96 protein-coding genes and 1 riboswitch (1 of these 97 cut by a window edge) are annotated in these 91,163 nt (G+C 68.0%); of the genes, 62 read left to right on the top strand and 34 right to left on the bottom strand.

Translation table 11 applies throughout. The features are described from left to right. The 21 genes from AC07XS_RS01035 to AC07XS_RS00935 all read left to right on the top strand — a co-directional run. Window positions 1-458, top strand: a 458-nt coding sequence (locus AC07XS_RS01035; protein ID WP_182713207.1) for a hypothetical protein, incomplete at its 5' end; no start/stop codon positions are given. After that, window positions 455-2,329, top strand: coding sequence for a type IV secretory system conjugative DNA transfer family protein (locus tag AC07XS_RS01030; RefSeq protein WP_182713206.1), 1,875 nt, complete (start codon window positions 455-457; stop codon window positions 2,327-2,329). The genes AC07XS_RS01035 and AC07XS_RS01030, both read left to right, overlap by 4 nt. 25 nt (window positions 2,330-2,354) lie before the next feature. Further along, window positions 2,355-2,771, top strand: coding sequence for a hypothetical protein (locus AC07XS_RS01025; RefSeq protein WP_494732642.1), 417 nt, complete (start codon window positions 2,355-2,357; stop codon window positions 2,769-2,771). Between the two features lies 1 nt (window position 2,772). Continuing rightward, a complete protein-coding gene (gene trbB / locus AC07XS_RS01020; protein ID WP_182713205.1) occupies window positions 2,773-3,729 on the top strand; it encodes a P-type conjugative transfer ATPase TrbB in 957 nt (318 codons plus the stop codon). A gap of 269 nt (window positions 3,730-3,998) precedes the next feature. Beyond that, window positions 3,999-4,319 carry a TrbC/VirB2 family protein gene (locus AC07XS_RS01015; RefSeq protein ID WP_182713204.1) on the top strand — a complete coding sequence of 107 codons (321 nt, stop codon included), beginning with the start codon at window positions 3,999-4,001 and terminating at the stop codon, window positions 4,317-4,319. Then, window positions 4,319-4,594: a VirB3 family type IV secretion system protein gene (locus tag AC07XS_RS01010; protein ID WP_182713203.1), complete on the top strand. Its 276-nt coding sequence runs from the start codon at window positions 4,319-4,321 to the stop codon at window positions 4,592-4,594. The genes AC07XS_RS01015 and AC07XS_RS01010 overlap by 1 nt, the downstream gene beginning before the upstream one ends. Before the next feature lie 7 nt (window positions 4,595-4,601). After that, complete coding sequence (gene trbE / locus AC07XS_RS01005; RefSeq protein WP_182713202.1) at window positions 4,602-7,025, top strand: conjugal transfer protein TrbE; 2,424 nt, start codon at window positions 4,602-4,604, stop codon at window positions 7,023-7,025. Next, the gene (locus AC07XS_RS01000; RefSeq protein ID WP_182713201.1) at window positions 6,976-7,716 is read left to right on the top strand and encodes a TrbJ/VirB5 family protein; all 741 of its coding nucleotides are present in this window, start codon (window positions 6,976-6,978) and stop codon (window positions 7,714-7,716) included. The genes trbE and AC07XS_RS01000 overlap by 50 nt, the downstream gene beginning before the upstream one ends. Window positions 7,717-7,721: 5 nt before the next feature. Next, window positions 7,722-9,161 (top strand): P-type conjugative transfer protein TrbL, encoded by a 1,440-nt coding sequence (gene trbL / locus AC07XS_RS00995; protein ID WP_321207916.1) that lies wholly within the window; start codon window positions 7,722-7,724, stop codon window positions 9,159-9,161. A gap of 1 nt (window position 9,162) precedes the next feature. Beyond that, window positions 9,163-9,846 (top strand): conjugal transfer protein TrbF, encoded by a 684-nt coding sequence (trbF, locus tag AC07XS_RS00990; RefSeq protein ID WP_182713200.1) that lies wholly within the window; start codon window positions 9,163-9,165, stop codon window positions 9,844-9,846. Then, window positions 9,825-10,874 (top strand): TrbG/VirB9 family P-type conjugative transfer protein, encoded by a 1,050-nt coding sequence (locus AC07XS_RS00985; protein WP_182713199.1) that lies wholly within the window; start codon window positions 9,825-9,827, stop codon window positions 10,872-10,874. Before trbF ends, AC07XS_RS00985 begins: the two co-directional genes overlap by 22 nt. Further along, complete coding sequence (locus tag AC07XS_RS00980) at window positions 10,871-12,046, top strand: TrbI/VirB10 family protein (protein WP_182713198.1); 1,176 nt, start codon at window positions 10,871-10,873, stop codon at window positions 12,044-12,046. The genes AC07XS_RS00985 and AC07XS_RS00980 overlap by 4 nt, the downstream gene beginning before the upstream one ends. Next, on the top strand, window positions 12,043-12,552 hold the full coding sequence (locus AC07XS_RS00975) for a S26 family signal peptidase (protein WP_182713197.1): 510 nt from the start codon (window positions 12,043-12,045) through the stop codon (window positions 12,550-12,552). Before AC07XS_RS00980 ends, AC07XS_RS00975 begins: the two co-directional genes overlap by 4 nt. Next, window positions 12,546-13,151 carry a transglycosylase SLT domain-containing protein gene (locus AC07XS_RS00970; RefSeq protein WP_182713196.1) on the top strand — a complete coding sequence of 202 codons (606 nt, stop codon included), beginning with the start codon at window positions 12,546-12,548 and terminating at the stop codon, window positions 13,149-13,151. The genes AC07XS_RS00975 and AC07XS_RS00970 overlap by 7 nt, the downstream gene beginning before the upstream one ends. A gap of 373 nt (window positions 13,152-13,524) precedes the next feature. Next, window positions 13,525-13,995, top strand: coding sequence for a helix-turn-helix transcriptional regulator (locus AC07XS_RS00965; RefSeq protein ID WP_321207915.1), 471 nt, complete (start codon window positions 13,525-13,527; stop codon window positions 13,993-13,995). A 260-nt stretch (window positions 13,996-14,255) separates the two neighbouring features. Beyond that, window positions 14,256-14,756, top strand: coding sequence for a manganese efflux pump MntP (locus AC07XS_RS00960; RefSeq protein WP_321207914.1), 501 nt, complete (start codon window positions 14,256-14,258; stop codon window positions 14,754-14,756). 133 nt (window positions 14,757-14,889) lie between these two features. Beyond that, a complete protein-coding gene (locus AC07XS_RS00955; RefSeq protein ID WP_182713193.1) occupies window positions 14,890-15,579 on the top strand; it encodes a hypothetical protein in 690 nt (229 codons plus the stop codon). A 14-nt stretch (window positions 15,580-15,593) separates the two neighbouring features. Beyond that, on the top strand, window positions 15,594-15,746 hold the full coding sequence (locus AC07XS_RS00950; RefSeq protein WP_182713192.1) for a hypothetical protein: 153 nt from the start codon (window positions 15,594-15,596) through the stop codon (window positions 15,744-15,746). Window positions 15,747-16,018: 272 nt separating this feature from the next. Beyond that, window positions 16,019-16,600, top strand: coding sequence for a hypothetical protein (locus AC07XS_RS00945; protein ID WP_182713191.1), 582 nt, complete (start codon window positions 16,019-16,021; stop codon window positions 16,598-16,600). Further along, complete coding sequence (locus tag AC07XS_RS00940) at window positions 16,597-17,214, top strand: cation efflux transmembrane domain-containing protein (protein ID WP_182713190.1); 618 nt, start codon at window positions 16,597-16,599, stop codon at window positions 17,212-17,214. Before AC07XS_RS00945 ends, AC07XS_RS00940 begins: the two co-directional genes overlap by 4 nt. Further along, window positions 17,207-18,550: an ATP-binding protein gene (locus AC07XS_RS00935; protein WP_182713189.1), complete on the top strand. Its 1,344-nt coding sequence runs from the start codon at window positions 17,207-17,209 to the stop codon at window positions 18,548-18,550. Before AC07XS_RS00940 ends, AC07XS_RS00935 begins: the two co-directional genes overlap by 8 nt. A 12-nt stretch (window positions 18,551-18,562) precedes the next feature. On the opposite strand, the gene AC07XS_RS00930 is transcribed toward AC07XS_RS00935, so the two are convergent. The 10 genes from AC07XS_RS00930 to AC07XS_RS00885 are packed head-to-tail and all read right to left on the bottom strand — an operon-like array spanning window position 18,563 to window position 28,713. Continuing rightward, window positions 18,563-18,799 (bottom strand): DUF2188 domain-containing protein, encoded by a 237-nt coding sequence (locus AC07XS_RS00930; protein WP_182713188.1) that lies wholly within the window; start codon window positions 18,797-18,799, stop codon window positions 18,563-18,565. 31 nt (window positions 18,800-18,830) lie between these two features. Then, the gene (locus AC07XS_RS00925) at window positions 18,831-19,460 is read right to left on the bottom strand and encodes a methyltransferase (protein ID WP_182713187.1); all 630 of its coding nucleotides are present in this window, start codon (window positions 19,458-19,460) and stop codon (window positions 18,831-18,833) included. After that, entirely contained in the window at window positions 19,457-20,224 is a 768-nt protein-coding gene (locus AC07XS_RS00920) for a phosphatase PAP2 family protein (protein ID WP_182713186.1), read from the bottom strand. Before AC07XS_RS00920 ends, AC07XS_RS00925 begins: the two co-directional genes overlap by 4 nt. After that, window positions 20,224-20,838: a tyrosine-protein phosphatase gene (locus AC07XS_RS00915; protein WP_182713185.1), complete on the bottom strand. Its 615-nt coding sequence runs from the start codon at window positions 20,836-20,838 to the stop codon at window positions 20,224-20,226. The genes AC07XS_RS00920 and AC07XS_RS00915 overlap by 1 nt, the downstream gene beginning before the upstream one ends. Further along, window positions 20,835-23,882, bottom strand: coding sequence for an efflux RND transporter permease subunit (locus AC07XS_RS00910; protein ID WP_182713184.1), 3,048 nt, complete (start codon window positions 23,880-23,882; stop codon window positions 20,835-20,837). Before AC07XS_RS00910 ends, AC07XS_RS00915 begins: the two co-directional genes overlap by 4 nt. Next, the gene (locus AC07XS_RS00905; protein WP_182713183.1) at window positions 23,882-24,934 is read right to left on the bottom strand and encodes an efflux RND transporter periplasmic adaptor subunit; all 1,053 of its coding nucleotides are present in this window, start codon (window positions 24,932-24,934) and stop codon (window positions 23,882-23,884) included. The genes AC07XS_RS00910 and AC07XS_RS00905 overlap by 1 nt, the downstream gene beginning before the upstream one ends. Next, complete coding sequence (locus AC07XS_RS00900) at window positions 24,922-26,268, bottom strand: TolC family protein (protein WP_182713182.1); 1,347 nt, start codon at window positions 26,266-26,268, stop codon at window positions 24,922-24,924. The genes AC07XS_RS00905 and AC07XS_RS00900 overlap by 13 nt, the downstream gene beginning before the upstream one ends. Then, window positions 26,265-27,623: an ATP-binding protein gene (locus AC07XS_RS00895; protein WP_182713181.1), complete on the bottom strand. Its 1,359-nt coding sequence runs from the start codon at window positions 27,621-27,623 to the stop codon at window positions 26,265-26,267. The genes AC07XS_RS00900 and AC07XS_RS00895 overlap by 4 nt, the downstream gene beginning before the upstream one ends. Before the next feature lies 1 nt (window position 27,624). Then, entirely contained in the window at window positions 27,625-28,302 is a 678-nt protein-coding gene (locus tag AC07XS_RS00890) for a winged helix-turn-helix domain-containing protein (RefSeq protein WP_182713180.1), read from the bottom strand. A gap of 54 nt (window positions 28,303-28,356) precedes the next feature. Next, window positions 28,357-28,713, bottom strand: coding sequence for a PepSY domain-containing protein (locus tag AC07XS_RS00885; protein WP_182713179.1), 357 nt, complete (start codon window positions 28,711-28,713; stop codon window positions 28,357-28,359). 431 nt (window positions 28,714-29,144) lie between these two features. Continuing rightward, a riboswitch (Fluoride riboswitch) is annotated at window positions 29,145-29,209 on the top strand. 76 nt (window positions 29,210-29,285) lie between these two features. On the opposite strand from AC07XS_RS00885, the gene crcB reads away from it, so the two are divergent. The 3 genes from crcB (at window position 29,286) to copD (ending at window position 31,802) form a co-directional block, all read left to right on the top strand. Then, complete coding sequence (gene crcB / locus AC07XS_RS00880; protein WP_182713178.1) at window positions 29,286-29,675, top strand: fluoride efflux transporter CrcB; 390 nt, start codon at window positions 29,286-29,288, stop codon at window positions 29,673-29,675. Window positions 29,676-30,514: 839 nt separating this feature from the next. After that, a complete protein-coding gene (gene copC, locus AC07XS_RS00875; RefSeq protein WP_182713177.1) occupies window positions 30,515-30,877 on the top strand; it encodes a copper homeostasis periplasmic binding protein CopC in 363 nt (120 codons plus the stop codon). 4 nt (window positions 30,878-30,881) lie between these two features. After that, window positions 30,882-31,802, top strand: coding sequence for a copper homeostasis membrane protein CopD (gene copD / locus AC07XS_RS00870; protein WP_182713176.1), 921 nt, complete (start codon window positions 30,882-30,884; stop codon window positions 31,800-31,802). A gap of 30 nt (window positions 31,803-31,832) precedes the next feature. On the opposite strand, the gene AC07XS_RS00865 is transcribed toward copD, so the two are convergent. Continuing rightward, complete coding sequence (locus AC07XS_RS00865; RefSeq protein ID WP_182713175.1) at window positions 31,833-32,948, bottom strand: acyltransferase family protein; 1,116 nt, start codon at window positions 32,946-32,948, stop codon at window positions 31,833-31,835. A 194-nt stretch (window positions 32,949-33,142) separates the two neighbouring features. Here AC07XS_RS00865 and AC07XS_RS00860 point away from each other — a divergent pair, with 194 nt between their 5' ends. Beyond that, window positions 33,143-33,529 carry a toxin-antitoxin system, antitoxin component gene (locus tag AC07XS_RS00860; RefSeq protein WP_182713174.1) on the top strand — a complete coding sequence of 129 codons (387 nt, stop codon included), beginning with the start codon at window positions 33,143-33,145 and terminating at the stop codon, window positions 33,527-33,529. On the opposite strand, the gene AC07XS_RS00855 is transcribed toward AC07XS_RS00860, so the two are convergent. Next, the gene (locus AC07XS_RS00855; RefSeq protein WP_182713173.1) at window positions 33,492-34,652 is read right to left on the bottom strand and encodes an acyltransferase family protein; all 1,161 of its coding nucleotides are present in this window, start codon (window positions 34,650-34,652) and stop codon (window positions 33,492-33,494) included. The two genes, AC07XS_RS00860 and AC07XS_RS00855, sit on opposite strands and share 38 nt — an antisense overlap. 289 nt (window positions 34,653-34,941) lie before the next feature. Beyond that, a complete protein-coding gene (locus AC07XS_RS00850; RefSeq protein WP_182713172.1) occupies window positions 34,942-35,217 on the bottom strand; it encodes a metal-sensing transcriptional repressor in 276 nt (91 codons plus the stop codon). Window positions 35,218-35,318: 101 nt separating this feature from the next. On the opposite strand from AC07XS_RS00850, the gene AC07XS_RS00845 reads away from it, so the two are divergent. The 7 genes from AC07XS_RS00845 (at window position 35,319) to AC07XS_RS00815 (ending at window position 43,305) form a co-directional block, all read left to right on the top strand. Further along, the gene (locus AC07XS_RS00845; protein ID WP_182713171.1) at window positions 35,319-37,673 is read left to right on the top strand and encodes a heavy metal translocating P-type ATPase; all 2,355 of its coding nucleotides are present in this window, start codon (window positions 35,319-35,321) and stop codon (window positions 37,671-37,673) included. A 153-nt stretch (window positions 37,674-37,826) separates the two neighbouring features. Then, complete coding sequence (locus AC07XS_RS00840) at window positions 37,827-38,627, top strand: DUF305 domain-containing protein (protein WP_321207912.1); 801 nt, start codon at window positions 37,827-37,829, stop codon at window positions 38,625-38,627. 49 nt (window positions 38,628-38,676) lie between these two features. After that, a complete protein-coding gene (locus AC07XS_RS00835) occupies window positions 38,677-39,147 on the top strand; it encodes a DUF305 domain-containing protein (RefSeq protein WP_182713169.1) in 471 nt (156 codons plus the stop codon). 137 nt (window positions 39,148-39,284) lie between these two features. Beyond that, a complete protein-coding gene (locus tag AC07XS_RS00830) occupies window positions 39,285-41,144 on the top strand; it encodes a copper resistance system multicopper oxidase (protein WP_182713168.1) in 1,860 nt (619 codons plus the stop codon). Then, complete coding sequence (locus AC07XS_RS00825; RefSeq protein WP_321207911.1) at window positions 41,141-42,589, top strand: copper resistance protein B; 1,449 nt, start codon at window positions 41,141-41,143, stop codon at window positions 42,587-42,589. Before AC07XS_RS00830 ends, AC07XS_RS00825 begins: the two co-directional genes overlap by 4 nt. A gap of 137 nt (window positions 42,590-42,726) precedes the next feature. Next, window positions 42,727-43,092: a hypothetical protein gene (locus tag AC07XS_RS00820; RefSeq protein WP_182713167.1), complete on the top strand. Its 366-nt coding sequence runs from the start codon at window positions 42,727-42,729 to the stop codon at window positions 43,090-43,092. A 6-nt stretch (window positions 43,093-43,098) separates the two neighbouring features. After that, window positions 43,099-43,305 (top strand): HAD-IA family hydrolase, encoded by a 207-nt coding sequence (locus tag AC07XS_RS00815; RefSeq protein ID WP_182713219.1) that lies wholly within the window; start codon window positions 43,099-43,101, stop codon window positions 43,303-43,305. 277 nt (window positions 43,306-43,582) lie between these two features. Here AC07XS_RS00815 and AC07XS_RS00810 read toward each other — a convergent pair whose 3' ends face one another. The 5 genes from AC07XS_RS00810 to AC07XS_RS00790 all read right to left on the bottom strand — a co-directional run bounded on the left by AC07XS_RS00810 (window position 43,583) and on the right by AC07XS_RS00790 (window position 45,780). Next, window positions 43,583-43,993 carry a copper resistance CopC family protein gene (locus AC07XS_RS00810; RefSeq protein ID WP_321207909.1) on the bottom strand — a complete coding sequence of 137 codons (411 nt, stop codon included), beginning with the start codon at window positions 43,991-43,993 and terminating at the stop codon, window positions 43,583-43,585. Between the two features lie 24 nt (window positions 43,994-44,017). Then, window positions 44,018-44,365 (bottom strand): hypothetical protein, encoded by a 348-nt coding sequence (locus tag AC07XS_RS00805; protein WP_182713166.1) that lies wholly within the window; start codon window positions 44,363-44,365, stop codon window positions 44,018-44,020. A gap of 109 nt (window positions 44,366-44,474) precedes the next feature. Next, complete coding sequence (locus AC07XS_RS00800) at window positions 44,475-45,053, bottom strand: RNA polymerase sigma factor (RefSeq protein ID WP_321207908.1); 579 nt, start codon at window positions 45,051-45,053, stop codon at window positions 44,475-44,477. Between the two features lie 8 nt (window positions 45,054-45,061). Continuing rightward, on the bottom strand, window positions 45,062-45,502 hold the full coding sequence (locus AC07XS_RS00795; protein ID WP_182713165.1) for a periplasmic heavy metal sensor: 441 nt from the start codon (window positions 45,500-45,502) through the stop codon (window positions 45,062-45,064). After that, complete coding sequence (locus tag AC07XS_RS00790; protein WP_321207907.1) at window positions 45,499-45,780, bottom strand: hypothetical protein; 282 nt, start codon at window positions 45,778-45,780, stop codon at window positions 45,499-45,501. Before AC07XS_RS00790 ends, AC07XS_RS00795 begins: the two co-directional genes overlap by 4 nt. A 168-nt stretch (window positions 45,781-45,948) precedes the next feature. Here AC07XS_RS00790 and AC07XS_RS00785 point away from each other — a divergent pair, with 168 nt between their 5' ends. The 9 genes from AC07XS_RS00785 (at window position 45,949) to AC07XS_RS00745 (ending at window position 55,058) form a co-directional block, all read left to right on the top strand. Beyond that, entirely contained in the window at window positions 45,949-46,548 is a 600-nt protein-coding gene (locus AC07XS_RS00785) for a DUF2231 domain-containing protein (protein ID WP_182713164.1), read from the top strand. An 83-nt stretch (window positions 46,549-46,631) separates the two neighbouring features. Further along, window positions 46,632-47,099 carry a nuclear transport factor 2 family protein gene (locus AC07XS_RS00780; RefSeq protein WP_182713163.1) on the top strand — a complete coding sequence of 156 codons (468 nt, stop codon included), beginning with the start codon at window positions 46,632-46,634 and terminating at the stop codon, window positions 47,097-47,099. Between the two features lie 64 nt (window positions 47,100-47,163). Further along, window positions 47,164-47,628, top strand: coding sequence for a DUF411 domain-containing protein (locus AC07XS_RS00775; protein WP_182713162.1), 465 nt, complete (start codon window positions 47,164-47,166; stop codon window positions 47,626-47,628). 13 nt (window positions 47,629-47,641) lie between these two features. Then, a complete protein-coding gene (locus AC07XS_RS00770) occupies window positions 47,642-48,370 on the top strand; it encodes a PepSY domain-containing protein (protein ID WP_182713161.1) in 729 nt (242 codons plus the stop codon). 68 nt (window positions 48,371-48,438) lie between these two features. Then, window positions 48,439-48,801 carry a hypothetical protein gene (locus AC07XS_RS00765; protein WP_182713160.1) on the top strand — a complete coding sequence of 121 codons (363 nt, stop codon included), beginning with the start codon at window positions 48,439-48,441 and terminating at the stop codon, window positions 48,799-48,801. A 113-nt stretch (window positions 48,802-48,914) separates the two neighbouring features. After that, window positions 48,915-50,267, top strand: a complete 1,353-nt coding sequence (locus AC07XS_RS00760) for a TolC family protein (protein WP_182713159.1) — start codon at window positions 48,915-48,917, stop codon at window positions 50,265-50,267. Beyond that, window positions 50,264-51,532 carry an efflux RND transporter periplasmic adaptor subunit gene (locus tag AC07XS_RS00755; protein WP_182713158.1) on the top strand — a complete coding sequence of 423 codons (1,269 nt, stop codon included), beginning with the start codon at window positions 50,264-50,266 and terminating at the stop codon, window positions 51,530-51,532. The genes AC07XS_RS00760 and AC07XS_RS00755 overlap by 4 nt, the downstream gene beginning before the upstream one ends. After that, window positions 51,529-54,678, top strand: a complete 3,150-nt coding sequence (locus AC07XS_RS00750) for an efflux RND transporter permease subunit (RefSeq protein ID WP_182713157.1) — start codon at window positions 51,529-51,531, stop codon at window positions 54,676-54,678. The genes AC07XS_RS00755 and AC07XS_RS00750 overlap by 4 nt, the downstream gene beginning before the upstream one ends. Next, complete coding sequence (locus AC07XS_RS00745) at window positions 54,675-55,058, top strand: copper-binding protein (protein WP_182713156.1); 384 nt, start codon at window positions 54,675-54,677, stop codon at window positions 55,056-55,058. Before AC07XS_RS00750 ends, AC07XS_RS00745 begins: the two co-directional genes overlap by 4 nt. Window positions 55,059-55,121: 63 nt before the next feature. Here AC07XS_RS00745 and AC07XS_RS00740 read toward each other — a convergent pair whose 3' ends face one another. The 3 genes from AC07XS_RS00740 to AC07XS_RS00730 form a co-directional block, all read right to left on the bottom strand. Then, window positions 55,122-55,535, bottom strand: a complete 414-nt coding sequence (locus AC07XS_RS00740) for a four-helix bundle copper-binding protein (RefSeq protein WP_182713155.1) — start codon at window positions 55,533-55,535, stop codon at window positions 55,122-55,124. A 312-nt stretch (window positions 55,536-55,847) separates the two neighbouring features. Beyond that, complete coding sequence (locus tag AC07XS_RS00735; RefSeq protein ID WP_182713154.1) at window positions 55,848-56,786, bottom strand: nucleotidyl transferase AbiEii/AbiGii toxin family protein; 939 nt, start codon at window positions 56,784-56,786, stop codon at window positions 55,848-55,850. A gap of 5 nt (window positions 56,787-56,791) precedes the next feature. Next, window positions 56,792-57,370 carry a hypothetical protein gene (locus tag AC07XS_RS00730; protein WP_182713153.1) on the bottom strand — a complete coding sequence of 193 codons (579 nt, stop codon included), beginning with the start codon at window positions 57,368-57,370 and terminating at the stop codon, window positions 56,792-56,794. 412 nt (window positions 57,371-57,782) lie between these two features. Between AC07XS_RS00730 and AC07XS_RS00725 the strand changes: the two genes are divergently transcribed. Genes AC07XS_RS00725 through AC07XS_RS00710 form a run of 4 tightly spaced genes read left to right on the top strand, consistent with a single transcriptional unit; the run spans window position 57,783 to window position 61,906 of the window. Further along, window positions 57,783-58,892 carry an ABC-three component system protein gene (locus AC07XS_RS00725; protein ID WP_321207906.1) on the top strand — a complete coding sequence of 370 codons (1,110 nt, stop codon included), beginning with the start codon at window positions 57,783-57,785 and terminating at the stop codon, window positions 58,890-58,892. Further along, window positions 58,889-59,377: a three component ABC system middle component gene (locus AC07XS_RS00720; RefSeq protein ID WP_182713151.1), complete on the top strand. Its 489-nt coding sequence runs from the start codon at window positions 58,889-58,891 to the stop codon at window positions 59,375-59,377. Before AC07XS_RS00725 ends, AC07XS_RS00720 begins: the two co-directional genes overlap by 4 nt. Further along, window positions 59,374-61,344, top strand: a complete 1,971-nt coding sequence (locus tag AC07XS_RS00715) for a DUF3732 domain-containing protein (RefSeq protein ID WP_182713150.1) — start codon at window positions 59,374-59,376, stop codon at window positions 61,342-61,344. The genes AC07XS_RS00720 and AC07XS_RS00715 overlap by 4 nt, the downstream gene beginning before the upstream one ends. Before the next feature lie 10 nt (window positions 61,345-61,354). Next, window positions 61,355-61,906: a hypothetical protein gene (locus AC07XS_RS00710; protein ID WP_182713149.1), complete on the top strand. Its 552-nt coding sequence runs from the start codon at window positions 61,355-61,357 to the stop codon at window positions 61,904-61,906. A 50-nt stretch (window positions 61,907-61,956) separates the two neighbouring features. On the opposite strand, the gene AC07XS_RS00705 is transcribed toward AC07XS_RS00710, so the two are convergent. After that, on the bottom strand, window positions 61,957-62,400 hold the full coding sequence (locus AC07XS_RS00705; RefSeq protein ID WP_182713148.1) for a MerR family DNA-binding protein: 444 nt from the start codon (window positions 62,398-62,400) through the stop codon (window positions 61,957-61,959). A gap of 154 nt (window positions 62,401-62,554) precedes the next feature. Between AC07XS_RS00705 and AC07XS_RS00700 the strand changes: the two genes are divergently transcribed. The 9 genes from AC07XS_RS00700 (at window position 62,555) to AC07XS_RS00660 (ending at window position 72,475) form a co-directional block, all read left to right on the top strand. Beyond that, window positions 62,555-63,109, top strand: a complete 555-nt coding sequence (locus AC07XS_RS00700) for a cation efflux transmembrane domain-containing protein (RefSeq protein WP_321207905.1) — start codon at window positions 62,555-62,557, stop codon at window positions 63,107-63,109. Window positions 63,110-63,188: 79 nt separating this feature from the next. Further along, window positions 63,189-63,509, top strand: a complete 321-nt coding sequence (locus tag AC07XS_RS00695) for a hypothetical protein (protein ID WP_182713146.1) — start codon at window positions 63,189-63,191, stop codon at window positions 63,507-63,509. Between the two features lie 60 nt (window positions 63,510-63,569). Next, window positions 63,570-64,817 carry a TolC family protein gene (locus AC07XS_RS00690; protein WP_182713145.1) on the top strand — a complete coding sequence of 416 codons (1,248 nt, stop codon included), beginning with the start codon at window positions 63,570-63,572 and terminating at the stop codon, window positions 64,815-64,817. Beyond that, window positions 64,814-66,001 carry an efflux RND transporter periplasmic adaptor subunit gene (locus AC07XS_RS00685; RefSeq protein WP_182713144.1) on the top strand — a complete coding sequence of 396 codons (1,188 nt, stop codon included), beginning with the start codon at window positions 64,814-64,816 and terminating at the stop codon, window positions 65,999-66,001. Before AC07XS_RS00690 ends, AC07XS_RS00685 begins: the two co-directional genes overlap by 4 nt. An 11-nt stretch (window positions 66,002-66,012) precedes the next feature. Continuing rightward, complete coding sequence (locus AC07XS_RS00680; protein WP_182713143.1) at window positions 66,013-69,234, top strand: CusA/CzcA family heavy metal efflux RND transporter; 3,222 nt, start codon at window positions 66,013-66,015, stop codon at window positions 69,232-69,234. Then, window positions 69,231-69,833, top strand: coding sequence for a cation efflux transmembrane domain-containing protein (locus AC07XS_RS00675; protein ID WP_321207904.1), 603 nt, complete (start codon window positions 69,231-69,233; stop codon window positions 69,831-69,833). The genes AC07XS_RS00680 and AC07XS_RS00675 overlap by 4 nt, the downstream gene beginning before the upstream one ends. After that, entirely contained in the window at window positions 69,830-70,738 is a 909-nt protein-coding gene (locus tag AC07XS_RS00670; RefSeq protein ID WP_182713142.1) for a cation diffusion facilitator family transporter, read from the top strand. Before AC07XS_RS00675 ends, AC07XS_RS00670 begins: the two co-directional genes overlap by 4 nt. A gap of 144 nt (window positions 70,739-70,882) precedes the next feature. Next, the gene (locus AC07XS_RS00665) at window positions 70,883-71,104 is read left to right on the top strand and encodes a hypothetical protein (protein ID WP_182713141.1); all 222 of its coding nucleotides are present in this window, start codon (window positions 70,883-70,885) and stop codon (window positions 71,102-71,104) included. A gap of 471 nt (window positions 71,105-71,575) precedes the next feature. Then, complete coding sequence (locus AC07XS_RS00660) at window positions 71,576-72,475, top strand: S-4TM family putative pore-forming effector (protein WP_182713140.1); 900 nt, start codon at window positions 71,576-71,578, stop codon at window positions 72,473-72,475. A 4-nt stretch (window positions 72,476-72,479) separates the two neighbouring features. On the opposite strand, the gene AC07XS_RS00655 is transcribed toward AC07XS_RS00660, so the two are convergent. From AC07XS_RS00655 to AC07XS_RS00625, 7 genes are all read right to left on the bottom strand, one after another. Then, window positions 72,480-73,364 carry a CBASS oligonucleotide cyclase gene (locus AC07XS_RS00655; RefSeq protein ID WP_182713139.1) on the bottom strand — a complete coding sequence of 295 codons (885 nt, stop codon included), beginning with the start codon at window positions 73,362-73,364 and terminating at the stop codon, window positions 72,480-72,482. Continuing rightward, on the bottom strand, window positions 73,361-73,864 hold the full coding sequence (locus AC07XS_RS00650) for an HORMA domain containing protein (RefSeq protein WP_182713138.1): 504 nt from the start codon (window positions 73,862-73,864) through the stop codon (window positions 73,361-73,363). Before AC07XS_RS00650 ends, AC07XS_RS00655 begins: the two co-directional genes overlap by 4 nt. Further along, window positions 73,864-74,331, bottom strand: coding sequence for a CBASS system Cap8 protein (locus tag AC07XS_RS00645; protein ID WP_182713137.1), 468 nt, complete (start codon window positions 74,329-74,331; stop codon window positions 73,864-73,866). The genes AC07XS_RS00650 and AC07XS_RS00645 overlap by 1 nt, the downstream gene beginning before the upstream one ends. After that, on the bottom strand, window positions 74,318-75,088 hold the full coding sequence (locus tag AC07XS_RS00640) for an AAA family ATPase (protein WP_321207903.1): 771 nt from the start codon (window positions 75,086-75,088) through the stop codon (window positions 74,318-74,320). Before AC07XS_RS00640 ends, AC07XS_RS00645 begins: the two co-directional genes overlap by 14 nt. Window positions 75,089-75,939: 851 nt before the next feature. After that, window positions 75,940-76,440 carry a GIY-YIG nuclease family protein gene (locus AC07XS_RS00635; RefSeq protein ID WP_182713135.1) on the bottom strand — a complete coding sequence of 167 codons (501 nt, stop codon included), beginning with the start codon at window positions 76,438-76,440 and terminating at the stop codon, window positions 75,940-75,942. A gap of 21 nt (window positions 76,441-76,461) precedes the next feature. After that, window positions 76,462-77,829, bottom strand: a complete 1,368-nt coding sequence (locus tag AC07XS_RS00630; protein ID WP_182713134.1) for a hypothetical protein — start codon at window positions 77,827-77,829, stop codon at window positions 76,462-76,464. Between the two features lie 279 nt (window positions 77,830-78,108). After that, window positions 78,109-79,512 carry a site-specific integrase gene (locus AC07XS_RS00625; protein WP_182713133.1) on the bottom strand — a complete coding sequence of 468 codons (1,404 nt, stop codon included), beginning with the start codon at window positions 79,510-79,512 and terminating at the stop codon, window positions 78,109-78,111. A 446-nt stretch (window positions 79,513-79,958) separates the two neighbouring features. Between AC07XS_RS00625 and nhaA the strand changes: the two genes are divergently transcribed. Further along, window positions 79,959-81,191, top strand: coding sequence for a Na+/H+ antiporter NhaA (gene nhaA, locus AC07XS_RS00620; RefSeq protein ID WP_054765960.1), 1,233 nt, complete (start codon window positions 79,959-79,961; stop codon window positions 81,189-81,191). Between the two features lie 35 nt (window positions 81,192-81,226). On the opposite strand, the gene AC07XS_RS00615 is transcribed toward nhaA, so the two are convergent. Together AC07XS_RS00615 and AC07XS_RS00610 are read right to left on the bottom strand one after the other, a co-directional pair. Further along, window positions 81,227-81,421 (bottom strand): DUF2842 domain-containing protein, encoded by a 195-nt coding sequence (locus AC07XS_RS00615; RefSeq protein ID WP_182713132.1) that lies wholly within the window; start codon window positions 81,419-81,421, stop codon window positions 81,227-81,229. Next, window positions 81,421-81,675: a transglycosylase gene (locus tag AC07XS_RS00610; RefSeq protein ID WP_224760946.1), complete on the bottom strand. Its 255-nt coding sequence runs from the start codon at window positions 81,673-81,675 to the stop codon at window positions 81,421-81,423. The genes AC07XS_RS00615 and AC07XS_RS00610 overlap by 1 nt, the downstream gene beginning before the upstream one ends. 146 nt (window positions 81,676-81,821) lie before the next feature. Between AC07XS_RS00610 and AC07XS_RS00605 the strand changes: the two genes are divergently transcribed. Then, on the top strand, window positions 81,822-82,922 hold the full coding sequence (locus tag AC07XS_RS00605; protein ID WP_182713131.1) for a COX15/CtaA family protein: 1,101 nt from the start codon (window positions 81,822-81,824) through the stop codon (window positions 82,920-82,922). On the opposite strand, the gene AC07XS_RS00600 is transcribed toward AC07XS_RS00605, so the two are convergent. Then, window positions 82,891-84,291 carry an alkaline phosphatase PhoX gene (locus AC07XS_RS00600; RefSeq protein WP_182713130.1) on the bottom strand — a complete coding sequence of 467 codons (1,401 nt, stop codon included), beginning with the start codon at window positions 84,289-84,291 and terminating at the stop codon, window positions 82,891-82,893. The genes AC07XS_RS00605 and AC07XS_RS00600 overlap by 32 nt on opposite strands. Before the next feature lie 257 nt (window positions 84,292-84,548). Between AC07XS_RS00600 and rplM the strand changes: the two genes are divergently transcribed. From rplM to msrB, 4 genes are all read left to right on the top strand, one after another. Then, window positions 84,549-85,025, top strand: coding sequence for a 50S ribosomal protein L13 (gene rplM, locus AC07XS_RS00595; protein ID WP_054765955.1), 477 nt, complete (start codon window positions 84,549-84,551; stop codon window positions 85,023-85,025). A gap of 2 nt (window positions 85,026-85,027) precedes the next feature. Beyond that, the gene (gene rpsI / locus AC07XS_RS00590; protein WP_182713129.1) at window positions 85,028-85,519 is read left to right on the top strand and encodes a 30S ribosomal protein S9; all 492 of its coding nucleotides are present in this window, start codon (window positions 85,028-85,030) and stop codon (window positions 85,517-85,519) included. Between the two features lie 101 nt (window positions 85,520-85,620). Then, on the top strand, window positions 85,621-86,556 hold the full coding sequence (gene argC / locus AC07XS_RS00585; RefSeq protein ID WP_182713128.1) for an N-acetyl-gamma-glutamyl-phosphate reductase: 936 nt from the start codon (window positions 85,621-85,623) through the stop codon (window positions 86,554-86,556). A gap of 50 nt (window positions 86,557-86,606) precedes the next feature. After that, complete coding sequence (msrB, locus tag AC07XS_RS00580; protein ID WP_182713127.1) at window positions 86,607-87,104, top strand: peptide-methionine (R)-S-oxide reductase MsrB; 498 nt, start codon at window positions 86,607-86,609, stop codon at window positions 87,102-87,104. Here msrB and AC07XS_RS00575 read toward each other — a convergent pair. Continuing rightward, complete coding sequence (locus tag AC07XS_RS00575) at window positions 87,101-87,478, bottom strand: hypothetical protein (protein WP_182713126.1); 378 nt, start codon at window positions 87,476-87,478, stop codon at window positions 87,101-87,103. The genes msrB and AC07XS_RS00575 overlap by 4 nt on opposite strands. After that, on the bottom strand, window positions 87,475-89,496 hold the full coding sequence (phaC, locus tag AC07XS_RS00570; RefSeq protein ID WP_182713125.1) for a class I poly(R)-hydroxyalkanoic acid synthase: 2,022 nt from the start codon (window positions 89,494-89,496) through the stop codon (window positions 87,475-87,477). The genes AC07XS_RS00575 and phaC overlap by 4 nt, the downstream gene beginning before the upstream one ends. Before the next feature lie 130 nt (window positions 89,497-89,626). Between phaC and AC07XS_RS00565 the strand changes: the two genes are divergently transcribed. Further along, on the top strand, window positions 89,627-90,064 hold the full coding sequence (locus AC07XS_RS00565) for a hypothetical protein (protein WP_054765950.1): 438 nt from the start codon (window positions 89,627-89,629) through the stop codon (window positions 90,062-90,064). Between the two features lie 40 nt (window positions 90,065-90,104). After that, window positions 90,105-91,163 carry the 5' portion of a single-stranded-DNA-specific exonuclease RecJ gene (recJ, locus tag AC07XS_RS00560; RefSeq protein WP_182713214.1) on the top strand. 753 nt of this gene lie beyond the right edge of the window, so only the first 1,059 of its 1,812 coding nucleotides appear in the window; the start codon lies at window positions 90,105-90,107; its stop codon lies beyond the right edge, outside the window.

Here is a 91,163-nt window from a genome sequence, read left to right as displayed (position 1 = left end):
AGCGGGGGCCGGCGGGTGGGTTTCTCGCCGCCCGTCTGGACGCCGGGGCGGTGCGGGATCGGTACGACCTGCGCCTGGCCTATCTGTCGGCCGCGCTCGACCTGACCGCCGGATTGCCGCCGTACGGACGATCCCCCGCGCGCGACGGGGCGTCCGTCGCCGACCTGCAGGATCTGTTCGAGAGCCTCGTGCGCCGGACCGGCAACGGCGCCCTGCTCGACGCCTATTATCGCGTCGACAGCCAGTTGAGGCCGTTCCGGAGCGCCGAGCGCCGGATTTTCGCGGACCTGGACACTGAGGCGGACGATCTTCTTGAGCGGGCCGCGACTCGGGCCAATGGCGACCTCCGCGAAGGCCTGCGCGCCTATCATTATCGACGCGGCCGCTCAGCGGCGCTGCTGTCCATGGACCTCGCGGGTCATCCGGGCGGGGAGGGCGGCGAGGACGAGCGGCCATGATCCTTCGGCTGATCCTGCTCGTTGCGGGGCTGGCGGCCGGTCTCCAGCTGGCCACCCAGACTTTCGCCTGGACCTATCGCCATGATCCCGTCCTGGGCGGCGGATGGACCGTGTCCGAAGAGGTCCGGGTTTATCCCCCGTGGCGTATCCTCAGCTGGCGCAGGCAGTTCGGGACATCCGAGCCGGAGGCCTTCTCGTCCAGCGCCTTCCTGATCCTGCTGGGGGTGATGGGCGGGCTGGGCGCGGGGATGCTCACGCATGGCGACGGGTCGCGCCGACGCATCCGGGGATGGGGCGGACTGGCCGAGGCCAGGGCCGCCGGCCTCCTCGCCGGCGCGGGTTGCGCCCTGGGAGAACTGAATGGGCGTCTGCTCGCCACCGTCGACATGCGGCCGAGCCTGGTGACGGGGGGCACGCGATCGGGAAAGGGGAGGGGCCATGTCACGCCGACGCTCCTGCTGTGGAGCGAGAGCGTGCTGGTCCACGATCCCAAGAGGGAGCTCTGGCGCGAGACGGCCGGCTGGCGGTCGGGCTTCTCTCATGCCCTCTATTTCGACCCGCGCGATCCAGCGTCCGCCCGCTGGAATCCGCTGGCGGAAATCCGGCCCGGCCCCGGGGAGCTGGCCCAGGTCCAACGGCTGGTCTCGATCCTCGCCGACCCGGGGGGCGTCCGGGATGACGAGGCGATCTGGGACAAGGCGGCCTCGGAAATCCTGGAAGCAGTGATCCTGCATGTCCTCTACACGGCCGAGGACGCCGACAAGACGCTGCTGAAGGTCCGCGAACTGCTCGCCGACCTGGACGACACGGCCGACGTGATGGTCAAGGCCCTGCATCGGCCGGGCCCTGCCGGCGAACCTGAAACCCATCCCTTCGTCAGGACGGCCGTGCGGGGCTATGCCGCCATGCACGACCGGTTCCGGACATCGGTCCAGGGCACGGCCCGATCCTATCTGAAGTGGCTGGCGGGCGACGACGTCGAGCGCGCGCTCTCGGCCTCGGACTTCAGCCTGGGCGACCTGATGTGCGCCGAGGCGCCGGTCTCCCTCTACATCCAGGTCGCGCCGGCGGACGCGGCGGCGCTGCGGCCCCTGGTGCGGCTCCTGTTCTACGCCGCCGCCCAAGCCCTCACCGTGGACGAGGCAAGGGACGCCGCGGGCCGGCCGAAGCGCCGCCGGCTCCTGATGTTGATGGACGAGTTTCCCTTGCTGGGGCGCGTCAGCTTCTTCGAGAAATCCCTGCGGCTGCTGAGCGGCTACGGGGTGAAGGTGATGTTCGTCGCCCAGTCGCTCAACGACATCGTCGAGACCTACGGCGCCAACAATACGATCCTAGACAACTGCGCCATCTATACAGCCTTCTCCGCGCTGGATCCGCTGACCCAGGACAAGGTCTCCAAGCTCACCGGGACGATCGGAGAGACCCGTGAAAGCCGCAGCGGGCCCGCCGGCTTGGCGGCCGGGCGCAGCGCCGTGTCGCGGTCCCAGATCGACCGCCCGCTGCTCGAGCCGGGCGAGGTGCGCGCGCTGCCCGACGACCTCCAGCTGATCTTCGCGGCGGGTCAACGACCGCTGCGGACCCGCAAGCTCCAGTACGATCGGCGCCGGCCTTTCCGGGCGAGGGCCGCTGCGTCGCCGCCCGACCAGGCCGCCGGCGTCGATGCGCCGACGCCCGCGCCGCATCCGTGGGCCGGCCGCCGCGGCCTCGGTGTGGACGCCGAAGCCGCCCTGCCGCTGTTCAAGGAGATCGTCGCGGCGATGGACGACAAAAAGGTCGCCGCCCGCGCCGCGGACATCTACGGCCGCGTGGCCCAGGAGATGGCGGCGCAGGACGCCGTCCTGGATCATCTGAAAGGGCAGGGCGATGGTTAGGCGCGCCCCGGTGCAGACCTGCCGCGTGCAGGTCTATCTCAGCGATCCCAAGATCATCGCCGGTCTCAGCCGTGAAGCGCGGTCGGGCCGCGTGTCGATCAGTCAGGCCGCCGGACACGCCATAGCGCGGGGCCTTCAGGGCAATCCAAGGGCCGATCCCGACGACCGGCTCCTGACGCTCGAGCAATCCCTCAGGGGCCATATGCGCTCGACCCGGCAGGACATGCAGATCATTCAGGAACTGGTGGTGGAGGTCGCCCGAGCGCTGTTCGTCCGGCTCCCGGACGGTGTCGGCGAGCAGGATCCCACGGTGCAGGCGGCCGTCGACCGGCGCATCGAGCGGATGCTTGACGACACCGCGGCGCGGATCGTGTCGGGCAGGTCGGAGCGCGATCCCTCCGGCCGGGAGCCGGAGGGGCGGTCGTTCGAGGCGGCGAACTGACATGGCGGCCCATCCCCTGATCGCGGAACGCAAGCTGGAGGCGCTACGTCACGCCCTCGGCGAGGTCGTGCTGGCCGCGCTGGTCGATCCGGAGGTGGTCGAAATCCTCGCCAATCCCGATGGGCGGATCGTCCTGGATCGCGTCGGGCGAGGCCGCGCCGACACCGGTGCGCGCCTGTCCGTGGAAGGGCGCGAACGCGCCATCCGCCTGATCGCCGACTATGTCGGCGAAGTCGTGACCCGCGACGACCCTCGCCTCTCGGGCGTGCTGCCCGCGACCGGCGAACGCTTCCAGGGCCTGCTCCCGCCGGTTTCGCCAGCGCCGGCCTTTTCCATCCGCAAGCGCCCGGCCGTGATCTGGACCCTAGCCGACTATGTGCGCGACGGCGTCATGACGGCCGGGCAGGCCGAAGTCCTCGCCCAGGCCGCCCGCGAGCGGCGCAACATCCTGATCTCCGGCGGTACGGGATCGGGAAAGACCACCCTGGCCAACGCCATCCTGGCCGAGCCGGCCTTCGCCGACGATCGGGTGTTTCTCATCGAAGACACCGCCGAGCTGCAGTGCTCCTCCTGGGACACGGTTTCTGTCCTGACGCGCCGGGCCCCCGTCGCCATCGGCGTCGCCGACCTGGTACGCGACGCCCTGCGGATGCGTCCGGACCGGATCGTCGTGGGGGAGATGCGCGACGGCGCGGCCGCCCTGGAGACGCTGAAGAGCTGGAACACGGGCCATCCGGGCGGGCTCTCGACCCTCCACGCCAACTCCGCCGAAGAGGCGCTGCGCCGGATCGAGGATCTGGCGCTTGAGATCGCCGCGGCCCCGCCGCGTCGCACCATCGGCCAGGCGGTGGACGTCATCGCCCATATCCGGCGCTCGCCGGAGGGACGGCGGCTTGAGGCGGTGATCGCCGTGAATGGCGCTTCGGACAGGGGATACGCGGTCGTGCGTCTGGCCTGAAGGCTCCTCAAACGACTTCGAGATCGTCGTGGCCGGAAAACGGCTGGCAATTCAGAATCTTGTGCCGACTTATCTCAAGTCGAAGCAAGTCGTCATGGTGTCACGACAGCAAGTCGTTTCAAGTTACTATCTAAGTTATTACGAGTTGAAGTGTAGTCTATTTAAAGTCGTGCAGGGTTTGTTTATTTTGATGTTGACAACCGTTGGATAAATTTGCTTGCAATGAGTCGAGGCGCGGTGACACGTGCTGAACACAAGGAAAGCAAATCATGCAACGGAGACTTTGGCGCCACCTGTTCGGCGCGACGATGATGCTTGGCCTGGCGCTCGCCGGGCCGGCGCTGGCCGGAGGTTCGGGCATGCCGTGGGAAGGCCCGCTCCAGCAGGTCGTCCAGTCGATCACGGGACCCGTGGTCCAGGCGGCGGCCGTCGTCGCCGTGGTGATCTTCGGCGCGGGCATCGCCATGAGCGAGAACGGCTCCTCGATGCGCCGGGGGTTGGGCATCATGTTCGGCCTCTCGATCGCCTTCGCCGCCTCCACCTTCTTCCTCGACTTCTTCGGCTTCGCCGGAGGGGTGGAGATCGCCTGATGGCGTCGCGGTCCGAAGAACGCCCCGAAGGCTGGGACCTGCCCGTGGCCCAGGCTCTGGCCGAGCCGGTTCTGATGGCCGGCATGCCGCGGGACTACGCCATCGCCATGGGCACCATCGCCGTCGTGCTGGGATTGGCGCTGCGCATCTGGTGGCTGGGCCTGCTGTGGTGGGCGGTCGCCCACGCCATCGGCCTCTGGGCCGCGCGATCGGACCGGCGCTTCTTCGACGTTCTACGGCGCCATCTGGCCCTGCCGGGCCATCTGGACGGGTGAGGCGGCGATGCGGTTCCTCGACGAGCACCGGCGCCGGCCCGCTGCCCTCGCGGACCACCTGCCCTGGGCGGCCCTCGTGGCGCCCGGCGTGGTCCTCAACAAGGACGGCTCCTTCATGGCGGGCTTCCGCTTCCGCGGGCCGGATCTGGAGTCCTCCACCGAAGAGGAGTTGATGGCGGTCCGCGCGCGCCTGAACAACGCCCTGCGCCGGCTGGGCACCGGCTGGTGCCTGCACGTCGAGGCGCACCGTCGGACAGCGGCGCCCTATCCGCAGAGCGACTTCGACCTCGGCGTCGCCTGGCTGCTCGACGAGGAACGCCGCAGCCGCTTCGAGACCGCCGATCCGGCCTTCGAGACCGATCATCGGCTGGCCCTGACCTGGCTGCCGCCCGCCGACGAGACCCGACGCCTGGAGCGCTGGCTGTTCGATGGTCTGGCCAAGAACGGCGCCGACTGGCGGATGGCGCTCGACGCCTTCATCCGGGAGGCGGACGCGATGTTCGACCTGCTGTCGGACGGCCTGCCGGAGATCCGTCGGCTCGACGACGCCGGTGTCCTTTCCTGGCTTCATGACTGCGTGTCACCCCGGTCATTCCGGGTCCGTCCCCCGGACACGCCGATGTTCTTGGACGGCTGGCTGGCGGACGCGGCCCTGACCGGAGGGATTGCGCCCAGGCTCGGCGAACGGTGGCTCAAGGTCGTCTCGGTGCGCGGGCTGCCGTCCGTGACCCGGCCGGGTCTGCTGGACGCCCTGGGCGCTCTTCCATTCGACTATCGCTGGACCGCACGCTGGATCGGGCTCGACAAGCCCGAGGCGGAGCGCGAGATCGTCAAGCTGCGCAAGCGCTGGTTCGCCAAGCGAAAAGGCGTCGGCGTGCTATTGCGCGAGGCCATAATCAAGGAGGAGGTGCCGCTCCTCGATACCGACGCCGCCTCCAAGACGGAGGAGTGCGACGGCGCCCTGGCCGCGTTGGGCGCCGAAAGCTGCGCCTTCGGCTATCTGACGCTCACGGTGTCTGTCCTCGACGCGACCGAGGAGGGCGCGACGGCCAAGGCCCGGGCGATCGAGGCCGCGCTGAACGCCCAGGGCCTGATGGCCCGCATCGAGGATCTCAACGCCGTCGAGGCCTGGCTCGGGTCGATGCCGGGCGAACCCTATGCCGATATTCGCCGGCCGCTGGTGTCCACCCTAAACCTGGCCGACCTGCTGCCCATTTCGGCTGTCTGGGCGGGTCCGTCGGAAGACGCCTGCCTCGGCGGCCCGCCTCTTGCGACGGCGCGCACGACCGGATCGACGCCGTTCCGCCTCGCGCTCCATGTCGGGGACGTCGGCCATGCGATGGTCGTGGGACCGACCGGCTCGGGGAAATCCGCGCTGCTGGCCTTTCTCGCCCTGCAATGGTTCCGGTATCCGGACGCGCGCGTGGTCTTTTTCGACAAGGGCCGCTCCGCTCGCGCCGCCACTCTGGCGGCGGGCGGGCGCTGGCGCGCGATGGAGCCGGGCGCGGGTCTCTCGCTCCAGCCGCTGGCGGGCATCGATCGCGATGACGCGCGCGCCTGGGCCTCGGAATGGCTCGCCGAAACGGTTCGGCTGGCGGGGCTGGAGCCCACGCCCCGCGTCCGGGAGGAAATCTGGGCCGCCCTCGCCGCCCTGGCCGACGCGCCGGTCCCGCAACGGACCCTGACCGTGTTCTGCGCCCTGGTGCAGGATCGCGCCGTCGCCGCGGCCCTCGAACCCCTTACGCTGAAGGGACCGCACGGCTCCTTGTTGGACGGGGAGGGGGCGGCTCTGGGGACGAGCCGGTTCGACACCTTCGAGCTCGAGACCCTGATGGCCACGCCGTCGGCGGTGGCCCCGGTGCTGTCGGCCCTGTTCCGGGAGCTGGAGCAGGGTTTCGACGGCCGGCCGACGCTTCTGATCCTGGACGAAGCCTGGCTGTTCCTTGGCGAGACGGCCTTCGCGGCGAAGATCCGGGAGTGGCTGAAGACCCTGCGCAAGAAGCGGGTGGCGGTGGTGTTCGCCACCCAGAGCCTCGACGACGTGGCCGCCTCCGCCATCGCCGCCAGCCTGATCGAGAGCTGCCCGACACAGGTGTTCCTGCCGAACCCGCGCGCGATGGAGCCGTCTTCGGCCGAGCTCTACCGGGGCTTCGGATTGAATCGGCGGCAGTTGGAGCTGATCGCCTTCGCCCCGCCCAAGCGGTCCTACTACTGGCGGCAGCCCCGGGGGCGGCGACTGTTCGACCTGCGTCTGACGGGCGTGGCCCTGGCCCTGTGCGGCGCCGGGACGCCCGAGGACCAGACGCTCATCGACGACGTGCTGGCCCGATCCGGCGAGACCGCCTTCGCCCGCGAATTCCTCAAAGCCAAGGGAGTGCAGAATGTGGATTCCGTTTTCGACGCCTTCGACCCGCCGCTCGCGGCGGAGTAGGGCGATCAGCTTCGCCGTCGCCGGCCTGCTCGCCGCGGCGGCTCCAGTTCCGGCCGGGGCCCAGCAGGTGGTGTTCGACCCGCGCAATCACCTGGAGAACGCGCTGCAGGCCGCGCGACAGCTGGAGAGCCTCGCCAACGAGGCCCGCAGCCTGGCCGCCTCGCCCTACAGCCATCTGGCGGGCAGTAGTCAGTCGCTGCGCGACATGGCCGAGCTGGCGCGCACGGCGCGCGGCCTGGCGACCTCGGTCAGCGGCCTGGAGCGCCAGTTCGAGACCTTTTATCCGGACGATCTGGCCGGCGCGGACGTCCTGCGCCTGCTGGAGCAGAGCGGGGCGCGCACCGCGAACGCCCGGCGCACCGCCGAGGATCTGGCGCGGACGGCGGCGGAGCTGGAGCGGCTGGGCGGGAGTCGCGGCGCCCGGGTGGCCGGTGCGCTGGGCGCCAGCCAATCCGCCGCGGGACAGACCGCGGCCGTGCAGTCGACCAATCAGCTGCTCGCGGTTCTCGCCGAGGACCTGGCGGCGCTGCGCACCCTGATGCTGGCCCAGTCGCGACTGATGGCGGAGGCCACGGCGCGGGAGGCGGCCGACCGCGCATCCGGCGAAGCGGCCCGCCGCCAGCGCTGGGCCGGCGCGGGGGGCGTCCCCGTCGCGCCGGCGTTCGATCCCTTCGCGCGCGCCCGGGACTGATCGCCATGGCCTCGGTCAGCATGGACACGCCCAACGACCTGATGGTGGTGTTCTCGAACACCGTCTCGGCGGGCTTCGACGCCTTGTCCGGCGCCGTCAACGGCGTGTTCGGCCTGTTGATCGTGCTCGTCGTCGCCCTGACCGGCATCCAGTGGGCGCTCTCCTCCAACCGGGAGGTTCTCGCCGCCGGCTTCGGCAAGGTGCTGCTCATTGGGATTTTCGCCTGGCTGATCAACGACTGGCAGGCCTTATCGGAGACGATCTACGCCGGCTTCCTGGAGCTGGGTCTGGTCGCGGGCGGGGGCTCGCTTTCGCGGGCCGAGTTCCTCAACCCGGGGGCTGTGCTCCAGCAGGGCTGGGAGATCGTCAAGGCGCTGGGCGAGACCCCGGCGCCGGTCGACAACCCCCTGGACGTGGTGGGCAACATGGCCGACGCCCTGATCCTGGGCCTGGCCATGATCGGCATCCTGCTGGCCTTCGCCATTCTCGCCCTGCAGATCATCGTCTCCCTGCTGGAGTTCAAGATCGTCACCCTGGGCGGATTCATCCTGCTGCCGTTCGGCATCTGGTCGAAGTCCGCCTTCCTGGCCGAACGGCCGCTGGGCTACGTCGTCTCCTCCGGTCTGAAGGTCCTGGCCCTCGCTATCGTCGTCTCGGGGGCGCGGACGGTGTTCGACCAGCTCCAGCCCTCGGCCAATCCGGACATCTACGAAGCCCTCACCATCCTCGTCGCCTCGATGCTCCTGGCCATGCTGGCGATGTTCATCCCGAACCTCGCCTCGGCCCTCGTGACCGGCGGGCCCGCCCTCGGGGCGGGCGGAGCCCTGAACGGAGCGCTCGCCGTGGGCGGCGCCGGCGCCCTGGGCGCGGCCGGGATCGCGGGAGCCGGCGCCCTGATCGGTGGGGGCGCGGCGCGACTGGCGGGTCCGGCGCGGGCGGCGGCCGGGGCGATCGGCGGACGGGCGCCCCCGACTTCGCCGCCCTCCTCCTCACCGCCTTCCGGGCCGGGACAGGGCGGTGGCGGCCTGTCGACCCCGCCGCCTTCGAACGACAACGGGTCGATGCGGCGGAGCGCCGGCGCGGTCCGTCCAGCAGCTCCGGCTCCGGCGTCCGGCCCAGGTGTCGCGGAGCCGGCCCGGGCGTGGTCCCAGCACCCGGCCGCCGCCGAGGCCGAGTCCGGCTCGGAACGTGCGGGGCCGGGGGAGGGAGCGCCCGGCGCCGCCGCCGGCCGGCCCGCCGCTGTCCGCGACGCGGAGGCCCGGGCCGCCCGATCGGACTTCCACCGCGCCGTCTCCGCCTCGGACTCCGCGTCCTCACGCTCGCGACCGCCGGGACGGGCGGCGGCGCTCCAGGCCTTCTTCGTCGCCAACACCGGACGAACCTTGATGCCCGCAGGCGAGACCAGTGGCGTCCTGTCCCCCAACCTCCGTACAGAGGAGACCTGATATGCATCCGTTCTTCCGTCCGAAGCGGGCCTTGGCGGCCGCGCCGGAGGCGACCCCGTGGCGTCGCGCCGGTCAGATGTGGGACGACCGCATGGGATTGTCGCTGGCCCATGCGCGCAACTGGCGTCGGATCGCCGTCGCCAACCTGGTCCTGGCCGGCTTCCTCGGCGCGGGCTGGTGGGCCCAGGCCGAGCGCGCCGTGGTGAAGCCCTTCGTGGTGGAGGTTTCGGACTACGGCGAGACGCAGCGGATCACCGCCATCGGCGGCCGCTACGAACCCAACGAGGCCCAGATCGCCCACGCCCTCGCCGGCTGGGTCCGGGACGTCCGCTCCAAATCGATCGACCCGATCGTCATCCGGCAGAATTGGCTGCGGGCCTACGACCTTCTGACGCCGAAGGCGGCGGGCTTTCTGAACGCATGGGCGCAGACCCACGACCCCTTCGCCGAGGCCGGACGCGAGGCCGTGAACGTCGAGATCCTCAATGTGGTCCGCCGGTCCGGCCGCACCTTCGATCTGCAATGGCGCGAAACCCGCTTCGTCAACGGCCAGGCCGCCGGCTCCGAGCGGTGGCGCGCGCTGATCACCACCACCCTGCAACCCCCGCGCACGGAAGCCGAACTCCTGCGCAACCCCCTGGGATTGAAGATCGAGGATGTGTCATGGACCCCCGACGCCTCCTGATCCTCGCGCTCGCCGGCGCGACGCTGTCCGGCTGCGCGATCCTGCGAGAGCCTGTCGCACCGTCGTCGGCGCCCGCCGAAACCCTGATCGAGGCGGCGTCGCCGCTGCAGCAATTGGACGCTTCCGAGGACCTGGCGCCGACGACGACCCATCTGGAGCCGGCGGCCGCCTCAGCGCCGGAGGCGGACGGCGCGCGGCCCTATCTGGCGGAAGCGCCGCCGCCGCAAGCGGCCTCCGATCCGACGCCGGCGCCGCCGGCGCTGACCGGCCGCAGGGCGATCGCCGAAGCCAACAGCGCGGCGAGCGCGCCGTCCCGGTCGGACCGGTTTCAGGGCGGGGTCCAGATTTTCGCCTGGGAGCCCGGGCGGGTCTTCGAGGTGTGGACCGCGCCGCTCCGGGTGACGACCCTGACGCTCGGACCGGGCGAGACCCTCATCGCCAAGGCGGCGGGCGACACCGTCCGTTGGCAGATCGGCGAGGCCGCGTCCGGGGAGGGGCCGGACCGCCGCGTCCATGTGCTGCTCAAGCCGCTCGAACGCGGCCTGGAGACCAACCTGGTCCTGACCACCAACCAGCGCGTCTATCTCGTCGATCTGCGCAGCGGGGCCGCCGACGCCTTTAACGCCGCCGTCGCGTGGGACAGCTCGCCGACCTTCGGCGTCGATGTCGGATCGGCACCCATCGCTTCCGAGCCGCGCGTGCGGGCGCCGGACCCGGTCGTCCTGCCGGAATGGCCGCTCGACGCCCGATACCGGCTCGAACCCCAGGGACGACGTCCGCGATGGACGCCCTCGGCGGTGTTCAATGACGGCCGACGCACCTTCATCGCCTTCCCGGCCGATCTGCAGGTCGGCGAAGCGCCCGCCCTGTTCGCCATCGCCCCCGACGGCGAGGCGCAGCTCGTCAACTACCGACAGGCCGGCGGCCTGTTCATCGTCGACCGCGTGCTCGATCGCGCCGAACTGCGGCTGGGCGACCGCAGGCCGCAGGTGGTCCGCATCCGTCGTCTTCAAGGAGCCCGTCCATGACCGAGACGCCCTCGCCATCCGCCCCCGTTCCAGCGCCGGGCGAGAGCGCCGCGCCACGCGCGTCCAAGCATCCGGCGCCGGAACTCGCCAGTCGGGCGCCCCGCCCGAGCGTGGTGCGTCTGCGCAAGTCCGTCGTCCAGATCTTCGTTATCGGCGGGGTCGTCCTGATCTCCGGGTCTCTGGCCTGGGCGTTCGTGGTGCAGCCGGAACTGCGGCAAGGCACCCGCGCTCGCGCCGAGGCCGCGCGCGAGGACGAGACCCGCGGGGTCGTCCGTCCGGCCGAGGTCGTCACCGAACAGCCGGCCAGCTATGACCGTCTGCCGGCGCCGCGTTCATCCGCTGAGCCGAGCGAGGTCGGCGGCGCGCCGGTCGAGCCTTCCGAGCCGCCGGCCGCCCCGCCGGTCTACCGCGCCGCGGTCGAGCCCCGTGGTCCCGCGCCCGGCGAGCTGGCGCGCCGCTCCGGGCTGTTCTTCACCGAGGTCCGCGACGGCGCTGCGGCCGCGCCGGCCCCAGCTGGAGCGGAGCGTCCGTCTCCGGCCGCCGTCGGCGCGGCCGGCGCGGACTATGGTGCCACCTACAACGGCCATGTGTTGACCGCGCCCCTGTCACCCTATGAACTGAAGGCCGGGGCGATCATCCCCGCCGCCTTGCTGACTGCGATCGATACGGCCCGGGCGGGTCCGGTGATCGCCACGGTCACCCAGAACGTCTACGACACCGTCAGCGGCCGCCACCTGGTGCTCCCGCAGGGGACGCGGCTGATCGGCCGGCATGAGGGCGAGAGCGCCTACGGGGATCGGCGCGCCTTCCTGACCTGGGACCGGCTCATCCTCCCCAACGGCAAGAGCCTGGTCCTGACCGGCGAGCCCGGCGTCGACGCTCAGGGCACCGTCGGCGTGCGGGGCTCGGTCGACCGTCGCCTCTTTCCCTTGCTGGTCGGGACGCTGTTCGCCGGCGCGATCACCACGCTCGGGCAGATCGCCCGCGACGACGACGGCGGCGGCGGCCTTCTCGGCGACGCCGGCGACGCGGCGGCCATCGAGGGCGCGCGCGTCGGCGGCCGCCTGATCGACCGGGAACTGGAGGTTCGCCCGTCCATCCGCCTGCGGGCCGGCGCCTCCGTGCGGGTGATGATCACCCGCGACCTCATCCTCGAGCCGTACCAGCTATGAGCCCGCTCGCTAATGGAAACCGCTGGTGCGTGACGGGCGTCGCCGTGTTCGCCCTCGGCTGTCTTGCGCTGGTCGCCCATAACGTTCCGGCGCTGGCGCTCGTCAACGAGAGCCCGAGCCTGCCCGAGGGTCTGTACGCCCGACGGTTCGGCGCGGAAGTCGAGCGGGGCGGCGTGGTGGCCATCCCCCAGCCGACCGCGGCGCGGGCCTATCTCGCCGATCTGGGCATGCCCGGGGACGTGGCGCTCATCAAACGGGTCGCGGCGGCGGGCGGCGACCGGGTCTGCGTGGAAGGGGCGCAGGTGCGTACGCCGGACGGCGTCCGGACGGTCCGCACCCACGATCGCCGCGGCGCCGTCCTGCCGCGCTGGTCAGGATGCCGACGGCTCGCGCCGGACGAACTCTTTCTGCTCGGCGACACCCCCGGGAGTTTCGACAGCCGATACTTCGGGCCCGTTGGGCGCTCCGAGGTGCTCGGCGTCTATCAGGAGGTGCTGAGATGGTGAGATCTATCCTTTGCGCGGCGGCGCTCTTCGCCCTGGGCGCGCCGGCCTCCGCCCAGTCCGTGGACTGGGACGCGGCGGGCGGCGACCTGTTCGGTCGCACGATGGCCGAGGCCGGGCCGGGGCCGGACGCCGCCGGGGAAGGCGACGCGCCACGCCTGGCCGCGCTCAGCCAGCCCTTCCAGGCCGAGATCGCCCGCGCGGCGGCGGCCCACGGACTGGACGAGAAGCTTCTGCACGCGCTGGTCCTCACCGAATCCGCCTATCAGCCCGGGGCCCTGTCCCCGGCGGGCGCGGGCGGACTGACCCAGCTCATGCCGGATACGGCCCGCGAGCTCGGGGTGGACGATCGCTTCGATCCGATACAGAATTTGCGCGGTGGCGCCGATTATCTCGCCCGCCAGCTGCTGCGCTTCGGCGATCTGCGCCTTGCTCTGGGCGCCTACAACGCCGGGCCCGGTCGCGTGGCGCGGCTCGGCCGGGTCCCGGACATCGCCGAGACCCAAGCGTATGTGGTCTCGGTCATCGACTGTTACCTGGCGCTGACGGCGGGCCAGGCCCCGCGAAACCGTCGTCATTGCCGTCCGCGCGTGCAACCATGATCGGGCAAGGGGTCAGAGAGGACGCGGGCGCCGGCGGCGGCGCAGACGACCTTCTGACGCGGGCTGAAGCCTCCGCCTTCCTGTCTCAGCTCGGCATCCAGCTGAAGCCGGCGAGCCTCGCCCGGCTTTGGTCGACGGGATCGAACGGACCGCCGTGCCGGCATATCCGTTCCAAGCCCTATTATCCTCGCGGGCTCCTGCGCGACTGGGCGCGCAGCCAGATCACCGACGTCCGGACCGGGGCGCCGCCGGCCGCCCGGAGCCGGCGGCGTGGCTAGGGCCGGTGTCACAGCCGCCCAGGTTCTCGCCGACCCTGCGGCCAGCTACGCATTGAAAGCCGTCCTTGTGGCCTGGCGCCGACGGGACCCCGTGGATGCGGCGAACGACGCCCGCCTGCTGCGCGACGTTCTGGAAGGCGCAGCGGATCAGAGACTTGGGGGCCGACATGACGACCGATAGTGAAGACTCGCCTGACGTCGGGGGCAAGGACGACCGCTTGCTGTCCTGGGATCAGGTCGAACGGATCGCCAGCATCAGCCGCTCGACCGCCTGGCGGATGGAGCGGGACGGGGCCTTCCCGCGTCGCGTCCGCGTGTCGCCGGGCCGCGTCGGATGGTGGGAGAGCGAACTGACCCTGTGGAAGCGGAGCCGGTCAGGGCGGATCCCGCCGCCGCCGCCGCGAAAGGGCGCCCGAGTCCCAAGGTTACCGGGAATGGCTCGCTCAATGCCACGTCCGGCGCCGGAGCCGACGCCGGCCGCGCCCGCCGCAGCGGATCCGCTTCCAAGCAAAAAGGCCCGGCGCCGACCAACGGACCCTGGCATCCAGATCGACTTCGGCTTCTAGGAACGCTGGCCGTTTTCTCGGGGCGTCCAGACGGGCGATTCATACTCCCCTCGAGTACCTTGCGGTCGTGCACTAGCCGCTTTACAAGGCCGCTTCCTGTTGGGGAGTAGCTTCCGGCCGCGATCGCCGGGGTCGGGTCAACACGCTCGCGCATCTGCGCGTGGTCCGATCAGCGGTCATGCCGCCTAACGAGACCAGCGCATCCGACGCCGCACCGGCCGGCGTGGGGTCGCGTGGTCCCGTGCCCGGTGGAGACTCCCATGACGCCTGGCGCCATCGCCGTCCTGTCCCTCAGCATGTCGACGGACGCCTTCGCCGCCGCCGTGGGTCGAGGCGCATCCCACCGACCCAGCTTGGCGGGCGCCGTTCGCGCCGGCGCCGTGTTCGGCGTGATCGAGGCGGTGACACCCGTCATCGGCTGGGCGCTGGGTCTCGTGGCCGCCGGTCTGGTGGAAAGGATCGACCACTGGATCGCCTTCGTCCTGCTCGTCGCCGTCGGTGTAAAGATGATCTGGGAGGCAACCCGGGACACGGCGGCGGGAAGAGAGGAGTCCGCCCGTCGATCAGGGCCCTGGGCGCTGGTCGCCACGGCGGTCGGGACTAGCATTGACGCGGCCGCTGTCGGCGTGGGTCTTGCCTTCCTCGGGGCCAATATCTGGATCATCGCATTGTCGATCGGCCTGACGACCTTCGTCCTGACCACGACAGGGATGCTGATCGGCCGCGCCGTCGGAGGGCGGTTCGGCAAGCCGCCGAGTTGATCGGGGGGCTGGCGCTCATCGCCCTCGGATCGGTCATTTTGTTCGAGCATCTCACGGCCTGAGGCTCGATGAAATATCAACTCTGACTTGTGTGGCCCGCCCGGTCTCGCTTACTAGGAGCGGGAGGCGAGGCATGGGTCATTTTCTGCATCGGTCGGAATGCCGCTCTTGGATCTATCCGTGGCGGTGTCCGGAGTGCACGTCGCCCATCTTCGTCTACCAGTGCACCTGCGGCAGCGGCGTCTTCTTCGAGAGCAATCAGCCGCCTTGGCCCCGGCATGACTGCGGGGCCGCGATCGTCAGGCAGTCCATGGCGGGCGCGGGCGGTTGGCTCAAGACGGGTCTCGACCCGGCGACCGGCAAGGGCAGGCCGTTCGCGTGCCTCAAGGGGTTCGTCGCCGTCGGTGGGGGGACGCCCGTCGATCTGCCCCCCGAGGCCCATCGGCCGCCGCCGCCCGTCGCGGTGGGCGTCAAGGCGATGGATCCGATGCCCGGTGAGGTCGAGAGCTTCATCGGTGTGGTGCGCGACGTGAAGGCCGACACGTCGCGGCTTGAGACGCTCTACCAGGGACTGGGCGATCTCGGGCGCAAGCTGCTCGATCTGCCGGCGCGCACCGCTGCCCGCCAGATCACGGTCGAGAAGAACGACCTCGATCCGATCGAGAGCTATACGGCGGTGACCTCCAGGGATCTCCTGTCCGGCATCGGCATCGGCATCGGCGTCGGCGTCGGCGTTGGTCAGATGGTCTGGGTCGAGCTGGAGGCGCGCCACGCGGCCGACCGGTCGGCCTGGGTGGTGACGAGCCTGGGCGATCTGGATTGAATGGCGGCGAGGGGATGGGCAACAAGGAATGGCCGGATGACTGGAAGGTCGGCAACGGATCGGCGCGGGTTGGCCTGTGGCTCGTGCTCGCGCCGGCCGCCGCGGTGCTGATCGGGACGGTCCTGAGAGCGGTCTGGCCGATAATCGCGAGCCGGCTTCAGTCCTGAGCTGTCGAAAGGTTCGGTCTTGCCGCCCGGACGGCGTGGACGGCCACGGTCGCGGTTGAGCCGATCAGGTCGGATCGGCTGCGAGCGACGCTGCCGCACGGGGAGACAGACTTACTGTTTCGAGATATTGCGCGAAGCAGGGGTCAAGGCGCGCTGATCCCGGCATCATGAGTTTCGCGACGATAAGCGGGCCGAGCGGGATCCTGGCGATGCGGCTTGGTCACGATGGTGCGGCTGGAGCGATCTGAGGTGTTGCGAAAGGACGTGGCGGGGTGAGCAATGTCGTCCATCTGTCGGACAGGGGCGAGGATCTGAGGGCGGACGATCCCGTCAAGAAGGCCCTGTATCCGCTGGCCAACCGCGCCATCGTCGCTCTGGAGGAAGACCCGTCAGAACATGTGCGGGCGCATCTGGTGGCCCCCACCGTGATGGCCGTGGCCGCCGCCGCGATGTTCAAATCGACGCTGGATCGGCCGCGAGGCGTGGCCATGTTGCGCGAGTTGGCGGAAATCCTGGAGCGGAATGACTTCGGTTCCATCCCGTGGGGACCCAAGCACCCGGATCACAAGCGGGCGATCCAGACCCTGATCGACGAGAAGCGGGCGCCGACCTACGATCCGGCCGATCAGGACGCCATGCTGTCGCTGATGGACGACATGGAGGCCGAGTTCACCCTGGCGATGGACCGTCTCGTCGAACGGTACCTGGACGCCGTCGAAACCGCCGACGAGTTCCTGCTGCACGGCTTCCTGATGCAGTTCATGATCAAGCGGTATGGTCGCATCGAGGAGCCGGAGGACGCCTGGTCGACGGTCAGGCACGCCGCCATCGATCAGGGTTGGATCGAGCCGTGAAGTCATCAGCGGAGGTCGAGCCCGGCCTGCGCCGGGTGGTGCTGATCGTGGCGATTCTGAACCTGGCCTATTTCGGCGTCGAGTTCTTCGTGGCGCGGACGATCGGCTCGGTGTCGCTTTTCGCGGACTCGATCGACTTCCTTGAGGACGCCGCGATCAATCTGCTGATCGGTCTGACCCTGATGACCTCGGTGGCGACCCGAGCGCGGGTCGGCAAGCTGCTGGCACTGGTCATCCTCGTGCCGACCGTCGCCACGCTCTGGACCGCCTGGGCCAAGTTTCAGGCGCCCGTCGCGCCGGAGCCGGTCTGGCTTTCCCTCACGGGCGCGGGGGCGTTGGCGGTCAATCTGACCTGCGCCTTCCTGCTGGTCCGCTTCCGCTCCAGCCGCGGCAGTCTGACCCGCGCCGCCTTTCTCTCCGCCCGCAACGACGCCTTGGCGAACGTCGCGATCGTCGCGACGGGTCTGATCACCGCCTTCCTGTGGCGCTCGGCCTGGCCCGATGTGGTGGTGGGTCTGGCGATCGCCGCGTTGAACGCGGACGCGGCGAGGGAAGTGTGGGAAGAGGCCAGGCAGGAACATCCGCGCGGAGAAACGAAGGTGAGAAATGGCTGAGCCGCCGCCGGACGCCCTCCAATCGTTGATCGATGATCCGAACGAGACGCTCGGAGCTGAATACAAGGCGGAGGTCGAGCTTGCGACGCCGCTTGGCCGGGCGAAACTGGCCCGACATCTCGCGGCCCTCGCCAACCACGGCGGCGGCTATCTGATCATCGGCTTCAATGACGAACTGAAACCGCAGGAGCCGCGTCCGGCGCTGCCCACGCGGGACGATGTCGGTCGAGTGGTGAAACGCTATCTCGAGCCACCGCTGCAATGTGACGTGCGAACGCTCCGAGACGCCGGACAACGGACCTATGGGGTGATCGTCGTCCCCGCCCACGGCGCGACGCCGGTGTGCGCGGCGGCTGACGGGCCGCAGGACGCAGCCGGGCGCGTTCAGGGGATCACTCGGGGCGTGCACTACATCCGCAAGCCAGGCCCCGAGAGCGCGCCATTGCTCACGTCGCAGGAATGGACGCCATTGATCCGCCGCTGCGCCCTGGCGGAACGCTCCAGCCTGTTGGGCGCCATCGAGGTGGCGCTACGGGGCAGCACTCAGGTCACGAGCCTGGACGCGGTTCTGGCGAGCTGGATCGATGCGGCGAGCGTGGCTTATTCCCGGGGCGTGGAGGCGAACCTTCCGGACAGAAGGATCGCGACGGCGCGTTTTCACTTCGCCTATGCGATCGAGACGCAAGGCGATCCCTTGAAGCTGTCGGACCTCTCAGGGGTGCTGCGACGCGTCGCGCATGAACTGGACCAGCAGGTTCACACAGGCTGGGGCATGTTCCATGTCTTCGACGGACCCATCGGCCCGCGCTTCAAGACGGATCCCCGTCTGGACGAAGGCGATCTGGAATTCCTCGAGATGAACCTGCTGGAGCAGGACAGCAAGGTCGGCATGACGGACCTGTGGCGGGTCACGGCGACAGGTTTGGCGAGCTTGCAGAGGGGCTATATCGAGGACACCCACTGGTGGAAGGACATTCCGCCCGGCCAGGTGTTCAGTCCCAATCAGATGGCGATGTCGGTCACCGAACTGGTTCGACACGCCTCCCTGTTCGCCCGCGAGTTCGGAGAAGCCACCCAGGTCCATTTCCGGTGTGAGTGGAGGGGATTGCAGGGTCGCCGGTTGCACGACTTTCATCATCCGTGGATGTTCTCGGGACACCCTGCCGCGGAGGACGCGCGGCGAGCGCGCGCCAGCGCCACGGTCGGAGCCCTGGAGGCCAGCTGGGCGGACGTCGCCGCCGAACTTGCCGGTCCCGTCGCGCGTGCGTTCGGCATCGGTCATCTGATGACGCCGGCCTGGTTCGTCGGACAAAGCGCTGCGTGGTTGCCGCGTTAGGCTCTCAGCCCGCTAGTGGAGCACTTCCCCGCCGACCGGATCGACCTGTCGCATCTGGCCGGCTGCGTCCTGGACGAAGACCTCGACCCGCTCGCCCCTGTCGATCAGCGTCGCGGCGCGGATCAACGCCGCTTCTATGGCGTCGACGCTGAAATCGAAACGGCCGGCGTCGCTGCCGTCGCGCAAAACCCGCCAGTCGCCGTCGCGTCGGAGCACGGTGAACTGAACCGGAGGATGGGAAGACGGCATGCAAGCCTCCCGTGGTTACGCCCTCGGGATGTCAGGGCAGGGACAGAAGAATCCGGATCCAGCCGATGTCCTGGAGATACTCGATCGACTCGAACAGCGGATAGGCGATGACCATGACCGCGCCATCGAGCAGGGTCCGCAGAAAGAAGGCCGGGCGCACCTCCAGCGTCTCGCCATCGCGCCACCGGGAGAGGTCGGGCCAGAAGCGGGGCGTTCGGGCGGTATAGGCTTCGTAGGCGTCGCCGAAGGTCGAGCGGAGCCAGGCCTCCTCTCGTCGCACGGTGGCGGCGAAGACCGCCACGGCGATGACGAGGAACAGGACGGCGATCGTCGCGCTGCCGGTCAGCGCGCCCATGCCGAAGGCACCCATGAAACTGAACACATAGAGCGGATTGCGGGTGATGGAGTAGGGGCCGCGATCGACGATCTCGGCCTTCTTGCGCCCGCCGATATAGAGGGAGCACCAGGCGCGCCCGATGACGCAGATCGCGATCAGGGCCAGGCCGATCGCCTCCAGCCCTTCGTGTACGAGCGTCTCTCCGCCCAGGGACCGGGTCACGGCGGCGAAGGCGAGCACCGCGAGAAGGGCGATCAGAAGCACGCCCTTGCGGATGCGCTGGACCCGGCGAAGATTGGGGACTGAGGAAGTGGACGCGGTCATCGACGACCCTCGGTTGGAGTGGCGCGCGTCGGAGCGCGCGGAGCAGCCTGGTTGTGAAGGGCGTCCTCAGGACGACGAGGTGGGTCGGCGGAGCGAAGCAGCCGCCACCCTGCCACGGCCCAGATCGAGCCCACCGCCCAGCCCGCCACGACATCGGTAGGCCAATGCACGCCAAGATAGACCCGGCTGACGCCGATGGCCAAGACGAGAAACGCGGTGGTCACGAGGATAAGCGCGCGCGACCCGTGACGCGCGACGGCGCTGGCCAGCAGCGCCGCCAGGGTGAAGTAGATGGCTGTCGAGACCGTCGAATGGCCGCTGGGGAAGCTGTGCGTATAGACATAGCTGCCTTGGGCGGTGAGGTCGGGTCGGGGGCGGGCGTAGGCCAACTTCAACAGATCGCTGGTCAATTCGGCGCCAAGCGCCACCCCGGCCAGAACGACGGCAGCGCGCCAACGGCGGGTCCGGGCGAGCGCGATCACGCCGATCACGGCGACGAGGGTCAGGACGGTGAATCCGCCCAGGGCGGTGACGTCCCGCATCGCCTCCTCGACCCAACGCGGGCCGAGAGGGTTGTCGGGATTTCCCGGCGTCCGAAGCAACAGCAACAGCTTTTCGTCCAACGCCCGGGTTTCGCCCTCACGCATCTCGCCGGCGAGGGTCAGAAAGAACCACAGGCCGGCCGAAACGGCGAGGAAGACGCTGATCGCGGCGACGGTCAGGCAGTCGCGGGCGCGCTGGATGAGTGTCAGCGGAAGGCGCATCAGCTGCCGATGAAGCCAAGCGACGGCTCCATCTCCTCGAAGGTGACTGTCATGCCCCAGCCCTTGCCAAACGGCGCGGCGATATGGCCGTACTTCAGGGAGAGCTGTTCTTCGGCCGCGTCCTCGCCCCTGCGCTGGATTCCCGCCACATAGAGGGCTGATGCGAGCCCGGTTCGATCCGCCCCCGATTCGCAGTGGATTAGGATCGGCTTTGGGGCTCTCTGCATGATCTGGATCAGGCCCCAGGCCTCGCGCCGCGTGATTCCGCGTTTGGCCGACATCCGGAAGTCGATATGGCGCAGACCCAGGCGGCGCGATGTCGCCACTTCGTCCTGATACCAGCCGTCCGAAGGGTTCTCGCCGCGCAGGTTGATCACGGTCCTGATGCCGTGCTCGCGGACATAGCGCTCGAGGGCGGCCGGAGAGGGCTGGGCTGACCGGTAGACCTCGCCTTCGGCCACCGTGTGGAAATTGCCAGTCATGGCCGTGGCGCCGACATAGGCGATCACGACCGCGATCAGGATCGCCGCTAGCAGGGCCGCCCTGACGGCGACGCGTCCCACGATGTTTAGCCGCCTGGGGCGGCGTCGGGACGACAGCTGTTGGACGATCATCGGCGGGCCTCCCGCAACGGCGTGGACAGACGGGCCAGGAGGGCTGGGCAGAAGATCAAGATCAGCGGCACGCCGGCGATGAGGCCGGTGATGATGGCGATGGCCAGCGGCTTCTGCATCGCCGAGCCCTCTCCGAGTCCTAGAGCCAGCGGGGACAAGGCGAGGATGGCGATCAGGGCGGACATCAAAATCGGTCGCAGTCGGGCGCGTCCGGCGGCGATCAGCATATTCGCTTCCGCCCGTCGATCGCTCGGAAGTTCGGCCAGGTAGAAGACGCCGAGCTCGGCGACGATGCCGATGACCATGGTCAGCCCCATCATGGCGGAAATGTTGAGCTCTGTACCCGTGATCCACAGACCTACGAAGACGCTGGAGGCGGACAGCAGGAGGGTGACGACGATACTCGCCGCCGCCGCCCAGCCCCGGAAAAGATAGAGGAACAGGAGGCCGACCAGGACAAGGGCGCTGACGAACACGACCGCGAGGTCGCGGAAGGATTTCTGCTGTTCGGCGTAAAGGCCGCCGTATTCGACGCGCACGCCCGAAGGCAGGGCCAGCGACGAAACCGTCCGTTGCACCTCCCGCATCGCCGAACCCAGATCGCGGTTGTCGAGACGGGCTGTCACGGCGACGAGCGGCTGAAGGTTCTCCCGCGTGATCTGCGGCTGGCCGGGTGCGATGGTCAGGGTCGCGACGCGCGAGAGAGGGAGGGTGTGCCCATCGGGCGCGCGCAGGGGCAGGCCCTCCAGCGCCCGCACGCGATCGCGCAGCGTTCCGTCGGTCCAGACGCGGACGCCGACCAGCTTTTCGCCCTCCTGGATCCGGCCGATGACGTTGCCGCCGACCAGAAGTTGGAGCTGACGCGTGACGGCCTCCGGGTCGAGCCCTTCGAGAGCCGCGGCGGGCCGATCCACGGTGATCACCACGGCGTCGCCGGCGACTCTCAGTCCGCCGTCCACCTCGACGACGCCCCGGATCTTGCCGATGGCCTCCGTCACCACGGGCGAAGCCGCCTTGAGCGCGGCTTCGTCGGCGCCGAGCAACTTGACCTCGATAGGCTGGGGCACGGCGGTGAGGTCGCCGATGAGGTCTTCCATCAGCTGCGCCGTCTCGACGGTGAGGCCGGGCACGGTCGCTTCGATCTTGCTCCGCACGTCCGCGGTGACCACCTCGATCGGGCGACGCCCCTTCGCCTTGAGCCGAACGAAGAAGTCGCCCTCATTGGCCTCGGACAGGCCTCCGCCCAGCTGAAGGCCTGTGCGACGAGAGTAGCTCTCCACGTCCGGCGTGGCCTGAAGGATCGCCTCGACCTGGCGCAGCAGCCGGTCGGTTTCAGTCAGCGACGCGCCCGGCGCGGCATAATAGTCGAGGATGAAGCCGCCCTCGTCCATCTTGGGCATGAAGCCGGAGCCGACACGGGTGTAGGCCAATCCGCCGACAAGCAGCAGGGCGGTTCCGACGACCAGCGCCAGTCGGCCAGGCCGACCGAGGATTCGCGCCATCAGGGATTCGTAGCGCCCCCCGAACCGCTCGAGCAGGTTTCCGGCCCGCTCGGCCTGTTCAACGTCACGGTCGCGCACCCATTTTTCCGCCAACAGAGGCGCGACGAACAGGGCGAAAACCAGCGAGATGGCGAGAGACGCCGACATGGTGATGGCGAGCGCCTTGAAGAAGCCGCCGGTGACGCCGCCGAGGAAGGCGAGTGGGGCGAAGACCAGGATAGTAGCGAGCGTGGACCCGATCAGGGGGCGCGCCATCTCGGCGGCCGAGCCGAGAACCCCTGGCCCGTCGGTCCCGCCTCGCCGCCGTTCCTGGAGACGCCGCATCAGGTGTTCGAGCATCACGACGGCGTCGTCGACCACCAGGCCGACGGCGGCGGCCATGCCGCCGAGGGTCATCATGTTGAAGGTCATCCCGAACAGGGCGAGCGCGATACAGGTCGTCGCCAACACGGCGGGCAGCATCAGGGCGACGATCAGCATGAATCTCAGGCTGCGCAGGAAGACGAACAGAACCAGGCCCGCCAGCAGCGCCCCAAGCAGGATGGCGTCCCGCACGCTGCCCGCCGCCGCCGTGACCAGTTGGGATTGGTCGTAGAAGGTGACGATGCGGACATCGGCCGGCGTTTCGGCCTTGAAGGCGGCGATCCGGCTGCGGACTTCCTTGACCAGGCCCACGCTGTTGGCGTCGGGCGTCTGACGAATGTTGAGCAGGACCGCGTCCTGTCCCTGGGCGGTGACGCGGGTCCATTGCGGCGTCTGGCGGACCACAACCTCGGCGATGTCGTCGAGTTCGACCACCCCGCGCGTACCCGTCTGGATGACGGTCTTGCGGATGTCGTCGACGCCGGTCAGCTGATTGTCGGTCAGCACCAGGTAGAGACGGTATCGGTCTTCCAGGCGGCCGGCCGCCACGACCACATTGTTCGACGACAGGACGCGGGCCAGATCCTCAACCGAGAGGCCGAGCGCCTGCAGGCGGGCCGGGTCGGCCAGCACCTGATATTCCTTTTCTTGGCCGCCAAGCACATCCACGCTGGCCACGCCTGGCGTCGAGGACAGCAGCGGGGCCAGTTGAAGCTGGGCGAAATCTCTCAACTCCACCGGATCGCGGGTCTGGGAGACGAGCGCCAATCCCAGCACCGGAAAGACCGTCGGGTCCATCCGGCGCACCTCGAAGCGCGCGCCGGGGGGAAGGTCGGGGACGACGGCGTTGACCGCCGACTCAGCTTGCAAGGTGGCCGCGACCATGTCCGCGCCCCATGCGAAGTTCACCGAGAGTTCGGCGGATCCCCGGCTGCTTGTGGATCGGACAGAAACCACGCCCGGAACCGTCCGGAGCGCGCGTTCGATCGGCCGGGTGACCTGGCTGACCATCTGTTCGACAGGCCGGTCGCCTGCGTCGACCGCCACGACGACACGGGGGAAGTCGATCCGCGGGAAGAGGCTGACCGGGAGCTTGAACGCGGACGCGGAACCCGCGAGGCCCAGGAGGACGAACGCCAGGAGGACGAAGCGGACCTGACCTGAAAGCCAGCGCGTCATCAACGACCTGCCGCTGTCGAGGCGGCGGCGGCTTCGCGCACAGCCATGCCGTCCATAAGCGAAGGGCCGCCCTCGATCACCACACGCTCGCCGGCTCGGACCCCGGAGACGACCTCCACCCTCTCAGGCAGCTCCAGGCCGATCCGGACGGGTCGGCGTGCGGCCTTTCCACTCGCCACCACGAAGACGAACGGGCTTTCGCCGTCATAGAGGATCGCCGACCGGGGCGCGGTCAGCACCCCCAGGCGGGTTCCCGCCACCACCTCGGCCTTGACCGCCTCGCCGGGCAGCAAGGGCGCACCGGGCGGCACCGGAGCCAACAAGGCGGCCAGGCGGGTCGCGGGATCGACCCGCCGATCGATGGAAGCGATCCGGGTCGGGGCGGAGCCTCCCTGATCGTGCAAACCCGTCAGGGTGAGCGTCGATCCGGCGCGAAGCCGTTGCGCGTCCTCGACCTCAACGCCCAGCCGGGCGTTCAGCCGCCCGGCCGCGCCAAGGCTGGCGACCACGGCGCCGGCTGGCGTCAGGCTTCCAGGATTGCTCGGCAGTGCGTCAACGACGCCTGCCGCGGGGGCGGTGAGGGTCAGTCGCCCGCCTTGTGTGAGACGCCGGAGGTTCGCGCTGGCCTGTTGCGCTGTTTGGGCGGCGGCGACGGCGGTCTGGACTTCGGCGTCGGAGGCGAGCCCGTCCGTCCGAAGACGGCGGACCCTGGCGGCCTCGGCCTCGGCCAGGCGTGCTTCGCGGGCGAGCCGATCCAGATCCAGGCGGGTCTGCGGACTGGCGCCGAGCGTGACCACCGGCTGACCCGTCGTGACGGATTGCCCGACGCGGACATGGATCTGCACCACCTGCGCTTCGAAGGGCGCGGTGAGGGCGCGAAGGCCCGCGACGTCGAACTCCACCTGTCCATAGGCCGTGATCGTCTCGTCCAAATCAGCGCTCACGACCGGCGCCGTGCGGACCTGGGCCACCGGATCGGCTGCCTTCTCCGGGGGCGCGGAGCAGGCGAGAGGCGTCGCCACGAGCAACAACATCGGAATCAGGCGACGCATGCGTCAGTCTCCAGCAGATATCCGGCGGCTGTTTGTAGAGCGCGCCATTGCTCGGCCAGGGCCTGGTCAAGGGCGGCCAAGGCGATTTCCTTGTCCAGCAGCGAGAGCCGCGCGGTCTCCGCCGTGACCTGGGCGATGTCGCCCCTGGCGCCGGCGCGTTCGAAGGCTTCCACAGTCGTCCGCAACGGTTCGACCTGGGCCTGTAGATCAGCCCTTTGCCTGCGTCCTATATCGAGCGCGGAGACCAGCGTGGCGAGATCGGCCCGTGTCGCGAACAGGCGCGCCTCATACTCCGCGCGCAGCTGTTCGCGCGTCGCGCTCTGAACGGCGATCTGGCCGCGGTTACGGTTCCAGACGGGAAGGTCGAACCCGATTGCCACACCGTTGGTGCGGACGGCCCCGGTGTCTCGAGCGGCGTTAAGAGAGAGATTGAGGCGCGGGTATTGCTGCAGGACAGCGACGTGCACCGCCGCTTCCTGAGCTTCGTATCCGGCCCGAAGGGCCGCAAGATCCAGACGCTCAGCGAGGGATCGCGAGATCAGGGTGTCGATCGACAACGAGCAGGTCGGGGGCGCGGTGAGCGCCACCAAGCGTATATTCGTCTGTGGGGAGAGGCCGAGCAGGGCGTTGAGTTGCAGGCGCGCCGCCGCCAGATCACGCTCGGTGGCGCGTGCGCGGTCGGCAGCGTCCGCTTCCGCCAGTCGTCGGGCCTCGATGTCGATCGCTGACAGATCGCCTCGACCGACGGCGGCGAGCGATCGGCTCAACACAGAGCGCGACACGGATTCGGCCTCCCGAGCGAAGACCAGGGCTGCGCTCAACCCCTGGATGCGGGCTGCGAGCACAGACGCCTGATTGCCGGTCTGCCATTCCTGCCAGGCGAGATCGAGACGCGTCTGGCGTTCAGTGGCGCGCGCGCCGCGCACGGCCTGCGGCCGGATGTAGAAGGCGGACGTGTCCAGGCCGAGCGATGCGGCGAGCGCATTGACGAGGCCGGGCGCCGACTGCGGGCGGTCGAGGCTCGCGCTGAACTGCGGGTCCGGCAGAAGCCCGGCTTCGAAAACCTGGGCCTGCGCGACGCCCACCCGGGCCCGCTGCGCACGCAGATCCGGATTGAGAACCACGGCGATGCCGGCCAAGGCGGCTGGATCAAGCGGAGCGTTGAGGTCGACGCCGGCGGCGGAACCCTCCCCTTTGGAAGAGTTGAGCGCCGAGACCGTCAGGTCCGCGGAAATGGTCGTCGGCAGCGGGGCGGGGACATAGGAGGCGCATCCTGCCAGATGAGCGAGCGCTCCCAGCGCCAGCACGGCGGTAAACCTTGGTCGAAGGCTCATGGCTCCCCCCGAAGCATGGGGAGCACGACGCGCACCGCCAATCCCGGATGGTTTGAACCTATCACGAGTTCGCCTTCGTGAAGCGCCGTGATCGCGGCGACGAGCGAGAGGCCGAGACCCTGCCCAGGCGTTTGCCGGCTGCTGTCGAGCCTGTGAAACCGGCGCGTCAATCGGCCCAGTTCGTTTTCGGGAACGCCGTGTCCGGTGTCCCGGACCGCGAGGATCACCTTGCGGTCGTCCTCGTAGGCTTCGATCTGGATCCGGCTACCCGCTCCCGAGTGGGTGAGAGCATTGTCGATGAGGTTGGTGAGCAACTGCACGAGCAGTTCGGGGTCGCCCATGACCTCCGCATCGCTGTCCACGCTTCGGGTCAGCGCGTGGCCCGTCTCTTCGCTGACCGGCAGGTAGGCCTCAAAGACGCGCTCGATGACCCGCTCGAGCTTCAAGGGTTGGAAATGACTGCGACCGGCGCCGCCTTCGAGCTGGCCGATCCGAAGGAGCGCGGAAAAGGTTTCGAGCACCTGATCGAGATCGCCGATGGCAGCCGACACCGCGGAGGCAGGCACTCGCTCATCGATCGCCTCCGCCTGGGCGCGATCCAGGCGTTGGCGCAGGCGGTTGAGGGGCGTCCGGAGATCATGCGCGATATCCGTCGAGACATGGCGCAGGGCGTCCAACGCCTTCTCTTGCCAGTCGAGCAGGGCATTGAGGTTGCTCCGGACGGTTTCCAGCTCCCCGCCCAGGCCGACCGTAGGTACTCGTTCCCCGCGCCGCCCTTCCATAATCCGCGCCGCCGCCCCGTTGATCCGATTGAGCCGTGACGCGAGGAGGCCGCCCGCGGCGGCGCCGGCCAGACCTGCGATAAGGGCCAGGCCGGCGACAGCCCAGATTCCGAGCTGATGGATCAGCTCCTCCAACTCGTGGAGGGCGTAGGTGGATTTACCGACGACGAGAACACCATCAGGCAATGGAGTGGTCAGCGTCTTGACCGGAATTTCCTCGACATCGCCGCCGCCTTCTTCCGGATGGGGCAGCTGGATCTGATCGAGGCCACTGCGGGGCATCAGGCCGTCCGGCAACTGCCCGGCCAACCGATTCCCTTGAGCGTCGGTCACACTGTAAACGAAGGGTCCCGCGACCCGACTTCTGGCCTGAACCTTACGGATCAGCGCGGCCTGGTCAGCGCCGCCGTCCTCGGCAAGAAGAACCTGCGTTTCCGTTCGCAGATCCGCCGTGAGGGCGTCAGCTGCGTAGCGTCCCATCGCGAAGTCGAAGGTCGCCCACAAGACGCCACCGCCCAAGGCGAAGACCACGGCGTAGACCAGCGCAAGCCGGAACCCGACGGAACCAAACACCCTAGTCAAGGTCGCTGAGCCGGTAGCCGGTCCCCCTCGCGGTCTGGATGCGTTCGTGGCCGAAGGGTTTGTCCACCTTGGCGCGCAGCCGGCTCATATGGGCGTCGATAAGGTTGGCGCGGGGCTCGAAATCAAAACCCCAGACCTTCTGCAGGAGCATCTCGCGCGTCACCACCAGTCCCGCGTGCCGCACGAGAAATTCCAGCAGCCGGAACTCCTGCGGCGTCAGATCAAGGTCGATACCGCTGCGACGCGCCGTCCGGGAGCCCAGATCGACTTCAATGTCTCCGGCCTGCAGCTTGTCGCGCATGTCCAGTGCGGGCGCGCGGCGGCCGAGGGCGGCGACCCGTGCGAGCAACTCGCTGAAGGCATAGGGCTTGACCAAGTAATCGTCTGCGCCCGCTTGAAGGCCGTCGACCCGATCCCCAATGGCGCTCATGGCGGTGAGAAAGAGAACCGGAGTCGATACGCCGGCCGCACGGGCCCGCTTGACGATGCTGAGACCGTCCCCGCCGGGCAGCATGCGATCAACAACGAAGACATCGTAATGGCCCTCGAGCGCGAGGTGTTCGCCGTCGTCCGCACGGCTGGCCAGATCGACGACGTGTCCCGCTTCCTTGAGGCCACGCGCCGCGAACTGGGCGGCTTCGGCGTCGTCTTCAATCAGGAGGATCTTCATCCGTTCGCTCTCCAGGAACGCCTCGCCCGGTGGGCCGGGCGAGGTCTTTCCGGCTCAATCCTGGTCTTCCGGACCTTCGCCGCCTTCGGCTTCCGCCGCGGCAGGCGAGACGGCCCCGCTGCCCATGTCAACCAGGTAGTTGACCACCCTTCCGCCCTTGGCGAGTTCGATCTCCCACTGATTGCCGCTTTCGTCGTCGAACGCCGCTTCGAGAGCCTTGCCGCCGCCGTGCCGTTCAGCGATGACCACGGCGTCCGCCAGGGAGACGCGAGCGGCCAGGACGGCCGAGATTTCCCGACCCTCGTCCTGATCGTCGGAGGTTTGGGTTGCGCCGGCCAGGGCGACGCCCCCGACCGCCAGAGTGGCGGCTAGAGCCGCGGCCGACAGGCCGATTACGATCTTACGTTTCATCGTCTTTCTCCGCAGCGCCCCAGATGGACGCATCGAAACCCTAGAGCCTTGAACCTTCGCCTAGCCTCGCGGGAGAATTAATCTTCGCCGACCGAAGGCTGTAAGCGGGGAGAGGGTGTGGGGGTGTCGGCGGACATGGCTTCTTCTGGCCTCGAGGTTGGGTCCTTGGCCGGCGCCATCCGAGGCGGAGGTGAGAGCGAGGCTTCGTCGATTCGTGGCGACGGAGCTAGCTGACGCGGCCACTTGAAGGCTTGATCTGATCCTGCTGACCGCCCCGGTGGCGCTGGCGAAGCGCCGCCGCTAGTTTCTGCCGCACGCAGAATTCAAGGTCGACGCCGACGGCCGTGCGTCGGAAGGCGGCTCAGCAGCGCCATCTTGGAGCCCTGCTGCTGTGAACTTTCCTCTTCATCTCGGAACATCTATTTACGCCATGGTGTGAGGGGGATGGGGCTCCCCGACAACCGCCTGCACGAAGGCTGATAGCTCCTGCTGGCTGGGACACGATGGTGTCCGGTTGCGGCAGGAGTCTGTGCTGTCCCGATCGGAGCCTTAGCTTTTGAAGGATGGCGTGGATGACGTTTCTGATCGTTTTTCTGGGCGCGGGATTGGGCGGGGCCGCTCGGCACGGCGTCAATCTGGTGGCGCTCCGATGGCTTGGACCCGACAGCTTTCCGGTCGGCACGCTCTTCATAAACGTGCTGGGCTCGCTTCTGATGGGCGTGGTCGCCGAGTATTTTCTCGTGCGCGTGGGCTTGTCCCAGCATTTGCGTCTGTTTCTCACCACGGGCATCCTGGGCGGATTTACGACGTTTTCGGCCTTCTCGTTGGAGACGGCGCTGCTCTGGGAACGCGGGGAACCTTTCCAGGCCGTGGCTTACGCCTTGCTCTCCGTCAGTCTGGCGGTGGCCGGTCTGTTCGTCGGTCTGGTGATGGCGCGAACGCTGGCTGGGCTGACGCCGTGATCCGCCTCGCATCGTCCGGCGAAGTCAGCCGCTCGTATTCGCGGTACTGTTCATACGTAGTCGTCCCGATGTCGTGGTCGTGAATCGAGCCCGCCGGTTGCGGCGCCCTGTCGGGCCGGACGAGCCTACTGCGCCCGCGCCTCAGGGCTGACGTGTCAAGCAGACAGCTTCATGGACGTACAGGGCGGCGAGCCAAAGCCGCCTGCACGGCCTTCGTCACGTTGCAGGTGGAGCGAAGACGCGATAACGCCGTAACGAGGCTGATTTGCGCAAACTGATTCACGCCCTTTGCGCCCTCATCCGTGTCGCCGTAACCGGCGGCGTGATGACCCGTGGCGTCTCGGATCTTCGCCACGACGTGCCGCATGTTCCTGGGAGGTCGGCGACGACATCGGCCATGATCACGCCGATGCCCGGAGCGACCTGATCGAGATCCATCCTGGTGCTCGCTGCGCTCTGTGCGGTCGGGATGGCTTTGGGATGGATGGTCTGGCCCGACCGGGATCCAGACGCGCTAGCTCACGCTCGTGACGATCTGGCCGACGATGATCCTCACCTTTCGGCAGGACAACCGGGGGAGGGGCGGAATCATGTCCATCCCTTTGTGATCGACGACCAGCCCCGTCGCTGGCCAGCGAACGGCGATCGACCCAGCGGGCGACGGTCGCGCGGTGCTGGGTCAGCCGCTCGTTCGACTCGATGCCATCGATGTTAGACGATCCGTGCACGTGTCAGCCTTTCGATCACCGGGCAAAGCGCCGCCGCCGCGCATTTTTGCGAGGGCTGCAGGTGCGTGCCGCGTAAGATGCTGTAGGGGCGTCCCTGCCAAGGAGTTTGAATTGACCCGTTTCAAGATCGCATCACTCGCCGCGACCGTCGCGGCCCTTTCCCTGGTCGCCGGTCAGGCCGATGCGCACGCGCGTCTCGTGAGCGCCACGCCGGCCGCCGGCGCCGCTGTCGCGGCCCCGCGCACCATCAGCCTCACCTTCAGCGAGCGCATGGCGCCGGCCTTCTCCGGATTCGATCTCGTCAACGCGGCGGGTGACACCATTCCCGTGCGGACGCGGGTGTCCGAGGACGGCAAGACGATCTCGGGCGCTCCGGCGAGACCGCTCTCGGCTGGAGCCTATGTGGTGAACTGGCGCGTGGCGTCTTCGGACGGGCACCGGATGACGGGGTCCACCAACTTCTCGGTCCGCTGATCGGATGGAGACAACAGTCGTCCTGCTGAGGCTGGGGCAGTACATCGGCGCCGTCCTGCTGTTTGGCGTCCCCCTGTTCTTCGCGTTCAGGATGCCCATGTCGGACGCGGCCGCCGACAGGTGGCCGCGCACGACGCTTCTGGTCGCCGCCGTGGCGACGGCCTTGGCGGCTCTCGCCCATCTCGTCGTCCAGACCGCCATCATGGCGGGGTCGCTGAGTGAGGCGCTGAAACCGGCGTCGCTGTCTTACGTGGCCTTCGGCACCGCATTGGGCGTCGGCTTCCTGGTTCGCGCGGGGGCGGCCCTTTTGGCCGCCATCCTGCTGGTCAGCCTCAAACCCGGACGCGGCGGTTGGATCGCGCTGACGATCGTCGGCGCCGTGGTCAGCGCCAGCCTCGCCTGGACAGGGCACGGCGCGGCGACGGAAGGTGCGGGCCGCTGGCCGCATCTGATCGCCGATGTCGTCCACGCGCTCGCCGCCGGGCTTTGGCTCGGCAGCCTGTTTGCCCTGTTCCTGATGCTGCGGGCTCGCCACGGGCACGCGGCGGGTGCGCCCGTGACCCACGCCGCTCTGGAGGGATTCGCCGGCTTGGGAACGCTCGCCGTCGTCCTGCTGACGATCACGGGTCTGGTGAACAGCGGCTATTTGATCGGCCTCAGCCGACTCGGGAGCCTGGTGACGACGTCCTATGGCGTCCTTCTCGTGCTGAAACTCGCCCTCTTCGCCGGCATGCTGGCCCTCGCGGCGTCGAACCGGTTCGTCCTGACCCCGCAACTCGGATCGGCGCTCGAGGATGAGCAGACCCGTCCGCTCGCCTTGCGCCGCTTGCGGCGCAGCCTGGCCTTGGAGACGGTGCTGGCCGCCTTGCTGCTTTTGGTCGTGGCGATCATGGGAACCCAGGCGCCTCCCGCCGCCATGATGTGAACGGCGCGGGGCGATCGGCGTAAGATCGGGCTACAGCGCGGGTACGGCCGTCTTGGGCGCGCGGGACGTGGATCGGGACTCCGATTTTGGACGATTGAACAAGGCTTGCGTCGGTCGGTCGAAGGCGTAGCGGAAGACGGCGGCGCCCGCGAAAGCCGCGGCCAGACCGATCGCCCAGGCGGTCCACCGGACCGACGAGCTCCAGCTCCCCCAGTCCAGGGCGTCTAGCACGCCGAACCACACGATCCGGATCACTTCGTTGGTCAGGAAAATCGCGAACGCCATCAAGGCGAGGTGCTCGACCAGCCTGGACGGGCGGCCAACCGGCAAGGCACCGGTGGCGAAGATGATGAGGGTCAGGAGACCGAGGGTCGCCAGACTATGGGGTCCGAGAGCCTGCAGACCCGCCAGGGCGACGAAGGCGAGACCGCCCAGACCCGCGGCCAGACGGGGCGGGCAGTAGACCTGTCGAGCGAACAGAGCCACGGCGACGCCGAGGGCGAACAGCGGGAAGGCCCGCAGGAAGCCGAGCCGCAACGGCATCTCGTAGATCGGCAGACCGAAGGCGGCGTGGGCGGCCAGGTTCGCGGCGAGCAGCCCGCCCACCCCGAGAGCGAGGATCGCCCATGGGGAGAGGCCGCGCGCCGCGCGAGCGAGGAAGGGCAGGCTGACGTAACATCCCAGCAGCGCCGAGAGCGTCCAGGTCGGCGCGTTCCATCCCTCTCCCCCCGGCACGCCGTAGGCCTGAACCAGGAACAGCTGTGCAGGGAAGCGGGACCAGTCGAACCATTCGGGGTGGCTGGGTGTCTGGCCCAGGACCGCCGCCGTCAGCACCAGTACCGCGAGGGCGAGGCTGACGGTGAAGTGGGCCGGCGCCACCCTGAGGAAACGCTGCCGATAGAAGACCGACAGCGGGATCCGCCGGTTCGCCAACCGCTCGCCGTAGACGCGGGCGAGAACGTAGCCGGAATCGATGATGAAGAAGTCGGTCAGCAGATAGCCGCGGTCGAAGACCGGATGCAGGAGAGGCAAGGGGATCGGAGCGGCCTCGCGGAAGTGATAGAGGACGATCATCGCCCCCACGACGAAACGGAGAACGTCGAGCCAGCCGCCGCGCGCGATCGGCGGGGGGGCGGCGGGGCTCATGCGATGCTGGATCTTCCGTCATGAGACCATGATGCCCCTCAGACGCCAAGGAAGGCTTGCCCGAAACGGTGAACGAGGCCTTGCCGCCGGTGTGGCCGCCCACACAGGCTCGCGCGTGCATCAGGCGTGAGTGGCGATCAGGGGAGCGCACGAGCTGCGCTTGACCTATGGCAATTCGAGAGGACAAGAGGTCCATGGCCAAGTATGCGCCCCTCGCGACCTATCTCCGGCGCCAAAGGCGGGCGGAAGTAATTCTGACGTTCCGCGATATCGAACGCATCATCAGCGGCCTTCTTCCGAAAGCGGCGGCGACCGAACGCTGGTGGAAAGCTGAACGCGGCGCGCCGGTGACGCCACAACAACTCGCCTTGGCGGACGCCGGCTTCTTGGCCGAGCCGCATCTCCGAGCGGAGACGGTGCGGTTTATCCGCGACGGAGGGCCGCACGGCGTGTCGATCGAGTGTGGGGATCGACCGGTTCTCGACGGCCGTCCCATCTCCACCGAGCGAACGGCCGTCAGGGAGGGGGAAGAGGCCGGTCGGCTCAGCGGTCGCGCGGCCCAGGGGGCTCCGACTGATTAACCGCGGCGAGGGCGGGCTCGGCGTGTCGGCCTTCGAAGCGGCGACGGATCCAGGTCCGGCCGGGCTTCTCGACGAGGAGATGCAGCGCGGCCGCGATCAGCGATGTGGCGATGAACAACCCGATGAGTTCGACCGGCGTGATGCGGAAGGCGCTGTCGACGCCGCGCAGCTCGGCCACGACGCCCTTCCAGGCCACGATCACCGGCATGTGCACCAGATAGAGCGCGAAGGACGCTTCGCCGGCGAAGACCAGGGCTGGGGCGGCGAGGGGCCCCTCGCAGTCCGCCCGCGCGAGCAGGGACCAGGTCAGGATCACCGGGGCGGCGAGGGCGACGATGATGCGGTCGTCCAGAGACAGCTGCATCGCGCTCAGCAGCAGAACGGTGGTGAACAAAGCGGCCGCGGCGGCTACGGGCCGGGACCACCGCCAGCGATGGCCAAGCCCATAAAGCGCCATGCCGACGAGGAATTCCGGGGCGATCCGGAGAATGCCCAGGGAGTCCTCGGCTCGTGGGAGAACCTTGCCGAACGCCTGCACGTAGAAGGCGTCGATGGCGAGGAACGCGATGGCCCCGATCCCCAGCAGCACCCAGGGCCGCGTCCGCAGACGGAGGGCCAGCCAGGCGTAGGCGGGAAACAGCAGATAGGCGAACCATTCCGCCGATAGCGACCAACTCGGACCGCTCCAGTCCAATTCCGCGTCGGTGGGAAACCAGGCCTGGATGAGCAGCAGCGTCTGGAAGAAGGCCAGCGGCCCATAGCCCTCGCCGTCGAAGCGAACGCCCGCGGCGGTGGCGCCCAGGACCATGATCAAGGCGCCCGTCAGAACCGCGACGTGCAAGGGATAAAGCCGCGCCAGCCGAGCGACGATGAATCGCCGATAACTGAAGCCGCCGCTTGCGAAGGCCGGGCCGTAGACGTGGGCCAGGATGAAGCCCGACAGCATGAAGAAGGCGTCCACCGCCAGCCGGCTGCGCTCAAGGATCGGACTGAAGCCCAGGGCCGGATCCCATTGGAGCTGGTAATGGAAGAGCACCACCCCCACGGCGAGGAAAGCGCGCAGACTGGTCAGAGCCCTGAGATCGGCGGGGTAGCCGTCTCGGGTCGGCGGTACGGATGTCATTCGCGATGGCCCCCCAAAGGGCGGCGGATCAGCACCGGCCGCCATATTGAGATACGCATCGGGCGAGGACTCCCCTCATGCGCTACGCCGACGGGATCAGGCGTCCACGCGATACGGTCCAGGCTTCGGTCGCGGCGGGACGATCTTGCGGATCAACCCGCCTGGGCGATGAGCCGCCGCGGTTCTGCGGCGAGGGCCGACCGCCGAGACATGAAGCGTCATCGCCCCACCTGGACGAGGTCGTCCACGCCGACCGCCGGCGACCGGCCGCCGGAAAGTCCGTCCCTCGCTAGCGGGAAGCGCGGCTGAGAAGTTCGATCAGTTCGCTCGCCTTGGCCTTGCGATCGGCGAGATCGTCGCCCGCGATCGCGCCCATGACGCAGTGGTCCATGTGGTCCTTCAAGACCTCGCTCTCGACACGCGACAGCGCCGCACGCACGGCCTGGAGCTGGGTCAGGATGTCGATGCAGTAGCGATCCTCCTCGACCATTCGGGACAGGCCACGCACCTGCCCCTCTATCCGGCTCAGGCGGTTCAACACCTTCGGCTTGACCTCGGTCTGCATCCTAATCCTCGTTCCGACCGTTCGATCCTACCCCAGGACGGCGCCTTGCGCGATACCCCCATAGGGTATATTTGGCGTTCGGCTGTTTCAAGGAGCCCGCCATGTCCACGCCCTCCCATTCGCATCCGGCCGGTCACGGTTGCTGTTCGGTCGATGCACCCCAGGCCGATAGGCGGGCGATCGATCCGGTCTGCGGAATGACCGTGGATCCGGCGACCACGGCCCATCGAGCCCCCCACGAGGGCCAGGAGTATTTCTTCTGTTCGGCGGGTTGCCGGACCAAATTCATGGCCGATCCGGATCGCTACTTGGGCGGGCGGCCCGAACCGGCCCCCGTCGTGCCGGGCGCGATCTACACCTGCCCGATGCACCCGGAGATCCGCCAGGAAGGACCTGGCTCCTGTCCGATCTGCGGCATGGCGCTGGAGCCCGAGATGGTCACCGCCGAGGCGCCGGTCAATCACGAGCTGATCGACTTCACCCGCCGCTTGTGGATCGGCGCGGCCCTGACGCTGCCGGTCTTCGCGCTCGAAATGGGCGGCCATCTGACCGGATTGGCGATGCGGATTCCCGGCCAGACCTCCAACTGGATCCAGTTCGCCCTGGCGACGCCCGTGGTGCTGTGGGCCGGCTGGCCGTTCTTCCAGCGGGGCTGGGCATCCATCCGCAACCGCAGCCTCAACATGTTCACCCTGATCGCCATCGGCGTCGGCGCGGCCTGGATCTACAGCGTGGTCGCGGTTCTGGCGCCGCATCTGTTCCCGGCGGCAGTCCGCCGGATGGACGGCAGCGCGCCGGTCTATTTCGAGGCGGCGGCCATCATCACCGTTCTGGTTCTGGTCGGCCAAATTCTCGAGCTTCGGGCGCGCGAGCAGACGTCCGGCGCCATCCGGGCGCTGCTGGATCTGGCTCCGAAGACCGCGCGTCGTGTGCGTGACGACGGCGACGATGAGGACGTCACGCTCGACCGCGTCATGGTGGGTGACCGGCTGCGGGTTCGTCCCGGCGAGAAGGTGGCGGTCGACGGTGAGATTCTGGACGGTCGGGTGACCATCGACGAGTCCCTCGTCACGGGGGAGTCGATGCCGATCACCAAGGACGTCGGCGACAAGGTCGTCGCCGGATCGCTCAACAAGACGGGATCGTTCGTGATGCGGGCCGACAAGGTCGGCGCCGACACCCTGCTGGCGCAGATCGTCCAGATGGTCGCCCAGGCTCAGCGCAGCCGCGCTCCGATCCAGCGCCTGGCCGACAAGGTGTCGGGCTGGTTTGTCCCCACCGTGATCGGCATCGCGGTTCTCGCCGCGGTCGTCTGGGGGTTGGCCGGTCCCGAACCGCGACTGTCCTACGCCCTCGTCGCGGCGGTATCGGTCCTGATCATCGCCTGTCCCTGCGCCCTGGGGCTCGCAACGCCCATCTCGATCATGGTCGGGGTGGGGCGCGGCGCCCACGCCGGGGTGCTGATCAAGAACGCCGAGGCGCTGGAGCGCTTCGAGAAGGTCGACACCCTGGTGCTGGACAAGACCGGCACCCTGACCGAAGGGCGGCCGTCGGTCACGGCGATCCAGCCCGCGACCGGCTTCGACGAGGTCGAACTGCTGCGCCTTTCCGCCAGCCTGGAGCGGGGCAGCGAGCATCCGCTGGCCGACGCCATCGTCCGCGCGGCGACGGACCGGAAGCTCGTCCTGTCCGAGGCGTCGCAGTTCGACAGCCCCGTCGGGCGCGGCGTCACCGGGATCGTCGATGGCCGCCGCGTGGCCCTCGGCAACAGCCGATACCTGACGGAGATCGGCGTCGATCTCGCGTCGCTGGAGGCCGGGGCTGAGGCGCTTCGCCAGGACGGGGCGACCGCCATCTTCGTCGCCGTGGACGGGGCCGCGGCCGGCGTGCTGGGCATCGCCGATCCGGTCAAGGCGACGACGGCCGAGGCCATCCGCGACCTGAAAGCGTCGGGGCTGCGTCTGGTGATGATGACCGGCGACAACCGCACAACGGCCGAGGCGGTGGCGCGACGGCTGGGAATCGACGACGTCCAGGCCGAGGTGCTGCCGCAGGACAAGGCGGCGGTCGTCGAGCGGCTGCGCTCCGAGGGTCGGATCGTCGCCATGGCCGGCGACGGTGTAAACGACGCCCCGGCCTTGGCCGCCGCCGATGTGGGGGTGGCCATGGGCGCAGGCTCGGACGTCGCGATCGAGAGCGCCGGGGTCACCCTCCTCGGCGGCGATCTCCAGGGCATCGTGCGGGCGCGCAGACTGTCCCGGGCGGTCATGAGCAATATTCGCCAGAATCTGGTCTTCGCCTTCGGTTACAACAGCTTGGGCATCCCGATCGCGGCGGGGTTGCTGTATCCGGTGTTCGGCCTTCTGCTGTCGCCGGCCCTCGCGGCTTTGGCGATGGCCCTGTCCTCCGTCAGCGTCATCGCCAACGCGCTGCGGCTGCGCGCCGTCCGACTCTGAGGGTCGCCCGCTGGCGCGACCACCGTCGCAGGCGAGAGCCTGCGGCGGGCGTCAATACGCATCGCGAAGACCGATCCCTCGCCTGACCCGACGGCGTTCGGGAATATTTAATCACGGCGGAACCGTGGCGCGGGGGCCGGATTACGCTCGACGATGCCCGGCGTGGGCGGCGCGGCACGTGACGAGACGCGCATCCGCGGCCGCGTTTTCGGATGCATCGACCCCCTGGCCGTCCGGCGATCCGTCGGCGACCGCCTCAAGCGGAGACCACCCATGCTTACCCGGACCTTTGCTCGCACGCCTATCCTGGTCGCCGGCTGTTCCGCTCTTGCCCTGGCGGCCTGCAGTCCTGCGGCGGAGCCGCCGGCGCCCCCGGAGGCCGACGCCTCGGCTCAAACCCAGGAGCCGATGGCCATGGCGCAGACGCCGTTCTCCGCCGCCGAGGCCAAGATGCATGAAGCGATGATGTCCGCCATCGGCGCGGACGCGGGCGAGACATGGGCCCGCAAGATGATCCCCCATCACCAAGGGGCGCTGGACATGTCCGAAATCGTGCTTCGGGACACCCAGGATCCCGATATTCGTCGCATGGCGCAGAAGACCGTCGAGATGCAGACCGGCGACATCGCTGAGCTCCGTCGCTGGCTTGAGACGAACGTGGGCGCAGCCGCCGGCGCCGCGGCTCCGGGCGGCAGCGCGGAGAATCCGTACGCGGATGCCGAGGCCAGGATGAAGGACGCCATGATGGCCGCGACCGGGGCTGACATCGACCAGACCTGGGCTCGCAAGATGATCGCGCATCACCAGGGCGCCCTCGACATGGCGCAGGTGGTTCTGCGCGAAAGCCAGGACGACGACATCCGGCGCATGGCGCAGAAGACGATCGAGATGCAGACCGCCGACATCGCCGAGCTTCGCGCCTGGCTGGACTCCCATCCGGCCAGCGCCGCCTGACCGGAAAACCTGGCCTGACTGAAGCGGGTTGTCGCGAAAGGAGCGATCTATGGAAGAGATGAAGACGATGGATTCGATGAAGGGGAGCTACCGGTCGTTCGGCTTCGAGCTCGTCGTGGACTTCATCATTATGTACCTGGTGATGTACACGATGATCGCGTCCCTCGATCATTTCTACTTCAATCTCAACAACGTCTACATGACGCTGATGATGGTCTCGCCGATGGCCATCCTCATGCTGATCTTCATGCGGTCGATGTATCCGTCGAAGCGGGCCAACCTTCTGATCGGCGGAGCCGCGGCTCTGGTGTTCGCGGTCAGCTTCTACGGCATGCGGACCCAGGCGGCGGTGGGCGACACCGAGTTCCTGCGTTCGATGATCCCGCACCATTCCGGCGCGATCCTGATGTGCCAGCAGGCGTCGCTGACGGATCCGGAAGTGCTCGGTTTGTGCGAGGAGATCGTCAGCTCCCAGGAAAGGGAGATCGCCGAGATGAAAGCCATTCTGGCGCGACGTTAATCCAGCGCCAGGCGGCGGTGATACCCGGCCCGGTCGGCTCTGCGGCAGCGTGTCGCGAGGGCCGACCGGGTCGCCTGCGTAAAACCCTATAGATCGTCGCCTCGCCGAGGCGCGATCCTGACTTTCAGGAGTATCATATGAAGCTGGATCGTCGAGTGCTGCTGCGCGGCGCCGTCGCGGGAGGCGGTCTCGCGGCCTTGCAGGGCTTGATGCCCGCCTGGGCGCAGACGGGGTCGCCGGGGCTGCGGGCGGATTTGCCGACCCTGACCGGCCCGAACATCGATCTGACGATCGGTCAGACACCCTTCACCGTGAACGGACGCACCGGGACGGCCACGACCATCAACGGCGTGCTGCCAGCGCCGGTCCTGAGGCTGCGCGAAGGCCAGAACGTCCGCTTGGCGGTGACGAACACCCTGGACGAGGACACCTCGATCCACTGGCACGGCATCCTGCTTCCTTTCCAGATGGATGGCGTGCCCGGCATCAGCTTCCCGGGCATCCGACCGCGAGAGACCTTCGTCTATGAGTTCCCGATCAGGCAGTCGGGCACCTTCTGGTATCACAGCCACTCGGGCTTGCAGGAGGCGCTCGGCCACTACGGTCCGATCGTCATCGATCCGGCCGGCGCCGATCCGGTCGCCTACGATCGCGAACATGTGCTGGTCCTGTCGGACTGGAGTTTCATGCATCCGCACGAAATCCTCGACAAGCTGAAGAAGAGCCCCGGCTACTTCAACCGGCAACGCACCACCCTCGCCGGGCTGATCTCCGGCGAAGACCGCATGAGCCTGGAAGAGCGGCGCATGTGGGGCCAGATGCGGATGGACCCGCGCGACATTCTCGACGTCAACGGCACGACCTACACCTATCTGATCAACGGCCATGGGCCTCAGGAGAACTGGACCGGCCTGTTCCGTCCGGGCGAGCGGGTCCGGCTGCGCATCATCAACGCCTCCGCCATGTCTATCTTCAATGTGCGCATCCCCGGCCTGCCGATGACCGTGGTCCAGGCCGACGGCGAGAACGTCCGCCCGGTCGAGACCGACGAATTCCAGATCTCGGTCGCCGAGACCTACGACGTCATCGTCCGCCCGACCGAGGATCGCGCCTACACCATCGTCTCCGAGGCCATCGACCGCTCCGGCATGGGCCGGGCGACCCTGGCGCCGCGCCTCGGCATGACCGCCGAGGTCCCGCCGCTCCGCGAGGTTCCCAACTTGACCATGAAGGACATGGGCATGGGGGATATGGGCGGCATGGGCGGCATGGATCACGGCTCCATGGGCGCCCAATCGGGCGCCATGGCGGGGATGGATCATGGGGCCATGACCGGCGCCTCCGGCGGAGCCATGGCCGGGATGGATCACGGCGCCATGGCGACGCAGTCCGCAGGGGCGATGACCGGGATGGACCACGGTTCCATGGGCGGGATGAACATGCGCGATCCCGACAACGCGCCGCCGGACATGGCGGTCGGCGTCGGCGTCGACGCCATCGCGATGGCGCCGGCCAATCGCATGGGCGAGCGCCCTACGGGACTGGCCGACGTGCCCCACCGCGTGCTCGTCTACACTGACCTGGTGGCGCTTGCCCCCAACAAGGACCAACGCCCGCCGTCGCGGACGATGGAAATCCACCTGACCGGCAATATGGAGCGGTTCATGTGGGGCTTCGACGGCCGCAAGTTCAGCGAGCTGGTCGAGCCGATCCGCTTCGAGCGGAACGAGCGCGTGCGGGTGACTCTGGTCAACGACACCATGATGGCCCACCCGATCCACCTGCACGGCCACTTCTTCGAACTGGTGACTGGAGGACCGGCGGGCCATCAGCCGCTGAAGCACACCGTCAACGTTCTTCCCGGGGGCAAGGTCACCTTCGACCTGACGGCCGACAACCCCGGCGACTGGGCCTTCCACTGTCACATGCTGATGCACATGCACGCGGGCATGTTCAACGTCGTCACCGTCCGCCCGATGGAAGGAGCCTCGTCATGATCCGTCGGTCCGTGGGTCTCGTCCCCCTGCTGCTCGCTGCCTCGGCCGGCCCCGTGTTCGCACAGAGCCACGCCGGGCACGGCGCCCCGGCGAACGCCGTCCAGCCCGCCCCACAGCTGCCAGCCGGTTGCGTCCGGCGAGGCGCTCCGACGGCCGATCCGGCCCGCGTCGGGACGCCCGGCGCGCCGGTCTGCCCGACCGGCGCCGTACCCGAGCGCGCGCCGGCGTCAGCGGATCCTCACGCCGGGCACGACATGTCGACGATGGGCCAGGCCGCGTCGGCTCCGGCCATGCCGGCGGGCCACGACATGTCGACCATGCCGTCCGGCCAACAGCCGGCCGCCGCCGGCCAGCCGGATCCCCATGCCGGGCACGACATGTCGACGATGGGCCGGGCCGCGCCCGCTCCGGCCATGCCGGCGGGCCACGACATGTCGACCATGCCGTTCAGCCAACAGCCGGCCGCCGCCGGCCAGCCGGATCCCCACGCCGGGCACGACATGTCGACGATGGGCCGGGCCGCGTCGGCTCCGGCCATGCCTGCGGGCCACGACATGTCGACCATGCCGTCCGGCCAGCCGGATCCTCATGCCGGGCACGACATGTCGACGATGGGTCAGATGCCTCCGGGCCATGACATGTCGATGATGGCGATGCCGCCTGACGTGCCCACCAGCGCGGACAATCCGGGACGCCCTCCGGAGACGTCTCCTCCGCCCGGGGCGACGAGCGGTCCGGCGCACGCCGCGGATATCTTGTTCGATCCTGCCGAGATGGCGGCGGCGCGCGAGCAGTTGCGGGTCGAGAACGGCGACGTGCGGACCACGGCCGTGATCATCGATCAGCTCGAAGCGAGTTTCGGCGACAACGAAGAAGGCTACGCCTGGGACGCTCAAGGCTGGACCGGCGGCGACATAAATCGCTTCTGGTGGAAGTCGGAAGGGGAGGGCGACTTCGACGGCGAGGTCGAGGAAGCGGAAATCCAGGCCCTCTACAGCCGGGCTTTCCGGCCCTTCTTCGACTTCCAGACGGGTCTGCGGCAGACCTACCGTCCGGAAGGCGATCGAACCGATCTGGTCGTGGGCGTCCAGGGGCTGGCGCCCTATTGGTTCGAGGTCGATGCGGCGGCCTTCCTCTCCAACAAGGGTGAACTCACGGCGAGGGCGGAGGCTGAGTACGATCAGCGGATCACCAACCGCTGGATCGTGCAACCGCGCGCCGAAGTCGTGTTGTCGGCCGAGGACATCCCCGAGCTTCGGATCGGATCCGGCCTGACGTCGCTCCAGATCGGGGCTCGGCTGCGGTACGAGTTCCGCAAGGAGTTCGCCCCCTATGTCGGCCTGGAATGGACCAAGAGCTTCGGCAATACCGCGGACTTCCTTGAAGCCGATGGGCGAAGCTCGGAAGACACGCGACTGGTCGTCGGCATCCGGACGTGGTTCTAGCGACGGGCGACGGCCGGCCTTCGTCTGATCGCAGGCCTCGATGGGGCAGTCGCGGAGGTCGCCGAGGCGGGGCGTCCCCCGTCTCGGCGGCTTAGAAGAGCCGCGGGGATGTCTCGGGGACGCAGCCCCTTTCGGCCGTGGTCGTCGACCTCGACGATACGTTGATCTCGGCCTACCGCCGGCCGGATCTGGCGTGGAGGAGCGTCTGCCTGATGATGCAAGCCGAGCTCGGCGGCCTCGCGCCGGACGTGGCGGCGTCCGCCCTGACCCAGGCCGGCCATGCGTTCTGGCGAAACCCGACATGTCAGGGTCTCGGCCGCGCCGACCCAGAACACGCGCGGCGCCGCATCGCGGCTGCGGCCTTCGAGGCCCTGCGTCGGGAGGGGCATTCCGCACCGCCGTCCGAAACGGTCGCGCGGCTCGCCGACGCCTTCAGCCGGCGCCGAGACCAGGAGATGCGGCTCGAGCCCGGGGGCCGAGACTCTGTTGGTCGAGTTGCGTGACGCGGGATTTCGCCTTGCGCTTCTCACAATGGAGCCGGCCCGTTACAGCGCGCCAAGATCGAGCGGTTCGGTCTTGAACCTTACTTCGATCACATCCAGATCGAGAGCGGAGTCGGCGTGGGAAAGCCCTCTCCCGCAGCGTTCAGGCGCGTGTTCGCCGCCCTGGCCGTCGAAGTCGCCGATGTCTGCGTCATCGGCGACAGCCTCGAATGAGACATTCGCCCGGCCAAGGCGCTGGGCTGTTTCACCGTCCTCTATGATCCGGAATGGGTCCGGGAGGCCCAGCCCCCTTGCGGGGACGCTGATCTCGTGGTCCGGGCCTTGACCGGCTTGGCGCGCCGCCTTCCGACGCGCCAGACTCGGCGTGAATGATCGATCCATGCTCGGGGGGTCGCAAAGCCGACCCTCAATCAAGAAAAACGCCGCGCGGCGAACCGCGCGGCGTTCCTCACATCGGTTTCGGCCGCCCAGGAGGCGGGCGGCCGCCGCCTCAGTGGACCATGAAACGGACGACGCCGTTCATCTGATGGCCGTCGGCGCCCTTGGCCGTCCAGGCGGCGGCGTAGGAGCCGGGCGCAAGGGCGGGAAGCGGCGCGCTGACCGTGACTGCAGGCGGAGCGTCCGCGGACACGGCCACATCGACCGCCTGGTTCGAAGGTCCGCCGGTTACGCGAAGCGCCGTCAGGACCATGGGATGCGGAAAGGTGGCCGAAAAAGCGGTCGGGGCGGCGGCCAGCATCGCGTTGTCCGCCGGAACGGTCACGACGCCATTGGCCGGCGACTGCATGGCCGCGTGCTCCTGAGCTGACATGCCCGCGTGCGAATGGCTTTGGGCGTGGGCGAGAGAGAACGGCGCCAGAGCCGCAAGGGCGGCGAGACTGGCGAGCATTGAACGGTTCATCGGGAACTCCTGGGTTGAAGCGAACTACGGATTGGGCGGCATGGTCATGCCGTCCATCTTCGACATGTCATGACCGTCCATCTTCGACATGTCGTGGCCGGCCATGGGGTCGGCAGGCGGCGGCGTCGGGGCGGGCTCTGGCGCCGGCCGGGCCGTCGAAGCTCGCGGCGGCGCGGCCGGGGTGGACGCGGCCTGGGCCGGCGGGGCGGCCTGCGACGGGGTCGCCTCAGGCGTCGCGACCGGCGCGGCTTCCATCGGAGCCATCGCCGAGGCGTTCGGCGCCGGCTCGGCGTCGACGGGCTGAGGCTCGGCGGCCGGCTGGCAGGCGCCCAGGCTGATCGCCCCGGCGGCGGCGAGGATCGGCAGTCTCATGTGGCAAGCTCCTGATCAAAAAGGGCGACGGTCCGGTCGGTTTCGGCGACGCCTTCATACTCAATTACGCGGGCGAGCGCCGCGACCCTCGCCATCCGGGTTCAAGCCATCATTTCGGCTCCGACCCGACGTCGGCCGGGCCGCTCAGGACGTCGAACAACTTGCGGCGGGCGCGGGCCACGCGCGTCTCCACCGTCTTGACGGTCACGCCAAGAATGCCGGCCGCCTCCGCCTGGCTGCGGCCCTCGATCGCGGTGAGCAGAAGCGGAGCCTTGAGATGCGGGGGCAAACCGCTGATCGCCTGGTTCAGACGGGCGAGCCGGTCGCCGGCCTCCATGCGTTCATCCGCCGGCGCGTCGCCGTTCGCCACGGACATGGCTTCCGGCGACGCCAGATCCACGTCGCCCCGGATCAGTCGTCGGACGAACCGGCGCCGGCTCCAATCGCGGCATTTGTTGAGCGCTATGGTCCGGATCCAGGCCTCGAAGGGCCGGGTCGGATCATAACGGTGGATATTGACCCAGGCCGCCGCATAGGTCTCCTGTAGCAGATCCCACGCATCCTGCTCGTCGCCGACATAGCGCCGGACGAAGCGGAACAGGGCCGTCTTGGTCTCCTGCATCAGGGCGCTGAAGGCCGCCCGATCGCCGCCGGCGGCGCGCGCTGACAGGTTGTCTGGAGTCTCCACCCGGAACGCTAGCCTTCGTCGGGCGCGAGAGCCGCCACGATGCGGTCGTCGAAGACGTCGGCCTGGGCAGGTGTCAGCACCGATCGCATCTCGAAGACGTGGGCGATCGTCTCCTTCTGCAGGGCGCCCATGGCGACGTGGAAATGGTCGACCGCCGCCTGCACCTCGGGCCCATCGCCGTCGCTCCGTTCGATCGCGCGAGCCAGCTCCTGGTTGGCCGCGCGGACATCGGCTTCGAGGGCGGGCCGGCGCGCGGCGAACCGGGCCTCGACCGCCTCGATGCGCGTCAACTGTTCGGGCGAAAGCACGAGATCATGGTGGACGATGTCGTGCAGGGACGGCGGTTCGCGCCGGCTCAGCACCCAGCTGGCGCTGATCCAGGTGCCCGCGCCGCTGGCGACCGCCGCCAGCACGGCCGTCAGGACGATCGCCGGCCAGCCGCGCATCATCGGCCGGTCTCCAGTCTCACCAGAGGCGAGAGGCCCGCATCGACCGTGAAGATGGCCATCTCTCCGGGCGGACTCGGAGCGGCGGCCGCGCCGACGCCGCCGGCCGTCAATCCGGTGGCCAAGGCCATAGCGACCGCGCCGAGGCGCAGCTGCGTGGCGAGTCTTTCGCCGCGAAGCGTCTCGACCCGGCTCCAGACGAGGGGTTCGAGCCCGTCGAGCGACCGGCCGATGGGCGACGTCGCGGACTCCGCCAGAATGTCATCCAGTTTAAGCGACATCGAACACTCTCCTTGCGCCCCTGACTCCTACTACGGCCAAACCCGTGAAATCCCTCGGGCGAGGGGGCGGACCTCGCGCTGCGTAGATAGCAGAAGGGACAGATGTGGAGAGGGCTAATGGGACTACGCGGATTTCTCCCGGGATTGGCGGTTGTGCTCGCCCTATCGGTGAGCGCGCCCGCGATCGCGCATGAGGATCATGACGCCCCGGCGGTTCGCGGTCAGAGCGCCGCGTCGACCGCCGAGGGACCGCGATCGGGCATGATGGCCATGCCCGGCATGGCGGCCGACATGGACCACGGGGCCATGATGGCGGACGAGAGCCCCAAACCCATGCCGCAACGCCTCTACCGCTGGCTTGGCGCCATGCATCCGGCCGCGGTCCATTTCCCGATCGCCCTGTTTCTCGTCGCCGCCCTCCTCGAGATCGCCGCCCTGACCCTTCGGCGGCCGGTCCTGACCCAGGGCACACGCGTCATCATCGTCCTGGCGGCCGTCTCCGCGGTCGCCGCGGCGGCCCTGGGGTGGTTCGCCATGGGGATGCCTGGGCGGGACGACGCGACCCACAGCTATCACCGGTGGCTCGGCACTTCGATCGCGGCGCTGGGCCTGCTGAGCTGGTGGGCGAAGGAACATTGGGTCCGCCGGCCGGGGCCGGGGCGCGAGAGGGTCTACCTCGGCCTGTTGACGATCACCGCCGTCGCCGTTGTGATCAACGGTCTGCTGGGCGGCATGCTGACCCACGGGATGAGACATCTGATGTTCTGAGGCGCGCCGTCGACCAGGCCTATCGCTTTTCACCCGCCGCCCGACGATCCTTCGCGGCCCGGCGAACAGGAGTCTGACCCACGATGTTTCGTTCAACCTTCGCCGGACTGGCGCTCGCCGCTGTCCTCGCCACCGCGTCCCAGGCTCAGACGACCGACGAGCAACAGGTCCGCGCCGTGGTCACCGCCTACAAGACCGCCATCGAGCAGATGGATGTGTCCCAGACGCCGGCCTTGTTCTGGGCCGACTCGGAAATCTTCGAGAACGGCGGCGTGGAGGGATCGTTCGCCTATTACCTGGAGCATCACCTGGGTCCGGAGTTCGACGATCTCGCCGGTTTCGACTTCCGCGACCACGACATGAAGGTCGAGGTCGACGGCGACACCGCCTTCGTGAGCGAGACCTACACCTATCACATCACCTTCAAGGACAGCGCCCGCGCCCCCATAGACCGCCGCGGGGCCGCCACCAGCGTCCTGCGCAAGCGGGGTGACGAGTGGAGGTTCGATATCTATCACTCATCGGCCCGGCCGTTCCGTCCGGCGGCCTGACCGCGGCCTCGACCGGCAGCCGGCGACCTTCAAAACATCCTTCATCCCAGAACCCATGGCATCCATGCTCCTTCCGCTTTCACGTCGTCGCTTTCTCGCCTCGGGAACCGTCGCCCTCGCCGTCGCGGCCTGCGCCCCGGGCGCGCGCGCGTCCAACGAACTCGCGGTCTACAAGACCCCGACCTGCGCCTGTTGCACGGCCTGGGTGGATCACATGCGCGCCGCGGGCTTCGAGGCGCGGATCAACGAACTCCCGAGCCTGCGCTCGATCCGCAGCACCCAGGGCGTGCCCGAAGCGCTCGCCTCCTGCCACACCGCCCTGATCGGCGGCTATGTTCTGGAGGGTCATGTGCCGGCCGAGGACGTGCGCCGGCTTCTGGCCGAGCGCCCGCAGGCCGCCGGCCTGGCGGTCCCGGCGATGCCGCTGGGCTCGCCGGGCATGGAGACGCCCGACGGCCAGCGCGAGCCCTATGAGACCCTGCTGATCCTCGAAGGCGGCGGCACGCGCGTCTTCGCGCGCCACGGCTAGGCGAGGCGGGGGCATGAAGGTTCTCAAACTGTCGACCCAGCTTCACAAATGGGTCGCGCTCGTGGTCGGACTACAGATCCTGTTCTGGGTGGGCGGCGGTCTGGTGATGACAGCCATTCCGATCGAAACGGTGCGCGGCGAACATCGGGCGGTCGAGTTCAAGCCGGAACCGCTCGAGCTCGGCGGCCTTCCGGCGCTCGGCGAGATCGCCCGCCGGGCGGGGATCGCCCCGGTTGAGGCGGAGCTTCGCGCGACGCCGCTCGGCCCGGCCTGGACCCTGCAGCCGGAGACGGGGGAACCGGTCGTCGTATCCGCCGTCACCGGCCGGCCGTTCGGGCCGATGTCGGCCGGCGAGGCCTCGGTCTTCGCCAAGCGCGCCTACAAGGGCGAGGCGGGGGTCTCGCGAGCCGTGCTCCTGAACACGGCGCCCGAGGAGACCGGGCGGACGGGGCCGTTGTGGCGGGTGGACTTCGCGGACCGGGAAAAGACGGCCTTCTACCTGTCGCCCGCCACCGGGGAGGTGGTGACGCGCCGCTCGGGCGTCTGGCGATTTTACGACTTCTTCTGGCGCCTCCACGTCATGGATTGGAACGACGGAGAGGATTTCAACCACCCCCTGATCATCCTCACCACGGCGCTGACGTTGAGCATCGTCGTGTCGGGGTTCATTCTTTTGTGGATTCGGCTCTCACGGGACCTGAAGTCGGCGCGCGCCTCCCGGCGCGCCAAAAGCGTTCAATAAGGTTTAGGGCGTTGACCGCGAGGGCGGTCGCTTGACACGCCGGAACGATGGGCGTGGGATGAAAGCGCATGTGGAATATCGTCCGCACTCTCTTGTTCGCCTTGGCGGTGGCCGGCTTTGTCGGGCAGTCGTCGGCGCACGCCACCCCGTATCAGGTGTTCGAAGCGACGGGCGGCCAGGCGGAGATGGACTGCGCCGAGATGATGGTGATGGCGGACGAACCCTCAGGCGGGCCGACGGCTCCCTGCGATGAGATGACGCCGGATTGCATCGCCAAGATGGGCTGCGCCGCCGTGGCGGCGCCCATGCCGCCGGCGCCGACCGTGCAACGCCCGTCCCCGCGGCGGGGGATCAGGTTCGACACCGTCGATGTCGTGCGAGAGGGCGCCGGCCCGCTTCCGCTCAAGAATCCGCCGAAACGGCTGGCGTAGACCGCTTTCGCTGATCGGAAGGCCGCGCGCCGTCACGCGGCGGTCGCCGATCGATTTGAGCCCTTCGCCGATGTCCCGCCTCTACGGCGGAACCGATGGTTTCGAGGAATTTCATGACCGTTCGTTTGAGGTCGGCGACACGCGCGTCCGCGTGTTCGCCGCCCCGTGTCCTTTCGCGCTTCGCGGCGCGCGCCGAGGCCTCGATTCCGTGCCGGCGCCGTGGGCTGACCGCCGGCGGGGCCATCCTTCCCGCCGCCGTTCTGCTGCTGAGCGTCTGCACCGCGCCGGCCAAGGCCGACCCCCAGACGTTCGACGAGGCCTTGGCCCGCGCGGCGTCCAGCGCACCCCGCCTGCGCGCCAGCGCCTTGAGTGTCGACGCCGCCCGTGCGGCCGCGCCGGCGGCGGGGCTTCTGCCGGACCCCCGGCTCACCGTCGGTCTCGACGGATATCCCGTGACCGGGCCATTCGCCGGTCAGCTCGATGAAGACTTCACCATGCTCAGGATCGGCGTCGAGCAGGAGGTGCCGAGCCGCGCGCGCCGTCGCGCCGAGCGCGACATCGCCGAGGCGGCGATCGGCGTCGCCGGCGCCGAGGAGTCGGTCGCACGACGCGAGGTTCGGGTCGCGGCGGGCCTGGCGTGGATCGACCTGTTCTATGCCGAACGCCGCCTCGCGGCGCTGGACGCGTTGTTGGCGACCTTGCAACCCTTGTGGGACGCGGCGCCGGCCGGCGTCGCATCGGGCGCCTATCGGCCCGCCAACGCCCTGGGGCCCGTTCAGCTCAAGGCCGCTCTTGACGATCGCCGCAGCGGTCTCGCCGCCGACATCGACAAGGCGCGCGCTGAACTGGCCCGGTGGACGGGGGACGCCGAGCCGGAAACGGTCGGCCCCCCGCCGCAGGACGAGCTCGACGGGGTCGCCTTGCAGAGCGGCGTCACCCAGCTGCCGACCGTGCGGGCCTTTGGAGCCGCCGCGCGCCGCGCCGAAGCCGAGGTCGATCTGGCCCGCGCCGGGCGCCGGCTGGACTGGTCGTTCCAGGCGAGCTACGCCCGTCGCGACGAGCGTTTCGGCGACTTGTTCTCCGTCGGCGCGAGCGTGCGGTTGCCGATCTTTCCAGGACAGAGGCAGGATCCGGTCATCGCCGCGCGCGCCGCTGACGCGCTGCGGGTGACCGCCGAGCGGCAGGACGCCGAACGCGCGTTGATCGCGTCGCTGCGGAGCGCCCTGGCCGAACACGCGGCGGCTAGGGATCAATGGCTCCGGTCGCGCGACGTCGTCCTGCCCACTGTCCTGCAGAGGTCCGAACTCGAAACCGCCAGCTATGCGGCGGGCCGGGCGGGCATCGTCGACGTGCTCGAAGCCTTCACCGCCGTGGCAGACGCCCGGCTCGACACGCTCGATCGCGAGGCCGCCGTGATGCGCCAGGTGGTCGAGATCACGCTCACCTATGGGAACGACGACCGATGAACGTCCTTCGCGACAAACGGCTGGGCGTCGCCATGGGCGCGCTTCTTCTGCTCGGCATCGGCGTCGGGACCGGCGTCCTGCTCGCCCCGCGCCTGGATGGGGTCGCCGGCGAAGCTGCCGAGGGGGGAGGGGAGCGCGAGATCCTCTACTGGTACGATCCCATGATTCCGAACGAACGTTACCCGGGGCCGGGGAAGTCGTCGATGAACATGGACCTCATCCCCAAATACGCCGACGAGGGGGGAACGAACGCCGCCCCCGGCGTCCGGATCGATCCGGCGCTGACCCAGAACCTCGGGGTCCGCTACGCCACGGCCCGCCGGGGCGACCTGGAGGGTGATCTCAGCGCCACGGCGATCATCGACTACAATGAACGCGACATCGCGGTCGTGCAGTCGCGCGCCGACGGCTTCGTGCAGCGGGTCTACAACCGCGCGCCGGGCGACGTGATCGCGGCGGGGGCGCCGCTCGTCGATCTGCTCGTTCCGTCTTGGGGCGGAGCCCAGACGGAGTATCTGGCCGTGCGGCGCACCGGCGATGCGCCCCTGATCCAGGCGGCGCGGCAGCGACTGGTGCTGTTGGGCATGTCCGAGGGCCTGATCGCCTCGGTGGAACGCAGCGGGCGGACGCGGAACACCGTCACGATCTCAGCGCCCACCGGCGGCGTGATCAAGACGCTGGGCGTGCGCGCCGGCATGAGCGTCGCCCAGGGCATGACCCTGGCCGAGATCAACGGCCTGGCCACCGTCTGGGTCAACGCCGCCATCCCGGAGGCGCTGGCCAGCCGGCTGGGAGTGGGGCAATCCGTCGAGGTGAGCCTGGCCGCCTTCCCGGGCGAGCGGTTCACGGGCCGGTTGACCGCCCTGTTGCCGGAGCTCGCCGGCGACAGCCGCACGGTCACCGCACGGATCGAGATGGCCAATCGCGGGGGACGGCTGCGCCCCGGGATGTTCGGCCGGATCACCTTCGGCGGCGGGTCGACCCCGGCGCTTCTCGTGCCGACCGAGGCGGTGATCCGAACCGGAGAGCGCGACCTCGTCATGCTCGCCCTGCCCGAGGGCCGCTATCGACCGGCCCAAGTCCGGATCGGACGGGAAGCAGGAGGACAGACCGAGATCCTCGCCGGTCTGAGCGAGGGCGAGCGGGTGGTTGCGTCGGGTCAGTTCCTGATCGATTCAGAAGCCAGTCTGTCGGGCGTGGCGGCGCGGCCGATCGGCGGGACCGCCGCGTCCGCGCCGGCGCCGCGCCCGAGGTCTGCGCCATGATCGCCGCCGTCATTCGGGCCTCGGTCAAGGGGCGCGTCCTGGTTCTGATGGCCGCCCTCGCCCTGCTCGCCGCGGGCCTGTTCGCGGTGCGCAGCACGCCGGTCGACGCCCTGCCGGACCTCTCGGACGTGCAGGTCATCATCCGCACGTCCTATCCGGGGCAGGCGCCCCAGATCGTCGAAAACCAGGTCACCTATCCGCTCGCGACGACCATGCTGTCGGTGCCCGGCGCGCGGACGGTGCGAGGCTATTCCTTCTTCGGGGACAGCTACGTCTATGTGCTGTTCGAGGACGGAACCGACCTCTATTGGGCCCGATCACGGGTGTTGGAATATCTCAGCCAGGTGCAGGCGCGGCTTCCCGCGACCGCCCAACCGGCGCTTGGCCCGGACGCCACCGGCGTGGGCTGGGTCTATGAGTACGCCCTGGTCGATCGCACGGGTCGCACCGATCTGTCGCAGCTGCGAAGCCTGCAGGACTGGTTCCTCCGCTACGAGCTGAAGACCGTGCCGGGGGTCGCCGAGGTCGCCAGTCTGGGCGGCATGGTGCGGCAGTACCAGGTGGTGCTCGACCCCGTCAGGCTCGCATCATACGGGGTCACCCATCAGGCGGTGGTGGAGGCCCTCCAGCGCGCCAACGGCGAGACGGGGGGCTCGGTGCTCGAACTCTCCGAGGCCGAGTACATGGTGCGCGCCAACGGCTATCTGACTGAGCTCGACGACTTCCGGGCCGTGCCGCTCCGCACGGCGGCCGGAGGGGTGCCGATCAGCCTCGGGGACGTCGCGACCATCCAGATCGGCCCGGAGACGCGGCGCGGCATAGCGGAGCTGAACGGCGAAGGCGAGGTCGCGGGCGGCGTTGTCATCCTGCGCTCCGGGGCGAACGCCCGCGCGACGATTGCGGCCGTCGCCGAGAAACTCCAGACGCTCAAAGCCGGACTTCCCCCGGGAGTCGAGGTGGTGACGACCTACGATCGCTCGCAGCTCATCGACCGGGCGATCGACAATCTCAGCGGCAAACTGATCGAAGAGTTCATTGTCGTGGCCCTGGTCTGCGGCCTGTTCCTCTGGCACGCCCGGTCGGCGCTGGTCGCCATCCTGACCTTGCCCCTGGGGGTGCTGGCGGCCTTTCTGATCATGAATCTTCAGGGCGTGAACGCCAACATCATGTCGCTGGGCGGCATCGCCATCGCCATCGGGGCCATGGTCGATGCGGCTGTGGTCATGATCGAGAACGCGCACAAACACATCGAGCGATGGGAACACGACCACCCCGACCAAAAGCTCGTCGACGAGGATCGCTGGAAAGTCATCACCGAGGCCGCCGTGGAGGTCGGGCCCGCGCTGTTCCTCAGCCTGTTGATCATCACCCTGTCGTTCATTCCGGTGTTCAGCCTCCAGGCCCAGGAGGGGCGGTTGTTCGCGCCGCTGGCCTTCACCAAGAGCTATGCGATGGCGGCGGCGGCGATCCTGTCGATCACGCTCGTGCCGGTTCTGATGGGGTACCTGATCCGCGGACGGATTCCGGCCGAACAGAGCAATCCGATCAATCGCTGGCTGACCCGCCTCTATCGGCGACCGCTGGACTGGGTGCTGCGTCATCCCAGGAAGACGCTTGTGGCCGCACTGCTGGTCTTCGCCACCACGGCCTGGCCTCTCAGCCAGCTGGGCGGCGAGTTCATGCCGGCCATGGACGAGGGCGACCTGCTCTATATGCCGACGGCCCAGCCAGGCCTATCCGCGGCCAAGGCGGCGGAACTGTTGCAGCAGACGGACCGGATGATCCGCACGGTGCCTGAAGTGGCGACCGTATTCGGAAAGGCCGGCCGGGCCGAGACCGCTACCGATCCGGCGCCGCTGGAGATGTTCGAGACCATCATCCAGTTCAAGCCACGCGATGCGTGGCGGCCCGGCATGACTCCGGAAAAACTGGTCGAAGAGCTGGATCGCGCGGTCCAGGTCCCCGGACTGGCCAACGTCTGGGTCCCTCCCATCCGCAATCGCATCGACATGCTGGCGACGGGCATCAAGAGCCCCGTGGGCGTCAAGGTGTCCGGCGCCGACCCGGCCGCGATGGACCGCATCGCGGCCGAGGTGGCCGAGGTCGCCAAGACCGTGCCGGGCGTGACCTCGGCCCTGGCCGAACGCCTGACCGGCGGGCGCTACGTCGACATCGACATCGACCGGCGCGCGGCGGCCCGTTACGGCCTCAACATCGCCGATGTCCAGTCGATCGTCTCGGGCGCCGTGGGCGGGGAGACGATCGGTCAGACGGTGGAGGGGCTCGCCCGCTATCCGATCAGCGTCCGTTATCCGAGAGAATTGCGCGACAGTCTGGAGCAACTGCGCGCCCTACCGGTTCTGACGCCCTCGGGTCAGCAGATCACCCTTGGAACAGTCGCCGATCTCCAGATCGCGGACGGCCCTCCGATGCTGAAGTCCGAGAACGGCAGGCTGACCACATGGGTCTATGTCGATGTTCGGGGACGCGACCTCGCGTCTGTCGTCGCCGAGTTGCGTCAGGCGGTCGCCAGCGAAGTCGATCTCGCTCCGGGCGTCAGCATCGCCTACTCGGGCCAGTTCGAATACCTGGAACGGGCGGCCGAACGGCTCAAGATCGTTGTTCCGGCCACGCTCGTGATCATCTTCATACTGCTCTATCTGACCTTCGGTCGCTTCGACGAAGCCCTCCTCATCATGGGCACTCTGCCGTTCGCCCTCACCGGCGGTTTCTGGCTGCTTTATCTGATGGGCTTCGACCAGTCGGTGGCGACGGGCGTGGGCTTCATCGCCCTGGCCGGCCTTTCGGCCGAGTTCGGCGTGGTGATGCTTATCTATCTCAAGCATGCGCTGAAGGACCGAGGGCCTGATCCCGACCGCCAGCAGGTCGAGGACGCCGTTCGCGAAGGCGCGCTGCTGCGGGTCCGTCCCAAGGCGATGACGGTCGCCGTGATCCTGGCCGGTCTGTTCCCGATCCTGATCGGCCACGGCGCGGGCTCGGAAATCATGAGCCGGATTGCCGCGCCGGTGATCGGAGGCATGATCACGGCGCCTTTGCTCTCGATGCTCGTTATCCCGGCGGGCTATCTTCTTCTCAGGCGCCGCAAGGCCCGCTCAGCACCCTCAACCCAAGGAGCGACTCCATGACCCGAACCCTTATCGCCCTCGCCGGCTTGACCATGGCGCTGTCGGCCTGCGGCCAACCTGCGGACACGGCCCCCGCCGAACCCAACGCCGCGGCTCCCGTGGACACCGCGTCCACCGCCGGCGCTGCGGACACGGCGACGTCTCCCGATGCGGCGCCTAGGTCCGGCAGCGGCGTCGGCGTGGTCACCGCCGTGGATGCGGCGGCCGGCGCCGTGACGATCGATCACGAGGCCATTCCCGCGGTGGGCTGGCCGGCGATGACGATGAGCTTCAAGGCGAGCCCCGCCGTGGTTCAGCAGGCCGCTGTCGGGGATCGCGTCCAGTTCGACCTGGAGGTTCAGGGCAACGCCGGCGAGATCACCGCGATCCGCCCGGAATAGGCCGCCTTGCCTTCGTTCGCGCGGCGCGTCGTCCCGCGCGAACGCACGCGGGACGGGGGTCGCTCAGCGGCTCGACGGGGTGATCGTGCCGGCGCCCTCCCGGCACGCCTGTTCGCAGCGGCGGCAGGCCTCCGCGCAGATGCGGCAGTGCTCATGCATCTCCGCGTGCTTGTCGCACTCCGCGGCGCAGGCGGCGCAGGTGTCGGCGCAAGCCTCGAGCAGGCCCTTGATGACCGCCTCGTTGCTCCCCGTGCGGCGCGCGCCGACCGCGCCGGCGGCCGCACAGACGTCGGCGCAGTCCAGGTTTAGCCGAATACACTGGACGAGGTCGGCGACCATTTCTTCACCGAGACAGGCGTCAGCGCAGATGCGGCAGGTCGCGGCGCATTCGTAGGCCGCTTCGACGGCGCGGATCAGCGCGTCGTTGGTCGAGCCTTTGACGTGAGGATGGGCGCTGATCATGGATTGGATATGCATGGAACTCTCCGATGGCGAACTCGGTCAACCGACCGGACCGGCCGACGTTCCCCGGTGACCGCCGTGCGCCGTGAAACGTGAACGGCCTGCCGCCCTGCCTGTCCGCACAGTCCGAAGGGACTGACCTGCGGTCCGCGAGCGCCCTGTCCTTCACCCGAATTGGCTAAGCGACGAGCATCGCATTGGGGATGGGAACACAGAGTTCCTCTGCCGCAAGGTGGCCCGGGTTCAAACGCCTGACCGAGCGCAACCACGCCCTTGAACGGGAAAGCGGGGGTCGAACGATACGGAGACGCTCGCGGACGCGAAGGTTCACATCGCGTCGAGGTGGGCGTCGATCCGCGCCAGGATCGCCTCCAGGCTCGGCTGTTCGCGATAATAGAGCGCCCGGGTTTGGTCGTAGGCCTCGGCATAGCGCCGACGCGTCGCCGCATCCGCGAGGGTGAAGGCGGGGTTGTCGCGCAGGACGGGCTCGTCGGCGGCCGGAAAGCGCGTGCGCTTGTGCTCGAGATAGGCGTCGGCGCCGATGAAGCCGAGGACCTGTTCGTCCGCCAGGAGGCAGTAGACGTCGTAGTAGTGGCGCATGAAGTTGGTCGGCATCTCGCCCGATGCCTGTTGCCGGCGATATTTGGTGGAGATGGTCTGCAGCTTCTCGATGAGCGTATAGCCCGGGTCGTAGCAGCGGACATCGACGGCGCGGTTGTCGATCAGGTCATCGACACCTGCGGCGCTCGCGCGATCCCAGGCCCACGACGAGATGAGGCGCGGCGCGTTCGGAGAGACCTGGTCGAAGCCGGCTTCGAGAAGCACGCCCGCCTTGACGCCCTGCGGCAGGGGCGTCAGTTCCGGATAGATCAGGCGGATGCCGGCGCTGAAAAGTCTGTCGTTGTCGAAGGCGTGGTCCCTCAGAACCTCGACGATGCCCGGAATGGCGAGCTGGGGCACGAGGCCGTCGAAGAAGGCGCGCCTCCGATCGATATGGGCGGGTTTGGTGTGATTGCGTCCCGTCGGCAACGGTTCCGTCGGGTGGATGAGGATGTCGATGTCCTCGGAGAACCGGTCGATCAGGCCGTAGCCCTTGGACAGGGAGGTCCCGCCCTTGAGTTCGAACGCCATGCCGAGCTGCTGCAGGCCCCAGAGGACATGCATGATCCAGTAGTCCTTCTCGACCAGGGCCGGGTCGACCGCCATCTCGCCCGCGACCACCTCGATCAGGGCGGCGTAGTCTTCGGTGTCGTGGAGAAGCGGCATCGGCGTCAGGCCGCCTGAAACGCCTGGCTTACCAGGCGACCGGCGCGAACCGAGCCGAAATCGCGCGCGGCCTTGGCCAGGCGGACCGGATCCATGGATCGCGCCCGTTCCAGCGCCCGAGGCAAGAGCTCGGCCTTGTCCTCCGCCAGCCGGTCCATCGTCTGCAAGAGATCGACCAGCAGCACCTCCTGCGTCAGGCGCGCCGGAACGGAGGGCTTCTTGCGAAAGTCGTAGGTTCGGCCGCCGAGTTTGAAGCGGCCGTGACGCTTGAGATTGTAGACGACCGGCTCGTTGTACAGCTGCGTCGCGCCGACTCCCAACCCGTTGAACGCGCTGGGAGACACCATCAGGAAGCGGTCATCCTTCAGAAAGGCCTCGACCAGCTTCTCGGGCCTGGCCGGCGCCTTGCCGAAACGGGTCCGGCGGGGCGCCATATAGACGCCGCCGGACACCTTCTCGAGCCGACCTTCATCCAGAAGCTGGCGGACGTGTCGGTCCACCGCATTCGACCAACGCTCCAGATCCTGACGGCGATAGACCTGCCCAGGACGCAGCCGCTTCTTCAGATCATTCAGGGCCGACATGGTCACCTCCGGGTTCGGATGTGGGATCGCTCGACCGATAATGCAACGTATTTCGTTTAAATTCCATGCAGACCGTCGTTGTGTCTTGCCTGGCCGCGAACGCTCGCCAGCCTGCCGGACCAAAACTGCGACGACGGACCAGGGCCGACGCCTGCCGTCGATGGGGCCACACGCACATGAGAGACGCGACCGTAGCCTGTGAAGCTGTTCGAACGACGCTGTTGTTTCGGGCCTAAGTTGCATCCATGATCACGGCAAAGGTCGGGGAGATGAACGTGGAGACCAGCTGTCAGGACGCGCCGCGACGCGGCGCCCGGACAAGATGACTGAGGCGCGGCAGACGTTCTCGGCTGCGGAATCGGGGCTCGGATTCATCTACCAGCCTCGGCTGGCGCTTCTCAGGCTTCTGTCCTTGCCCGAAAGCACCTCGCTTCTCATCGAGAAGAGCGACGACCTCGAGTTCGATGCGACGGGCGGCCGCAAGACGCTGGCCTCGTTGAAGCACAAGGCCGCCGGCGACAGGCTGACGGACCTTGACGTCGACTTCTGGAAGTCCTTGAGGGTGTGGCTGGCCCATTACATCGATGACGGCAGGATCGGTTCGAACGCCGACTTCGTCCTCTTCACCACCGCGACCGTCGCGCCCGGATCGGAGCTGGCCCTGTTCGCCCAGGAGGGCAGCGACCCGGCGGCTCGAGCGGAAACCGCTGCAACGCTTCTCGATCGCAGCACGTCCGCGACCATCGGCAAGACCAAGACCGAGATGGCCAAACTGACCGAGGCCGAGCTTGCCGACTTCTATGGCCGCATCCTCATTCTGGATGGCAGCCCGCGCATCGACACGATCCCGCAGATCGTGCTCGACCAGCATCTCAGAACCGTCCGCCGGGAGGTCCGGGGTCCGCTGTTCGAGCGTTTGGAGGGCTGGTGGATGGATCTGATGATCAAGGTGCTCACGGGAGAGCGGACGGATCCGGTTCACGGTCAAGAGGTGTCCGACAAGCTCTCATCCCTTGCGGAGGAGTACCGCGCCGACAGTCTGCCCATCACCTTCCGCGGTCGGATGCCCGACGGCGAGATCGACGTGGCCAATGACACGCGGCTGTTTGTCGAGCAGCTCCGCGATCTCGACGTTTCGCCGGCGCGCATCCAGCACGCGATCATCGACTACTACCGCGCCTTCGAGCAGCGTTCGAGCTGGGCGCGGGAAAACCTCCTGATCTCCGGGGAAATGGAGGAATACGAGGACCGGCTGATCGAGGAATGGAGCCGCTTCCGGGCCATCGTCTTCGAGACCCTTGATGACGCCAGCGGCGACGACGCTTTCAAGGCCGCCGGCCGAGAACTCTATAAGTGGGCCGAAACGGAGACCGGAGAGCTGCGGATCAGGGAGCGCGTGACCGAGCCCTACGTCGTTCGCGGCGCCTTCCACATCCTCGCCAACGCCCGGCCCATGCCGCGCGTGCACTGGAACCCCGCCTTCCTGAAGCGTCTCGGCGAGCTGCTCGGGGTAGCCGCATGAAGCGGTGGGACCTTCGCCCCGTCGAGATCAGGAACCTGTTCAACCCCGCCTTCTGCGGACTCGTCCTGTTCAGGGCGCTCACGGCCTATGAGGATGAAGACGCGCGCGGCATGCCGTTCTCGCTGTCCCTGCTCATCCTGCCGCTTTGCCTGCAGCGGGACGCGCGCGAGACCCTGGCCAGATCCAATCGCAGCTATTTTCTGAAGATCGTCGCGGCCAACCCGCAGATGCTCGTCGACCTGCCGAAACGAACGACGGATCTCCTGCCGTTCGCGTTCGAGGCCCTGGGCGTGCTGATGCAGCTCGGCGTCATCGCCGTCGCGCCGGACGGGCGGCTGCAAACGGTGCGCGATGGCGTCCGCAAGGGGATCGCTGGAACGCCCGAGTCCATCTCCTGCCAAAGGGTGGCGAAATTCCTTGGCCGCGAGTTCGCCCAGATCGGCGATCGCGTCACAATCTATACGACCCTGGGGGTCCGACCATGAAGATCAAGTCGATCCACCTCTACAGCTATGACGGTCGCAGGCGAGATCTGTCGTTTCATCTCAACGGCCTGAACGTCATCACCGGTCGCTCTTCGACCGGCAAGTCGGCGCTGTCGGAGATCATCGAATACTGCATGGGGCGCTCGACCTTCAACATTCCCGAAGGGGTGATCCGCGACCGCGTGAGCTGGTTTGCCGTGATCTACCAGTTCGCCGGAGAGCAGGTGCTGGTGGCCAAGCCGTCGCCCGGCGCGGGGCGGAGCAGTTGCAGCACCGCCATGGTCCGGCGTGGCGCCGAGATCGCCGCTCCGGATTACGCGGACCTGCTGGTCAACGACGATGACAGCGGCGTCGAAACCCTGCTGTCGCGGATGATCGGCATTCCCGAAAACACGACGGCCGTGCCGCTGGAGAACAGCCGGGAGAGTTACGACGCCAACATCAAGCATACGGCCTACTATCTGTTCCAGAAGCAGACGATCGTCGCCAACAAGGACCAGCTATTCTACCGGCAGAACGAACCCTTCCAGCCGCAGGCCATCAAGGACACCCTTCCCATCCTCCTCGGCGTCTCCTCGAGGAACCGCTACGAGCTGGAGGCCCAGCTCAGAACGGTGCAGCGCGACCGACGCCTCAACGGCAAGCTGCTTGAGCAGGCCAGGGGCGCGGTCGAAACTTCCGAGGAGAGGGCGCTCGGGCTGGTGTCGGAAGCGCGCGGCGTCGGCGTCTTCGCCGCGGATCGCGGCGCGGGCGAGCCCGTGGTCAGCCTCCTGCGAAACGCCCTGTCATGGACCCCGGCGCCCGTGCCGGAGGACGACGGCCAGAGGGTCGCCGCCATCGAGACCGAGCTGTTCGGCCTTCGCGAACGGCGTCGTGAAACCCAGCGTCGGATCGATGCGGCCGTCCAGTTCGCCAAGAGATCCGAAGGCTTCCAGAGCGAGGCTGGCGAACAGCGTGATCGGTTGGCCTCCATCAAGGCGCTGCCGACGAACAAGGACACGGGCGAATGGCAGTGGCCCTTCGCCGAGGCCAATCTGGCTCTGTCGAGCCCGATCGCGGGCATGCTCCTCGCGGAGCTCGAATCCCTGGAGCAGGAGATGAACGCCGTTCGGGGCGAGCGCCCCGCCCTCGACGCCTATCTCGTGGATCAACGCGCGGCTCTCGGATCCATAGGAGATCAGATCCGCACGAAAGAGGTCGAGCTGTCGGCGGCCATCGCCTCGAACGAGGTCATCGCCCAGATGGGCAACCGCAACAACGCCGCCGCCCGGGTTGTCGGGCGGATCAGCCTCTTCCTGGAGAATCTTGTCCCTGACGCCGAAATGACCCGTCTCGAGGCCGAGGAAAAACGCCTGAAGACGAAGGCGGACGATCTTGAGCGGAAGATCGGCGCCGATGATTCCGGAGAGCGGCTCGCATCGACGCTGAACAACATCTCCATGCACATGTCGCGGTACATCACCGATCTCGGCGGCGAGTTCGGTCAGTATCCCGCGCGCCTCGACATGCACAATCTCACGGTGGTGATCGACCGCCCCAGCCGGCCGATCTACATGCCGAGGACGGGCGGCGGCGAGAACCATCTCGCCTATCACCTGGCGGCGTTGCTCGCGCTTCACCGGTTCGCCGCCAACAATCAGCAGCCCCTGCCGCGCTTTCTGCTCATCGATCAGCCGACCCAGGTCTATTTCCCGTCCGAGACCCTCTACGAAGCGGCCGGCGGATCGATCGAAAGAACCGAGGAGGATGCGGATCTGGAAGCCGTCCGCCGCCTGTTCGAGGTGCTCCGGCGCTTCGGAGAGGAGGACGCAAAGGGGTTCCAGATCATCGTCACGGAACACGCCAACCTCCGCGACGACTGGTTCCAGTCGGCGCTCGTGGAGCAGCCGTGGACCAAGCCGCCGGCGCTCGTTCCGGACGACTGGCCGGATGAGACCGCCGAGCCATCGTCGGTCGGCCCGTCCTAGGCGCTGACCGTTGGCGGACCGTCCGCGATCAGCCAGGACATCCGATGGGCGGCCGGATCGCCTTCTTGTCCTTTCGGGCGGGGCACAGCACATCTGGATCAAGCTGCAGTGGGAGGCCAACCGGCTGAAGGCCGCCCGGGAAGCCACGCCCTTCGACCTCATCTCGACGCTCTACGGCGCCATCGACTTTGCCATCACCGCCCAGTCCTTGGAGGACTGGACGATCAGGGCCCTGACCCAGCGCGACCGTCGCAACGGGCTGAACGCCGGCGCCTACCGCAAGGCCATCGCGGCGGCGGTGCCGATGCAGCCCGCGTTTCGCGACATCGCCAACACCGCCAAACACGGCGAATACCGCGACGACAACTGGTTGGGCGGAACGGTCGAACTGGTGCACACGCCGGGCTTCACGGGAACGGCGCGAGAGTATGTGCTGATCTACCACGGGGAGGGGGCGACCGCTCAGACCAGTCTGGAGGTGTTCGATCAGGCCACTCTGCAGTGGCGCCTCTACCTGACCCGAATGCGCGTCCCCGGCTTCGAGGGCTTGCCCGCTCGCTGACAGCGGCTCCGCGCCCACCTGTCGATCACCGGGCGCCTCTGACGTCCTTCTCAGGCGTGGGTGTTCGCGGCTCCGCACAGCGCATGATCGTGCAGCACTTCAATCACCCGGCAATCCGAAACCCGGCCTCCGGCGCATTCAGCGGACAGCCGGGTCAGTTCCATCTCGAGCCGCTGCAGTTGATCGATGCGTGAGCGCACGGCGGCCAGGTGACGCTCGGCGAGCGCGTTGGCTTCCGCGCAGGGGCGGTCCGGATGGTCGGACAGGTCCAGCAGAGAGCGGATGGCGTCGAGGTCGAAGCCAAGCTGCCGCGCGTGGCGGATGAAGGAGAGCCGGCGAACCGCCGCATCGTCATACAGCCGACGGTCGCTATCCGAGCGATCGGGAACAGGCAGAAGGCCTGCCTGCTCATAGAATCGGATGGTCGGAACCTTCACGCCGGTGGCCTTGGACAGCTTGCCTATTGGGAAGGGACGTTGCGCCGGGTCGATCATGGTCAGTGAATTACGCGCTTGATCCTCTAGTCGCTAGAGCAATTACAAGGACGGCATGAGCACGTCCGAAGTCCAGAGTTGTTTGACCCGCCCCTCCGCGAGTTGCTGCGGCCACGAGGTCAAGTTTGACGGAGCCTCGCCCGCCTATCGACGGGTGCTGGTCGTCGTCATCGGCTTGAACCTCGTGGGGTTCGCCGCCCTGGTGATCGGTGGCCTAATGCAGGGCTCGACCGCCTTGGCGGCCAATGCGCTCGACTTCCTCGCAGACAGCGCGACCTACGCCATCAGCCTGTGGGCCATCGGCAAGTCGGTTCGGGTCCGATCCGGCGCCGCGACGCTCAAGAGTTTCAGCCTGCTCGCCATGGCGGTGTCGGTTCTCGGCTATGCGATCTGGCGGGCGATGACGGGACAGCCGCCCGAAGGCTCGGTCATCACCGGCCTGGGCCTGTTCGGGTTCGCCGCGAATCTCGTCGCTGCGCTGTTGCTCGTGCGCTATCGCGACGGCGACGCCAACGTCCGTTCGGTCTGGCTGTGCACCCGCAACGACCTCGTCCATAGCCTGGGGGTGGCGGCCGCGGGCGGTCTGGTCTGGCTCACCGGCGCGCGCTGGCCCGATCTTGTCGCGGGCGTTCTGCTCGGCGCGGTCTTCCTCCACTCCGCGGTGTCGATCCTGATCCAGGCGCGCCAGGAGCGGCGCGCGACGGCCTGAGACGCGACAATAAAGGTTATTGATCGGAAACCTATCGATGCTAGGCAGGGGTATGGTCGGACAGAGGTCCAGAACAGGTTTGCTGGCGGCGCTCATCGCGCTGGCCTTCGCTGTGTTCGCCTTCGTCCCGGCGGTCGATGCCGCGACCTGCGGCGTCGAGCCCGCCGCGGCCCACGGCCAGGCCCTGATAGACGCCGACCAGGGCGGGGACGCCTCAGGTCCTGAGACGTCCCACGGCGTGTGCAACCACGGACACTGTCACCACGGGGGTTCGGTCGCGCCGAACAGCGCCGCCACGCCGCCGTTGACCGCGCCCCACGCCCGCGACCTGCCGTGGCGTACGGTCGAGACTTTGCTGTCCCGGACTCCGGGCGGATTGGAACGCCCTCCCAGAGCCTGACGCGACCTCCGCGCGATCAACCGCGCTCGTCACGTCGAAAACTCTGGGAACCATGAAACCATGCCTGCCAAATCACGCCGACCGCGTCTCGCGGTCGGGCTTACGGCGACCGCTCTCGCGGCGGCGCTGAGCGCGCCCGCTTGGGCCGATCCGGCTCCGGCCTACGCCGACCTTCTGTCCCGCCTGGGCCAGACCCCCTCCGCGGCCGAGGCCGCCGCTCTGATCGACGCCGCCGAGGCGCGGGTTCGCCAATCCCGCGTCAGGCCCAATCCGACTGCGGGTCTTGAACTCGAGAACGCCTTCGGTTCGGGGCCTTTCTCCGGCATCGACAACGCCGAGACGACCCTGTCCCTGTCTCAGAACCTCGAACTTTGGGGCCGTCGAGGCGCGCGCGTCAGCGTGGCGGAGGCCGAGGCCGCGACGGTGGGCTTGCGCAGCCGGCTCGCGCTGATCGATCTGGCCGGACGGCTGGCGCTTTCCTACGCCGAAGCCGAAACCGCGGAGCGGCGGGCGGACCTGGCGCAGGAGGCGCTGGACCTGAACCTAGCCGACGCGCGCGCCGCGCTGAAGCTGGTGGAGGAGGGGCGAGAGCCGCTGCTCCGGGGCATCCAGGGCGAGGCCGAAAGCGCCGCCGCGCGGGCCGCCTTCGATGAGGCCAGCGCCGAGCGGGACGCCGCCTTCGCGCGGCTGACGGTTCTGGCCCAGCTGCCGACGCCGGTGACGTCCGTCCCGGCGACCCTGCTCGATGAGGCTCCCGCGCGCGCCCCGAGCGCGACTGATCCGCTGACCGTCCAGGTGGCCGAGGCGGAACGCGAGGCGGCCGAGCGTCGCATCGGCGTCGAGCGCATACGCGCGCGGCCTGACGTGACCGCCAGCGTCGGCGTGCGTCGGTACGAAGCCGAGGACGCCACGGCCCTGACGTTCGGCCTCAGCCTGCCTCTGCCGCTGTTCGATCGGAACCGGGGGAACATCGACGCCGCGCAGGCCGATTTTCGCGCCGCCGACGCGCGTGTGGCATCGGCCCGGCAGGACGCCCGGGCGGATCGCCTGGCGGCGGTGGCCCGTCTCGACGCCTCCGCCAGCCGGGTGTCGGCAGCCGACGCCGGCGTGACGGCGGCGGAGGAAGCCTATCGCCTGTCGCGGATCGGCTTCGAAGCCGGCCGCATCTCCCAACTGGAGCTGCGCGCCACGCGCGCGGCACTGATCTCCGCCCGCAACGCCGCCTTGGACGCCCGCCTTGCGCGCGTCCGGGCCGAAATCGACCTCGCGCGCCTCGAAGGCCGCGCCCCCTTCGGAGACGCCCGATGAAGCGCCTGAACACATCCAACAAGACGCTGCTGATCGGCGGAGCCGCCGCCATCCTGCTGCTGGGAGGAGGAGGGATCTGGCTGGCGACCCGCGGCCCCGCCGAAGCGCCGCCCGCGGCCGACGCCCATGCGGAAGGTGAGGAAGGTCATTCGGAAGGCGAGGGCGAAGCGCCCGAGGGCGTCGTCCAGCTGAGCGCCGCTCAAATCCAGGCGGCCGGAATCGTCATCGCCCAGGTCTCGCCCGGTGGCGGAGGCGAGGTCCGTCTGTCCGGGCGGGTGGAGCCGATGGTGGACGCCCGGGCCGCCGTGGCGGCTAGTGTCGGCGGGCGGGTCGAGCGGGTCCTGGTCGCGCCCGGCCAATCCGTCCGGGTCGGGCAACCGCTGGTCAGCCTCGTCAGTGGCGAGGCGGCGAGTTACCGCGCCGAGATCGACGCCGCGGCTGCGACCGCCGATGCGGCCCGCCGGGCCCATCAGCGCGACCAGAACCTGTTCGAGGCCGGCGTCGTGGCCCGACAGGACGTCGAGGCGTCCCGCGCCCAAGCCCTGAGCGCCGAGGCCCAGGCCCGTGCGGCCCGCGCCCGCGCGGCGGCGGCGGGCTCGCCGAACGCGGCCGGCCGATTGAGCGTGACCAGCCCGATCTCGGGCGTCGTCACCAACGTCCAGGTCGGGCCCGGCGGCTTCGTCGCGGCGGGAGGCGTCGTCGCCGAGGTCACCAATCCGGCGCGCGTCGAAATGGTGTTCAATGCCCCTCCGCAGCTGGCCGCCAGCGTGCGCGCCGGCTCTACCTTGCGGGTCTCCAGCCCCAACGGAGAATTCCAGGCGATCGTCACGGGCGTGGCCGCTGACGCCGGGATGGGCGAGACCGGCGCGGCCGTGATCCGCGCCCGTACTCAAGGAGCCACCCTGCCGCCGGCCGGTTCGCCGGTGACGGGGGCCGTCGTGGTCGGCGAAGCCTCATCGGCTCTGACGGTCCCGTCGGAGGCGGTGCAGACCGTCGAGAACCGAAGCGTCGTCTTCGTCCAGGTGGAGGACGGCTTCCGCGCCGTCCCCGTTCTGGTCGGACGCCAAGCCAATGGCCGCAGCGAGATCCTCAACGGCCTCAGCGGCTCCGAACGGGTCGCCGGCGCCAACGCCTTCTTGCTCAAGGCCGAACTGGCCAAGGGCGAAGCCGAGCACGGGCACTGAGGAGACAGCCCATGTTCAAAGCCCTAATCGAAACGTCTGTCCGCTTCCGCTGGTTCGTCGTCCTGATCACCGCCGTCGTGGCCATGATCGGCCTGTTCGAACTGACCAAGCTGCCGATCGACGCCGTCCCCGACATCACCAACCGGCAGGTGCAGATCAACACTGTCGCCCCGGCCTTGGCGCCGGAACAGATGGAGCGACAAGTCACCTATCCGCTCGAGACCGCCATGGCGGGGATACCGGGACTGCAGAGCACTCGGTCGCTCAGCCGCAACGGCTTCTCTCAGATCACCGTCATCTTCACCGACCAGACCGACATCTATTTCGCGCGGCAGCAGGTGTCCGAACGGATGGCGCAGGCCGCCGAGGATCTGCCGGAAGGCGTCGAGCCGATGCTCTCGCCCATCACCACAGGGCTGGGCGAAGTGCTGATGTGGACGGTCGATTTTGTGCCGTTCAACAGCCAGAACCTGTCGAAGCCCGGCCAGCCGGGTTGGCAGGCCGGCGGCACCTATCTGACGCCCGAAGGTCAACTGCTGACCACGCCCCAGGCCCGTGCGACCTATCTGCGCACGGTCCAGGATTGGATCATCGCCCCGCGCATGCGCACGGCGCCTGGCCTGGCCGGGGTCGATGTCAACGGCGGCTATGTGAAGGAGTACGCCATCCGGCCCGACGCCGCCCGGCTGGCGGGTTACGGCCTGAGCCTGGATGACTTGATCCAGGCTGTGGATCGCGCCAACACCCAGGCCGGCGCGGGTTTCATCCAGCGATCGGGCGAGGCCCTGACGGTGCGAACCGACGCCTTGGCCACGACGGTCGAGGACCTCGCACAGGCTCCGGTCTCCAACCGGAACGGGCTGGTGGTGCGCGTCGCTGACGTCGCAAGCGTCGAGATCGGTCAGGCGCCGCGTCTCGGCGCCGCCAGCCGCGACGGCCACGAGGCCGTCCTCGGCACCGCCCTGATGCTGGCCGGCGAGAACAGCCGGACCGTGGCCCAGGCCGCCGCTGAACGGCTTGAGGAGGTCGGCGCGAGCCTGCCGCCAGGCATCGTCGCAGAGCCGGTGCTGAACCGCAGCGAGTTGGTGAACTCGACCATCCAGACGGTGGCCCGTAATCTGACCGAGGGCGCGCTCCTGGTCATCGTGGTGCTGTTCCTGCTGCTTGGAAACATCCGGGCGGCCAGCATCACGGCGCTGATGATCCCGATCAGCTTCCTCTTCGCCGTCATCGGCATGAACCGCTTCGGCATCAGCGGAAACCTGATGAGCCTCGGCGCTCTCGACTTCGGCCTCCTGGTCGACGGCGCCGTAGTGGTGGTCGAGAACACCCTGCTGATGCTCAGCCAGAGGCGCGGCGAACTCGGCCGGACCCTGACCCGCCACGAGCGGCTTGAGGTCGCCGGCGCGGCGGCGCGCCAGATGGTCAAGCCGGCCGCCTTCGGCCAGCTCATCATCCTTCTGGTGTTCACGCCGTTGCTGCTGCTCGAAGGCGTCGAGGGCAAGACCTTCATCCCCATGGGGGCGACGGTGATGCTCGCCCTGGTCGGCGCCTTCATCTTCTCCTTCACCTTCGTGCCGGCCATGACGGCGCTGCTCGTGCGCGATCCCAAGACCGTGCATCTGAACGCAGACGGTCGAGCCGAGGAGCATGAGACGCGTATCCTGCGCTTCGCCCGCAAGCGGATCGAGCCGGCGATCCGCTCCGCTGTGGATCGACCCAAGCTGGTGATGATCGCCGCCGTCGGCGCGCTCGTGCTCGGCGTGATCTCGTTCATGAGCCTCGGGCGGGAGTTCATACCGACCCTGGACGAGGGCGACATCGCCATGCAGGCGCTCCGCGTGCCGTCGGCGTCGCTGGAACAGTCGGTCGCCATGCAGATGGCGCTCGAGCGGGCGATCAAGGCCCAGCCGGAGGTCGAGACGATCTTCTCGCGCACAGGCACGGCAGAGGCGGCGGTGGACCCCATGCCGCCCAACATTTCCGACTCCGTCATCGTGCTGAAGGACCGAAAGGCCTGGCCAGATCCCGGGCTGGAGAAGGAGGCGCTGATCGAACGCATCTCCGAGGTGGCGTCCCAGCAGATCGGCAATAATTTCGAGTTCAGCCAGCCGATCGAACTGCGGTTCAACGAGCTGATCTCGGGCGTACGCACAGACCTCGCGGTGATGGTCTATGGCGACGATTTCGAGCAACTGCAGGCGGTCGCCGACCAGGTGGCCTCGGCCTTGCGCGACACCCCGGGATCAGCCGACGTTCGGGTGGAGCAGGCGTCGGGACTCCCGACCTTGACCGTCAGCGTCGATCGCTTCGCCGCCGCCAACTACGGTCTGTCGGCGGCCGATGTCTCCGAAGCCGTCTCGGCGGCGGTGGGCGGCCAGGCGGCGGGGCAAATCTTCGAGGGCGACCGCCGCTTCGACGTGGTGATTCGCCTGCCTGACGAGGTCCGCAACGATCCCGCCGCCCTGGCGGCCCTGCCGGTCACGGCGCCGAGCGGGGCGACCGTACCGCTGTCCAGCGTCGCCCGCATCGAAGTGGCGGAGGGGCAGAACCAGATCAGCCGCAACGACGGCAGCCGCCGCATGGTGGTTCAGGCCAATGTGCGCGGGCGGGACTTGGGCGGCTTTGTCGCCGACGCCCAGGCTAAGGTCGGCGAGATCGCGCTTCCCGCCGGCTATTCGCTTGATTGGGGCGGCCAGTTCGAAAACCTAAAGCGCGCAGAGCAGCGGCTGGGGCTGGTCATTCCGATCGTCTTCGTCCTGATCGGGGTCTTGCTGTTCATGGCCTTGGGCTCGTTCGCGGAGGCGGGGCTGGTCTTCGCCTGCGTGCCTTTGGCCCTGGTCGGCGGCGCGCTGGCGCTGCTGTTGCGCGGTATGCCGTTCTCGGTGTCGGCGGCCGTCGGCTTCATCGCGGTGTCGGGCGTGGCCACGCTGAACGGCCTGGTGCTGATGCAGGCGATCCGCGAACGGCTCGATGGCGGCGCCGTCCCCCGTGACGCGGCGATCGAAGGGGCGTCCAGCCGTCTTCGTGCTGTGCTGACCACGGCGCTGGTCGCCATCGTCGGCTTCATCCCCATGGCCATCGCCCACGGGGCGGGAGCGGAGGTGCAGAAGCCGTTGGCCACGGTGGTGATCGGCGGGCTTCTGACCGCCACCGCCCTGACCCTGCTGGTCCTGCCGACCTTCGCGGCCAAGGCCGTGAAGCATCGCAAGGCGGAAGGGATCGAGGATTGAGCGGCCTCGACCAGAGAGACCGCGAGCAGAAGCGTATTCTGCTCGCGGTCCTGATACTCAACGCCTTGCTCTTCATCGGGTTGGGGATCGGCGGCTGGCTCGCCGACTCCAGCGCCCTGCTCGCCAATGCGCTCGACAACGCGTCGGACTCCGTCGTCTATCTGATCAGCTTTCTCGCTGTCGGAAAGCCCGGTCGCTGGAAGCGGGGCGCCGCGCGGACGTCCGGCGTCATCCTGCTGATCTTCGCCGCGGGGGTCTTGCTCGACGTGGCGCGGCGCTGGTGGCTCGGCGCCGAACCCCTAGGCTGGACGATGATGGCCCTGGCGCTGGTCGCGGCGGTCGTCAATCTGATCTGCCTCGTCCTGCTTCGCCGCATCTCCAGCGAGGACGTCAACATCGAAGCGGCCGAGACCTTCAGCCTCAATGACTTCGCCTCGAACGGCGGCATCCTGGTCGCGGGCGGGTTGGTAATGGCGCTGGGTCAGGCTTGGCCGGATCTGATCGTCGGCGCGATCGTTGCGGGCATCGCGGTCAAGGGCGGCCTTGAGATCCTGCGGAGCGCGAAGGCCGATTCCGACGAAGAGAAGGGCAGGGCATGAGCGTCGCGCATGAAGAAACCGGCCACGGCCACGATCACACCGCCGGCGCCAGCGCAAGGCGACTGACGATCGCGCTGGCGCTGACTTCGACGTTTCTGATCGCGGAGGTCGTGGGCGGGCTGGTTTTCAATAGTCTGGCCTTGCTCTCGGACGCCGCCCACATGTTCACCGACGTGGTGGCGCTCGGCATCGCGCTCGCGGCGATCAAGATCGGCCAGAAGCCGGCCGACGACCGTCGCACCTTCGGTTACCGGAGGTTCGAGATCCTCGCCGCCGCCTTCAACGCGGTCCTGCTGTTCGCGGTCGCAGGCTATGTGTTCTGGGAAGGCGTGCAGCGGCTGAGGGATCCCGAGCCGGTTGGTTCGGTCGGCATGCTGCTGGTCGCGGCGGCGGGCCTGGCCGTCAACATCGTGTCGATGCGCATTCTGGCGGGCGGCAAGGACAAGAGTCTGAACGTCAAGGGCGCCTATCTCGAAGTCTGGGCGGACATGCTGGGCTCGGTCGGTGTCCTGGCGGCGGCCCTGATCATCATGGCGACGGGTTGGCGCTGGGTCGATCCGGTCGTCGCCATCGGCATCGGTCTTTGGGTCCTGCCGCGGACCTGGATCCTCCTCAAGGAGACTACCCACATCCTGCTGGAAGGCGCGCCGCGCGGCGTCGACATGACACGCGTTCGCCAGACCCTTGGAGAAGTCGAAGGCGTGGCTGATGTTCACGACCTTCATCTCTGGGTGTCGGGAGCCGACGAGCCAAGCGCGACCGCGCACATCGTGCTGTCTGGAACCGTGGACGCCGACGCCGTCAGCGCGGCGGTGCGCGATCGCCTCGCCGCTGACTTCGGCGTGCGCCACACGACGGTGCAGGTCGAGAGCGCGGCGACGAACGAACCGGGAAGCCACCGATGAGAAGCCATCGGTCGGGAACGGGGCCGCATGGGCGGGCCTAGGCGAACGGTCCGGAGCACGGCGCCGGCCTACAAGGTCCGCACGACCGCCAAGCGCCGACGGCGTCCCGCGCAGCCGCCGCGTCCGCTCGGAGCTCTGGGCGAGGTGATCGTGATCGGGGTCAGTCTCATTCTGGCCGTTCTCGGTAGCCTGTTCGTCGCCGCGCGTCTGGTTCCGCTGAGCGTGCCGTCCGCGATCGGATATGCGACGGGGATGGCGCTGCTGGGCGGAGCAGCGATGTTCTCCGTCCGCCGGACGTGGAGTCGGATCACCCTTGCCGCCTGCCTCGCGATCGCCTTCGGGCTCGGGGCAGCCTGGCTGCGCTGAGCACTGCTAACCTTTCCTTCGCGTCGCGCCGTTGGCGTGCGGAGATGGCTGACGCTCTCTCTTGGACCCGGTCAGTGTCCGGCCTCGCATCGCGCGGGCCCGTTGGTCGATGCACTCCGCTTCATCGTCGGCGGTTTGGCTGCCTTTGATCGGCTCGCTCCGGCTTTTCCAATCCGCCCACTCAAGGCCGGCGATGACCGCCTTGAGCGCGACAAGGTGAGCCGTGATGTCATACCACGTCGGAAAAGCCCGAGGATTTTCAATCCAAGGTGCCAGGTGTCCGACTCAAACGAGCGGTGACCTCGGCTAAGCTGTCCTTCGAGGGGTGCGGTGAAGCGTTCAGAAGATGCGGGGCCGGACATTCAGCAAGGAAGCGGTCCGGTCCCCCGCGTTCCGGTTGCCCCTCAGGCGCAGGGTGCTGGCGCCCTCGCAACCGTGTAGTCTGACCGCATTTCAAGCATCCGCCTTGCCATGAACGATATTCCGGTCCGCCAGAATTTGCCTGACAGCCTCAAGCTGATGCGTGCGCGTCAGGAGATGTTCCATCGGGCGAAACTGGTGTTCATCGCGCAACTGGTGCTGACCGTCCTGCTGCCGGTCATCGGCGCGGTCGCTGGCCTGTTCATGGAGCAGCTCCGCTCGACGGTCGCCTTTTTTAGCCTGCTGGTGACGATCCTGGACATCACGGTCCTGGATCGCGCCCAGCGCCGCTTCGTGCGCAATGGCGCCAAGATCGCCGAATGCTTCGACTGCGCGGTGCTGCGCCTGCCCTGGAACACCCTGAGCGCCGGCAAGCGCCCTGATCCGGAGATGATCGATTCCGTCGCTGAGGCCTGGAGCCGACGGCACGAGGATAAGGGCATCATCGACTGGTATCCGACCGAAGCGGGGGAGACGAGCCTGGAGGCGGGACGACTTTTGTGTCAGCGCAGCAGCCTCTGGTACGACGCCACCCTCCGTCGCTTCAACGGCTCGATCGCCCTTGGACTGTCATGGCTCATCCCCTCCGCCTTCCTGACGGCCTGCTGGTGGACCCGGCTGCCCTTGAGCGAATTCGCGGTGACCTGCATGCCGGTCGCGCCGGTGCTGGTCTGGTCGGTGCGCGAGCATTTTCGCCAGAAGGACACCGCCGAGAGCCAGGATCAGACCAAGGCTGAGCTGGAGGGGTTCCTGTCGCGGGTCGAGGCCGGAGCCATGTCGCTCGATGAGGCCGAAGAGGCCGCCCGAAGCGTTCAGAACGCCCTCTACGCGCGGCGGGTGTCCAGTCCGCTCGTCATGCCGGGCCTGTATGAACTGCGCCGGGCCTATCTAGAACGGACAATGAAGGCCGGCGTCGCGGCGCGGGTACGCGACGCCGGTTCATCGGCCTGACGCGTCAGGACGCCGGGAAGAAGTCGCCGAAGATCGACTTCCAGATCCGGACGGCCTCCCCCTCGCTGCCCTGGGCTTCGGCGCGATAGGCCCGGGTCGCCGCCATTTCGGCGTCCCGAAGGGTCTGTCGGGCGGCGGCGCATTTGGCGGACGTCATCTCATCCGACACGGGCGGGCCGAGGCCCGCCGGGTCCGGCCAGATATCGCCGACGCTGGCCTGCGCGGCAGCGAAGAACCGCCGGGCTTCGTCGGGAAAGGTGTTGAACGGTCCATCGACGAGATCGAGCGCCATCACCTCGATGAGGAACCCGGGCTCGATCGGCTTGCCGTTGGCCCGGTTCCAGCTCTTCAGCATTTTCACCAGGGGCACCCAGTTGCCTCCCAACGCCTTGTTCTTGGCGGTTGTCAGGTCGTTGTGAGTGGCGGGATTGGTCTTGATCCACTTGCCGAGCTGTTCGTCGGGAATCTCGTAGTCCGAGCCGGACACAAAGGCGGGCACGACGTCAAGGCTGACGACCTTGCCTTCCTCGTGCTGGGTCTGGTGACGTTTTTCGAACCACACGGTGATGCAACGCCGGTCCCGCTCGACCTGATCCCGCCCATAGGCGTCGACCAGGCAGGCCTCCAGATCGTCGAGCACGCCTTTCGGATGGGCGTTGCGCCGGTGCGCTTCCTTGGCGCCGAGACAAACGAAGATGTCGATGTCCTTGAGCGGCTTGGTCTTGGTGTGCCGGCCGTACGATCCGGTCAGGAAGTCGTGGTCGACGTCGAAGGCCGCCTGCACCTTGGCGCGGACATCCTTCTGGCGGCGGCTCGCGTCGTCCTTTTCGGTCTGGGTCAGCTCCAGACGGCTCTTGAACGTCGCGAAAGCATCCTTCACCCGGCTCATGCGGGCCTCCAGTAGTTGAGACCCGCGGTGATGTCGCGGGTGGCGATCGCCGTCCCGGTCGAACGACTGATGAGTCCCGTGGTCGCGAGGTGTGAGGTGCTGGACATGCCGGCGACGTCCGGCCGGCCGCGTTGGCTGGTCAGGATGATGCGGTAGACGCATCCCGCCGGCGGTCGGCCGACTTTCTCGATCGTGCGTTGGACGTGGTCTCGGTCGACCCACATGTCGTCATCGACGCCGCTTCCGTCATAGGTGACGGGGAAGTCCCAGCGCAGCTGAAGAGTGCTGGAGCCCGGCTTGTAGAACTCGATAGTCACCACCTTGAGGTGGCCGCTCTGCAGCCAGGCGCGAACAGCCGGCCCCACCACCGTCCAGTCGTCGACGAGCTGGGCGGGGGAGAGTCCGGCGGCCTGGATGATCCGATTCAGCTGGTTGCGGATATGGTCGGCCACGAAGGCGGCGGTGTGGGTGCGGGTGTATGTGAAGGTGGAGACGGCCATCAGCGCGCGGCTCCCCAATCAATGGTCAGGGCCGGCTGGGCGCCGGCCTGGGTTGCGGACGCGCCCTCGGCGTCCGCCGGGGTCTCGTCCAGGGCGTGGATGACCAGACGCGGCGCCCGGCTCTTCAGCGTCTCGGCGACCCAGTCCAGATCGGTCGGATCGCACGGGACATAGAGGGTCCACGGCTTGCCGGTCGGGTTCCAGTCCAGCGGCGCCACCTCGCCGCCGAGGCTGAGCGCGTCGGCGCCGTAGGCGCAGTAGACGACCAGGCGGTGGCCGTCGCCCTTGAGCGTCAGCGGGTGATCCGCATAGTGCTCCTCCGACAGCAGGCTCGCCATGACGCTGGCGGCCGCCGTCAACTGCCCGGCGTCCACCGAGTCCGGACGCGTAATCAGATTCACGATTTCAGCCCAGGTTTCCGCCCCGGTTCGAAGCGGCACGGCGGCGATGTCCCTACGCAGCTTCACGGCCCACCTCCTTCCCGGCGTGAGCCGCCGCCTTGAGCGCCGACAAGATTTGCTGGCTTGAAAGAAGACTGGGGTCTCGCGCCGTCGCGAGGGAGCCGGCGAGAGCGCTCACGACGGCCTTGCGGAGGCGGCGGCCGTCCATGCCATTGGAGGCGCTGACGAAAAGCCCCATGTCGCGCGCCAGGCCAGCAATCGCCGGCCATTGACGACCAAGGCCTTCAAGGGTGTCGCGGATGATTTCGGCCCGCGCCTCAGCGTTGGGCGGCGGGATGTATTCGATCAGGTCCGCTCGCGAGAGAAAGGCGTCGTCGACCGCCTGAGGATAGTTGGTGGTCGCGATCAGCAGGATGTTCCTGTGCTGCTGGGTGAGCAGGTCGAGGCTCGCCAGCACCGCATCGGTGGCCCGGTGGACATCGACGGGATTGGCTTCCAGGCTCATCTTCTTGCGATCGGCCGCAAGGGTTTCAACCTCGTCCAGAAGAATGACGGCGAAGCCGCCCATTCCGGCTTCGGGAATGGTCTGGTTGAAGAGGGTCCCCACCTGCTGCTGGCTCTTGCCCAGCGAGGCGCTGGCGAGGCCGTGGGGATCGATCTGCAGGAAGTTGACCTTGGACGGCCGCAACATGGCCGCGACCTTGGTCGCCAGGCCGCGCGCGAGGGTGGTCTTGCCGGTCCCTGGAGGACCGGCGAGCACCATCAGGCCGTGCAAGGGCGCGACGTCGAAGGAGACTGAACGTCGCACGGTCAGGGCGAGCATCGCCTGGGCGATCAGGCGGTCCTTGACGGCCTGGTCCATCTTGATCGAGTCCCAGGCGGACTCGAACGCGGGGTCGGGAAGGGTGCAGCGGTAGGCAACGCCGGAGCTCATGGAGAGAGGGCCTTTTCGGTTCAGGGGAATGATCCGGGAAGGCGCTTCATCGCGGCGACGGTTGTGCGCACGCGATCGCGATGCATAAGATCGCGCCGCCGACCCGGAATGAGTCGGTATCGGAGAGAGGGCGGCCTTCTTCTTAAGACCTGCCAGTCGGGAACGGTCGTCCTCTCCCCACCATGTTCACGCTCAACTCAGTAGCCACGCTCCATCATCTGGTACGCAGGCCGCGCCCCTACTCAGCGCGGGCGGTCGATCGAATTGGATGGAATCGGAACAGCCGTAGCCCAACCCATATCGACAGCTTATGTGCCGAGTCGCGGGGCAAGGAAAGGGGCTGTTAACCCAACCTCATTCTTGAGCCGATTCGTGTCACGGGTTCAAGGGCGCGTCAAGATATTGTGGTGAGGCGCGTACCGGGCGCAAGACTGAGGGGGTGGAGAGCTGTGGAGGCTATTAGCTCGTCGGCGACATTGTCCCCAGAGCCCGTGCGACGCCGCCGCTAGCGCGTAGCGTGATCGCAGGGTCAAGAAACGCTCAAGAAGACTGAGCAAGTCGCCGCTCGACGGGTCTCGCCGCGCGAGCGCAGACACGTCCCGGCCGCACGCCGACTCGCCTTTGATGATCGGAGTCACACTGGCGGTCGAGCTCGGGCCCACCTCGTAATTCCAAGGCTCAGGTGGCGCGGTGCGTCGGCGTACTGGGGGGCACGGTGGCAAAGGCTGCTGCATTCAATCCTACGGTTCGGGCGCCGTGCGCGTGTCATCCTCGAAATTGGTGAGCGTGTCGCAGGCCAGGCAGTGGTACATCCACGACGCCTCCTGAAAATGCAGACCGCCCAGGCATCCACAAAAGGGGCAGCACTCTTCGAGGGACAGGTCGCCCCATTCCCAGACCCCGACATGCTCCGGAATGCCATCCCGGTCGTAGCCGACGATCTCGAAGGCGTCGGCGGTCTTGCCCACGAAGGCGTCACCATGGAAGCGCTGGAGCACGGGCAGCACGTCGGCCGGCTGAAGGTTGAACCATTCGCCGAACTCGCCACGCACCTCCGCGAAATGGCGATGAAGGTCGCGCTCCAGGCGTGCGTCGTCATCCGCATTGATGAAGCCGACGAGTTTCAGCCGGTCAGGATTGCCGGTCTGCAGTTGGCGACGGCGTTCCTCGACCCGGCGAGCGCGTCCGATCTTGATGCGGTCGGGGCCATGCCCCTCCTGATACAGGAAATAGACGGGCATCGCGTATCCTCCCGCGCCGCGTCAATCGTCCTCATCAGCTTCGCGCGGCGGCGGCACCCAGCCGTCCGCCTCGAACAGCGCGGTGACCTCGCCAAAAGCCTCCCGCCGGCGGGTTCTCAGCAGCATCTGATAGAAGCGGTTGCGCGCGTCCGCCGATGGGAGCCGTCCGTTCCCCGCGTTTCTGACCTGGCTCAGAAGCAGGGTGCTGGTGCCGCCCGCCGCGTAGTTCTGGCCGTTGGCGGCGACAGCATCGAGCACCTGGTCGAGAGCCGCCGCGTCGAGACTGCCTGTGTAGGGTGTGATGTACGCGTCAAAGTTCGCTTCAGAGCCACGGAAGCTTCCGGACTGGGCGTAGAGCTCCACCGCCTGAGGCCAGAGCTCCGGGAGGGGCGCCGCGGCGATCGCCCGAGCCAAGGACTCCCGGTCGAGCCCGGCGATCAGGGCGAGGATGGGCGCCCGGAACGGGGCGAAGGCGACGCCCCTCAGAACCAGATAGTCTGTCAGATTGGCGGCGTTGGCGTTGTTGACCGTCTCCTGCAGGGAGGTGCGGGTCGGCTCCTGCATGAGGGGCCAGAAGGCGGGGAATGCGGCGATGAAGGCGATGGCGCGAGGTCGGTCTGCGGGGTCGAGGGTGTCCAGCAGGCGCACGATGGCAGGCACGACGTCGGGCCAGGCTCCGGGCGCCCGGTCTCGCACCGCAACCAGCGCGGATTCGACCTTCGAGCGGACGACGTCGAGATGGGCCGGGACGCCCTTCAGCAGGGACTTGGCCAGCACGGTTCCGAAATTGCGGATGTTCTGAGGCCGGACCCGGGCGAGGTAGCGCTGCTCGACGTAGTCGAGGATCCGGGTGTGGTCGGCCGGGAAGCCGGACGATTGAACATCGCCGTCGAAGACCTCAAAGATGGCGCGGCCCTGGAGGGCTTCCTGGCCGAGGACCAGATCGACGGCGTTGACGAGGTGCATCCGCACCAGTTCGGGCGTCGGCTCGAAGAGCAGGGCTTCGGCCGAGAAGGCCGGATGGGCGCAGAGATGACGATCCTCGCGAAGGCGTTCGAGTTGCCGGCCCGCGATCTGGCTGATCGCCTGGGTATTGTCCGCGGCGTCCTCGAGAATCCGTCCCTCGAGTTGGAGGAGCTGCCGGATATCGTTGATGGCGGTCGCATTGTCCCACGACTGCAAAAAGGCCGTCGCTGCAGCGTCGCCCATGGCGCTGAGCTCGCGATACTTGGCGATGAGGTCGTAGGCGATGGCCACCCATGCCGCCGTGAGCGCGGCGCGCAGGGCTCCGGCTTTGTAGGCTCGCACCGCGTCCAGGAAGTAGGTGCGGGACTGCGGGTTGCGGACCTTGGTCAGCAGGATGTCGAGGTCTACGAAGCTGGAATCCACGGGGTTGCACCGGATTGGAGATGGAAGGCCGATCCTAGCCCATGCGCCTCGCGGCACGTAAGCCGGTCCGCTCGATGACCTGTAGGAGAGCGAACGCGCTCGCTTCTCGGAGGTCGTCATGCGGAAGGGGCGCCAGGCTAGGGGCCGAGCCGATGGCGCGATAAGAAAACGAACAGGATCGCTTCGCGTCTGGCTTCGGCGGTCGCCTGCGGCGCCCTTGGTCGCCGCCCCAGGCCGCGTCGGCGAAGCAGCGCCTCACGCCCGCTGCCGCCCCGAGCGTCAAGCAGGCTCGTGGAAAAGCAATCTGGCTGGAGCGGGCAAGGCCGGGGGAGGGGGCGCCTGGAGTTCAGTCCCGGGACGCACCGCCGCGAGGACAAGGCGCTCCAGGCATTCGATCGCCTCCCGCTTCTCCTCGAGATAGTCGTGCTGGACATAGACCGACATGGTTAAGGACGATCCCCCGCCCAGCTCGTTCGCGTGGTTGAGCAGCTTGGACAGAATGAAAGGGCTGACCCTGGCCCGTGCGAGCCGGGTCGCTCCGCTTCGGCGCAGGTCGTGGACCGTGATGTCTGGAATATCGATCGCGGCCCTGATGTCGCGCATGGCGTGGCTGATCGCCGAGGGGTGAATTGCGCCTGGAACTTCGCCGCGACCCACGAAGACAAACGGCGACGGCTCCTCGCCGTCCGCTGGCTTCGGCCGGAGAACCAGGGCTTCCTTGATCAGGACGATCGCGAACTCGCCCAAAGGAACGACGGTGGTGCGCCCGGCCTTGGTGCGGGCGGCCGGGATCGTCCATGTGCGTTCGGCGAAATCGAGTTCGGCGACGCGCATCTCAGCGATCTCCGCGCGCCGCTGGAGCAGGAGCGCGGCTAACTGGATCGCAATTCGGATCGGACGCCCCACCATCAGCGCCTCGTCCTTGCCTTTCGGCAACGGGCGCCGGTACCCGGTCGTGTCTTCGAGCGCCCGCCAGAGCGCACGTAGCTCGACGTCATTGAGAACGCGCGTGCGGGGAGTCTCCTCGGCGAGATCGTCGAGCTGCTGTGCGGGGTTCTTGAGCACGCGGTCTTCGTAGATCCCCCAGGCGAAGATCTGGCTGATCAGGCTTCGGGCGCGGTTGGATGTGACACCCTTGCCTTCCTGTAGGATCTCCCGAAGACGTTTGCGGACGACGTCCTTGGTCACCGCTTCGATGCGCAGGGTCGCGATCGGACGCAGGTGTTTCCGGTAGAGGTTTCGTTCGGACAGAATGGTGGGCGCGCGCTTGCGCTTTTTACTGGGGCGGTACTCTCCGCTCTCGGTGGCCTTGAAGTAGCCCTCGGCCATGTCGTCGAACGTCCTCAGCGGTTGAGCCTTGGCTTCGGCCTTGACGACCTGCATTTCGGTCGCTGGATCGCGGCCGGCGTCGATTTCAGTCTGAAGTTTCCTCGCCTTCGCGCGGGCCCCCGCGACCGTGAGCGCGGCGGGATCGCCCAGCGCATGGTCCGGCGGAACGTAGCGACCAAGCCGAACTCTCGGCTGAGTTCCATCCAGGCGCCGATATCGAAACCCCCAGACTTTCGAGTGTCCCGATACGCGCAAATAAAGACCCTTCAAGTCCGCGTCCCAGAGCTCGAGACGATGCTCGTCCGTCGGCTTGAGCGCGGCGACGCTCCGGTCTGTCAGTCGTGTCGCGCCCATCTGAATCCTCGTTTGAAGCGCCCCGATTTTGGGGAGCAAATGGGGAGCAAATTGCAGCAACTCGAAGCATAGCGATGACGAAGGGTGAATTCAAAAACTTTCTAGAAACAGTGGATTAGCACAGTCCTGAACAGTCCTGAAAAGGCATTGGAGGCCGCTGGGGGTCAAGGGGTCGCAGGTTCGAATCCTGTCGCTCCGACCATCGACACAGGTCGATGACGGGTTTAGGGGCCGCCTTCGGGCGGCCCCTTTTCCTTTTGCGCCCACGCGGGTCTTTTTCGGCCGCCTTCGGCTTGAACCCGGTTCTCGGCTCATTATGATGAACGGCAGAGATCAGGTCGCCTCCCCGCGACCAGGCCGGCGCCTGTGATGTTCGGGTGAATCCGGTCCGACGCCCGTCGATAACCTGGCGTCACGACAGCTTCATTCGATGATCGGAGGCCGCCGTGGCGCGTAAACCTACCCTAGATTTCTTGAAGACCGAGGCCGCGTCCGGCTCGGCCCTGGCCCTCGCGGCGGTCGCCGCCCTGCTGGTGGCGAACTCGCCCTGGAGCGCCGACTATTTCGCCTGGCTGAAGAGCTATCACGTGCTCCAGATCGGGCCGATCCGTCTGGAGGAAACGATCTCCGACTGGATCAAGGAAGGCTTGATGGCGATCTTCTTCCTCGTCGTGGGGTTGGAGATCAAATATGAGATCGTTCGCGGCGAATTGAGCGACCCCAGGAAGCTGGCGACGCCGGTCTTGGCGGCCTTGGGCGGGATGGCCGGGCCTGCGGCGGTCTATCTGTTCCTGTCCATGACGATGGGGGCGCCGCACGCGGGCTGGCCGATCCCCCTGGCGACGGACATCGCCTTCGCCCTGGCGATCTTCGGCTTCGTCGGCAAGGGGCTGCCCTCGTCGCTCCGCGTCTTCCTTTTGACCCTTGCGATAGTCGATGATCTGGGCGCGATCGCCCTGATCGCCCTGCTGTTCAGCGAGGGCGCCAACTGGACGCCGCTGTTCTGGGCCTTGGGTCTGCTGGCGGCCTTCGGCCTGATCGCCCACAGGATCCGCGTGCCGACCCCCTTCTGGGTGCTTGGCTTTTCGGCGGTCTGGTATCTGACGGTTCTGTCCGGTCTTTCGACCTCGCTCACGGCTGTGGCCTTTGCGATGATCGTTCCGATCCAGGCGCGCAAGGAAGACCGCCAAAGCCCGCTGAAGGAGGCGATGCACGACCTCCATCCCTGGAACGCCTTCCTGGTCCTGCCGCTGTTCGCCTTCGCCAAGGCCGGCGTCTCTTTCGCCGGCCTGTCGCTGGAACAGGCCTTCGCCCCCCTGGTCGTGGCGATCGCCCTGGGTCTGTTTTTCGGCAAGCAGATCGGCGTCTTCGGCGCCGCCTGGCTGGCCTCGGCCCTGCGGATCGGCGCGCGTCCGACCGACGCCAGCTGGCTTCAGGTCTATGGGGTCTCTCTGCTGTGCGGGGTCGGCTTCACCATGAGCCTGTTCATCGGCGTCCTGGCCTTTCCGGGCGCGGTGGACTCCCCTGAGCAGATCGAGGTCAAGCTGGGCGTGATCGGGGGGTCGATCATTTCGGCGATCGGCGCGGCCGTGGTCTTGGCTCTGGCTGGGCGCCGGCCTCGCCGCGATCCGGCGGCCGCAAAGCCGCAGGTGAAGCCGCTCGCAGGTTCCTCGACCTGAAGAGAACGCGAACAGCAGGGCGCGGCTGAGCAGGCTCAGCCGCGCTCCGCCCATCTGAGCAGGGGGATGATCGGCAGTCCCCAAGCCGTGCCTCCGATCCCGAAAAACAGGAAGTCGATCCAAGGCGAGGGCGGTAAAGGGCCGCGCAGGGCGATGAGGCCCCACACCCAGAAGACCAGAAAGGCCAGGACGCCGACGGCGGCGATGAACCGACGCGCCCGCGGCGGCATCAGCGCTTGTTCCTGAACAGGAAGAAGGTCGCCAGACAGACGACCGACCCTGTCAGGGCCCAAGGGACCCAGACCCAGCTGTCCAGGGTGCTGACCGCAAACACCCGCACGGCGAGGAACCAGCCGCAGGCCAGGCCGACGCCCGAGACCAGGCTGGCGCCGCCGAAGCCCCGCCGTCCGGTCAGCAGGTCGGCGATCCAGGCCAGAAGCAGGCCGCCCAGAAGGGCGGCGCCGATGTCGGCGTATTGCAACACGCATCTTCTCCCTGTCAGCCCCATCGGGGAGGACGTCATGATCTCAATCCGACTCGATCTTGCGGCCTTGGCGGGGCATACCGCCTCGGTCGCGATTTGGTCACGGTCGAAGGCGACACCATATCCGGGTCAGTGTCGGGCGTCGAATGAACCGTTTCGGAAATCCAGATCGTAACCGCGCCGTGGCCGTGTGGCTGTTCGCCACGGCGGCTTTGGTCTTTCTGATGGTGGTGGTGGGCGGGGTCACGCGCCTGACCGGCTCGGGTCTGTCGATCACGGAGTGGAAGCCGATCATGGGGGCCATCCCCCCGTTGAACGACGCCCAGTGGGCCGAGGCGTTCGAGAAGTACAAGCAGATTCCCCAGTATGCCCAGGTCAACGCCGGCATGAGCCTGGCCGAGTTTCAGGGCATCTTCTGGTGGGAATGGGTGCATCGGCTGCTGGGGCGGGTGATCGGACTGGTGTTCGCTCTTCCGCTTGTGGTGTTTCTGCTGTGCCGCATCGCGCCCGCCCGCTCGATTTTTCGTCAGTGGGCCGTGCCGGATCGACTGATCTGGCGCTGCGTCCTGCTGCTGGGTCTTGGCGGTCTGCAAGGGCTGATCGGCTGGTGGATGGTCTCAAGCGGTCTGTCCGAGCGGGTCAGTGTCGCGCCCGAACGTCTGGCGACCCATCTGGGTCTGGCCTTGATCCTGTTCGCCGCCCTGATCTGGACCGGATTGGAGGCCTGGAACGGTCAGGACCACGGACGCCCTCCGGCCGGCTGGGCGCGCGGCGCGGGTTTCCTGCTGGGTCTGGTGTTCCTGCAATGCCTGCTGGGCGCCCTGGTGGCGGGCGGGCACGCCGGGCTCGTCTATACCGACTGGCCCCTGATGAACGGTTCCGTCCTGCCGCCTGCGGACTGGAGCCTGGGCGCCGTCGCCTTCTTGCACGATCAGGCCCTGACCCAGTTCAACCACCGTCTGGTCGCCTATGGTCTGCTGATCGCCGTCAGCATCTACGCCTTTCAGGCCTGGCGCTGGCGGGTGGCCGAGGGCATGGGGCTGGCGGCCTTCGTTTTGGCCGGGGTGGTCTGGGGCCAGGCGGTCCTGGGGATCGCCACCCTGATCCACGCGGTTCCTCTGTGGCTCGGCGTCCTGCACCAGGCCGGGGCCGCCGTCGTCTTGGCGGCGGCGACGATGAACCTCTGGCTGGTGTTGCGGGCTCAGCCCCGGATCTTCATGTCCGGACCGAGGACCATGGTCCGGTGATCGCCACGGTCAGGCCGGGATACTGAATATTGACGAACAGGGTCCGGCCGTCGGGGGCGAAGACCGCCCCGGCGAACTCAGAGTTCCCCTGAAACACGTTGCGCCCCAGGGTGTAGAGCTTGCCCTCGGGCGTGACCCCCTTCAGGTGGTTTTTGACCTCTGTCGAATAGTTGTCTTCGCAGACGATCAGATGGCCCCAGGGCGCGATGGTGATGTTGTCGCCCATGTTCAGCGTTTTCAGGTCCGTGCTCTCGACGAACAACTGCACGCGCCCGGGCCGCCGGCTTTCGCCGGGCCGCCCTTCCTCCGGCGAGGGGACATAGCGCAGAATCTGGCCCCGTTGGATCGGCCCGCCCGAGGTGGCGGTCAGATACAGTTCATTGTCGCCCCACCAGATGCCTTCGGCGCGGGCCACCAGGGCGGCGCCTTCGGCATGGCCGCGCAGCCGCAGATCGCCCTTGGGGCTCTCGACCTCGTGCATGTCGATCCACTCCACCTCGCGCCAGTCGCCGACGGACCAGATCCGGTCCTTGTGGTTCGAGGTGTCGGCCCCGTTGTGCCCGCGCAGGACCATGGCCTGCAGCCGACCGCCCTTGGCCAGTTCGCCCGGGGCATCGGGGAGGAAGCGATAGAAGAGGCCGTCTCCCTGATCCTCGGTGAGATAGAGGATGCCGGTGCGGGGATCCACGCAGACGGCTTCATGTTCGAAGCGCCCCATGGCCTTCAACGGAATCGGATCGACCAGGCCTTCGGCGCGCGCGGGTACCTCAAAGACATAGCCGTGGTCCTTGGTTACGTCCGAGTCGGCCGGCAGTTCGCTGGTCTCCTCGCAGCTGAGCCATGAGCCCCAGGGCGTCTGGCCGCCGCAGCAGTTGGTGCTGGTGCCGGCCAGGCTGAGGTGCTGGCGCTCGGTGCGGCCGGTCGCCAGGTCGTAAATGACGGTGGTCGTGCCGCCGGGCAGGGGACGGCCGTCCTTATAGGTGTCATAGGCGCTGTTCGCGTCCAGCCGACCGATCCGTTCCTGATTATAGCCGCCTGGGCCCCAGTTGCGGTGGCTGGCCGAAGAGCCCTTCAGTTCGTGATTGCGGACCAGGGCGACGCGGCTGTCGTCCAGGGCGAAACACCCCATGCCGTCGAACTGTCCAGGAACCAGCAGGCCGTCGGCCATGGTCTCTCCGCCCTGGGAGACGATGCGGTAGGAAAAGCCTTCGGGCAGGTCCAGCACCCCGTTGGGGTCGCGCTTGAGCGGGCCATAGCCGACGACCTCGTTGAGATAGGTTTCCTCTTCGGCGGCGTGGACATTGCGGGCCAGGCCGGAAAAGGCCAGAGCGGCGCTGGAGGCGATCAGACTGCGACGATGAAGGATCATGGGGAGGGCTCCGAGGGACGGCCTCCGATGACTCCGAATGATCATGGTTTGATGACGACGACTGTTATTTCATAACAAAAGAACGCAGTTGGTCCGGGTATTTTAATACCGTACTAAAAAGACGTTTGTTTACATAAGGATGACGCAATCTGGATGTCCTCGTTTGGATTGACGCCGTCGCCGCCCTCCTGTATCAGCGCGCCTTCATTCGGTTCCCTCGGGGCCGAACCCGATTTTCGTCTCCAGGAATCCTCTCAATGCTGAAGAGCACCACGGCTTCGTTGAAGCCGGCCGAGGTCGAGAAGAAGTGGATCCACATCGACGCCGAAGGCGTCGTGGTGGGCCGCCTCGCGACCTTCATCGCCAACCGTCTGCGCGGCAAGCACCGCGGCGACTACACCCCCCACGTCGATTGCGGCGACTATGTCGTCGTCACCAACGTGGACAAGGTCGTGTTCACGGGCAAGAAGAACACCGACAAGATCTACTACCGCCACACCGGCCACCCCGGCGGCGTCAAGTCGACCACGCCTGAGAAGGTGCTGGGCGGCCGCTTCCCCGAGCGCGTCCTGGAGAAGGCCGTCGAGCGGATGCTGCCCAAGGAAAGCCCCCTGGCCCGCAAGCAGATGACGCACCTGCGTCTGTTCGCCGGCAGCCAGCATGACCACGAAGCCCAGCAACCGGAAACGATCGACTTCAAGTCGGCGTCGCCCAAGAACACCCGGAGCGTCTGAGCATGACCGACGTGACCAACGAAACCGCGACCGGCTTCGACGCCCTGAAGGGCCTGACCGTCTCGGCCGAGAACGACGCCCCCGTCTATGTCCAGAAGCTGGACGCCCAGGGCCGCGCCTATTCGACCGGCAAGCGCAAGAACGCCATCGCCCGCGTCTGGGTGAAGCCCGGCACCGGCAAGATCACCATCAACGGCAAGGACCAGGAGCAGTATTTCGCCCGTCCCGTGCTGCGCATGATGATCGCCCAGCCGCTGACCGTGTCGGACCGCGCCACCCAGTATGACGTGATCTGCACCGTCGAAGGTTCGGGCCTGTCCGGCCAGGCCGGCGCCATCCGCCACGGCCTGTCGCACGCCCTGACGCATTTCGAACCGGAACTGCGCAAGGTTCTGAAGCCGCACGGCTTCCTGACCCGCGACAGCCGCGTCGTCGAACGCAAGAAGTACGGCCGCGCCAAGGCTCGCCGCAGCTTCCAGTTCTCGAAGCGCTGATCGCATTCATGCGGTTTGGATTTGGGGCGCTTCGGGGAGACCCGGAGCGCCCTTTTTCTTGTCTCTCTTCTCCCGCATGGGGGAAGGGTCAGGAGTAGCCTATGACCCACACTGTCTTCATCGACGGCGAAGCCGGCACCACGGGCCTGGAGATCCGTGAGCGGCTGGAAGCCCGCACCGATCTGGAACTCATCCTGCTGGGCGACCGTCGGCGCGACGTCGAGGCGCGGCGCGAGGCGCTGAACAGCGCCGACGCCGTGATCCTGTGCCTGCCGGACGATGCGGCGCGCGAGGCCGTGGCCATGGTGGAGAACCCGACGGTCAAAGTGATCGACGCCTCGACCGCCTATCGGGTCGCGCCGGGCTGGGCCTATGGCTTCCCCGAGATGGATGCGGGCCAGCGTGATCTGATCGCCCGGTCCCAATTCGTGTCCAACCCCGGCTGCTATCCGACCGGCTTCATCGGCCTGATGCGGCCGCTGGTGAAGGCGGGCCTGGTCCCGTCCGGCCATCCGGTCACGGTCAATGCGGTCTCGGGCTATTCCGGCGGCGGCAAGGCCATGATCGCCGAGTTTGAAGCCCAGGGCGCGGCGACCGCCTATCGCGCCTATGGTCTGTCGTTGAAGCACAAACATGTGCCGGAGATGACGAAACACGCGGGCCTGTCGCGCGACGTCCTCTTCACCCCCGCCGTCGGCGCCTATCGTCAGGGCATGCTGGTCGAGGTTCCGCTGCATCTGTCCGGCCTGCCGGAAACGCCGTCGGTCGAGCGAATTCACGGGGCCCTTCTGGAGGCCTATGACGGCCAGAGGTTCGTCGAGGTCGTCGATCTGGATGAGACGGAGGCCATGGCCGGGCTGGAGCCCGAGGGCCTGAACGGAACCAACCGCCTGCGCCTGCATGTCTTCGGACACCGCTCCGGCGAACAGGTCCGGCTGGTCGCCCTCCTGGACAATCTGGGCAAGGGCGCGTCCGGAGCGGCGGTGCAGAATCTGAACATCATGCTGGGACTGGATGAGGCGACCGGGCTGAGCTGAGGCTCGAGGCAGGGTGAGAAACCTTTTCGGCCCGCCGTCGTACTGGGGGCATGACCCTGCCCGTGCTTCTCCATCGTCGCGGCCTTTTGACCGGCGCCGTCGCCCTGGCCGCCTGTTCGCCCGAGCCCGCGGCGGGCGGCGAGGCCCAGTACGCCGCCTCGCCCTATCGCAGACTCTCTGACGAGGAATGGCGCAGGCGGCTGGGCGACGCCGCCTGGCGGGTTCTGCGGCGCGAGGCGACCGAACGCCCCTTCACCAGTTCCCTGAACGATGAGCATCGACGGGGAACCTTCGTCTGCAGAGGGTGCGACCTGCCTCTGTTCCGATCGAACTGGAAGTTCGATTCCGGCACCGGCTGGCCCAGCTTCTACCAAGTCCTGCCGGCCAATATCGGCCGCAAGCGGGACTTCGCGATCGGCATTCCCCGCACCGAATACCATTGCGCCCGCTGCCTGGGGCATCAGGGCCACGTCTTCAACGACGGTCCCCGCCCGACCGGCCTGCGCTACTGCAACAACGGCGCGGCCCTGAAGTTCATGCCCGCCTAGATGCGATTGGCCCGGATCGCGGAATCGACCGTCACGCCGAACCAGACCGAGGCGATCAGGATCAGGAGGCCATAATCGTGACCCGGCAGAAAGACCGGCGCGGCGGCGGCGAAGATCAACAACAAGGGAAACAGGCCGGCCCAGACGGCGGAGGCCGCCGAAGCCGGATGGATCATCGGCTGGGGCGCGGGGCGTTTGAGAAGCCGGTTCATCCCGCCGTTGAAGGCCACGAACAGGGCCGAACAGACGACGGCGGTGATCAGATATTTCACCGCCTGGCCCGGCGCGCCGAACGCCGTCGCCGTCATGATCAAGAGCGCCAGGGCGACGCCGGTGCTGAAGGCCAGCAGGAGGTTGGGTTCCAGACGGCTCAAGACTTCACCTTCACATAGGCGCCGGGCGCGGGTTCAAGCGGGGGCAGGGGGCCGGCCGACGGATCGCGCGCCGCGACGGGCTCGCCGGAACGCGCCCGCAACCAAGCCGCCCAGTGGTCCCACCAGCTGCCGGGCGCCTCCGCCGCGCCCGCCTGCCATTCGGCCAGGGTGTCGGGCAGTTCGGCGTTGGTCCAGTGCTGATATTTTTTCGCCGTCGGCGGATTGATGACCCCCGCGATATGGCCCGAGCCGGCCAGGGTGAAGGTGACGTCCTTGCCGCCGAACAGTTTGGCGGACCGATAGACCGAGTTCATGGGGGCGATGTGGTCCTCTCGGCTGGCCTGGAAATAGAGGGGGATCGTCACCTTGGACAGGTCCGCCGTCAGCCCGCCGATCTTGAACGCCCCCTGGGCCAGGGCGTTGGCCCCGTACATCTGGCGCAGATAGGCCAGGTGCAGGGCCTTGGGCATCCGGGTCTGGTCGGCGTTCCAGAACAGCAGGTCGAAGGCCGGCGGATCCTTGCCCAACAGATAATTGCTGACGAAGAAGGACCAGATCAGGTCATTGGACCGCAGGGCGTTGAAGGTGTCGGCCATGGCCGCGCCCGGCAGGACGCCGCCGGCGGCGTCCATCTGGCGCTCGATCTCGGCGATCCAGTGGTCGTCGGTGAACAGCAGGAGGTCGCCGGCCTCGGCGAAATCGTGCTGGGCGGCGAAGAAGGTGGCTGCGGCGATCCGCTGATCGTCCCTGGCCGCCATATGGGCCAGGGCTGCGCCCAACAGTGTGCCGCCGATGCAATAGCCGACGGCGTTGAGCCGATCGGTCCCGGCCTGCTCCAGCGTCTTTTCGACGGCGCGGTAGACGCCCTTGTCCAGATAGTCGTCAAATCCATAGCCCGCCTTGTCGCGATCCGGATTGACCCAGGAACAGACGAAGACGGTGAAACCCTGGCTGGACAGCCAACGGATCAGGGAATTGCCCGGCTGAAGGTCGAGGATGTAGAATTTGTTGATCCAGGGCGGAAAGATCAGCAGCGGAATCCGGTGCTGGGTCTCGGTCGCTGGGGCGTACTGGATCAGCTCGAACAGATCGTCGCGCCAGACCACCTGCCCCGGCGCGGTGGCGACGTTCTGACCGACGACGAACTTGCCGTAGTCCGCCTGGCTGATCCGCAGCGATCCGGCGCCCCGTTCCAGATCGGCGGCGAAGTTCTGCATGCCCTTGACCAGCGATTCGCCGCTCGTCTCCGCCAGGGCCTTCAGGGCGACGGGATTGGACGCCAGGAAGTTCGACGGCGAAAAGGCGTCCGTCAGCAGACGGGTGAAGAACTGGGCGCGCCGCTTCACCGCCGGATCGACGTCCTCGACCCCCGCGATCAGGCCGTTCATCCAGTCGGACGTCAGCAGATAGGAGCGGCGCATCAGGTCGAACATCGGGTTCTCGGACCATTCCGGATCCTTGAACCGCTTGTCGGCGGGGGCGGGCTTCGCCGGTTCGCCGGCCGCCTGACGCGCCGTATCGGCCCACAGGTCCATGTAGCGGCCGAACAGATCGGCCTGGGCCTGAAACAGCTTTTCGGGGCGCGCCGCCAGACCGCCCATGATCGACGTCAGGGCGGGCGCGATGTTGAAGGGGTCGGGCGACAAGGCCGCCGGACGGTCGGCCTGCGACAGGGCGGCTTCGGCCAAGGCGCCCTGCGCCATCATCGCCGCCTTGGCCAGGTTCATCGACAGAGTCTCGATCAACTGGGCCTGGTCGGCGCCGAAGGGCGGGGCGACGTCCTCGGTTTCGGGCGGCCTCGTATCCGCCGGAGCGGGCTTGGGACCGCGCTTAGCGGCGGAGGCCGCAGCCTCCGATGCGTCGGCCTTCGCGGCCTTCGCTGCCTTGGGGGCCGTCTTGGCTTTTGAAGGGCGGGGCTTGGCCGAGGTCGGGCGTCCCGCCTTTCGCGGGCTCTTGGCGGTCGGCTCGGCGCGGGGCGCGCCCGGCTTGGGCGGGCTGTCTTCGGGAGCGCGGGCCATTGGTTTCCTCCACCTTCTTGTTCGCGTCACGCCGGTTCGAACCCGCGCCCTTCCGCAGAGGACGATGATGGCATAAGACGAACCTCGAAATGAACGCGCACTTATCTAAAATGAAGCCGGCGGGCCGAAAATGAGGCGAGCCGCCTCCGTCGTTTGTCTGACGGGTCTCATCGCAGCCTCGGGCGGTTGTGCGCGGTCGCTGGGTCTGGACACCGATCCCGCCTCGCCGATCGCGCCGCGCGTCCAGGCTCTGGTCGACGCCAATCGAGACTATCCGCGCTGGCGTGATTTCCCCGCCGCCCCGACCGATCTGCCGCAGGTCGCTGAGGTCGGGCGATCAATCGATCGGCTCCAGGCCGAGGGCTCGACCCTTGCGCAGGAGGCGGCGCGAATCGAATGGACGATGACCGACGCCGAGGCTGAAGCCGCAGCTGTCCGCGCCCAGGTGGGGGCTGTCCCCGTATCGCCGGACGCGGCCCGCACCCAGGCGGATATCGAGGCCTTCGCTCAGGAACTGAGAGATCGCGCCAAGGCGCCGCCGCCCGTCGATCGCCGACCGATCCCATGAGGCGGTCGCCGGGGCGGAAGAATCCCCGGATGATGCGATGATGGCGGACGACGGCGGCTTCAAGATCGACAGCGGTTTTCTGGGCGTGTCCCAGTCCCTGTCCGGGCGGGCTTGGCGACAACGCCCGGCGGACCCGGCCCTGATTCGCGCCCATCGTCAGGGGCTCGGTCTCGAGGAGCCCGTGGCGCGGGCGCTGGCGGCGCGCGGCGTGGGCGCCGATCAGGGCGCGGATTTTCTGACCCCGACCCTGCGGGCCCTTTTTCCCGATCCGTCCAGCTTCATGGATATGGACAGGGCGGCCGAGGCGATCGTCGATGCACTGCTGGCCAAGGCTCGGGTGCATGTCTTCGCCGACTATGACGTGGACGGCGCGTCGAGCGCGGCCTTGCTGGTGCGCTGGTTCCGGGCCATGGGCGCCGACCTGCCTCTGTACGTTCCTGATCGCCTGACCGAAGGTTACGGCCCGTCGGCGCGCGCCTTCGATAGGCTGAAGGCGGCCGGGGCCGATCTGGTCGTGACGGTGGACTGCGGCGCCGCCGCGAACGAAGCCCTGGCCCATGCCGCCGCCATCGACCTGAAGGTGGTGGTGATCGACCACCATCTGATGCGGTCGGAGCCGCCGCAGGCCCTGGCGGTGGTTAATCCCAATCGACCCGGCTGCAACTCAGGTCAGGGCAATCTGGCGGCGGCCGGGGTGGTCTTCGTGCTGTTGGCCGCCTTGAACCGCGAGGCGCGGCGGCGAGGCCTGTTCGCCGACCGGCCTGAGCCGGACCTGCGGCAGTGGTTGGACCTCGCCGCCCTGGGGGCCATCTGCGACGTCACCGGCCTGACCGGGTTCAACCGCGCCCTGACCAGTCTGGGCCTGAAGGTGATGAGCGGCTGGAGAAATCCCGGTCTGCGCGCGCTTCTGGCCGCTGCGGGCGCGGAACAGGGCGCGGCCAAGAGCCATCACGCCGGCTTTATCCTGGGGCCGCGCATCAATGCAGGCGGTCGGATCGGGCGCGCGGACCTGGGGGCCCGGTTGTTGTCGACGGATGATCCGGCCGAGGCCCAGCAATTGGCGCAGGAGCTGGACGCCCTGAACCTGTCTCGGCGCGAC

This window comes from Brevundimonas sp. GW456-12-10-14-LB3, assembly GCF_059424365.1.
Note: the sequence above shows the minus strand (reverse complement) of the source record. Positions and strands in the feature narration are given on the sequence as shown.

Coding starts and splice junctions, on each gene's coding strand:
- AC07XS_RS00745 (WP_182713156.1), top strand. CDS start 54,675: ATGACCCGAACCCTTATCGCCCTCGCCGGCTTGACCATGGCGCTGTCG.
- AC07XS_RS00905 (WP_182713183.1), bottom strand. CDS start 24,934: ATGCGTCGCCTGATTCCGATGTTGTTGCTCGTGGCGACGCCTCTCGCC.
- AC07XS_RS00825 (WP_321207911.1), top strand. CDS start 41,141: ATGATCCGTCGGTCCGTGGGTCTCGTCCCCCTGCTGCTCGCTGCCTCG.
- crcB (WP_182713178.1), top strand. CDS start 29,286: ATGACGTTTCTGATCGTTTTTCTGGGCGCGGGATTGGGCGGGGCCGCT.
- AC07XS_RS00925 (WP_182713187.1), bottom strand. CDS start 19,460: ATGACCGCGTCCACTTCCTCAGTCCCCAATCTTCGCCGGGTCCAGCGC.
- AC07XS_RS00625 (WP_182713133.1), bottom strand. CDS start 79,512: ATGGGCGCGACACGACTGACAGACCGGAGCGTCGCCGCGCTCAAGCCG.
- rplM (WP_054765955.1), top strand. CDS start 84,549: ATGCTGAAGAGCACCACGGCTTCGTTGAAGCCGGCCGAGGTCGAGAAG.
- AC07XS_RS00805 (WP_182713166.1), bottom strand. CDS start 44,365: ATGAGACTGCCGATCCTCGCCGCCGCCGGGGCGATCAGCCTGGGCGCC.
- AC07XS_RS00850 (WP_182713172.1), bottom strand. CDS start 35,217: ATGCAGACCGAGGTCAAGCCGAAGGTGTTGAACCGCCTGAGCCGGATA.
- argC (WP_182713128.1), top strand. CDS start 85,621: ATGACCCACACTGTCTTCATCGACGGCGAAGCCGGCACCACGGGCCTG.
- AC07XS_RS00985 (WP_182713199.1), top strand. CDS start 9,825: ATGGACCCCCGACGCCTCCTGATCCTCGCGCTCGCCGGCGCGACGCTG.
- AC07XS_RS00615 (WP_182713132.1), bottom strand. CDS start 81,421: ATGCCGCCGCGGGCGCGTCGGTTCATCGCCGCCGTCGGCGTCCTGGCC.
- AC07XS_RS00845 (WP_182713171.1), top strand. CDS start 35,319: ATGTCCACGCCCTCCCATTCGCATCCGGCCGGTCACGGTTGCTGTTCG.
- AC07XS_RS01000 (WP_182713201.1), top strand. CDS start 6,976: ATGTGGATTCCGTTTTCGACGCCTTCGACCCGCCGCTCGCGGCGGAGT.
- AC07XS_RS00600 (WP_182713130.1), bottom strand. CDS start 84,291: ATGATCCTTCATCGTCGCAGTCTGATCGCCTCCAGCGCCGCTCTGGCC.
- AC07XS_RS00705 (WP_182713148.1), bottom strand. CDS start 62,400: ATGATCGACCCGGCGCAACGTCCCTTCCCAATAGGCAAGCTGTCCAAG.
- AC07XS_RS00735 (WP_182713154.1), bottom strand. CDS start 56,786: ATGCCGCTTCTCCACGACACCGAAGACTACGCCGCCCTGATCGAGGTG.
- AC07XS_RS00770 (WP_182713161.1), top strand. CDS start 47,642: ATGAAGGTTCTCAAACTGTCGACCCAGCTTCACAAATGGGTCGCGCTC.
- AC07XS_RS00715 (WP_182713150.1), top strand. CDS start 59,374: ATGAAGATCAAGTCGATCCACCTCTACAGCTATGACGGTCGCAGGCGA.
- AC07XS_RS00910 (WP_182713184.1), bottom strand. CDS start 23,882: ATGACGCGCTGGCTTTCAGGTCAGGTCCGCTTCGTCCTCCTGGCGTTC.
- AC07XS_RS00760 (WP_182713159.1), top strand. CDS start 48,915: ATGACCGTTCGTTTGAGGTCGGCGACACGCGCGTCCGCGTGTTCGCCG.
- trbF (WP_182713200.1), top strand. CDS start 9,163: ATGCATCCGTTCTTCCGTCCGAAGCGGGCCTTGGCGGCCGCGCCGGAG.
- AC07XS_RS00655 (WP_182713139.1), bottom strand. CDS start 73,364: ATGAGCCGGGTGAAGGATGCTTTCGCGACGTTCAAGAGCCGTCTGGAG.
- AC07XS_RS00640 (WP_321207903.1), bottom strand. CDS start 75,088: ATGCTCGCCCTGACCGTGCGACGTTCAGTCTCCTTCGACGTCGCGCCC.
- AC07XS_RS00970 (WP_182713196.1), top strand. CDS start 12,546: ATGGTGAGATCTATCCTTTGCGCGGCGGCGCTCTTCGCCCTGGGCGCG.
- AC07XS_RS00955 (WP_182713193.1), top strand. CDS start 14,890: ATGGGTCATTTTCTGCATCGGTCGGAATGCCGCTCTTGGATCTATCCG.
- AC07XS_RS01010 (WP_182713203.1), top strand. CDS start 4,319: ATGGCGTCGCGGTCCGAAGAACGCCCCGAAGGCTGGGACCTGCCCGTG.
- AC07XS_RS00950 (WP_182713192.1), top strand. CDS start 15,594: ATGGGCAACAAGGAATGGCCGGATGACTGGAAGGTCGGCAACGGATCG.
- AC07XS_RS00935 (WP_182713189.1), top strand. CDS start 17,207: ATGGCTGAGCCGCCGCCGGACGCCCTCCAATCGTTGATCGATGATCCG.
- AC07XS_RS00915 (WP_182713185.1), bottom strand. CDS start 20,838: ATGATCGTCCAACAGCTGTCGTCCCGACGCCGCCCCAGGCGGCTAAAC.
- AC07XS_RS00680 (WP_182713143.1), top strand. CDS start 66,013: ATGTTCAAAGCCCTAATCGAAACGTCTGTCCGCTTCCGCTGGTTCGTC.
- AC07XS_RS00685 (WP_182713144.1), top strand. CDS start 64,814: ATGAAGCGCCTGAACACATCCAACAAGACGCTGCTGATCGGCGGAGCC.
- AC07XS_RS00660 (WP_182713140.1), top strand. CDS start 71,576: ATGAACGATATTCCGGTCCGCCAGAATTTGCCTGACAGCCTCAAGCTG.
- AC07XS_RS00860 (WP_182713174.1), top strand. CDS start 33,143: ATGGCCAAGTATGCGCCCCTCGCGACCTATCTCCGGCGCCAAAGGCGG.
- AC07XS_RS00765 (WP_182713160.1), top strand. CDS start 48,439: ATGTGGAATATCGTCCGCACTCTCTTGTTCGCCTTGGCGGTGGCCGGC.
- AC07XS_RS00835 (WP_182713169.1), top strand. CDS start 38,677: ATGGAAGAGATGAAGACGATGGATTCGATGAAGGGGAGCTACCGGTCG.
- AC07XS_RS00810 (WP_321207909.1), bottom strand. CDS start 43,993: ATGAACCGTTCAATGCTCGCCAGTCTCGCCGCCCTTGCGGCTCTGGCG.
- AC07XS_RS00975 (WP_182713197.1), top strand. CDS start 12,043: ATGAGCCCGCTCGCTAATGGAAACCGCTGGTGCGTGACGGGCGTCGCC.
- AC07XS_RS00920 (WP_182713186.1), bottom strand. CDS start 20,224: ATGCGCCTTCCGCTGACACTCATCCAGCGCGCCCGCGACTGCCTGACC.
- AC07XS_RS00750 (WP_182713157.1), top strand. CDS start 51,529: ATGATCGCCGCCGTCATTCGGGCCTCGGTCAAGGGGCGCGTCCTGGTT.
- AC07XS_RS00930 (WP_182713188.1), bottom strand. CDS start 18,799: ATGCCGTCTTCCCATCCTCCGGTTCAGTTCACCGTGCTCCGACGCGAC.
- AC07XS_RS00605 (WP_182713131.1), top strand. CDS start 81,822: ATGAACCGTTTCGGAAATCCAGATCGTAACCGCGCCGTGGCCGTGTGG.
- AC07XS_RS00565 (WP_054765950.1), top strand. CDS start 89,627: ATGAGGCGAGCCGCCTCCGTCGTTTGTCTGACGGGTCTCATCGCAGCC.
- AC07XS_RS00855 (WP_182713173.1), bottom strand. CDS start 34,652: ATGACATCCGTACCGCCGACCCGAGACGGCTACCCCGCCGATCTCAGG.
- AC07XS_RS00650 (WP_182713138.1), bottom strand. CDS start 73,864: ATGGCCGTCTCCACCTTCACATACACCCGCACCCACACCGCCGCCTTC.
- AC07XS_RS00960 (WP_321207914.1), top strand. CDS start 14,256: ATGACGCCTGGCGCCATCGCCGTCCTGTCCCTCAGCATGTCGACGGAC.
- trbL (WP_321207916.1), top strand. CDS start 7,722: ATGGCCTCGGTCAGCATGGACACGCCCAACGACCTGATGGTGGTGTTC.
- AC07XS_RS00965 (WP_321207915.1), top strand. CDS start 13,525: ATGCGGCGAACGACGCCCGCCTGCTGCGCGACGTTCTGGAAGGCGCAG.
- msrB (WP_182713127.1), top strand. CDS start 86,607: ATGACCCTGCCCGTGCTTCTCCATCGTCGCGGCCTTTTGACCGGCGCC.
- AC07XS_RS01015 (WP_182713204.1), top strand. CDS start 3,999: ATGCAACGGAGACTTTGGCGCCACCTGTTCGGCGCGACGATGATGCTT.
- AC07XS_RS00775 (WP_182713162.1), top strand. CDS start 47,164: ATGCTCCTTCCGCTTTCACGTCGTCGCTTTCTCGCCTCGGGAACCGTC.
- AC07XS_RS00980 (WP_182713198.1), top strand. CDS start 10,871: ATGACCGAGACGCCCTCGCCATCCGCCCCCGTTCCAGCGCCGGGCGAG.
- trbE (WP_182713202.1), top strand. CDS start 4,602: ATGCGGTTCCTCGACGAGCACCGGCGCCGGCCCGCTGCCCTCGCGGAC.
- AC07XS_RS00670 (WP_182713142.1), top strand. CDS start 69,830: ATGAGCGTCGCGCATGAAGAAACCGGCCACGGCCACGATCACACCGCC.
- AC07XS_RS01030 (WP_182713206.1), top strand. CDS start 455: ATGATCCTTCGGCTGATCCTGCTCGTTGCGGGGCTGGCGGCCGGTCTC.
- AC07XS_RS00690 (WP_182713145.1), top strand. CDS start 63,570: ATGCCTGCCAAATCACGCCGACCGCGTCTCGCGGTCGGGCTTACGGCG.
- rpsI (WP_182713129.1), top strand. CDS start 85,028: ATGACCGACGTGACCAACGAAACCGCGACCGGCTTCGACGCCCTGAAG.
- phaC (WP_182713125.1), bottom strand. CDS start 89,496: ATGGCCCGCGCTCCCGAAGACAGCCCGCCCAAGCCGGGCGCGCCCCGC.
- AC07XS_RS00730 (WP_182713153.1), bottom strand. CDS start 57,370: ATGTCGGCCCTGAATGATCTGAAGAAGCGGCTGCGTCCTGGGCAGGTC.
- AC07XS_RS00890 (WP_182713180.1), bottom strand. CDS start 28,302: ATGAAGATCCTCCTGATTGAAGACGACGCCGAAGCCGCCCAGTTCGCG.
- AC07XS_RS00635 (WP_182713135.1), bottom strand. CDS start 76,440: ATGCCCGTCTATTTCCTGTATCAGGAGGGGCATGGCCCCGACCGCATC.
- AC07XS_RS00900 (WP_182713182.1), bottom strand. CDS start 26,268: ATGAGCCTTCGACCAAGGTTTACCGCCGTGCTGGCGCTGGGAGCGCTC.
- AC07XS_RS00755 (WP_182713158.1), top strand. CDS start 50,264: ATGAACGTCCTTCGCGACAAACGGCTGGGCGTCGCCATGGGCGCGCTT.
- AC07XS_RS00740 (WP_182713155.1), bottom strand. CDS start 55,535: ATGCATATCCAATCCATGATCAGCGCCCATCCTCACGTCAAAGGCTCG.
- AC07XS_RS00780 (WP_182713163.1), top strand. CDS start 46,632: ATGTTTCGTTCAACCTTCGCCGGACTGGCGCTCGCCGCTGTCCTCGCC.
- copD (WP_182713176.1), top strand. CDS start 30,882: ATGGAGACAACAGTCGTCCTGCTGAGGCTGGGGCAGTACATCGGCGCC.
- AC07XS_RS00790 (WP_321207907.1), bottom strand. CDS start 45,780: ATGTCGCTTAAACTGGATGACATTCTGGCGGAGTCCGCGACGTCGCCC.
- AC07XS_RS00795 (WP_182713165.1), bottom strand. CDS start 45,502: ATGATGCGCGGCTGGCCGGCGATCGTCCTGACGGCCGTGCTGGCGGCG.
- AC07XS_RS00840 (WP_321207912.1), top strand. CDS start 37,827: ATGCCCGGCGTGGGCGGCGCGGCACGTGACGAGACGCGCATCCGCGGC.
- AC07XS_RS00885 (WP_182713179.1), bottom strand. CDS start 28,713: ATGAAACGTAAGATCGTAATCGGCCTGTCGGCCGCGGCTCTAGCCGCC.
- trbB (WP_182713205.1), top strand. CDS start 2,773: ATGGCGGCCCATCCCCTGATCGCGGAACGCAAGCTGGAGGCGCTACGT.
- AC07XS_RS00830 (WP_182713168.1), top strand. CDS start 39,285: ATGAAGCTGGATCGTCGAGTGCTGCTGCGCGGCGCCGTCGCGGGAGGC.
- AC07XS_RS00720 (WP_182713151.1), top strand. CDS start 58,889: ATGAAGCGGTGGGACCTTCGCCCCGTCGAGATCAGGAACCTGTTCAAC.
- AC07XS_RS00865 (WP_182713175.1), bottom strand. CDS start 32,948: ATGAGCCCCGCCGCCCCCCCGCCGATCGCGCGCGGCGGCTGGCTCGAC.